This window comes from Prosthecobacter sp. (assembly GCF_044222565.1).
GTDB lineage: Bacteria > Verrucomicrobiota > Verrucomicrobiia > Verrucomicrobiales > Verrucomicrobiaceae > Prosthecobacter.
This window is the reverse complement of record NZ_JBGANA010000008.1, coordinates 227,601-342,943: the sequence shown is the minus strand read 5'-3', so window position 1 is coordinate 342,943 and position 115,343 is coordinate 227,601. Positions and strand designations below refer to the sequence as shown.

Genomic DNA, 115,343 nt, shown 5'->3' with positions numbered 1-115,343 from the left:
GCCTTCGCCGCCGGGATCCCCGTCAGGCGGGACAGCCGCTCGCACAGCTCCCAGCTCTGATTGTACTCCCGCTCCACCTCACGGCTCCGATGCAGCGGCACCGGCACCAGCAGCCATTTCCCCAGATCCTCCCCCGCCAGCCTCGGCTCCTCCAGCGTCCGCATCAGCAGGGATGCCAGCACCCCGCGCAGGTGCAGCCGCCGCTCATACTTGAACTTGTGGATCAGCTCCCGCGCCCCCTCCTCCGCCTCGCACGCCGCCACCGCAAACTCAAACTCCAGCCTTCTCCCGCTGCAGTTCGAGCATCGGAAATCCCCTGCCACCGCCCCATCATACACTTCCCCGCACACCATGCAGTACGGCGGCTTCACCAGCGGCAGCGCCCCTTCACAAACCCCGCAAAACCACCCCTCATCCACCGGCACCTGGCACACAGAGCACAGCCGCGGATACAGCAAATCCACCAGCCCCTTCCCCACCGGCCCCAGCAGCCGCTGCACACGCGAAGGTTTCGGAGGACCAGGAAACGCCATAAACCAGCAACCCTGAACCACACTCCCCCCTCCAAACAACCTCAAACTTTTTTCCCTTCTTTTCCCTCTTTCGGCCATTCCCTCAGGAACTCCGCACAAACAACTGCCAACAATCGCCAACTCCCCCTCCATCTCTCCTCTGGAACTCCGGACAAACCATCGTAAACAACCGTCAACAACAGTAAACCACCGCAAACTCCCCCTCCCCCATGTCCCGCATCGGCACCCCCCTTTCCTCCTCCGCTACCAAAGTCATGCTCCTCGGCTCCGGCGAGCTCGGCAAAGAAGTCGTCATCGAGCTCCAGCGCCTCGGCTGTGAAGTCATCGCCGTGGACCGCTACGCCAACGCCCCCGCCATGCAGGTCGCCCACCGCAGCCACATCATCTCCATGCTCGACGGCGAAGCCCTCCGCCGCATCGTCGAAGTCGAAAAACCCGACTGCATCGTCCCCGAGATCGAAGCCATCGCCACAGACACCCTCCTCGAACTCGAAGCCGAAGGCTTCCGCGTCGTCCCCACCGCCCGCGCCACCAAGCTCACCATGAACCGCGAAGGCATCCGCCGCCTCGCCGCCGAAGAGCTCAGCCTCAAAACCTCCCCCTACATCTTTGCCTCCACCGAAGAGGAATTCCGCGCCGCCATCGCCAAAATCGGCATGCCCTGCGTCGTCAAGCCCATCATGAGCAGTTCCGGCAAAGGCCAGAGCGTCGTCAAAACCGCCGACGACATCGCCCACTCCTGGCAGTACGCCCAGGAAGGCGGCCGCGCCGGCAAAGGCAAGGTCATCGTCGAAGGCTTCGTGGACTTCGACTACGAGATCACCATGCTCACCGTCCGCCACGCCGGCGGCACCTCCTTCTGCGCCCCCGTCGGCCACACCCAGATCAAAGGCGACTACCGCGAATCCTGGCAGCCCCACCCCATGTCCCACGAAGCCCTCGCCGCCGCCGAGCACATGGCCGGCGCCATCACCGAAGCCCTCGGCGGTCGCGGCCTCTTCGGCGTCGAGATGTTCATCAAAGGCGATGACGTCATCTTCAGCGAAGTCTCCCCCCGCCCCCACGACACCGGCCTCGTCACCCTCATCTCCCAGGACCTCTCCGAGTTCGCACTCCACGTCCGCGCCATCCTCGGACTCCCCATCCCCAACATCCGCCAGCACGGCCCCAGCGCCAGCTGCGCCGTTTTGGTCGAAGGCGAGTCCGCCAATGTCCAGTTTGGCTCTTTGGACCAGGTTCTTGCCGAATCCGACACACAAGTCCGCCTCTTCGGCAAGCCCTCCGTCTCCGGCCAGCGCCGCATGGCCGTCACCCTCGCCCGCGCCGAAACCATCAACGAAGCCCGCGCGAAAGCCCACCGCGCCGCCAAGGCCATGGAGATCCGGCTGTAGCCCGACTGGAAAACCGGATGTGTTTTCACCAGATTCCGGCTAAGCTCGCTCTATGAGCGCGATCGAAATCCTTGAACTGAACAAGACGCTGCCGCGTGCTGATCAGGCGCAGGTCAATGCCTTCGTGCGTGAACTGCCTGATGCTGAAACTCCCGACGGCCCGGCAGTGATGGATGCTGATAATGCCCGCCAGATCAGCCAGCGTATCTTCGCTGAAAATCGCGAGCTGTTCACCAAGCTCGCCCAATGAGTCCCGAGCCGGTCTTCCTCACGCGGGAAGTCATCGACAGCATCCACGCCAACTCCCTTGCTCTCTTCGGCGGCAGCGCCGGAATTCGGGACGATGCTCTAGTCGAGTCCTCGCTTGGCTCGGATCAGAACACAACGGCGTCCGCAGCCGCCTTGATGATGGCACCCTGTATGACGCGATGATCGGCATTGCCGAGCGCCGGCTGAACAAGCCGCAGCTCGCAACCGTGCTGAAGTCTTTTCTTCAACACTGAGGCGCCCGGCTGCGCCTGGTTAAATTCGGCATTGCATCCATGACCGCGTTCGTGGTATGACCTCCAAATGCCTCCTAGTGCTCACCTGAGCCATCTCATCAAACTGCTCGATGACGACTCTGAAGTCGTGCGGCAGGCCGTGCGGCAGGAGCTGACGGGCATGAGGCGCGAGCTGCCGCAGCATATCGAGACCTTGGAGACACCTCTCTCTGCCGATGAAGAAAAGCTTGTGGCCCAGCTGCTGGAGCCAGCCCGCCGGCTGGAGCTGGAGGACACTTGGATGCGCTGGCGCTGGATGGAAGGTCCGGATGCCCAGCTCGAAGAAGGCCTCAGCCAGCTCTCCGCCTTTCTCAACGGCTGGAAGTCGCAGAGTGCCGATCTGGCCAAACGGCTCGATGCCCTCGCGGAAGAGGCCTTCGCTGAAAAAGGCCGCATGGATGCCCATGAGCTTGCACAATGGCTCTTTGCCGCGCACGGCGGCATCACCCGCTTCCGAGGCAACAGCAAGGACTACTATTCCCCGGCCAACAGCAATCTGTTCTGGGTGCTCGACACCGGACTTGGCAATCCCATCAGCCTTTGCTGCCTTTACCGCCTGCTCGGGCATCGCTTCGGGCTTGAAATCGAAGGCTGCAATTTCCCCGGGCACTTCCTTTCCCGCGTGCAATACCGCGACCAGACCTGGCTGGTGGACTGCTTCAACCGCGGGCGCTTCATGCTGGCTGCAGATGTGGCCAAACACCACCCCGCCGCCAATCCCGGAATGGAGGATCTGATTCACGAACCCGCCACTGCCGAGGCCACGCTGCTGCGCATCCTGCGGAACCTTGATGAAGCCTACGAACGCATCGGCCTGCTACAGGAGCGTCAGTTCATGCGCCGTCTGGCAGTGAAGCTGATGGAAGATTAGGGCGGTGCAGCTTTCTCAAGGCTGTTCAAGCTCCTTTTCCCACGCGGCAAATTCCGGTGAAGCGAGGAATTCGGCATAGGTGTCCTCACCTGCGAGCACCTTGCGTGTCATGAGGATCCCTTTCTTCTTTAGCGCGCGAAATTCTTCGAGAATGGCGGGATAGTGCTTCTGCTCCAGATGGACCGCCAGACGTGTGTCCACCGCGTCAACCAAATCAGGCTCTTCTTCCTGCGCCTCGGTCGCCAGCTTGAGGGCGCCTGGGTAGTCCTTCAGCATGCGCCGGGTGTTGGCGCGCAGAACCTTGAGGTAAGGATCCCCGCCCACCACCTTTTCCACACGCTGGATGCAGGCGTCGGCCTCGGGCAGCCGGTTGTCCAGGAACAGCAGATCGATCATGAGCAGGTCCGTGGTGCTGTCCGCCCCGAGAATGTCCGGCGCAGAAATCAGCATCTGGCGGTACGGCGCGTCGTATTTGCCATCGTCTCCGCCATTCAGCTGCATGAGGGCCTGCATGCGCAGCATGAAAAACATCCGGTGCGTCCGATATTTCTCCGGCAGACCGTCGCAGATGGCGAGCGCTTCGGCATATTTGCCGGTCTTGATGCACTCGCCGCCCTTCTTGAGGAGGCTGAGAATCTCACTGTCAAAATTCGTGGCACCCATGATTGCGGCCAGCTTTCCCACGCTGGAACTGGGCATCATCGTCGCCATGAGGTTGCGCGTCTCATCGGAAAAGTAGCTGGCGTACATGTAGGTGAACATGTCCACCGCGCGGAAGGTCTCTCCGTGGGGACGCACCACAATGTCCACATAGTTGACTCCACCGCCCTCGGGCATCAGGCGCAGGACAATGGCGGGATATCCGTCTCGCTCACGATAGTGCAGGGCCCTGGTCTTGTGTCCCATGACGTTCCGCAGCCAGCCTCCGGGCTGACTCGTCGCCCCGGCGATAAATCCCTTCCGCATTTCACTGACCTGGGGAAACCCCGACGTCCGGTCATCAAACACGCGGTCAGCCATTCCTTCGGAGTCCAGCATGCCCTTGATCGCTTCACCGTCTGCGGCGGTCAAGGCTTCGGCAATCCGCTCTCCAAACTCCTTGAGCTTTTGCTTCTGCCCTTCCGTCAGCGCCTTGGCTGGTGGCGGCGGAGCTTTGTGCTCCAGGGAGTTTTTCTTCCCCTGTGCCAGCCCTTGGACCCGATTATAAACAGGGATCGCCAGCGCCGCCAGAATCCCGACAAACAGCACCAGCACCCCACCGATGATCAGCACGATCACTCCTGTGCTCATGCCTTTCCTGGGTGGCTGACCAGCCGGTGGCATCTGTGGGAAAGGCGGCGGGAGATCAGGCGGATTCATGCCTGCAAACTTCGGCAGAGGGCCTTGCGCTTGCAAGCACAGTTGGCATTAATCACACAAACCTCTGCAGCAGGGGAAGCAGGTTTTCCACCGTCTGCTCCGGCCACAGTTTGCGGTCGGTCATCAGGGCGCTGTCCAGCGCACGATGCTCCGGCCAAGTTGGCTCTGCGGGTATGCTGGGAATGACCTGGGCCAGGATGGCTTTGGCAGCGGCCACGTTTGCATGGAGATGGCCGATCACCGACTCGGCGGTGACGGCTTCCTCCTCGACCTTCCAGCAGTCGTAATCCGTGATCATTGCGAGGGTGGCCAGCGCCATCTCCGCTTCGCGGGCCAGCTTGGCCTCCGGCAGGTTCGTCATGCCAATGACATCAAAACCGAGCTGGCGGTGCGCATTGGATTCCGCCCGGGTGGAAAAGGCGGGGCCGTCCATGCAGACGTAGGTGCCGCCGTTGTGCACCTTGCGGCCCTGGGCCACACAGGCGTCATGCAGCAGCGTGCGCAGGCCTTCGGAGATCGGATCGCCAAAAGCCACATGAGCCACGATACCGTTGCCGAAAAAGGTGTGCTGGTCCCGCCGGCTGGTGCGGTCAAAGAACTGGTCAGGGAGCACGACATCGCGCGGATGGTACTGCTCCTGCAAGCTGCCCACGGCTGTGACGGCGATGACCCAGCGCACGTTCAGGCTGCGCAGCGCCCAGAGATTGGCCCGGTGGTTCAGCTCTGTCGGCAGGATGCGGTGGCCCTTGGCATGACGCGGCAGAAAATACACCCGCCGCCCCGCCAGAGTGCCGGTGACCAGCGCATCCGAGGGCGGGCCAAACGGCGTCTGCACGGTGATCTCCTCACGATTTTCAAACCCTTCAAGATCGTAAAGGCCGGAACCGCCGATGATTCCGATGGCTGGAGGGAGAATTTGACTCATGCCGACTGGTAGGAAGGCATGGAGCCTGCTTCAACCAACAACATTGTGTCACTTGAAAATCTCACCCGGTTGCTGGATGAACAAATTGCCCGAAAGTCATGTCTGAACTGCATCGTTATTTTGTCATCCCCGCCATGAACGCCATGCGCCGTCTCCTGCTGATCCTGCCTGTCTTTTCCCTCATTTCCTGCTCCATGCCGGACATGTTTGCCTCCACCACACCGCACAAGATCAAACTGAAGGATGGCCGTGAGGTGCCCTGCGAAGGCGCACCGCAGTATCAGAAGAAGACCGGCTACTACCGCTACCGCACCCCGGACAAGCGCGATGCGGTGATCCGCGCGGACGATGTAGCCACTATTGTAGAGCAGCGCGCGTGAGCCTGCGCAACCTTTTGCTGGCATCCGCCTCTCCGCGGCGGGTGGATCTGCTGCGCCAGGCGGGATTCGAATTTGAAGTCGTCCTGCCACAGGTCGAGGAGGCTCATGATGCCGCGCTGACGCCGGAGCAGCTCACCGTGGAAAACGCCCGCCGCAAGTCCCTGGCCGTGAGCCGCGCCCGCCCGGATGCGCTCGTCATCGGTGCTGACACCCTTGTGTATGTGGACGGCGATCCCCTGGCCAAACCTGCCGACATGGAAGAGGCGCTGCACATGGTGCGCCGTCTTTCCGGCCGCACCCATGAAGTCTGCACCGGGGTAGCGTTTGCCTGCGGTGGCGCAGTGGTCAAAGAGCTTCACGTCATCACCCACGTCACCTTCAAGCCGCTGACTGATGAGGTGATCCGCGCGTATCACTCCCGGGTGAATCCTCTCGACAAGGCCGGTGCCTACGGCATCCAGGACTGCACGGACATGGTTCTGGAACGCATGACCGGCTCCTTCACCAACGTCGTCGGACTGCCGGTGGATGAAGTGTCCGCGGCGCTGCATGCGCTGCAGTCCTGAGGTCGCTACTTCTTCATTTTGAAGTAGTCCTCTCCCTTGACGACCTTGCCCTCTCCCAGCACCACGGTGAATTTGCCGTTGTTGCGTTTGGCCAGCAGGTCCAGTTCGATGGCGGCGTCCGGCTGCTGCATGGCGCTGGTGTGGATGGTGGTCATGGGGAGCTTGCGCTTGTTTTCAGCGGTGACGACGTCAATCCAGCCCATCTCGTCCGAACGATTGCCGTCCGTCATGAAAAAGATCACATCCGGCTTCGGGTTGGCACTCAGGGCCATCAGCAGCCCTGACCCCCAGTTCGTGCCGCCGGGATTGTCCGCGTCGTCGATGATCTTTTTCATGTCCTGCAACGAAAACGGAGTGACCTGCAGGTATTTGAAGGCGGGGATTTTTGCCTTTTTGTAATTTTCGACGGAGAGGGTGTCGTAGCTGCCGTCAATAGTCGGCCAGCGGTACTTGCCAAATGCCTCACTATTTCGGCTGTTCACCTCACCGGGCGGCCAGGCGAAGTCAGAGAAGAACAAAACCTGGAACGCAGTGCCCGCAGGAAGCTGGCTGATGCTTTTCGTCAGCTCCTTTTTCAGAAGATCGAAGCGTGAGATCTTCTCTCCCTGCCCGATGGCGGACATGGAGCCCGAGACGTCCACGACATAAATCACGCGCCGTCCCAGTGCGGTCTGACCGAGGAAGGAAAACTTTGCACCACGCCCGATGCCTGCACCAAAACCACCACCCGCGCCTCCTGTCCCCATGCCCAGTGGCGCGCCCATGCCAAGGGAGGACGACTTGACCTCAATGCGGTTGTTCATCTTCGAAAAGTCCGTCATGTCCATCGGCGGCATTTCCGGCAGCACGATGTTGGCGGAGACCGACTGCACCGCGAGCTTGCGCATCGGCGGCTTGTTTTTCAGCCAGGGGTTTTTCTTTTGCTGAATCTTGTGGGTCAGCACCTCGGCGGCGGCCTTTGACTGTGCCGAGTCACCGCCGGGCAGAAAGTCCACCTGGCTCTCCATGACCCCGCTGACGCCGATGAAGCAGGCAATCAGCAGCAGGAACACATGCACGCCGAAACTCATGCCCAAGGTTTGGAGACCGATCTTGTCCGCCAGCTTTTTCCAGCGCTGCCGTTTTGCTTCATCCGGGTCCAGGGGCTCTTCTGGCGGGGGCTTGGGAGCCGTGAATGGCGCCGGGTCTTTGCCCGTCTCCGAGTCCACGCTCCCGTCCGCCTTGGCAGCCGGGGCATCATCGCTCTGCGGCAAGCCAGGAACCGCAGCTTTCAGTGCCTCCGAAACCTCGGAAGACTTCGCCTGTGGCGGCGGAGGTGGCACGATGCCTTTCTCATTGCTTGTGCGCTGGCGCATCGCTCGTGGCTCCCGGGGAACCGGCTGGGGTGCCACATCCTCTGAAGTCGGGAGCGCTTGGGGCTGCTGCGCAGGCACCAGTTTGGCAGAGGAGAGCGCCACGTCCTGCGGAGGGGCTGGATTCATGCGCTCCGACTTGGGCGGGGCGGGCTCCATGTGTTCGGCATCCGGCTCGAACAGGCGGCCCTTTTTCACCGTCTCCTGTGGTGGAGACTCCTGCACCGAGCGAGGAGGCGGCGGAGGCGTTGACCGAGGAGGTGGTGGTGGCTGCACCGCCCGTCGCGGAGGGGGAGGAGGCGTGGAACGTGGGGGAGGAGGAGGCTGAACCGACCGCGGGGGAGCAACCACCGGCACCTCATCATAGACCTGCTCCTGATACACCGGCTCCTCATACGCCGGTTCATGCTGCGGGTTCTCGTAAGCCGCCGCTTCATGCTCTGGCACCTCCGGCCCGGGCTGCGGCTGGCGCTGGGCCGCTTTCCACAGGGCCTCGCGTTCTAAAATCTCCTCCTCCGTCGAATCGACGGTCGGCAGGAAACTGAAATCGTCCGGGGCGTTGCGGGCCATGAGGTGGGGATTGTCGTGGTAAACCGCCGGGGTTCAAGGAAGTTCCTAACCTGTCTCAAAACCAATCTGGGCATTTGACCCCGCCCACCTGCACCTCCACGGTGGCCTGCATCAGCCAGCCGGCAGCGAATTTTCCTGCCAGCCGACCCTTGGATCAACTCTCAAAAATCTTGTGACCTTGCCGAGGCGGAGGAGCGCTCGCCGGTCAAAATGGCAATCTTGTCGAGAATCATTCTATGCAAACTTCCGCTGACACGACCCCGCAGGAAAAAATCTTCATCCGCGATGGCCTGTATTTTCTCATCATCGTGCAGGAGGGCCGCGTGACTCACTTCACCGGCAATGTCTCCCTCTCCCACGCGGACTTCGTGAAGCGCTCGGTCGGCAAACTGCCAGAAGGTGCGTGGGTCGGCTCCGCAACGAAAAACGACGGCTATCTCACCGCCATCAACTCTTACACCTTTTACCAGAACCAGCTTCCTGCCTCACCTGAGATTCAGAAGGTGGTGCATGACAAGTTCTGCTGAGGCGACGGGCTGCCGCCTCAGGCCAGCTCCGTCAGCGTGCCACGTGTGACCCCCAGCTGGCTGTGCGCCCTCAGATCGCGCCAGATCTCGTCCCCATCGCGCTGCCCGGCTAGTAGCTCCTGATAGGTGCGCAGGACGATCATCGCCTCATCGGCGTTCTCTTCGAGAAGCTCCACGCGGTAGCAGCGCAGGCCGTGCTCCCGCAGTTCGTCAAAGAACTGCGCACCCGTCTGCGCCACCGCATTGAACAGGGTGTTGCGGCAGCCGACGTCTGCCTTCAGCGGGTGGTGCATGCCCACGCGGTCCTTGAGATGCACGCGATGACGGTCGCACGGGCGGCCGCAGTTGGTGAAGTCGGTGCCCTTGCTGAGGAATGCGGCAAACGCGCAGTGCTCCATGTGAAACATGGGCATGTGCTGGTGCAGTGTGAGCTCAAACCATCCGGGCGGCGCGGCAGCCAGCAGATCCACCACCTGCTCGATGTTGAGGTCATAGCTGATGGTCAGGCGCTCCAGCCCGGATTTTTTCAAGATCTCCGCCGTCAGCGGATTGGCCACGTTGAGGGAAAAATCTCCCGTCATTGGAATGCCTGCGTCTTGGAAGAACGACATGGCCCCCAGATTGCGAATGAGCACGCCATGCGGCTCGGCGCGCTGGATGAGCTTGAAGAATCCTGCTTCGCCGGATTTCTGAATGCGAGGGGTGGCCAGCCAGACCTGCGTCGTCTCACTGCGCGCCTTGATCTGTTTCACCAAATCCGCATAGAGCCGGATGTCTTCAAAGTCGAGGTAGAGGCGGGGGACGCCGAGCACGAGAGCAGCGTCGATGTGCGCCTGCGTGCGGCACAAGGCGTGGAGCTGGAGCGGCAGCGAGTCATCGACGATGCCACGGGAGGGCATCAGAGACTCAAGCGTGGCAGTGACCGGGGCGGCGGTTTCGGATGGCGATGGCGAGACGTCTTCGCTCCAGGCGGCGATCAGGTCACGCCGCATGCGGTTGAGCTCGCTGATGGGCAGCATGACCTCCCCTTCGACATCAAACTGGACTTCTCCCAGCTCGAACTCCGTGCCGCCGAGGCGGCTGAACTGTTCGATGAAGGCTCCCGGTGTCAGGGGGCGCTTCATCGCGGCCTGCAGCGGCATGGTGGAGGCAACCACGGTCCTGCCCGACTGCACCCGAAGGGTTTCGCCCACTTTGCCCGTCACATGCAGGTCCAACTTGCGCTGCTTGCGGATGGGGATGTCTCCTTCAAAGGACTGGCGCAGGGCGCGGTTGAGAGCGGGATCGCTCGTTTTGAAAACACGCATGCCAATCTGCACATCCTGCATGCGCAGATGCCCGTGGCGAAAGCTCAGCGCACTGCCACGCATCTCATACACGCTGCCGCCCTGCTCGTAGTTCGTGTCAGACAGATTTTCAAACACCACGCCATCGCCCGGCTTCATGGCGATGTGCAGCTCGTCCAGCTCCAGCGTGTCCGCCCCCAGGATGCGCGTGACCTGGCCCACATAGGGCCCGCGTTTTTTGCCATAATAGGCGCCTACCAGCTCCTGGTGGTTCACACCATGCATCCAGCCCGGGTACAAACCGCGTGAAAAAGTCATCTCCAGCGCGTAGCGGTCCGCCTCGCTCGCCGGAGCCGGTTGATTCGCCAGCGCCCGGTCGATCGCCTTGCGATACACCTGCGTCACCGCCGCCACGTACTCCGGCGTCTTGAGACGACCCTCGATTTTGAAGCTGCGAATGCCCAGCCCGATCAGCTGAGGAATCTCATCCACCGCCGCGAGATCCTGCGGTGAAAGCAGGTAGCGCTTGTCTTCAAGATCACGCGGCTCGCCATCAACAATCATTTCGTAGGGCATGCGGCAGGCCTGCGCACACTCGCCGCGGTTCGCGCTGCGACGCCCCAGCGACTCGCTGGTGAGGCACTGCCCCGAATAGGCCACGCACAGCGCGCCATGTACGAACACCTCCAGCGGCACCTCGGCCGCCTTGAAGCGCTCAAGTTCCCGCAGGGAAAGCTCCCGCGCCAGCACCGCCTGGTCGATGTTCAACTTCTTGGCAAACTCCAGACCTTCCGGTGAAGTGATGGTCATCTGCGTGCTCGCATGCAGCCGCAGCTTTGGCGTCAAGGCTTTCACCATGCGCGCGAGCCCTAGGTCCTGCACGATCACCGCATCCACGCCGCAGTCCTCCAGGTAACGAAGCTGCGTTTCGGCATCCGGCAGTTCCCGAGTGAAGATGAGTGTGTTGAAGGCCACGTAGCCTTTCACTCCATGCTCATGGAGGAACTTCATGAGTTCCGGCAGATCCTCCTCAATGAAGTTGTCGGCGCGCAAGCGTGCATTGAAACGCGGCATGCCGAAAAAAATCGCGTCCGCCCCGTTTGCCACGGCCGCACGGGCACAGTCCCAGTTGCCGGCGGGAGACAGGAGTTCGGGTTTGGGGAAGGGAATGGAAGGGGAAACAGACATGTAAAAAGCCCGGCTGGGCAAAGGAGCATCAGGGCTGCAGAATCAGTGGATCACCGACGCGCGAAAGCTGCTGAAAATCATCCAGGTTAAGAGTGCAAAGAACGGCGGCACCCGATTTCCGCGCGGCCACCAGATGCATAAAGTCATAGACCGCACCTCCACGAACGCCATGTTGTCTTGCGGCCTGGAGGGCCTCCACAATTTCGAGTTCGTCCAGATGCACGACGCGAACACGTGGGAGCAGCGTTTGCTTGATCAGCTTCGCCACCAGATCAGCATCGGCCTTGGCTCCCAGCCTGCCGCCTGTCAGCATGGAAAACGTTTCAAGGAACGAATGTTGATAAACCAGCGGTGTCCCATCCATCAGGCGCGCAAGGCTTTCTGCGTGCTTCCGTTCGCTTGGCACCAGCGCTGCAATTAAGATGGAGCTGTCCAAAAAGACGCTCATTGCTGCTCATCTCTCTGGGCGGAGCGTTCATCGCGTTCGGCACGCAGCGCAGCACCGACGTCCACGGTGAAGCCAAAATGAGGCAGCACCAGCAAGCCATTCTCCAGCACGCCCTCCTTGATTTCAGGAGGTTCGTCTTCCTTCATGATTTGCAGCCGACCTCCAGACACCTCTGCGCGCAGCCGGGTTCCAGGCCCCACTCCGAAGGCACGCTTGATCGCGGCAGGCAGAGTAATCTGCCCGCCTTCGTCCATGGTGATCGTTGCGGTCATGCCGGATGATGCCATCCAAAGACCTCAACCGCAAGCCTCCCTTGGCCCCTTAATCCCGAGCCTGGAGATACCTACACCACCTCACCCACGCTGAGCCTCCAGCCATTCCTCCAGCACCCGCAGCCGCCAGCCGCAGGTGGGGCTGTGAATGAAAAGGTGGAGTTTCTCCCAAGCTCCCGGCGTGGATTTGACCGCTCCCATCACAGCCGGTCGCTGCTCGGGGGTGAGCAGTTCCATGAAAAGAGCGCCCAGGTTGTTGCTGGCGTCCAGATGCAGACCGCGCTGCTCACGGTTTTCCAGCACCGCCACCAGATGGCCCACGGCTGCGGACCAGTCCCTGGCTTCTGCAGAGGCGATGCCCCGCATGAGCCGAACGTCCCAGTGATACTTCCCCTGCGGGAATTCGCGATCATAGGCATCCAGCGCCGCAGTCACTGCGGTGCGATCAAACGGCACGCCCCTCTCAATCTCAAAACCAACGTAGGCCGTTGTGGCATCTTCGACCTGGTTGATGCGGGTCATCCCGCAGTGGCAGCGCGACTGCCGTAGCGAGTTGATGGCCAGACGGGCCAGCGCCGCCTCACGCTTCACGCTCTGTGGAAACTTCACCAGGAACTCCTGCATGCGGCACACCTGGGCCTGGGCGATGCGCTGGCGCGTACCACGTGCCGGGTCTTCTTCCCGCAGTTTCTGCTCGGCTTGCGTCAGCGGCGTCGTCGAAGGGGTGACGGCCGCATTCCAAAAAACCACGAAGTCCTGAAGCGGGGCAAACAGGGCGGCGGTTTCGTCCATCGGCTGGCCGCTCATGCGTCCCTCGAAGTAGGCCCTGCGGGCTTCGGGACTCACCCCAGCAGCCGCGACCATGAGGTCCAGGTCATCAAGGTGGTTGAAGACCGCACCGAAGTTCGCCACCGTGGCCTCGCGCTGGATCTCCCGCCGCAGCGAGGCGATGGTTTTATGCAAGTCAACGTGCGAAGCCTCCGCATCAAAGAGTGGCTTCAAGGTCTCCTTGATCTTTTTCAGCGCCACCTCTCCCCTCTGTCTTTCCTCCCACATTTCACCCGGCTCATAACCGGAAAGGATCTGCGCCAGCACCACTTCGCGGTTAAACAGGGCATAGTCTCCGGGCTGCCATTCGCCCATTGTGTACGATGGACGGAAAGTCCACCCCACCGCCTGCTTTGCTGCATCAGTCCCGGGATGCTCGGCAATGATCCGGTCGCGCAACACCCTGGACCGCGCGGCCGCGTTGACCTCCACCGAGCGATCCATGCAGTAGGCGGAAAACTCTGCCCGTGTGCGCAGCGCGGCGTGAAGCGCCAGCATGGCCTTGAGCGAAGTTGCGCTTCCCTTCTCGGCAAGCTTCAGCGCCTCTTCGTAGCAGCGCATGGCCTGCGCTGTCTCCTGCCTCAGATCCAGCATGGCCGCTGCCGCTGCATCGCTCAGGCCCACGATGCGCGCGTGATGCCGCAGCTCATAGGACGGCGGCGGCAGAGTGGCGCTGCCCAGCCCCTCCTTCGCATACAGCATCCCTCCATCCAGCAGCCGCCACAGGCGCTGCTCCCAGGCAGCTCCCAGCGCGATCCATGCTGCTGCTTTGGCCTCACCTCCGGCCTTCTCCACGGCATCGTTCAACGTTTGCAATTCGGAGACGCTTTCCCGCCACGCAATTGCGGCCGCCTCGCCTTTCTCATCCCAGTTTTGGTGCCTGCCATGCCAGTCTTCAAAGTCGGCATCTTCTGCAAAGCGCCGAGCTTCTGCGAAGTGCCCTTCGCTGAGATGCCGCACCCGCAAGGCGCAGCGGAGCGCTGTTTTCAAACCTGGAGCCACCCCATCGGCAAGCGCTGCTTTTTCAAGCTCGGCCAGAGGAGCAAATGTCAGCAGGGCCGACATGCGCTGCTGCACTTCTCCATCCAAATGCAGCGGAGGTCGCTCCTCGATCTCCTCCTTCCACACCGCCGTTTCTTTGTCCGCATTCCACAGCAGGGAAATCGCCACCGCGGGCTGGTGCAGCTCCAGCCACGCGTCCACACGCCGCAGGACACCACCGCGCCGCAGCGGTGACTGCGGGCAGGATTCATCCAGCAGTTCCAGCCCGCGAATTCCTTCGCTGGCGTGCCCCATTTTTAGCCGCGCCATCGCTCGCACCAGCAGCGCATCGTCCGCGCCCGCGCCCTGCTTCTGCTCCTTTACCAGCCCGGCCACAACTCCAGGCTCACCACGCACAATCGCGGACCACGCGTGCAGCACATCGCGAATGACGCCCTTGCTTCCGCGATACGCCTCCTCGTTGCTGGCAAGCGCCGCATCAAAGCTCTTCCACATCGGCTTCGCCGCAGCACGCACCGCTGCAAGCTCGGGCGCCAGTGATTCCAGCACACGATGGTCCCCACCTGATCTGCGCCGCATGACCGCACCGAGGTCAGCCTCGCTTTCGCAGTCGAGCATAAAATAACCCAGGCGCAGCGCCACACAGGGTTCGGCGGCGACTTTTTCCCACGGAAACTGGTACTCGCTCAGCTGGCCGGGATGCTCCACAAAATCGCGCAGCAGCCACTCGATCTGCTGAAAGGCACGGCGGCGGATCTCCGGATGCCCTGCCGTCTGTGCCTGCTGCAAGAAGCCCTCCATCGCAGCACCCAGATACCCGTTTTCGCGCGCCATGCCCGCCTCCCAGCCAATGACATCCGCGGCAAAGCGGCCCTGCGGATACCGCTGGTTGTAACGTGCAATGGCATCTCGCACCGCCTCTTCCAGGCGCCTCTCCGCGGCGGTATCGCGGTCTGGTGACCATGGCTGGCGTGACTGCTTCCATTCATCAAACTTGACGCGCACCAGCATCAGCATCGCCGCCTCCGCGCGCGGATGATCCGGAAACGCGGCGCACACTCGTTCAAAATAGTCGGCGGCCTGGAGATACTGGCGATGCCGGAACTCGACCGCACCGCATTGCACAAGCCAGTGCGGACGCAGGACCACCGTGGCGGTGTCCGCTTTCACGCTGAGATCTGCGATCTCCTTGCTGCGGTCTGCCTCCCACGTCCGCGTGCGCTCCTCGGCCTTTTGCGGAGTTTCACCCCATTGCCGTGAGGGTGGGGAGTCAAAGAAACCATTGTCGGTATTCAGGTGTCTCATCCGCCAGTCCAGGTAGTCCTGCGCTTCCTCGGTATGCCCCGCTTCTCCGGCCGACAGCAGGTCGCTCATGTCATAGAGCGCGTTGGCAAAACGTTTGCGGTACTCGCCACTCCGGTTTTCCTCCAGCACTGTGGCGGTGCGCTGTTTGAGTTCGCCCAGGGGAATCTCCGTCCAATGGAAGGCGAGTTGCTCCACAAGGCTCAGCAAATTGATTTCATTCTGCCTTTCCCCCGGCGGCGGCTCCCACTCGCGAAGGATGGCCTGCAGTGTTTTGCCGGGAAAGCGTTCAGGATAGTCATCCAAAGCGGCCGGATGACCGTGGAGGATCGGAGCCCAGAGAGATCCGAGGGAAAAGAGAAGCACATGGCGGAAGCGCATGCATCGTACATAACATGACCCGCTGATCTTTGGCGAGTCCGCCCTTCATTTTTGACTAATCAAACCTCCCAACACCTACACCTCAGTAAGCCAATGGCTGAGTGCTTTGAGCCCTGATGCCAGCCACTAACAAATACAGGCTGGCGCAAAACATCAGAGGAAGAAACCATTTCGCGAGTTTCTGATTGTCCACCGACCACTGATTGTAGGCAGCCAAACTCAACGCGGCTTTGCCATCCACATCGAGAGCGACGAAGGGATAGAAAAGCTGGTTCTGCGCGAGGTTGCGACGCGGGGCGGTCATGTCCGCGCTCCGGACGCTCAGGCGGGCCTCGGACCCTGGCCTTAGGCTTTCCAGCACGGCGGCGTCAAAGCTGCGGGGATAGGGTCCGTCGAGGGCACGAAACGGCACGTCCTGCCCTGCAAGCCACAGGTCCAGCATTCCGCCGCCTTTGCCCTTCGTTTTCTCCACCTTCACCACTTTGCCGGACACGGTTTTCAAATCCGAGTCCGTCAGCTTTCCGGGCGGATCGAGCACGAACAACGACAGCATGACCCAGCCAAACAGGGCGGTGCCCACCAGCCCCGCAAGAACGGACTGCATGGCGGAAGGCTTCATGACAAAGCGCGGTCGGAAAGGCAGATGCGGGTATTTTACCCGACGATGATTCCCTTGGCCTTGCGCTCTTTTTCGCGCTCCAGCAGCGGGATCTTCTCGGCGGTCTCGAGCACCTGCAGGCCGAGATCACCGATCTTCGAGAAGGTGAGTCCGTTGAGGGCAGGCACTTCGGCGCTGAGGCGCTTGAAGACGTCCTCCACAGTGTGGATGCCGTTGGAACCGCCGCAGGCGACGATGAGGTCGCGCAGGATTTCCCAGGTGTCGTGTGCGTTGCCGGGGATTTTGACGGCCTTGTTCAGGCGCTGGAGGCGGCCGGTGACATTGATCATGCTGCCACGCTTTTCCGCATAGGCGGAGCCGGGCAGCACCACATCGCTGAGTTCGGCGCTCGCGTTGGCCAGGATGTGCAGAGAGGCGATGAAGGGCACCTTCTCCAGATCGCGCTGCGAGAATCCCACCTTGAGCAGGTTTTCACCCAGGGCCAGCACCACCCGCAGGCGGCCACGGCTCATGAGTTCGGTGATCTCGGCCAGCTTCGCGCCGGGCTCGATGCCCAGGATGAGTTTGGCACCGTTGGTGTTCGGATTGAGGTCGTCAGCACGAAGGTAGTTGTCCGCGCCGCCGGTGCGGGGGATGACGTCCACATTCTTAGTGCCGAGCTGCGCGGCGAGATGCTTCACAAAGAAGAGTTCTTCATTCGTCATGCGCGCGCTGGCGATGATGGCAATTTCCTCGCCCTTCTTGCCGGCAAGGGCGGTGGCGATGCTGCTGAGCGCTGCCTTCCAACTGGCGATCTGGTGTTTGCCGCCGGACTTGGTCATCGGATCGGTCAGGCGGAACTCACTGTTCACAAAGTGGAAGTCCAGACGGCCGCTGTCGCACATCCAGCTGGAGTTGACGTCGTTGTTGTCGCGCGGGGTCTGACGATAGACGGTGTCGCCACGGGCGCCGATTTCCATGTTGCAGCCGCGGCCGCAGCCGGTGCAGATGCTGTTGGTCTCCTTGAGGAACCACACGCGCTGCTGGAAGCGGAAATCGTTCGAGGTCAGCGCACCCACGGGGCAGATGTCCACGGTATTGAGCGAGTAGTTATGCTCCAAACGCTTGCCGGGATGAACGGCCAGCGTGGTGAAGCTGCCGCGCTCGGTAAAGCCGAGCACAGGCTCGTCGGCGATCTCCGCCGTGAAGCGGATGCAGCGGCTGCACATGATGCAGCGCTCATCGTCCAAACGCACGCGCGGGCCGATATCGACGTTCTTGGGCTTCTTGACCTTGTCTTCACGGAAGCGGCTTTCGCCCTTGCCGTGCTCCACGCTGAACTCCTGCAGGCGGCACTCGCCGGCTTGGTCGCAGATGGGGCAGTCGAGGGGATGATTGATGAGAAGGAACTCCATCACGCCTTTGCGGCACTCCTGCGTGAGGACGGACTGCGTGCGAATGCCCATGCCTTCCGCGATGGTGTTCGCACAGGCGATGACGGGGCGCGGCATCCAGCCGATCTTTGGCATGCCGTGCTCGTCCTTCTCAGGCTCGGTGCCGGGGGCGGGACGCGGGGGCATGCCCATCTCCACCAGGCACATGCGGCAGTTGCCGGGGGAGGAAAGCTTGGGGTGGTAGCAGTAGTGCGGCACTTCCTGCTTGGCCTGCTTGCACGCCTCGATCATGCGCATGCCTTTGGGGAACTTGTGCCAGACGCCGTCGATCTGCACATTCACGAGATCGGCTGGCGGCGGGGCGGCGACAGGAGCGGGAGCTTCGGCGGGGGCAGGCATGAGCGAAGGGGAAAAGGGGGGCTTAAGCCGGATTATCGGAGCCGCATGCGGAGGGGCAACCGCAATTTGTGAAAAGTTTCACAAGCGGGCTGGCATGAGACTTTGCGAAGTTGTCGCAACGTGCCATCAATGCCGCCCTCATGCCCATTCCGGTCATTCTGAACCCCGCCGCCCGCAGCACCAAGGCTGCCAGCCTTGAAGACACGCTGCGCAAGCTCTCCCCTGCGCCGGAACTCCACATGACCAAGGGTCCTGCCGATGCCACCGCGATCGCCGAGGAGCTGGCGGAAAATCATGAACTCGTCGTCTCCGCCGGAGGTGACGGCACCATGAACGAGGTCCTGCAAGGGATCTGCCGGGCCAACGCCCGCCGCAAGCCGGGCGAAAAGCACACGGCGCTCGGCGTCCTGCCCCTTGGCACGATGAACGTTTTTTCTGTGGAGCTGAAGCTTCCGGGCCGTGACATCGAAGGCTGCTGGCGGGAGATCACCACCGGCCAGCGTCGCGAGGTGGACCTGTGGATGGCCAATGACATGTACTTTGCCCAGCTCGCCGGAGTGGGCCTGGATGCCCAGATCGTGCAGGAGACCTCCTGGGAGGCGAAGAAAAAGTACGGTCCTCTGAGCTACGTCATGAGCGCGGTGAACGTGCTCATGCGCACGCCGCCGACGCTCAGTGTGCAGATCGAGGGCAAAGCGCCCCTTCTAGGCACCGTGGTCCTGGTGGGAAATGGCAGGCACTATGGCGGCCCGTTTCCTCTCTTCCGCGATGCTTCAAACTCCGACGGCAAGCTCGACCTCCTGATCTTTCGCGGACTCGGCGGCATGGAGTTCATCCAGCTGCTGCGTGGCATGCTCCTAGGCGGCTACCAGGAGTGCGAATATCTCGACTACATCCAGACGAGCGAGTTTACCGTGACGACGGACCACGGCGAGGTCCCCGTGGAGCTGGACGGCGAGCTGGCGGACCTGAGCGCCCCCGTGGTTTTTCGTCCCGCCCCGTTTCGCCTGAGCGTGAGCGCGGGCTGAACTTGGACTTGGGCCGGAAGCCGGAGGGCTTTCCTCCTTCTTCGGAGAAGCGAGCGGCAGGGCCGCTCTTCTTGCCAGCGCCGGGTTTGAAGCTGCGTGGCCCACGAGACTCGGCCGCACGTTTCCGTGCCGGGGGGCGATGATCTTCGATCCCGTCGTCTTCTCCCGCAGGCTTGCGCTCCAGCCTCGGTTTGGCGGGTTCTTCCTTGAAAAAGCGCTCCACTTCTGTGGGCGTGAGTTCTTTGTACGCGCCCTTGGCCAGGCCATGCAGTTTGAGCCAGCCGATGCGAACGCGGGTCAGACGTGTTACCTCGTAGCCGAGCTGATACAGCATCATGCGGATCTGGCGCTTCAGGCCCATCTTGAGCACAATGTGCGCCCGGTAGTCCGTGTCCATCCAGGTACGTTCCGCGCGGGCAAACCCCTCTTCGGTCATCATGCCCTTCACCAGTTTCGCCATCACCTCGGGGTTCAGGGCCTGGTCCACCACCACTTCATATTCTTTTTCAGCCCCCTGGCTCGGATGAATGAGCCGGTGGGAAAGTTCGCCGCGATTGGTCAGGAGGATGAGGCCTTCGCTGTCTTTGTCCAGACGGCCCACATGATGCAGGTTCTGGTACTTCAGCGGCAGCAGATCGTAAATCGTCATCCGCTCGTGCTTGTCGCCACGGGAGCAGATGTAGCCTTTCGGCTTGTTCAAAACGAGCACGACAGGCGTCTCGGTGCGCACTGGCGAACCATCGACGACCACCTTGTCCTCAGGCTGCACCTGGGTGGCCAGTTCGGTGATGATGTGGCCGTTGATCGACACACGTCCGCTGAGGATGATCTCCTCGGCGCCACGGCGTGAAGCCACGCCGCACTGGCTCAGATATCGGTTGAGACGCACGGGAAAGCCTTATTCCGGCTTGGTCTTCGGCAGGTTGGTCGGAAGACGACCTTCCTTCCACTGGCCACGGGCCTTGAGGAGCTTGACGCGCTCACCACGCTTCAGGACACTGCGCTTGGTGCCGACGGAGCCGGAGGACTTGAGGCTGCTATGCTGGGACATGATTCTAAATAGGGCTTGGTGTTCTGAAAAAGGGGAGGCGAGGGTAGCAGCCAGCGAGAGGGATGCAAGGGGTTTTACGCGGTTCGCGATCACGGCAACAGCCGCCCGCTTTCGCCAGCCACTCCAAACTCAGGCCTACCCCAGCACCTTCTTCCGCACAATCTCCGTCACCATCTTCGGGTTGGCTTTTCCCTGGCTGGCCTTCATGGCCTGTCCGGTGAACCAGTTCATGGCTTTTTCGTTGCCGCCTTTGACCTCGGCGACTTTGTCCGGATTCGCGGCGAGGATCTGCTCCACGATGGCTTCCAGGGCACCCGTGTCACTGACCTGCTCGAAGCCTTTGGCCTTGATGATCTCGGCGGCAGGCTTGCCTGACTCAAACATCTCGGCGAAGACTTCCTTGGCCTGATTGTTGGAGATCTTGCCTGCCTCCACCGTGGCCACCAGTGCGCTCAGCGCTTCCGGCTTGACCGGGCATTCGGAGAGGTTCAGCGAGCGGTCATTGAGCACACCGAGGAGATCATTGATGACCCAGTTGGCGATCTTTTTGGCGGGCACCGCCTTGTCCGCAGCCACCGCGGCTTCATACCAGGCGGCGAGTTCCTTTTCGCTGGAGAGAACGCCCGCATCGTAGGCGCTGCAGCCATAGTCCTTTTCAAAGCGGGCGCGTTTTTCATGCGGGAGCTCGGGCACCTGCGACCGCATTTTGGCCACAATGTCCGCCGTGCGCACGGGCAGAAGGTCAGGATCAGGGAAGTAGCGGTAGTCATGCGCATCCTCCTTCGAGCGCATCAGCGTGGTCTCGCCACGGTCATCGTCCCAGCGGCGGGTGCTTTGCACGAGCTTTTCAGGATTGCGACCTTCCAAGACATCGATCTGCCGCTCCGTCTCCGCCTTGATCGCACGGCGCACGGCGGACATGGAGTTGATGTTCTTCAGCTCGATCTTGGTGCCCAGTTCCTTCTGGCCTTCGGGACGCACGGAGATGTTCACGTCGCAGCGCAGGTTGCCCTTTTCCATGTCGGCATCGCTGACACCGCCATAGATCAGGATCTGCCGCAGGCTGGTGATGTAGGCAAAGGCCTCCTCGGCGCTGTCGATGTCCGGCTCGCTCACGATTTCCATCAGCGGCGTGCCGGCGCGGTTGAAATCCAGCGCGCTGAACTTGTCGTAGTGCGTGGACTTGCCCACGTCCTCCTCCAGGTGGATGCGGGTGAGCTTCACCACCTTGCCCGGATTGGCGATGTTCTTCTGCGCGTCCTTTGGATAGGCCAGATCATACAGCGGCACACCACCGCCCAGGCAGAGCGGGAAGGGCATCTGCGTGATCTGGTAATTCTTCGGCATGTCCGGATAGAAATAGTTTTTGCGGTCCCAGTTCACCACCGGCGGCGTGGTGCAGCCCAGCATCATCCCCGTGAGGATGGTCTTCTCGATCGCCGCCTCGTTCAGCACCGGCAGAGCCCCCGGAAGTCCCAGGCAGGTCGGGCAGGTGTGGGTGTTTGGCTCCGCCCCATACTCCACCGGGCAGGCGCAGAACATCTTGCTGCGCGTGGTGAGCTGCGCGTGAACTTCAAGGCCGATGGTGACGATGTATTTGGGCATGCGGAAAGGAAAAGGACGAGTGGCGGAAGATCAAAGCGAGAGCCACGCCCGGGGCAACGTGCCGTTGGCGGTTTTTTCAGCTCCTCGGCTCAATACATCCTCACCGGCTGCGGTGGCGGCGGCTGGCGGTAGACCACGGAGTCCATGGCCTGCTCCAGCTCCATGCTGGCAAAGATGGGCCGCAGGTCAGGGTGGTTCGCCACTTTCTCGACCTTGGGCAGCTGCATCAGCCCCGCAAAATCCTTGCTCTCGATGGCCTTCCGCACATCCGGATCGTAGCCGAGATCATAGACCATCTTGTTGTTCAGGGCATTGGCCGTGGCCGGGCTTTGCGCGGCCAGGCGCTGCCACATCGTCCCCTCCGGCCACAGGATGAGCAGGCGCGCCAGATTGGCCGTCGGCTTGATGTCATACGGGTCCAGCCACTTGGCCACACCGCCGACGGGGCTGTTGTCGATCTTCTGGCTCAGGCTGTAAAAAAAGGACTTCGCCTGGCTCTCGATCGCCCCGCCTTTTTTGACGATTTCCGCCGCGTTTTCCATGCCGGAGATGCTGCCGATGATGCGCAGGGCCACGCTGCCCAGCCACATCAGCATGCCGGAGGGGATGAGGCTCGCGATCAGCCCCTTCCACCCCGTCAGCCCGCCCAGCAATCGCATGAGGCCAAAGGCCGCCAGAAAGTACTTCCCCACCTTGCACACGGCAAACATGATCCCCGCCGCAATCACAGACGCAATGACCATCCGCGTCGTCGTCATGTGCATGCCCGCCGCGCCAAAAATCAGCACCCGGTGCATGTACACATACCATGCGGCCCCTGCACACAGCGCCAGCGTCGCCACATTGATGATCTGCTGCATCACCCCTTTCGCAAACGCGAGCCCGGCCGCGAATGCGAAGAAGCCCACAACCGCGAAAGTGGCCAGCGTGGTATGCGGCACCTTCTGGAGATGTTGAAGCAGTTCACTGGGGTGAGGCATGGACAGGCAACAAGATTATTAGGACATCTTAACATCTTTTCCCCACCTGTCTTGCAGGATTTCAGCGCTAGATCAGGTCCTGCATGGCCCGCAGCTTGGCGTGCGCCGCACCGCGAGAGATGAGTTCCTCCGCCAAGTCCTTGCCCGCGGGCAGGTCCGCTGCCTTGCCGGTGATGACAAAACCCGCCGCAGCATTCAGCACAGCAATGTCGCGCTTGGGTCCCTTGATCGTTCCCGCCAGCACGCCTTCGAGGATCAGCGCATTCTCGGTCGCATCTCCGCCCACCAGATCTTCCAGAGCTGCTTTGCCAAACCCCAGCTCTTTCGGATCGATCTTCGTCATGCTTAGCTTCCCTTCCGCGACCTGGCACACCTCATTGACCCCCAGCGTGGAGAGTTCGTCCATGCCCTGCCCGTCCGCCGCGGTGCCATGCACCACCCAGGCGCCTTTGCGACCCAGCTGCACCAGGATCTCGCCAAACGCCCGTGTCAGCTTTGGATCAAACACACCGATGAGCTGGTAGTCCGGTCGTCCTGGATTCAGCAGAGGCCCCAGCACATTGAAAATGGAGCGCTGCCCTTCCGCGGCCAGCATTTTGCGCGCCTCGGCCACCGCCTTGAACGTGGGATGATACAGCGGTGCAAAGAAGAACCCCAGCCCGATGCTCTCGATGCCCGCAACCACTTTTTCCTTCGGCAGGTCGATCTTGATGCCCAGCGCCTCCAGCACGTCCGCACCGCCTGCCTTGGAGGTGATGCCGCGGTTGCCATGCTTCGTCACACACACACCGCCTGCGGCGAGAATGAACATGGCGGTGCTCGAAACGTTGAAGAGATGCAGCTGGTCCCCGCCCGTGCCCACCACGTCCAGCATCGGCCCCGGCAGCTTCGCCCGGTCAATCCCCGGATCGACCGCCAGCTTCAAAAACTCCTTCACAAACATGGCGATTTCCGCCGGCGTCTCACCCTTCTTCGCCAGGGCCCGCAGGAAATCCGCCTTGGCCGAGGCCGTCACGGCAGCATCCACCAGCTGCGCCGCCGCCTCCGCGGTCTGGGCGTCGTCGAGGTGGGTTCCAGCTTTGATTGAGGCGATGAGGTCTTCCATGCCTGAGTCTGGCCGAGGCCACGCTTTTTGGCAATCACTTGAGCGATTGCGAACTGCAACGATTTAGCCTAACCTCTCTGCATGAGCAGTCGCGACCCAGCCCTGAAGACATGCCTCAATCCCCCGTCGCAGCCAGCCCCCACCCCGAAGACCTCCTCCTCACGGAAGCGATCCAAGTCTGCGGAGGAGCTATGGTCGATGGTGGAGCGGAATCTGGGGCGAAAAATCCGCTGGGTGCCGAGCAACATCGACAAGTAGAGGCCCTCGTCCAATGGGCGGAAGATAAGGGCTTGTGGGTTCAGTCGTGGGTCCCCACTCCCATTGCCGATACGGGCACACGCGAGCACAACTTGTTTCATCGTGAAGATGAGCCCACCCGCATCTACAAAATCACCAAAGGCCCGGGGTGGGGCATCTTCCCTGCCTCGCTTGCCACCACCCGGCACAAGCCCGTGCGCTATTGGTTTGAAGACCGCCCCGCCACACCGTTGGAATATTTTGAGCGCCTGCTTCTCTCGAATACCCATCTGATGCACGAGTTGAATCGGGAGGACTATCCCGTTCTCAATCGTCTTGAAGGTTTTGTTTACAGTCACGGACGGCTTCAGGCTGTTACCTCGCAGCCAGTCTTTGAAGGCACACCGGCCACGCCCTCTTCCATGGCTGACTGGTTCATGAAACGCGGCTTTCACTTCATCCGCTCCTGGGCCTGGTTCCGCCCCTCAGATGGCCTGGCAGTCTTCGACGCCTACATGGACAATGTGATGGACTGCGAAAACGAACTCGTTCCCTTTGACGTCATCGCCATCCTCGCGCAAGGCGCCTTGCGGGAGTCTCTGCATGCCGCCGTCGCCCGCCTGGACTCTCAATCCCACCCTGCAGCCCCCTCTTGAACACCCGTCCCATCCTCGGCATCGATCTTGGCACCACCAACTCTCTCGTTGGCGTGGTGGACAGCGGCTTTCCCATCCTCCTGGCCGATGAAAACGGCAGCCGCAGCACGCCCAGCGCCGTGGTCATCTCTCAGGATGGCAGCATCGCGGTCGGGGCTGTGGCTTTACGCCAGCGCGCGCTGCACCCCACGCGCACCATCACATCGGTGAAGCGCCTCATCGGCCGCCGTCCGGGTGAGGCTGGGTGGTCGCCACCGTATTCTCTCAGCGAGCTGAAAACATCACCCGTCGAGGTTTCAGCGGAGATTTTAAAACATCTGAAAGCGGTGGCCGAGCGCGCGCTGGAACAATCGGTCTCTCAAGCCGTCATCACCGTGCCCGCGTACTTCAACGACGCCCAGCGCAACGCCACGAAGCGTGCTGGCGAGCTCGCGGGACTCGAAGTCTTGCGCATTCTCAGCGAGCCCACGGCTGCAGCTCTTGCCTACGGTTTGGACAAACTCAGCGAGCACCAGAAAATCGCCGTCTATGATCTCGGCGGCGGCACCTTTGACATCTCCGTGCTCGAAATGCGCGACGGCACCTTCCAGGTGCTTTCCACCGCCGGAGACACCCAGCTCGGCGGCGATGACATCGACCGCCTGCTCGCCGAATTCATCGCGCAAAAACTGTCTCTTCCCTCCCACGACATCCGTGTTCTCGAAGCCGCCGAGTCGGTCAAAAAACGCCTCTCCACGGACGAGTCCGCTTCTTTCAACGGACTCGACATCACGCGCGCCGATCTCGAAAAAATCGCTCGCCCCTGGATTGAGCGAACTCGCATCCACTGCCTGCGTGCCTTGAGTGATGCTGGTGTGAAAGCTGAAGACTTGGATGAAGTCATCCTCGTGGGCGGCAGCACCCGCATGCCGCTGGTGCGCGACTACGTGCGCGAGCTTTTCGGCCGCGAACCCAACACCTCGCAGAACCCAGACGAAGCGATCGCCCTCGGTGCCACCATTCAGGCGGGCATCCTCGGCGGCAGCTTGCGACAGGTGCTGCTGCTGGATGTCACGCCGCTCTCCCTCGGCATCGAAACCTTCGGCGGACTGATGAACATCATCATCCCGCGCAACACCACCATTCCAGCCAAGGCCGGCGAGATGTTCACCAATGCGGTGGCCAATCAGGACAGCATGCTCATCCGCATTCTCCAGGGCGAACGTGAACTCGCGAAGGACAACTGGGAGCTGGGCCGCATCGAGGTCCCCTTCCCCGCCGGCCCCAAAGGCAGCGCGCGAGTTGGTGTGCAGTTCAGCATCGACGCAGACGGCATCCTCCACGTGCTCGCCCGAGACACCTCCACGAATCAGGACACCACCTTGGAAATCAGCGGCACCGCCGTGGATGTGGCCGATGAACGCGTGGAGCAGATGATCGCCGAGAGCGTTGATTTCGCCTTCGAAGACATGAACGAACGCATCTGGACTGAAGCCAAGCTCAAGGCCGAGGAGCTTCTGCCCGCCGTGGATGCGGCGCTCTCCCAGCTGGGCGATGCCATCAGCGCCGAGGAGAAAGCCGAAGTCGTAAGCCAGGCCGCTGCTGTCCGTGCCTTGCTCGATTCCCAGGATCACGACGCCAAGGCCCTCAAGGCTGCCACCCAGCTGCTGGATGACGCCACCCAGTCGCTCGCCGTGATGTTGATCGACCGCGCCATGGAGGAATCTCTCGCCCGTCGCGGTCTGATTTGATTTTTTGATTCCCAATAGATCAGCCGCCAGCTACGTTTCCCCGCGAATGATCGTTTCTGCCGGACATGAATGAAAACGCCCAACGCCCTGCTGCGGCCGGCGGCACTGGGTGGACGCCTCCGGAACCTCATCATCTGGAGGCCATGCTGCCTCAATATGATCAGTGGGAGATGATCGGCTGCGGCGGCATGGGCGCCGTGTACAAAGCGCGCCAGGTCTCGCTCGACCGGCTCGTGGCCATCAAGGTGCTGCCGCCGCAGGTGGCGGAAGGAGACGCCGAGTACGTCACACGTTTCAAAAACGAGGCGCGCACCATGGCCAAGGTGAATCATCCAGCCATCGTCGCGGTGTATGATTTCGGCGAGACCCGTGACGGTCTTCTCTACATCGTCATGGAGTACATCGATGGCACGGACGTCTTCAAGATGATCCATGCCCAGGGAAAGCTCCCCGTGGACCACGCCCTGGCCATCACCGCCCACGTCTGCGACGCGCTGGCCTATGCGCATGAGCATGGCGTCATTCACCGGGACATCAAACCGGCGAACATTCTCATCAACATGGAAGGGAGCGTCAAGGTGGCGGACTTCGGCCTCGCCAGCGTGCATGATCCCGCCCAGGGCGCCGGCGTCACCGACGAAGGCACCACCATGGGTACTCCGGACTACGTGGCTCCTGAAGTACTCGTCATCGGCATGCCGGTCGATGGTCGTGCCGATCTCTATGCCGTGGGCGTGATGCTGTACAACATGCTCACGGGCAAGATTCCGCGCGGCAGCTTCCAGCTCCCCAGCGAGAGGATCGGCTGTGACAAGCGCTACGACGCCATCGTGCTCAAAGCCATGGAGCACGATCTCAGCAGGCGCTACCAGACGGCCCGTGAAATCCGGCGTGATCTGGATCAAATCCTCACCGTCCCCGTGGCCAAAGCCAAGCCGGCACGGCAGGCGCCCCAAGGTGGCATGCTGCCACGCCTGCCTCCGCCTCCACCGCCGAAGCCACCCACACCTTGGGGCATGATCGCCGCCGGTGCGATCGTGGTCCTCGGGGCGGCGGTCTTTCTTTTGCGGCCCGCTGAGGCTCCTAAGCCTGACTCCGGAGCGGCGGCCGAATCCACCCAACCAGTGGGGAAGACCGAGCCGGAGAATCCTGAGCCGGCTCCCCCACCCGCAGGCACGAAACCAGCCGTTGCCGCCACTCCTGCGCGCGCCGTGGCACCTGCGAACCCCAACGCTCCCAAGGGCAGCCCTTTGTCCACCATGCCCGTGCTGGAGTTCAAAGGGCACTTCTACCAGCTCGTGGGCGAAGGCAGGAACCAGACCGACGCCCAAAAGCATGCGCTAAGCCTGGGCGCCCACCTGGCCACCATCAACAGCCAGGAAGAGCAGGACTGGATGGACAAAACGATGCCGCCTTACTTGAAGCAGGTCAGCCTGTTGCACGCCACCCTCGGCGGTGTGCGCGAACAGGGGGTGTGGAAGTGGGTCACAGGCGAAGCCTTTGATTACACTCATTGGAACGATCCTGCGGCCGCCGCAGCCGATCCGGAGAAAAAGCTCATCCTTAAACTCGACATGAAAGGACCCGCCCTGACGCACTGGGGACTGGGCGGCGAGGCTGGCGGACGCGCCTTCCTCCTGGAATGGGATGGCCCGCCTGCACAGCCCGCCAAGCCTGCCATGCCGACCGTACCTGTTGCGGAAAGCGAGGGTGCCAAACGCCTGCGCGAACTGGACACCAGCTTCCACGCCGCTCTGGAGCGCGATGTCCTGGCCGTTCACCGCACCGCGCTGGCGGACTTGAACTCCAAATACATCGCTGCATTGGAGCGTACCTTGACGGCAGCCATGGCCTCGGCCCACCTGGAAGAGGCGCTGGCTCTGCGAGAGGAAAAGCAGCGCATCAGCAGCCAGAGCCCGCTGCCTGCCGAGGACGAGCCTGCCACCCCTGTCTCTCTGAAGACATTGCGCACGACCTACCGGGCCAGTCTGCGGCCCATCGAAAGCGCCCGCCTCAGCGGCATCAGCAGCCTGTTTCAGAAGTATGCAGAAGTGCTGAAAGCAGAGCAGGTGGAATGGACCAAGGCCTCCAAGCTCGAGGACGCCCAGCTTGCCAGTGCGCGACTCGCCAGTCTCTCCCGCGAACACGCCGAGCTGCTCAATGAACCCAAGGAACTGCTGCCCGGTGGACGGGAGGTCGTTCTGGAAAAGCCCGCTCGCTTCACCTCGGCGGGGTCATTCAAACCACCCGTGGAATTTACTCTCGTGGTGAAAACGAGAAAAGACGATCTGCGCCTGGGCTACACGGCCAAGCAGGTGATCTTCAACTGGGAGACCAACCCGGGCGAACTCCGCATCGACAATGATCCCGGCGGCGCCCACCACCTGCCCGGCATGGGCCGCATCCCGGAGGACACCTTTGTCACCATTCAGTGGCGCATCCTGCCGCACATGCAGAGCATCACCGTCGATGGCAAACGCCGCCTGCTGCATTTCGGCGACTACTCCAGGGTGGACAGACCTCTGGAGATTTTTCCCCTGAACCACCCCGTCACGGTCAAGTCCGTCAAGGCCAGGGTGCTGGACCTCCAGACGCTCGAAGACCAGGTGTCCAGCTCACCTGAAATGCGCGAGCCTCTGCTGAACAAGGAGGTGTGGACCAGCAGGCTCACCATTCCAGCGGGCACCTATCGCCCGCTGCGCCGCATCGACATCGGTGCTGCAGGCAGAAACAATGCACAAAACGACGAGAAGCGTGGCGATGTCATCAGCCAGCCCGGCATGCGCATGGAAAACGTGCGCTTTCATCTCCGTGAAGGCTCCTGGCAGGGAGTGGGCGGCCGCTTCCAGGATGTCAAGATCACCGCGGACCTTGGTGGCAGCTTTACCGCACGGGACAGCGTGTTCCAGGACTGCACCTTCGCCAAGGAGGGTATTTGGTACATCGCCCTTTTCAGCAGCAAATGGCATTTCACCAACTGCGTCCTCACCGGCTCCTTCATGCTCAACTGGAAGCTGGGCGATGTGGGCATGAAACTCGAATCCTGCACCCTTCAGGATGTGGATCTCTCCCCCATCCTGTTCAAGGAGGATGCCGCCGCAGAACTCGGCAAGGACTGGCTGAGCATTCAAAACTGCCGCTTCATCAACTGCCGCGTCCCTGAAAGCTTCGCTCTCGCCACCAAGAACTGCGTCTTTGAAAAATGCACGTTTGGCGAGCCCGAGCCAAAGCTGCCGGCCAAAGCGCCACTGAATACCGTCATCTACACGCAGGATTGCACGAACCAGCCCAAGACCGGCACGGGGCGCACCATCGAGGCCAAACCCGCCTCCGAGTTCAGCGAGAAGGCCGGAGCTGACCTGCCCTACGTTTTCGCCAACGGCCGGCTCGATTTTCAAAACCCGCCGCGCTGAGCGTCAAGTCAGGAGCACATGGCAAGGCCGGCCCGAAAGTCATGTTTGCGCACCTGCCCGGTCTCACCGCCCCGCCCCGTTGCCGCCCTGCTGGAAGTAGGCGTCACGCATCCGGCGCAGTTCTTCCAGCCGGTTGGAGATTTCCGTATGCTCGCGTGCCTTCTCGATCTTTTGCTGCGTCACAAAATGGTTGTTGCTCCCCAGGCTGCGCCATGGGCCGGCGGGCACCTCGCTCACATCCACAAAGCGCCAGTCGCAGCGTCCGCTGCTGGAGATGCCCAGGTAGTCGCGAACCGCCGGGGAGATGTCCAGCCCCGCGCCGCGGTTGCTGGTGTTCTTTGGCCGTGAGTTGCCGAACACGTACTCGTGGTCATCCGTCACGAAGGGCCCGCAGTCTTCCCACTGGGCATAGCAGACACGGTTCCCATAGCGGATGGCGATCCACTGCCCCTTCAGCACGGTCTTGCCGGACCGCACAAACCGCTGCTTGAACCACGGGATCACCCGGGACGCCTCCGGCTTGTGGGAGTCGTAGTCGATCACATCGTTGTAAGGCAGGGCCACATAGAAGGGATTCTGCTTCGGCGTGAACCCCATCGGCGTGAAATTATCCTTCCGCTTGTTCGGATCCGGATCGTCGTAGCCGCCGTAGTTCTGCATCCACTGCGTGTCCCAGGAGCTCTTGTCATTGGGCGTCGGATTGTTTTCCGTGGGCTCTTCTCCCACCCAGAACACCGTGGCGACGATGTCCAGCTTCCACGGATACCGGGCGTAACCCAGATGGGGCATGGCGTTCGCATTGAAATTCGGCACTGTCGGCGCGGGATTGCGGGGCGGAGGCGGCTGGGACACCGGCTTCGTCACCACTGGCGGGCTGGATGCGGGCTTGCTCTTGGCGGTGCTGCTTCCTGACGAGGTCGAACCGCCCTTTTTCAAGGCTGCAGCGGCCCCCGTGGCCGTCACCTTGGACGCTCCCTGACCAATTGCCGAAACCGCCGTCGCGAGGGACGCGGCGACGATCAATGGCTTGATGGAGCGATTGACGAGCATGGGTGGGGGGGACCAGTTTACAGTAAATGTAGCAGATTCACAGGGTAAACCGCAATCTGTAATTCACGGGTTGGAAACGCTGCAAAAGGGCGAATCTGACTGGACATATCCACCTCAATTGCAGCGCAGATCATTCGGACACAGCTGCCTGAAGCGTGTTCAAAATGTCGAGATTGCTTATTTTTGTCCCAGCCCGGGAAGGAAAAAAATGCCTCAGTAGCGGCGCAGGGTGGAGTCTTGCGCCGGGCGTGTGTCGTCCACATTCGGATAGTCCAGCGTGTAATGCAGCCCCCGGCTCTCGTGCCTCCGGATGGCGCATTCCACGATCAAAGACGCTGTCTCCACGAGGTTGCGCAGTTCCAGGATTTCGCTCGTCACGTGGTTGCTCCAGTAAAACTCCTGCACTTCACGCTTCAGATTGCGCAGGCGCGCCGCAGCACGCTGCAGGCGCTTGTTCGTGCGCACGATCGAGACGTAATCCCACATCAGGCGCCGGATTTCGTCCCAGTTGTGGTAAATGACCACCAGCTCGTCGTTTTCCACCACGCCACTGGTCTCCCATGGCCGCAGTTCGTAGCTTTGCTCGGCCACCTTCCCCGGCGGGATTTTTTTGATCAGGTGCGCCACAGCCCGCTGCGCCGTCACGCAGCATTCCAGCAGCGAATTGCTCGCCAGCCGGTTCGCGCCGTGCAGGCCCGTGCAGCCCACCTCCCCCACCGCACACAAACCGCGCACGCTGGTGGCTCCGTTCACATCTGTCAGCACGCCGCCACATTGATAATGCGCCGCGGGCACCACGGGAATAGGCTCCTTCGTGATGTCGATCCCCACGTCCAGGCAGGCTTTCTGAATGTTGGGGAAATGACTCGCGATGAATTCCGCCGGCCGGTGGCTGATGTCCAGATAGACGCAGGGGCCGCCGGTTTTTTTGATCTCATGGTCGATCGCCCGTGCCACGATGTCTCGGGGTGCCAGCGAGCCGCGAGGGTCATACCGCTGCATGAACTCCTGCCCGTCCTTGCCAATCAACCGCGCCCCTTCACCCCGCATCGCCTCGCTGATCAGGAACGAGCGCTTCTGCGGATGGTACAGGCAGGTCGGGTGGAACTGGATGAACTCCATGTCCGAAATCGTCGCGCCCGCGCGCCAGGCCATTGCCACGCCATCGCCTGTCGCCACGCGTGGATTCGTCGTGTACAAATACACCCGGCCGCAGCCCCCGGTCGCGAGGATGACACGATCCGAGCGGAAGGTGTGCACATCGCCGCTGGCTTCATCCAGTACGTACAGCCCCAGCACCCGGTCCTCGGAGACCAGTCCCAGCTTGGCCGTCGTCAGGATGTCGATGGCATAATGGTTCTCGTAAATCGTGATGTTCGGGTTGGCCCGCACCGTGGCCAGCAGCTTTTCCGTGATCTCGCGCCCGGTGGCGTCCGCCGCATGCAGCACCCGCCGCGCCGTGTGCCCGCCCTCCCTTGTCAGGTCAAATTCCAGGTGACCATTGACCGCCTCACGCTGGTCAAAGTGCACCCCCCACTTCACCAGGTCGGCGATGCGTGCCGGCCCTTCGCTCACGATTGTGCGTACTGCGTCCTCTTTGCACAAGCCCGCGCCTGCGATGAGGGTGTCGCTGACGTGCTTTTCGATGGAGTCATTCTCCGCCGTGACGCAGGCGATGCCGCCCTGCGCCCAGTTCGAGTTGGAGTCCAGCGCCCCGCGCTTTGTGATCATCACCACCTTGCCATGCTCTGCGGCATGCAGTGCGGAAACCAGGCCTCCGGCTCCGGTTCCGACGATGATAAAGTCTGCCTCAATCATGAATTGTGGTGACTCTTTCGTCGCGGAACCGCCAAGATGCAAATGCGCTACCAGCTTGTTCCCAAACTCCAGCGCGTCGCCAGGTCCAGCAGGTCAGGGCGCATCGGCCATTCATCCGCGCGCGGTTCCTGGCCTTCATGACGGTGGCTGGCTCCCTTGAGGGCCATGCAGCCGGTATTGTCCCCGATCTGGCGAATCGTCTCGATCTCCTCCGCGGACAGGCACTGCTCCGGCAGCGCGGCAAGATCATCGAGCTTGCTCTCGATCGTGCGCGCCCCTTCACCATGCTCCTGGATCAGCGTCGGCACCACGCTCTTCACCGCCGTGTTCCCCAGCGTCCAAAGACAGGCGAGCTGCAGCATCGAAAGCCCATGCTTCTCCGCGATCGGCCGCACCTTCTCCAGTTTCTCCACTCCATGCTCGATCCACCCGCCCGGGCGGTGCGTCCGGTGGTCTCCATCGCGGAATTTGTGCCCCGGTTTCACATCGTCGTGGAACAGGCCGCCGTAGTCGACCACCCGCGCCAGAATATCGACTTTGTTCTTCGCCGCCGCACCCAGCACATGCTGGCCCGGCCAGGGTTCAAACGGGTTCAAAATGATCATCGCCCAGTCCATGCGATCACCAAAGCGCTCAAAGCACTCGATCATGTCCAGCGTGAAGCCGTTCGCCGGCCCTGGCGCAATGCCGAGACGGTCTGTAAGCCCATCGGTCTTCAATGCCGTAAATGCATCCCACACCTTGTCGCTCGTGTAGCTGATGCTGTCCGGATTGTGCAGCATGAGCAGGTCAAACTTCGAGGCCTTGCAGCGCTCCAGGCTCTTCTCCGTGGCCATCTTCAGGTAATCATAATACTTCTCCGGCCCGCGCAGCGCCGGATCTGTGAACCGCGGATAACCGCGCGATCCCTGACGGATGCCGTCATAAATGTCATGGCCCACGATGCCCACGAGGCAGTACTCTTCCCTGGGCACTCCTTGCAGCGCCTCGCCCAGCAGGGAGTCCGCGCGGCCCACGCCATACACATCTGCCGTCACAAAGGTGCGCACACCCTTGTCAAACGAGTCGCGCATCAGCTGCTTGTAATGCTCCTCGGAGAGCTGTTCTCCGTAGTGCATGAAGCGGCCGCCGCTCCAGGTGCCGTAGGCTGTTCGGGTCAGATTCATAGAAAGGGTCAGGTTGGAATTTGAGGGGGAGATACATAACCACTCCGCTCCTTGTTTCAAACACGGATCCTCCCTGAAACCGCCAATGCCCACGATTTGACAAAAATCGGCCAGCTACGACACCTCGCCAGAGCCCCATGAACAAGCCGTCCGCCCCGCGCAAAACCAGCAAATCGGCCCCCGCGAAGCCCACCAGCCTCGTCACCCTCCTCACCGAGGTCCGCCAACTCATCCAAAGCGCCCGCCGCAACGTCTCCACCATCGTGGACACCTTTCAGGTGATGACCAACTTCGAAATCGGCAGGCGCATCGTGGAACACGAGCAGAAGGGAGCGAAGCGGGCGGCGTATGGCACGGAGCTGCTGAAGGAGCTTTCGGAGAGGTTGACGGAGGAGTTTGGGACAGGCTTCTCTCCCGTAAATTTATCTCACATGAGGAGGTTCTTTCTGACATGGCGAGAGCGGTCGTCAATTTTTCAGACACCGTCTGAAAAATTGGGGGCGGAGGAGATTCTTCAGACTCCGTCTGAAAAATTGGTCCCCTCTCAAATTCGCCAGACGCCGTACGGCAAATCCACGTTCACCCTCAGTTGGTCGCACTATGTCGTGCTCATGACCATCAAAGACCCGGAGGAACGCAGCTTCTACGAAATCGAATCTGCACAGTCCAATTGGAACGTGCGCGAACTCAAACGCCAAAAAGCCTCCTGCCTTTACGAGCGCCTCGCCCTCAGCCGGGACAAGGAAGGCATTCGCAAGCTCGCTCGCGAGGGCCAGGTCGTCGTCAGGCCGGAGGACCTGCTCAAAGAACCCTTCGTCCTCGAATTCCTCGGTCTCGATGAAAAGGCCAGCTACTCCGAGAACGATCTGGAACAGGCCATCATCGACCGCCTCGAACACTTCCTCCTCGAACTCGGCAAAGGATTCCTCTTCGAGGCCCGCCAGAAGCGCTTCACCTTCGATGAAGACCACTACTTCGTCGATCTCGTCTTCTACAACCGCCTCCTCCGCTGCTATGTCATCATCGACCTCAAGCTCGACAAGCTCACGCATCAGGACCTCGGCCAGATGCAGATGTATGTGAACTACTATGACCGCGAGGTGAAGCTCCCCGACGAGAACCCCACCATCGGACTCCTGCTCTGCAAGTCCGCCAAAAAAACGGTCATCGAACTCACCCTGCCAAAAGACGCGAACATCCACGCCAAGGAGTACAATTTGTACCTCCCCTCGAAAGAACTGCTGAAGGAAAAGCTCGACGAATGGAGCGCCGCCGCGACCCGATAAGGGCCGGCGTCACCCCGCCGCCGCCTTCACCAGCAGTTCCGCGATCTTCTCCGCAGAGTTTTTCACCGCCAGCTTCTGCGCCGCCTTCTTCATTTCACCGGCCTTGCGCGGGTCGTTGAAGACGCTGCGCACCGCATCGGCCAGAGTGTCGGCATTCAGCTCGCTTTCCTTCATGAGCCGCGCCGCTCCCGCCTTGTCAAAAATCTCCGCATTGCGCGTCTGGTGGTCCTCAGCGGCAAACGGATACGGCACCAGCAGGCTCGGCACACCAAAGTAGGCCAGCTCAGACATTGAAGACGCCCCGGAGCGCGCGATGGCCAGATCCGCCACACGATAGGCCAGATCCATCCGATGGCAAAAAGCCGCCACGTGCTGCTTCAGCATTGGGATCTTGGCATACACATCCCGCACCTCCTCGTAATCCGTCGGTCCCGCAATGTGCAGCACCTGGATGTCCATTTTCTCAAACTGCTCCAGCGCCATGCCCACCGCCCGGTTCACACCACGTGCGCCCTGGCTGCCGCCCATGATGAGCAGCGTGCGCTTGTCCTTGTCCAGTTTGAAAAAGGCACGCGGATCGTCGTTGTTCTGCTTGCGCATGCTGCTGCGTATGGGTGTGCCCACCACCCGCACATCTCCATGCTTCGGGAAGTGCTCTTTGCACGCCTCCAGGCCGCACAGCACGATGTCGCTGTAACGTGCATTCAGCTTGTTCGCCTTGCCGGGGATGGCGTTGCTCTCATGAATCAGGGTCGTGCAGCCCTCCTTGCGGCCGGCATACAGCGGCGCAAAGGAGGTGAAGCCCCCCATGCCCAGCACCACGTCCACCTCGCGGTCACGGATGATCTTACGGCAAGCCTTCGTGCCCTGCCACAGACCCTTGAGAAACCCGAACATCTTCGGCGACCAAGGCTTTGGCATGGCCAAAAACGGCATCTTCTCAAACCGCAGCTCCGGGTGCCCCGAAGCGGCCAGGGTATCGATCTTCTTTTCACTGATGAGCAAGGTCACGTCATGACCGCGCGCGGCCAGGACCTCACCGACGGCAATCCCAGGGAACAAATGCCCCCCGGTGCCACCGCACGCGATTAGCACGTGGATGGACTTCGAATTTTTCTGTTTCACTGAGATTCAAAAGGCTAAAGCTGGGGAGTCCAGCGGCGCTTTCTGCGGATCACGGGTAGCTGATCCCAAGTCAGATGCACGCCCTGGCGGTGGATGTTGATCAGGATGCCCACTGCGACCATCGCAGCGACGAGACTGGACCCTCCGTAACTTACGAAAGGCAGCGGCAACCCCTTGTTGGGCAGCAAAGCAGTGGTCACCCCCATGTTCAAGAGCGCTTCCATGCCCAGCAAAAAAGTCAGGCCCGCCCCCAGAAGCTTCCCAAACCGGTTCGGCGCATAGGCGGACACCACCATCCCAGCCATCACCAGCACTGCAAAGGCCAGCACCACCGCCACCGTCCCGCGCAGGCCCAGCTCCTCTCCCACCATGGGAAAAATAAAGTCCGTGTGCGCCTCCGGCAGGTAGGAGAGCTTCATGCGCCCTTCCCCCAGTCCGCGCCCTTCCAGCCCGCCGGACCCGAACGCCAGCTTGGACACCCACTGCTGCAGCCCCAGGTCCTCCCGGTGTTTTTCCAGGTCAAAAGTGACCATGATGCGGTCAAACCGGTTTGGCAGGAACTTGACCCCCGCCACAAGTCCACCCCCGCAAAGCACCACAATGATCGCCAGATAGCGGATTTTGGTTCCCGCCACAAACATCACGCCCAAACCCACCGCCGAGGCCAGCAGGGCACTGCCAAGGTCAAATTCGCAGCCGATCAAGGCCACGATTCCCAGCAACATCAGCCCCGGCAGCACAAATCCGCGCCAAAACGTCCGCGTCAGCGCCTGGTGCGTTCCAAACCAACCCGCCAGCGCGATGATCAGGGCAATCTTCGCAAACTCGGACGGCTGCACCCGCAACCCGCTCACCCCAAGCGCCTGCAGACCGATCCAGCGCTTCGATCCATTGATCCTCACACCCACCCATGGCACGGCATAACACAAAGCCAGCAGCACTGCCGCGGCGATCAGAATGTGCCAGCGCCAGCGCATCCATACATTGTAATCGATTATCGCCATGAACACGCACACCACGATCGACACTCCCAGCCAGCCCAGCTGCCGCCACAGCGTCACATAATCTTCCCCGCCTTCCTGCGCGACTTCAAACGTCGTGCTTGCCAGCATGGTGATGCCCAGCGCGATCAGTGAAAGCGCGGCAACGATGAACAGGATGATGGAATATTTGGCCATGACTCCGGTTGCGAAAGGTTATTTCGCCGGGATCACCAGTTTCATCCCGTCCCGCATCGAATTCGGGTTCTTGATGTTGTTCGCTTTCTGAATAGCCGCCACAGACACGCCATACTTGGAGGCCAGACGGTAGAGCGTCTCGCCGGACTTCAGCGTGTGCGACCGCGACGCAGCGGCAGGAGCCGCAGCGGGCTTTGCAGCCGGCTTTGGTGGAGCTTCAGCAGTGACTTTCTTCGCCGTCTCCGCCTTCTCCTTCTTCGGCGCAGGCGGGGTTTCTGCGATCTTTTTCAGCATCTGCGTGGGTGGCGGCACTGGAGTGGGCCGGGCAAGCGGACGGGCTTCCGCCTTGGCCACGGGCTTGGGCTCCTCACGGTCCCGGTCACGGGGCCGCACGGTCGAGGGCTTGCTTTCTTCCGCCTTCGGTGCGTTTTCCGTCAGCAGGGACACCGCGTGGGGATTGCTCGGAGCTGGCAGGACGGCCACTTTTCCGCCAGAGGCCGGCATGGTGGCAGGCGTGTCTGCCGCAGACACCAGGGAGGTGGCAGCGGGGGGCGCTTCATCTGGCGCCACCAGAGAAATCGGAGACATCGTCGCAGCGGAGAGGCTCGCCGGCGCATCCGCGGGTTTCACTGCTTCGCTCGGCACTTTCGTGTTCGGGGCCGGTGGCTGGTCGCGCACCACCGGAATCGCTTTCGGCACTTCTTGAGTGGCGGCCATCGGCTTGAGCGTCTTCGGGTCCACCGGGATCGCGCTCACCACCGCCTGCTTCGGTACGCGCAGCATCGTCCCGGGACCGATCTGCAGGCCTTTGTCGATCATGTTCAGGCGGGTGATCTCCGCCTCGCTGGTGCCAAATTTCGCGGCGATGGACTTGATCGAGTCTCCCGAATGCATCTCGTAGCTATCGAACTGCTCTGTGTCCGCCGCAGCTTTCGCCTGCGCGCTGACCACCTCCGGCGCAGCCATTGGCAGCCCGGTGCCGCTGCTCACCGCACGCGCCGCCTGGGTCGCCGTCTGCTGCGGCTTCTCATCGTCGCCCATGAAGTCATAGATGATGATCCCGCCGATCAGCACCACGTGGATCAGCAGCATGACCACAAACATCCGCGCCATGCCGGAGTTCGGTTCGTGCTGGTTCCATTCACCCTCTTCCGTCACGAGCGCCACGCGATGGCGATGCCGCTCGCCGTCCATCAGGTTCAGCAGCAGCTTGGTTTCTTTGGTCTTGGGTTTCATCTTCATAGGACCTTGGGTCTGGGATTGTCGGGATTCGGGTTCTTAAAATTCAATTCAATGCGTTCACGGCCTCGCGAAAAACTTCGCCGCGCTGGGCATAGCCGGTGTACATGTCAAAAGAGGAGGTGCCCGGGCTGAGGATGATCGCATCCCCCGCCTGCGAAACTTCCGTGGCACGGCGCACGGCGTCAGCCATGTCGCTCGCGCACTGGCAGGGCAGCAGGTCGCCAAAAGCAGCCTCCAGCTGCTGCGCGATCTCGCCGATCAGTACCATCGCACGCACCTGCCCGTTCAGCTCGGCGCGCAGCGGCGTGTAGTCCAGCTCCTTGTCCTTGCCGCCGGCGATCAGCACGATTGGCCGCTCCTGCGAACGCAGGCAGGCCTCCAGCGCATGCAGATTCGTCGCCTTGGAGTCATTGATGTATTCGCGGTCACGCAACGTGCGCACCAGCTCGCAGCGGTGCCGCGGCGGCTCATAGCTCTCCATCGCCTTCAGCATGCTGGAGTATTGCAGGCCAAACACCCGGCCCGTCATCAGCGCGGCCAGCACATTTTCCATGTTGTGTTTGCCACGCAGCTTCAGCCCGCTCGCGCTGCCGATCTCCTCACCGAGATGATAAAACTTTCCGTCGCTGTAAGTGTAGCCCGCCTCCGCGCCGTAGGCCGAGAATGTCCAGCGCTGCGCCGCTCCGGATGAAACGCTTTCTCCCGCACGCACGATGGCCACATCCTCCGCCGTCACGTTTTCAAACACCCGCGCCTTCGCGGCAAAGTAGGCCTCCATGTTCGGGTAGCGGTCCAGGTGATCAGGCGCAAAGTTCAGCCACAGCGTCGCCTTCGCACGGAAGTCCCGGATCGTTTCCAGCTGGAAGCTGCTGATCTCCAGCGCCAGCACATCGTAGCGCACTCCGCTCGCGACCACCTCGCTCAACGACATGCCATGATTGCCACAGGGCAGCGACTTCATGCCGCAGCCGTTGAACAGCGTCGCGATCAGCTCCGTGCAGGTGCTCTTGCCATTCGTCCCGGTGATCGCCGCCATCGGCATGTCCGTCAGATGGAAGGCAAACTCCGTCTCCCCCACCAGCGGCACGCCTGCGTCCGTGAACTTCTTTGGCAGCGGCCAGTGCTCATCCAGCCCCGGGCTGATGATAACCTGCTGAAACTCACCTGGCTTCACCACCAGATCCCGCGCCGGCTGACCCAGCACGCATTTGAAATCCTCCACCGGCTTCGCCTTGTCCCCCTCATCAAAAATCGTCACCTCCGCGCCTTGCAGACGCGCCAGACGCGCGGCACCGAGGCCGCTGCGTCCGGCGCCGAGAATGGCGAAGTGTTGTGAGGCAAAGCGCATGTGAATTAACGAAGCTTGAGCGTGGCCAGGCCGAGCATGGCAAACAGCAGGGACAGGACCCAGAAGCGCACGATCACCTGGTTTTCGTGCCAGCCGCCGAGTTCAAAATGATGATGGATGGGAGCCATGCGGAAGATGCGCTTGCCGCGCTTCTTGAAGCTCCACACCTGGAGAATGACGCTCATCGCCTCCATCACAAACACGCCGCCCACCAGCGCCAGCACGATCTCCTGCTTGCAGCCGATGGCCAGGGAGGCAATGCAGCCGCCCAGCGCCAGGGATCCCGTGTCTCCCATGAACATCTTGGCCGGGTGGGCATTGAACCAGAGGAAGCCGAGGCATGCCCCCGCCATCGCCATGGCCAGGATGGGCAGTTCGTTGGCCAGGCTGTTGTGCGCCACGCCGAGATAGTCGGAATACTTCGCATTCCCGCAAATGTAGCCAAACGCCGCATACGCCAGAGACGTGGTGATCGAGCAGCCGGTGGCCAGTCCGTCCAGCCCGTCCGTCAAGTTCACCGCGTTCGAGGCTCCGACGATGATGAGCGCAAACAAGCCGACGGCAAAAATGCCCATGTCCGAGATCACCGCATTCTTCACAAAGGGAATGTACAAGGCGCGCAGAGTCGTGCCGTTTTCGTCTCCGGGAACCGCATACGCAAACAGCAGTCCAGCCACCAAGGCCACTGAGGTCTGCCACACCAGCTTGGTGCGCGCGCTCACGCCTTTGGAGTTTTTCTTGCTGATCTTGAGGTAATCGTCACGAAAGCCCAGCGCGCCCAGGCCGATGGTGGTGAACAGCACGGTCCACACCATGATGTTGTCCCACTTTGCCCACAGCAGCGTCGAGATCACGATCGCGGAGAGAATCAGGATGCCTCCCATCGTCGGCGTGCCGGCCTTCTTGCCGTGCAGCTCATGCAGCTTGTGCACTTCTTCCGCCGTACGGATCGGCTGCCCGATCTTGAGGGAGATCAGCTTGCGGATGAGGCGCTCTCCATACATCAGCGAAAGCGCAAACGCCGTCAGTGCCGCGCCGCCGGCACGGAACGTGTGGTACTTGAAGAGGTTGAGAATTTTGTACAGAGCGGCGTCATCGCTGATCCATTGATGAGCGGTGAGCCATTCTCTAAATTCGTAAAGCCAGTACATCATGAGGCGGAAAAATGCGTGAGGACTTGTTCCATGCGCGCGGAGCGGCTGCCCTTCAGCAGCACCACGTCTCCCTCACGCAGCCATTCGCGCAGCCGAGCCGCGCAGGTGGCATGATCAGGAAAATGTTCGGACGTCACCGCCTTCGAGGCCTCGGTGATCCAGGCGGCTTCGCTGCCGCCGACGCTGAAAACAGCGTCCAGTTTGAGCGAACCGGCAAACTCGCCCACACGGCGATGCTCCGTCTCCGCGATGGCTCCCAGCTCTCCCATGCGCCCCAGCACCGCCACGCGGCGGCTGCCAAACGACCCCAGCGTGCTCAGCGTGCGCAGTCCTGCCATCATGCTGTCCGGGTTCGCATTGTACGAATCATCGATGAACTGAACACCCTTCAGCACCTTCGGCTCCACGCGCCCTCCCGTAAGCTTCGCCTGGTTCAGCGCATCCGCGATGTCCGCCGGCGCAATGCCCTGCCGCCAGCCCATGCAAGCGGCCAGTGCGGCATTGCCCACCATGTGCTCGCCCAGGATCGGCAGACGGGTCTCCACCTTCTCTCCACCAAAGTCGAGCGTGAAAGTCGTGCCCGTCGCATCCGCGCGGAGATTGGAGGCCACCACGTCGCCGCAGCCCACTCCGGCCATGGTGACGCTGGCCTGGCAATGTCTGGCGATGAGCTCGCTGTACTTGTCGTTCGCATTCAGCACCACTTCTCCTCCGGGGCGCACATTCGCCGCCAGCGTGCCTTTTTCCCAGGCGATCGCGTCCTGCGTGCCCATGAATTCGATGTGGGCCATGCCGACATTGGTGATGATGCCGGCGTCCGGCCGGGCGATGTCCGTGAGCACCTTGATCTCTCCCGGATGATTCATGCCCATCTCCGTCACGCAGCACTGGTCGCCTTCGCGCAGCGAGAGCAGCGTCAGCGGCAGGCCGATGTGGTTGTTCAGATTTCCCAGCGTCGCGCGCGTCTGGCATTTGCGTGCCATCACCACAGCCGCCAGATCCTTCGTCGAAGTCTTCCCGTTGCTGCCCGTCAGGCCGATGATCAGCGGCGCATGCTGCGCGCGGTAGGCACGCGCCATGTTCTGCAGCGCCAGCAGCGTGTCTCCCACTTCGATCACAGCGCACGGCAGGGTGCCCCACGCGGCGTTGACCTTGCTCACCACCACGGCGGCCGCTCCGGACTGCGCCACCTGCGGGATGAAATCATGCGCGTCAAACTTGTCCCCCACCAGCGCCACAAACACCTCGCCACCGGCGATCTTGCGCGAGTCCGTGTTCACTTCCGTCACCAGGCGCGCGCCGTCGCCACGCAGTGTTCCTGCGGCAAATTGGGCCAGAGTCTGAAGTGAAATGGGAGTCATCGGTTATGCCTGTCGGGACGGTCGGGTCTGTCAGGACGGTCAAATCCTCCACGCATCGCCTCGCGTTCCGCGGCTTTCTCTTCGCGTTCGGCGGCACGGTCGGCCTTGAGATGGTGAAGGATCGTGCGGGCGATCTTGCGGTCATCAAATGGATGCTTCACGCCCTGAATGTCCTGATAGTCCTCGTGTCCCTTGCCTGCGATGAGGACAAGGTCTCCCTCCCACGCATTTTGCAGCGCGGTTTGAATTGCTTCACGGCGGTCTGCGATGACCGCGTGCTTTTGCGGCCGTGCGAAGCCGGCCTTCGCATCATTCAAAATCTGCTGCGGATCTTCCGTGCGCGGATTGTCAGAGGTCAGCACGCAGATGTCGCTGCCTGCTTCCGCCGCAGCCGCCATCTTGGGTCTCTTCGTACGATCCCGGTCTCCGCCACAGCCAAACACCGTGATCAGGCGGCGCGGCCGCAGCGCACGGGCGGTGCGCACGGCGTTCTCCAGTCCGTCCGGCGTATGGGCATAGTCCACATAGACCTGGAAGCGCGAATTCTCAGACACGCGCTCCATGCGTCCGGGAACCTGCGGCGCATTCTGCAGGCTCTTGATCGCCTCACGCAGATTCAGCCCCACTCCCTGCGCCGCGGCCAGCGCGCCGAGGGCGTTATAGACATTGAAGTCACCGATCAGCGGCAGGCGCACCAAAAAGCTGCGTCCTTTCGCTTCCAGCTCAAACGTGGTGCCCGTGAGATCATAGCGCACATTGATGGCGCGATACTCGCAGCCCACGCCAAAGCCAAACCGCACCACACGCCCGGTGTGCTCAAAACGCTGCACCAGCTTGCGGCCCCACGAGTCGTCCCCGTTGATGATCAAAGCCGAACGCGGCGAGGACTCGGCGGTGATCTGAAACAGCTTCACCTTCGCCTCGAAGTACTTCTCCATCGTCCCGTGGTAGTCCAGATGGTCCTGGGTCAGGTTCGTGAAGATGGCGGCCGCAAACGGCAGGCCGTAGATGCGGTCCTGGTCCAGCGCGTGCGAGGACACTTCCATCGCGCAGGCACGGCAGCCGTTGTCCCGCATGCTCGCCAGCAGTCCCTGGATCTCCAGAGACTCAGGCGTCGTGTGCGTGGCAGGCACATGCTCGCCATCACCGAGATCATAATACACCGTGCCCAGCAGACCGCTGCGCATCTGTGCGGTATTAAATAGATGGTGCAGCAGAAACGCCGTCGTCGTCTTGCCGTTCGTGCCCGTCACGCCGGCGATCGTCAGCGCCTTGGCCGGACTGCCGTTCAACGCCGCCGCGGCCTGCGCCATGGCGATGCGCGAATGCCGCACATGCACCCACGGCACCGTTACGTCCTCCGCAGGTGCCTGCTCAGAAATGATCGCCGCCGCTCCGAGCTCGATTGCTTTGCCGACGAAAGCATTCCCGTCCACATGCGTGCCGCGCACCGCAACGAAAGCAATGCCAGGACCCACCTTGCGCGAATCATAAGCCAGGCCCGTGATCTCCGTGTCCAGGCTGCCGGACACGGCGGGCTTGTCGAGAAATGGAATCAGGTCACGCAGTTTCATTGCGCGCCTCCTTTCACCGCCACCTTCATCGGGCGTTCGTTGCGGATCGCCAGATGGTCCAGCGTCTCACGCACCACCTCGGCAAAAATCGGCGCTGCGATGCGTCCTCCACGAACCATCGCGGAGCTCTCAGCCTTCGGATCATCCAGCATCACCAGGCACACCAGCCGTGGATTGTCGATCGGGGCCATGCCGACGAAAGAAGTGAGATAGCTGCCATCGATGTAGCGCTTCTTTTCAGGGTCATACCGGCGCGTCGTGCCCGTTTTGCCGCCCACGCGCACTTCCGCCATGGCAGCGCGTTTGCCCGTACCCTCCACCACCACGCCTTCGAGGAAGTCGCGCAGGGTTGAGGCGGTCTTGGCAGTGCAGGCCTGCCACACCGGCTGCGGCGGCACCACTTCGGTTTCTCCGTTCGGTTTCACTGTGCGGTCAATGAGCCGCGGTTTCATGAGCACGCCGCCGTTGGCGATGGCGCCGTAGGCCATGCACATTTGCAGCGGGGTGACGTTGACTTCGTATCCAATAGGCATGCGTGAGTAGGTGGTGTTGCTCCATTTGCCGGTGTTGAGGTAGCCGGCTCTTTCGCCGACCAAACCGATGCCGGTGGAAGCACCAAATCCAAACCTTGTGGCATAGTCCAGCATCATGTCCTGTCCAACTCGTTTGCTGATTTTATACATGCCGATGTTGCTGGAATGCACCAGAACACCCTTAACGGTCTGCATGCCCAGTGGCTCGTCATCACTCAGCTTAATTTTGCGCACAGGATCCTCGTAATACATGTTGCCACAGTCGATCATTTCCCCAGGCGAAATCTTACGGTTGTCCAGTCCCGCGGCCAGTGTCACAACCTTGAAGATGGATCCCGGCTCATACGGATCTGCGATGACGTGATTGGTCCACGTGCTGACGTCAGGATTGCTCACATCCAGGTGCGGACGCGCCGCCATCGCCAGCACCGTTCCCGTGGTCGGTTCCGTCACCACGATCACCGCCCGGCGTGCCTTGTTGGCCTTCCACGCCCTCTCGCAGATGGCTTCCACATTGTCCTGCAGCTGCATGTCGATCGTCAGGTACACATCGCTGCCGTTTTGCGGCTCGGTCACCTGCCCGCGGTAGGACGGCAGTTCATGCCCGGACTTGTCGCGCTCGATCAGCTGCTCCCCAGGCACGCCCGTGAGCTTCGCCTCCATCATTCGCTCCACGCCCCAGCGTCCCTTGTTGCTGGTGTCCGTGTCTCCCAGCACCAGAGACAGGCGGTCTTTGGCAGGAAAGCAGCGCGCCACCGTCGGCCTCATGTGAATGCCAAAAATGTGCTCGGCCTTGAACAGGATCTCCCACTTCTTCGCGGTCTCTTCGTCCACCTTTTTCGCCAGCACGATTTCTGGTTTGTCGCTGGAGATCTGCTCGCGGATCTCCTGCTCCGGCATGGGCAAAATGCCCGCCAGCACCTTCGCCACGTGTTCGTGGTACGCTGCGATCGTATCCGCCTCTCCCAGCTTTTCACGCAGTTCGAGGGCCTTCACACCCCGCACTGCCGCCAGATGATGCCGCACGGTGATCACTTCCCGCAGATGCGTACGGTCCGTGTACAGCTCCCGTACGTCTTCATCATGGGCCAGATATTCGCCGCTCAGGTCCTTGATCGCTCCCCGATGCGCGGGCAGCACGATGTGCCGCTGGTATTTCTTCGCCGCCAGCGTCGCCAGACGCGGCGATTCTTTGATCTGGATCACCGCCAGCCGCCACGTCACCACGGAAAACCCTGCCAGCAGCACGGACAGCAGCAGCAGCATGCGGCGGCACACCGGGCGGTCCCGGCGAAGCTGAATTTGATTGGGCAGGGGCTGGCTCACGGATTTTTCGGCATGTTGTGGGCAAGCGCCGGCTCCGCGCCGGGCGCGGCAGCGGTGGCGGCTTGCGCCGGTGTTTCAGTCAGCGGCTTCAGAAGCAGGATGTTGTGCTTCGTGATCGGTCGCAGCAGCGTCCCCGCACTGGTCAGCCGCGGCTGCACCCGGTCGCGCGTCAGCATGGTCTCGATGCGGTTGTTCAGCGCCAGAATCTCGGCGTTCAGCAGACGCATCTCCGACTCCACCTTGCGCTGTTCCTCCCCGATCGCACGCACGCGGTTCTTGCTCACCACAATGCCCAGTCCCACAAGAGCGAGCGATGCCACCACGATCAGGATCGCCGTGATCGTGGAAAGGCCCAGGCTGTTGCGGTAGCGGTTGCGCTTGAGTGGTTTCATGCGGGTAGTTTTTCTGCCACGCGCAGCACCGCGCTGCGCGCACGTGGGTTCATTTCGGTCTCCTGAGCGGTCGCCTGCACGGGCTTGCGCGTGATGAGCTTCAGCACACAGTCCGGATTCTTCCGCGCCTCCGGCCACTCCGGCCGGTCAATGTACGGCGCGGACAGATGCTGCAGCGTCTGTTTCACGATCCGGTCCTCCAGCGAGTGGAAAGAGATCACCGCCAGCCTGCCGCCGGGCTTCAGCCACCGCGGTGCCGCCGCCAGAAAATCGTGCAGCGCCGCGAGCTCATCATTCACCGCGATGCGCAGCGCCTGAAACACCAGAGTCGCCGGATGCCTCTTGCCTCGTTTCGGTGAAACGGTGGACACAAGATCCGCCAGTTGAAACGTCGTGCGGATGGGGCCCAAGCCGCGCGCCTTGACGATCGCTCGCGCAATGCGCCGCGCATTTGGCTCCTCGCCATAGTCAAAGAAGATGCGCACCAGTTCCGCTTCATCCTCAGTGTTCACGATGTCCGCCGCGGACCGTGCTCCCTCCGTGTCCATCCGCAGGTCCAGCGGACCGTCTCTCATAAAGGAGAACCCACGTCCGGCGTCGTCCAGCTGATGGCTCGACACGCCAATGTCCACCAGCATGCCGTCAAAACCGGAAACTCCTGTCTCCTCCACGATCTGGGGAAAGTTGCGGAAGTTTCCGCGCAATGCACAGAACTGCGCTGCAAACGGCTTCAGCCGTTCCGTCGCATGCTTCAGCGCATTCAGGTCCTGGTCCATCGCCACCACACGCGCACCGTGCTGCAGCAGAGCCTCTGAATGGCCCCCACCCCCAAGCGTTCCATCGAAAAAAAGCTTACCGGGCGCTGGCTGGAGCAGTTCCACGACCTCGGCCAGCAGCACAGGTGCATGATAAAAGGGTAAATTACGCATAGTCACTTCAGGCGGAGCAGGTTCTGGCGGCTCTGCCCCTCCCCCGGTGCCTTCACGCGTCACCAATGTCCCGCGGCCCCATGGCATCAGGTCATCCATCGCATCTGCGGCACCGAACCATGTGCGTCCACCTACTTGAAAAAATCCAATCAGTCTGGAAATCTCAGCAAACACTCGCTCCACGAAGGACCGCTCCCGTCGGACCGACCGAAGGGAGAGCCGCGTCAAAGGAGAGCCAATGGATGCAAGCGCGTTCATGAAGGAAACGGAACCTGTAAAAACTGCCGAGTGTGCAAAGCGTAACAGAAAGACCGTAAATCTAAAAATCTAACTAATCCTTATAATCGAGAGATCATATCATTGGCAATCGCCTATTTTCAGAATTTTCAGCTTCTAAGTAATTACTCACATACTGTTCATTCGAGTAACCAGAGCCTTTAGAGATACCCTCAAATCCCCCGCTGATATCGAACGCCTGTTTCGGCAAAAGCTCCGTGACCGAACTCTTCAAAAAGAGGTGGGTAATAATAAAAGATCTTTGAGCGCGGCTCTAATATTCGCACGCCCGCTCCAACAGGAATCTCGACAGAGAGGCAGAAGTATTGCTAGCCTCGCGGAAATTGAAACAATTCTGACCCAATCCAACCCTATGGCCAAAAAACCTGCTCCAAAGAAGGCCCCTGCCAAGAAGCCTGCAGCCGCCAAAAAAACCGCCATAGCGAAAAAGAAGCCTCAGCCTGCAAAGGCGGCCGCACCCGCCACTAAAAAACCTGCCGCGGCCAAACCCAAACCCGCAGCCAAACCCGCAGCCAAACCTGCCCCGGCGGCTCCCGCGAAAAAGCCCGAGCCTGCTCCCGTGCTGAAACCCGTTTTTGAAGCGCCTGCGCCAAAACCCGCTGCGCCCGTTCCCGCCCCCGCTGTCGTGAAAGCCCCGGCTAAAACCGCAGCGCCTGCCTCTGCAGCCCTGACCATTGCCGCCCAGGCCTCCGCCGGTGCCGCCGCCAATGGCAACTCTCACCCCGCCAACATCCTCGTCCTCATCAGCAGCGGCGGCTGGCCCGTCACCGATCTCACCAAAGATCACTTCACCCTGATGGAGTACTTCGAAGTCCCCGGCCAGCAGGCCCCCTTCAGCAACAACATCACCTCCTTCCGCAACGTCGGCACCGGCGCCTACCTCCTTCAGGTCAAGCCCATCAACGGCGCCCCCTGGCGCACCGGCCACCACCTCGCCCAGATTCTCGTCTCTTCCGCAGACGACCGCCAGGGCCAGGGTGCCGTGAAGCTCATCATCCGCTAGGGTAAACTTCCTCCTCTTCCTCTTACTCCTCCTCCCTGAAGGCGCATATCGCGTCAAAGCCCCCGAGTAAAGAAGTGGTCCAGATGTGCTCTATCCAGCATCGTCATCGTCCTCTTACTCGAACTCGTCCTCGATCGAGGCGCTCACTTTAAGTTCGGAGTTTTCCAAGTTAAGAATCGGCCACGTCCCCCGCGTCAGCGTCCCCCCTCGTGGTTCGAGCTTCGCCTCGATTCCCATTCGACAGCCCCCACGCCTCCGCTAGCATGCGCCGCATGAACCGCCGCTCCTTCCTCGCGCAAACCCTCGCCGCCACCACCGCAGCATCGCTTTCCCGCGCCGCCACCGGCTCCAAGCTCGCCATCGGCCTCGACCACTTCTCCCTCCGCGCCACCGGCTGGAAGGCCGCCCAGTTCATCGACTACGCCGCCGCCTTGAAGCTGGACACCATGTTCATCTCCGAACTGCATGTGTTTGAAAACTTCGAAGACGCCTACCTCAAAGGCCTCAAAGAGCAGGCAGACCGCGCTGGCGTGAAGCTCTATGTCGGCACCGGCAGCGTCTGCAAAACCTCCAACACCTGGAAGGACATCTACGGCACGCCCGAAGAGCACCTCAGCCTCACCATCCGCATCGCCAAAGCCCTCGGCTCCCCCGTCGCCCGCTGCTACCTCGGCAATCAAAAAGACCGCAGCACCGACGGCGGCATCCAGAAGCACATCGAAGAAGTCGTCAAAACCATCAAAGCCTGCCAGACCAAGGCCGAGGGAGAAGGCATCAAGATCGCCATCGAAAACCACGCAGGCGACATGCAGTCCCACGAACTGAAAGGCCTCATCGAAGCCGCCGGCAAAGGCTACGTCGGCGCCAACATCGATCCCGGCAACGCCGTCTGGGCCCTCGAAGAACCCATGATGCACCTCGAAGTTCTCGGCCCCCTCACCATCTGCAGCAGCGTCCGCGACAGCATGCTCTGGGAAGACGACAACGGCGCAGTCGTCCAATGGACCGCCATCGGCGAAGGCCTCGTGGACTACAAAGCCTACGCCAAACGCTTCGCGGAACTCGCCCCCGGCGTCCCCCTCCAGGTCGAGACCATCTCCGGCTTCGCCCGCCCCTTCTCCTGGAAGAAGGACGACTTCTGGACCATCTTCCCCAACCACCGCGACACCCCCATGTTCAAAGCCTGGCTCGACATGGCCAAGCGCGGTCACAAGATCGACTCCTTCAAAGCCCCCGACGGCCCCGCCAAAAAAGACGCCGAGATCGCCTACCAAAAAGCCGAAGCCGAACGCAGCTTCGCCTGGCTTCGCGCCAACCCTTAATCGCGCGCCGTCTTCACATCGACACCTTCCAGCGTAGCGCGTACCCTAGGACCGGTAGGGCACCGCTGCGTCGGGGCCGAAGTTTCGGGTCTATAGCGTCGCAGGCGCTCAAAAAGGTGCGCCGTCCTTGCAGCGTGGAAAGGCAGCACGCGCATAAATCAAATGCCCTACAGAGGCCATTCGCGTTCGAACCTCATCCGTTTGGAACCTCGAAAGTCAAAAATCGATTGCTCGACGTTCATCAATCCTCTCTGCCCTTCGACTGCCCTCAATCCCACCGGCTACGGCCTACCGGCCACTGACGAACGTCCACCGCCTACCTCCCCTTCCCCGCCTCCTTAAACCACGCCGCCGCCTTCTTCCCCTTCACCGCAGTCTCCAGTTCCTCCATCCGTTTGCTTGAGAGCCCCGGCTTCGCCTTCTGCATTGCCGCAAACACCCGCACCATCTCCGCCGCGCCAGCCTGCACCAGATCCGGCGCCACGTCCCCCGGCTTCTTGAGGGACTCCGCCACCGCGCCCACGATGAAGGCGCGCACCAGTTCCAGCGATGCCTTCGGATACACCTGCTCCAGATCATCTCCCAGCGTCGCGATCGTATCGTCGATCGTCAGCTTCATGATCGGCGTCACCTCCGCATAGGCAAAGATTCCGCCCGCCATCTCCCGTCCCTCCTCAGACAGCGAATCACGGCGATACGTCTCGATCTGCTCCGCCGCCTCCTCCCGCAGCCCCGGGTCCAGCACACAGCGTCGTGCCTGGTTCACAAAATCCGTCACCCGCTTCTCCACCTTCTCCTGCTCCTTCTCCGTCCCGTCCAGCGGATAGGTGATCCGAACTTTCACGAAGTGACTCTTCAGCACCATGATGCCCAGAAAGCTCCCCACCGGGACTTCCACATCCCCGGCCTCACCGTGCTCCACCTTCGTCATCTCCATGGGCAGGGAGAGCATTCCGCTCACCCCTGCCTTCTCCGGGATGAGCTCGAACGGCTGATACTCCGCCTTTCCCTTCTTCAAGTTCTTGTAGTGGCCCCGCCGCTCCATCTCCTCCACCTCCCACACCACCCCGCCTGCAGTCTCGCGCAGAGCCTCCTTGATTTCCTCCGCAGTCGTCACCTTCTTCGGGCACGGGTACACATACACATCCCCCCGCAGCCGGGCTTTCGCGTCCGAATACCTCACCGAAAATCCCAGCGCCGCCTCGTCATAGCGGAACACCTGCTGCGCCTGCATCTTCGCCAGTTCCGCCGGCAGCCTCAGCCCGGACTCCTCATGCTCCCACGGCAGATTCGTCTCCGGCGGCGCCAGCGCCTTCCCCTCGGCAGCCACGGCCCCACACACGTTCGCCAGAACGAAAAAGAAAATAGGCAGGACGGCGGTTTTCATCCCGCATTGTCACCACATCGATCCTGATCGCAACCGCCCGCTTGCGAAATGCTTCACCAGCTGCATTTACGCCCCTTCACTAACGCTAGGATAGCTGAGTCAAACGGCCAGGTGTCAGATTTAAAAACGGATAGTCCGTGTAGCCTTGTTCCGTGCCGCCGTAAAACGTCTCGCGGTTGTAGGGGTTGAGCGGCGCATTCTTCGCAAAGCGTTCCACCAGATCGGGATTGGCGATGAACTGGCGTCCCCAGGCGATGGCATCGGCTTCGCCGCTTTGCACCGCTGCCGCCCCGCTGGCCAGGGTGTGGCCTCCGGCGGAAATCAATCTCGTGTGGCCGGTAATCAACGGTTTGAAATGCCGTGAACTAAGAGCGGCATCAAATTGCGCGACCTCCGCGTTGCCCGCAACTCGTGGTTCAACCAAGTGAATGTAGGCGAGCTGAAAGCGGTTCAATTCACGGATGACATGCGCGTAGGTGCCGAAGCGGTCGGTGTGCGCGATGCCGTCGTGCGCGTTCGCGGGCGAGAAGCGGATGCCCACGCGGTCTGCCTGCCAGGCCGAGGCCACTGCTTCGGTGACCTCTAGGATGAGCCGCGCACGATTGGCCAAAGAGCCGCCATAGGCGTCCGTGCGCACATTGGCGTGGTCGGAAAGGAATTGCTCCAGCAGGTAACCGTTGGCCGCGTGGATTTCCACGCCGTCAAAGCCGGCCACCATGGCGAGTTCCGCAGCACGGCGGTGCTCCTCAATAACGCCGGCGATCTCGCCCGTTTCCAGGGCGCGCGGCACGGGGCAAGGTTTCAGCACACCGGGCGCTACGGGCGACTGCCCAAGGCTGGAAATGGCGCTGGGTGCCACGGGCAGTTCACCGTTGGGTTGAAAATCATTGTGCGACATCCGGCCCGCGTGAAAAAGCTGTAGAAAGATCTTCCCACCCGCTTCATGCACGGCGCTCGTCACGAGCTTCCATCCTTCGGCCTGAGCGGTCGTATGAATGCCCGGCATTTGAAAGTAGCCGTGTCCATGCGGTGAAACCGGCGTGGCTTCGCTGATGATCAGCCCGGCGGATGCACGCTGGCGGTAATACGTCGCATTGAGTTCCCACGGAATGTTGCCGGGCATTTGGGCCCGCATGCGCGTGGTGGGAGCCATGAGGATGCGGTTGCGCAGGCTGAGGGCGCCGAGTTCCAGCGGGGTGAAGAGTGTGTTCGTTTTCATGGTAGGAGATTTCATGTTCAGGCGGTGATGTTTTCGAGTTCGCGGACAAGGTTCAGAACCTCCAAGGGTTCCGAGCGGCGCGTGAAATCCGCCTCGACATGCGCATAGGCGAGGGTGCGGTCGGCACGAATGACGAACGTCGCCGGCATGGGCAGTTCTTTGGCACCTTCCTCGCCGTTGACGTCGTCCAGCACGACCTCAAAGTCCGCGTAGAGATCGAGCAGCGCCTTCGGCAGTTCAAACGCCACGCCGAAGGCACGCGCTGTGCTGAGTGCGACATCGCTCAAGACGGGAAAGGCGAGTTCATCCTTCTTCAGGGTGGACAGAGATTGATCCGGCAGCTGCGGTGAAATGGCCACCACCTGTGCGCCCGCCGCATTGAATTCAGCGAGCAGTTTTTGAAAGCCGCGCAGATGGATGTTGCAGTAGGGACACCAGCCGCCGCGATAAAAAACCAGCACCACCGGCCCCTTTTTCAGCTCCGAGTAGAGCCGCACACTGCGGCCGTCCACGTTGGGCAGGATGAAGTCCGGCGCGGTGTGACCGGGCTGCAGCGAATGACTTGCAGCGTCGTCGTTTTCGAGGTCCGCCGTCGCGGCGTCCATGATCTCAATGGCGCTCTTCGGGAGCTTGTGGTCGCGATAAAGCGCGCGGGTCGCGTCCAGCTCCTGCGTGGTCGTTAGGGGCTTCAAGGCGGGGATGGGAAAATAAGCTGTCGAATTCATAAGAGTGGTTAGGTTGCTTTCGTTTTGCGTTTTCTGGCCGCGCCGTTCTTCGGGGCGGTTTGGGTGAAACGGGCTGGCGTCTTGTGATGGTTGAAATCGCACTTGGCTCTCGCAGCGATAAGCGGGAGCGATTACGCCTTTGCTGCCTGGCGCTCCTTCCAAACGGCCAAAGCTGTGAGCAAACCGAGGGTGAACACGACAGCGGGAATCACCGGCGCCTTGATGCCGAGGGGAAGGACGCCCGCAGGCACCCCGGGCTGCAGGTGGACATAGATGGCCAAACACATCTCAACGACGAGGCTCAAACAAGCGAGCAGGAGAAGGGACTCTCTGAATTTTGCGAACAAGGATCGACGAACCCATGGCAGCAGGAACAGGCATCCGGTGGCCATTTCCCCCAGTTTTCCAGCAAGAATGGACTCGTGGGGCAGGTGGCTCTGCTGGATCTGAACCTCGAACCATCCATGGATCGGTTGGAAAAACTTGAGGAATCCAAACATGAACATCAGGACTCCCAGGAAGAGGGACAAGGGCTTGATGAGGCGCTGGAGATGGTTTGCGGACGTATTCATAGGACTGGCTTTGTTGTTGTTTTGATGAGTTTTGTTTGCCGCACTGTTCTTCGGACGGCGTGATGGAATAAGCCGCTGTCACGTCATTGCGGAAATTGCACTTAAATCTCGCAGTGATAAGTTTGAGCGATTACTGCTTCCGGCATGGAACTGCGCTATCTCAAATACTTCGTGACCGTGGCCGAGCGGCAGAACTTCACCCGTGCGGCAGAGGAATTGCATGTGGCGCAGCCGGCCATCAGCCAGCAGATCAAGGCCCTGGAGGAGGAGCTCGGTGTGTCACTGCTGCACCGCACCAAGCGCAGCGTGACGATCACCGCTGCGGGCAATGCCTTCTTGTCCGAGGCCAGGAAGATTCTCGCCCATGCGGAGCTTTCCAAGCAGATCGCCCGCCGCGCCGCGCGCGGTGAAACCGGGTCTCTCGCCATCGGCTGCGTCAGCGCGTCGGTGTCCGCTTTTCTGCCGAAATTGATTCAGTCATACCGCAAAAAATTCCCCCTCGTTCGCGTGCATTTGTTTGAGATGACGCCCGAGCAACAACTGCAGGCCTTTGCCCGTGAAAAAATCGACGTCGGCTTCACACGCCCGCTGGCCGCATCGGACGAAAAGAATTTCACGCAGGAACGGATCTACCACGACCGCCTGATGCTGGCCGTGCCGGAGTCTCATTCACTCGCCAAGGCCAAACGAGTTCGTCTGGATCAATGTGCCGGCGAGGATTTTGTGATGTTCAAACGCAGCGAAGCGCCCAAATTGGTTGATGCGATGACGCAGCTTTGCGCCAAGGCAGGCTTCACACCGCAGGTCGTCAGCGAGCCGCCCATGATTCATACCGTGCTGATGGCGGTGGCCGCCAGCATTGGCGTCGCCCTCGTGCCCGGATGTGTCCGCAGCATGCCGCAACCCGGCGTAACGATTCTGCCTGTGCTTCCCGCTTCACCCCTGATCGACCTTGTGCTTGCCCGCCCCAAAGGTGAGCCCTCCCCAACGGTTTCCGCCTGGTTGGAATTGCTGCGAGAACGCCTTCCCGCCATTCGCCAGCAAATGGAAAGAGGCACCGCTGCTCCAGTTGCGAAATAGCAATACCCCCGACTCCAGCAGCCATTTTTATTGTTTACCCCCTTTGAGTGCTTGCTTGGAGTGATGTGAGGATGCCAAAGCAGGCTCAACAGAATTTGACAGCGCCACTTTTCGCCATACACAACTCTGCATCAATCACACCGCGTGGATAGCTCAGTGGTAGAGCGGCTCGTTTACACCGAGTTGGTCGGGGGTTCGAATCCCTCTCCGCGCACCATTTCGTCATGAATCTCCCGCCTCTCATGCAGCGGATTGCCCAGCCAACGGACCGGCCTCTCCATTGGATCCTTTTCGGGCTGATTTTGATTTTCTGCGTCTTCTTGTTCATGCTGTCGCGCATCTGGCTTGTCTGCTATTCCAGCGTCAAAGTGGAAACCGCTTTGAAACAAATCGATTCTGCCCTCCCTCACGCTGACAGCCAGGCCGGTGAAGACACATCCGAAGTCACTCTGGACATCGCAGCCGATGGAAGCATCAGCCTCGACGAGAGTGATCCAGTGACGGATTTGTCCGCCTCCCTGCGTCAGTTGGTTGAGGTCAGTCAGGGAACCAAACTCCTGGTCACCATCCGCGCTGACGAGAAGGCGGCTTATGAAGACGTCATCAAGGCGCTAAATGCCTTGGCTGAAGCGCGCATAAAGAATGTCACTTTCACCGTCGGTAGCGAGGAATTTAAATAGAGGCTGTCGCCGGTCCTGCCGCTCATCATCCACCTCCGCTCCGCCACGCCGACCGACGTGGATCATTCGCGCCGGCGTCGATTTTGATCGCCTGTCTTTAACCGCGGCGGCATCATCGCCTCCATGAAAACTCACCCCCTGTCTGGAGAACTCAGCACTCGCATCATCAAGTGGAGCGTCGCGCTTCTGATCCTTCTGTTCGTCGCTATCTTCTTCATCATTTCGGACGTCTCGCATGTAACTGCCAAAAACATTCAGGCCGATCGAGACTTGAAAGCACAGCTCCCCGCTCAGATCCCTCCTCCCGCTGCACCAGCTGCCCCGTCCTCACCAACATCATCGCCGGTCACTCCCGTCCCAGCGACGGCCAAAGACGACCTGCCCGATGAAATCATGATGAGCCTTTCCGAAACGGGCGGAGTCAGCATCAACGAAGAACCCGTAAGCGACCTCTCCCTGGCACTGGAAAAACTCCTCAAAGACACCGGGACCCGCAAGGTCTTCGTCTCTCTGGAAGCCCACGCCAAAACCCCGCGCACCACCATCACCCAAACCGTCGCCACCCTCAAAAAGGCCGGCATCGCCAAGATCACCGTCACCATCGCGAGCGACGAAGGTTTCTAAAACACCTCGTCCCAAATGCCGGTTCTGAAATTTTTCTACCCCTAATTTTTCTACCTTCATTCTTCACCTCGCCGCCCTGATCCAGCACTCCCAAGAACAGGGCCATTCATCATTCATAATTCATCCTTCATAATTCTACCTTCCCACCCTCATCCACTTCCGCGCCTCCATCCCGCTCGCCAGTTCCTTCACCCGCACTTCCCAGACACCCGGGTCCTCATTCGGCGCCAGGTCCAGACCGATCTCCACAATCCCGTTCTCTGCAGCATAATAGCCGCTGCCTTCTGTCTCTTTTCCGTTCGCATCGCGGATGTCCACCCGCACTGGCACCACCGCCTTCGTCGGGGCTTCCTGCGTGGAGGTGATGCCCACCGCGACCTTCACCTTGTTCCCCACCACCGCGTTCTCCGGCACCTCCAGCTTCAGGCCCAGCAGAGGTTTGGGCAGCACCATGAAAATGCGGCCGTCTCCCGGCCCCAGATCCACCGGCCAGCTCACCGTGCCGTCATCGCCACGCTTCGGCACAATGAACTGCGTCCCAGTAAGCTCATACACATTGGCCGCCTCCGCCTTCAGGCTCACCACGCCGCTCGCCTGCATCCCGTTCTCCATCACCAGCCCGTGCTGCCCCACGTAGCTGCCGAACTCGCGCTTGTCATTGACCACAAAAACATACGTGGCATCGCCAAACTTCCGCGTGCGCACAATGATCTCAGGATTGTCGCACATCGCTTTCTGCGGCAGCGCGAAGCCGGCCACGGACTTCGCCATCTCCAGCACCTTCGCCTCGTCAGCATCCGCCTTCTTCACCCGCTTAAAGCTCGGCAACGTAAAATCCGCCTTCAGCGCCGGACACAGAAACTCATCCGCCACGATCTTGCCGCCCTTCTTCTGCCAGTCCCGAATGCGCGCCACCACCGACTTTGTCAGCACATCGCAATACGGCATGACAAGCACCTTGCGACCACTCAGCCCGCTCTTCAGCAGCACCTCCTCGTACACGATGTCCGTCTGCACATGCGCATGCTGCAGCGCCAGCCACACGTCCGCCGCCCAGTCCGTGTTGCTTCCGTAGCTGCCGCGGCGCGCGAACATCTGCGAAGTGAAACTCTCCAGAAGCGCCACCTCGCTCCGCTCATCCGGGATCGCCATCAGCGCCGGCCCCAGCGGCTCAATGACATCATGCAGCAGCTGCTTCAGCACTGGCGCCGTGTTCGCATTCGTGAACCGATACGCCCCCGGACTGTTCGTCTCCACCAGCGACTGCCAGCCATGATACATGATCCCCTGCACCGGCCGCGCGATCTTCGTCCACAGCGCCTCCTTCAAATGCATCGGAGCGATCGTGATGTACGCCGCCTCCGGATCATGATCCTCCCACGCCACCACCTCACCCGGCGCCTTGCTTCCCATCGGCGCCGTTTGCGATCGATACCAGATCAGCTGCGTCATCTTCATCACCCGCTGGTTCTTCCCCGTCGCCGCACTCATCGCAAACAACTGATCCGCACACATCCCAATCTTCAGCGGATCAGGATAAGTATAGGTCCAGTGAGAGATGACATCCACACCACCACCCGCCCCGCTGATGCTCGGCTGCCGCACCGCCGGATCGAAAAACGTCCACACCTTGCTGCTCTTCACACCCTTGTGCAGTGACGTGTGCAGTCCATTCCAGCCGTCCCCCACCGTCCAGAACCAGCGCAGATATTTCAAAACAGGATGATCATCCTCGATCACACGGTCCGCCGGAAAATCCTTCATCTTCGTCCAGTCCACCCCCCACTTCGCCGACACCTCCGCGGGGATCTCCGCCTTCGCAAACTTCCGATACGCTTCCACATCCACCGCATTAAAGCTCACCTGCGTGTTGTCCCGCACCTCCGAATCAATCAACGCCGTCGTAAATGCCGGATGATCCCCATACGCCTTCGCCACACTCATCCCCACCACCTGGAAAAAAGACGCAAAGTCCGGCAGCGACGCACAGATGTCCTGCCGCGCATACGGCTTCCCATCACGCCCCACCCGCAGATTCTTTTCTTCCGACTCCAGCGCCCGCGCCGGCGACAGACTCGCAATCACCTCCAGCCCGTTCTCCAGCGCCCTGTCCAGCATTGCGCGGTTCTTTGAAATCACCTCCGGCTTCGCTGGCGGCGCTATCTTTTTCTGCTTCCACATTTCCCCATAGTCCGCCCCCAGCCCGATGAAGTGCGTGAAGCCAAGATCCTTCACCCGCTGCATCTCCTCACCGCTCGCCCCCCACATGATCACTGGCATCCGCTCAGGCACCCGCGCCACGATTTTCAAAGCCGCTGATTGCTCGGTCGAATAATCACCCGACTCAAACCGCGCTCTCAATTCATAATCACCCGCCTTCAGCGCAGTGTTCATCGAATACCTGGCCGTAAAGCTCTGCCCCATTGCCGAATCCGACACAAGAAACTCCTCCGTTTTTCCCCCAAGACTCACCTTCAGCACCGCGCCCTTCAGCGTCTCCCGCTTCAGATTCGTCACCACGATCTCCACCGGCTTCGCCGTCTCCATGCGCCGCCACACGCTGCGTCCTGCCACAATCTGCAGGAATACGCGCTCAAAGTTCAGCACCCCGTCACAAACCCGCACCTCATCCATCAGCCCCGGAAAACCGCCATAGTTGCTTCCCAGCCTGTCCCCAAGGCTCAGCGGCTTCATCCCCACCCTCACGGCCCCATACCCATCCAGCTTCGATCCGCCCGCATTTGCGCCATTCCGATAAAATTTGCCCTCTCCTGCGCCATCATACGTAAACGCGACATGCTGCCATACGTCCGTCTCCAGCTTGAACGGCAGCGAATAGATCGTCTTCGATTCTGCCCCAAACCCCAGCGTCACCCACATCCTCCGCAGCCCGCTCTTGTCCGCCTCCCCGATCTGCCACTGATAATCAGTGTGATCCACATACTTCTTGTCCAGCAGGAAGCACCGCAGCTCTGGTTTGAACTCCGCCTTCGGTTTGATCCACATCTCCAGCGTAAACGCCCCCTTCACCGGCTTCACCGCCACCACCGCCGCATGCCGCTTGTCCTCCACTGGAAACCCCGGAAACGACTCCAAAGCCCCGCCAAATTTTCCCTTCGGATTCAACACCGCTCCATGCAGTTCCACATCCTTCCTCTCCCCATCAAACCCCCAATGCCCAAGCACATGCGTCCCCGTCACATCCTCCTTCGCATACCCCGTCTCCCAGGTCTCCTGTAGCGCGGCAAGGTGGCCCCACGGTAAGCACAGTAGGCACATGAGAATGGTGCGAGCAGTTGGAATCATGGCTCACTCATACGCATCACAAATGCACTTCAATTCACCCCTTCACCGCCCACCGCAGCTTTGCCGGAGCCGCGCGCGGATTGTCGCGGGTCTCCTGCGATGACGGGCGTATGACCTCGTCGTTGGTGGCACTGAAAATACCGCTGCGAAGCCCCTCACGGAAGAGGTGCTTCACGCGGCGGTCTTCGCCGGAGTGGAAGGTGAGGATAGCCACCCGTGCACCCGGGCGCAAACAGCTGGGTAACAGACGCAAAAAAGTGTCTAGCGCGGTAAACTCCTCGTTCACTGCAATGCGCAGAGCCTGGAAGACTCGGCGCACGGTGGCCTCTCTCTCTTCTTCATCAACCCGATGCGGCATCGCCCGGCGCACAGCCTCGGCAAACGAACACGTCGTGGCGAAATCAGATTCAGCCAGCGCCTGCGCGAGAAGTTTCGCGTGCGGCTCGTCGGCGTTCTCACTCAAGATGGCGGTGAGCTTTTCGACGCTGATCTTTTGCAGAAAATCGCGCGCTGATGCACCGCGCTGCGGATTCATGCGCATGTCCAGCGGGCCGTCGTGCTTGAAGCTGAAGCCCCGGGCAGGATTGTCGAACTGCATGGAGGAGCAGCCGAGATCTGCCAGAAGCACGTCCACGCCATCGCTCCAGCCCAGTTCCCCGAGTGCACGGGACAGTCCGGCGAAATTCATGCGGTTCACCACGAGCGCCGTTTCCTCGCAACCAGTGGCGCGCAAGCGTGCCTCGGTGCGAACAATTTCAATGGGGTCCTGATCCAATGCGAGCAGGGTTCCGCCTGGCTGCACCGCTTTGAGCAAGGCGCTAGCATGGCCGCCGTAGCCCAGCGTGCAGTCCACAGCACGCTCACCAGGCTGCGGAGCGAGAACCTGCATGATCTCCTTTAATAAGATCGGCACATGCTGCCCTGCGGGCGTCTTTCCTGAGGCACGCACCTTGGCGATGGTCTCGGCGTAGCGCTCGGGATTCAACTCCTTGTACTTGTGTTCAAAACGACGCGGGTTTTTGCCGGAGTAGCGCGGGCGGCGTCGATGGGGTGTTGGGACTTCTTCCTCGCTCACAGCTCGTTGTATTTGGCGTTGGATCCACGGGCTTTGGCCACAGGATAGCGTGATTCATTGCGCTCGATTTTGGCGAGCATCTCTTTCCCGAGATCGACACCGAGGTTGTTAGCAAGCTCAAAGAGCAGGATGCCCACATCCGCCATCTCGTCCTTCAGCTCCGGCATCTTGTCCTTCACCCGCTGCTCAATTTGACCCGGCTGCTGCCAGACAAAGTGCTGCAGCAGCTCCCCCGCCTCCGCGGTTATGGCGATGGCCAGTTCTTTAGGGCTGTGAAACTGCATCCAGTCCCGCGCGTCGCGAAACGCACAGATGCGGGCGGTGATTTGTTCGATGGTCATGCAGCATGATGCAGGAGCGCGCATCCGGGAGCAACCGGGAAGGCAACAAGATGCGCCCAACCGGCCGCAAGCCACGCTGAGACAGCGCCGGACAAATCAAGGATGCTTCTGCCATGAAGACTCGCTCATCCATCGTGCTCGCCGCCTCTCTCGCACTTGCCACCACTCTCCACGCCGCGGGAGACGCGCCGGTGGATTTCGTGAAACAGGTCAAACCCATCCTCGCTGACCGCTGCGTGGAGTGCCACAACTCCGAAACCCTGCTGGGAGAGCTCAATCTGCAGACGCGTGCGCTGGCTTTCAGCAAACGCAAAGCGGGACCGGTGATCGTGCCAAAAGACGCGGAAAAAAGCATGCTCTATCTGGTTCTGACGCTGCCATCCAAAGACAAGAAGGCCATGCCAGCCACAGGACACCGCATACCCAAGGATGAAGTGAGCCTCATCCGCCAGTGGATCACCGAAGGCGCCGTCTGGCCGGAAGGCAAAGACGGCACGATCATGCCCCAGCATAAGAAGGCCAGGCGGTGACCGTCACAATTTTGGAAACCTCTTTTCGAAGGCAGGGTTTATGGGCGTCATCTGCTCATGAACCTGTCGCAATGCTGCACTGCTCTCTTCATTTTTCATCTTGTGGCAGTCGGCGCGGCTGCATCTGATCTCATTGCCAAAGCTGGAAATGGGATGCCCATTCTTTCGCCGATCGACAAGACGACAGTGGAGGTGCAGGATGGCGCGAAGACGATTCAGATTCCCGCAGGAATGGTCTTTGTGCCTGCCGGAAGATTTACCTTTGGCATGAATGAGGAGCACGACATTTCCGGCTTTGCCATGGGCCGGTTTGAAGTGACGAACGCCGAATACAAAGCCTTCCTGGACGCCACGAAGCATCGCGGAGTGCCGCGCTACTGGAAAAACGGCAGCTACCCTGAAGGAAAGGCGGCACATCCGGTGCTGTTTGTCTCGCTTGTGGATGCAGAGGCCTATTGCGCGTGGATCAGCAAAGAGACGGGCTGGAAGGTCGTGGTGCCAAATGCGGAGCAGTGGGAAAAGGCGGCGCGCGGACCGAAAGCCTATCTTTACCCCTGGGGAAACGACAAGGACAGCAGCTATGGCGGGGGCAGGCTGCAGACACATTTCAACTACAACGCCGTCTGCACCGCCTACATGCTGGACAAGGAAGCGAAGACGCTGACCAGCTACGTCGAAAAATCCAAGGAGGCCGGCAAACAAGGGCGCGTGGAAGACATCATGACGGGCAATGGCCAGGTTTTCAGCCTGACCCAAGATGGCGGTGTTAACGGCTGGATTGACCACAACACGAACACCGGATTTGTAAACACACAGATCTACCGCGACCTCGTCAACAACGGCGGCTTTACGACTGCCGTCGGCACCTATGAAAACGGCAAGAGCGCTTATGGCTGCTATGACATGGCAGGCAACGCCTACGAGTGGACGAGCAGTGTCATCGTGGCCACAAATGGCGCGGAGAAGGGCAAGGAAGTAAACGACGTGCGCGGCGGAAGCTGGTACTCCACCGGGCGCAGCGGCCGAAGCCTTTGCACCGGCGAAGGACGCGCGCGCAGCGGCGGCTATCACTCGGTGGGATTTCGCATCGCGATGATTCCTTGAGCGCCCGCTCAAGCAGAGTTAGATGCGTCTAACCATGAAACGTCTGCTTCTGACCGCTCTCCTTACCACCACACTTTGCCGACTGCACGCACTGGAGATTCCCCCAGGCGGCATGGAAGCGAATGGTGCTGTGGTTTTGCAGGCGTCCGCATCCAAAGCTGCCGGAACGGTTGAAAATCTGGCCCCTGGCAAGCGCATCACCATCACCCAGCCCGATCCCTCAAAGCCCTACACCGCTCAGTTCACGGCACCGATAGCTGATGGCATCGCGAAGAACGAGCGGGTGCTGGCGATCATCAAGGCGCGCGTCATCGGCGCTGCGGAAACGGGCGAGGTCATGGCAAAGCTGCAACTGCGAGCCGCGCCTTATACCTCGTATGGCAGCACGCCCGGCGTGGCTATTTTTCGTGAGTGGACGGAGCAGCCCGTGGTGTTCGTGGCAGATGCCGATGTACCGGCAGACAAGGCTGCCGTGGTGCTGCTGTGTGGGCAGAAAGAGCAGAGCATCGAGGTCGAGAGCATCCGTGTGCTGAAATATCCGGCCGACGTGGCAGTGAGCAGTTTGCCACGCGCACGACTGATCAAGAAGAGCTACGCCGGGCGTGAGCCGGAGGCACCGTGGCGCAAGGCGGCGCTGGAACGAATTGAGCAGCATCGCAAGGCAGATCTCTCGATGACGGTGACGGGTGATGACGGCAGACCGGCGGCCAATACGGAGGTGAAACTGAGTCTGCGCCGGCATGCGTTTGGATTTGGCTCGGCCGTAGTGGCGAAACGTTTCAGCGGTGAGAGCGAGGATGACAAACGCTATCGCGAGATCGTGGACCGCCTCTTCAGCATCGTGGTGTTTGAGAATGATCTAAAGGATGGCAACTGGTCGCCGGATTTTGACGAGAAACGCAAAGCACAGCGGAATGCGGAACTAAATCACGCTTTTGACTGGTTTGCGGAACGCCACATCCCCGTCCGCGGGCACTACCTCATGCAGGTGGCCACGCCCTTCAATCTGCATGACGTCAAGGACAGCGCGGTCATTCGCGAGCGAACACTCGCCAGCGTGAAGGAGAGGCTGGCGTTTGTAAAAGATCGTGTGGTGGAGTGGGATGTGATCAATCACCCCATCGCATGGAACGGGGCGGACATGCTGAACAAACGACCGGGCCTGGAGAAGCTAGACCGCGACGTTTTCACGCTGGCGCGATCACTGACGAAGCTGCCGTTCTTCGTGAATGAGGATCAAGTGTTTCGTCCCGGGCCGCAGTGCGATGACACGCTCGTTTACATTCAGGCACTGAATGAAGCGGGATTCACCGTGGCCGGTCTTGGCAATCAGGCCCATTTTCATGAGAGCTACCTGCCATCGCCTGAGCACCTGCTCGAGGTGACGGACCGCTTTGCCAAAGTGGTGCCGCGTCAGAGCATCACAGAGTATGATATCGTGACCACGGAGGATGAAGAACTGGCGGCGGATTACACGCGCGATGTGCTCATCTCGGTCTTCAGCCACCCGGCATACTCAAGCTTTCTGTTCTGGGGATTTTGGGAGGGTTCACATTGGAAGCCCGAGGCTGCGTCCTGGAACAAGGACTGGACCATTCGCAAGCGGGGCGAAGTACTGGAAGAATGGATCGGCCGCAGGTGGCATACCGAGGTCGCACTGAAGACGGATGCCAAGGGTCAGGTGAAATGGCGTGGCTTTCCTGGCTGGTATGAAATGCAAGTGGCGGGTCAGAAATCCGTTATGGTGCTGCCGGTACCGACCTCCTCCAATCCATGAGCTCAACCCCTTCTCCGTCAGTCGCACGCATCTTTTACTGGTCCGTCGTCTCCGCACTGGCGGGCTTTTTGTTTGGCTTCGACACGGTTGTTATCTCGGGCGCGGAGAAAACCATCCAGACATTGTGGAAACTGAGTGATGCCATGCATGGCTTTGCCACGGCCTCGGCGCTGTATGGTACGGTGATTGGCTCGGTGATCGGCGGCTGGCCGACGGATCGCTGGGGGCGCAAGCCAACGCTCATCTGGGTGGGCGTGCTGTATTTGATTTCGGCGGTATGGTCGGGCCTGGCGCCGGAGGTTTGGTCGCTCATCATCGCACGTTTCATTGGTGGGCTGGGCATTGGCATCTCCACGATTGCGGCACCGCTTTACATCGCGGAGATTTCGCCGCCAGAGCATCGCGGTCGGCTCGCGGGAATGTTTCAGTTCAATATCGTCTTCGGCATTGTCGTGGCCTTTTTGTCGAACTACCTGCTGGGCGGCATCGGTGAGAACGCGTGGCGCTGGATGCTCGGCGTGGCGGCGGTTCCCTCGCTGATCTATCTGCTGCTGTGCCTTGGCATTCCTGAAAGTCCACGCTGGCTGCTAACGCGGGAGAACGCCTCGGATGCGAGCACCGTCAGTGCTCAAGGCTTTTGGAGCCGCAGGCTGCGAGTGCCAATTTTACTGGCGTTTCTGATCGCGTTTTTCAATCAGCTCTCCGGCATCAATGCCATTCTGTACTTTGCGCCGCGCATTTTTGAGCTCACGGGACTCGGTGCCAAGGCGGCACTGCTGCAGTCGGTCGGCATTGGCATCACAAATCTCGTCTTCACATTTGTCGGGCTGTGGCTGATTGACCGGCTGGGAAGGCGCACGCTGCTTTATATCGGGTCGTTCGGGTACATTGCCTCGCTGGGGCTGTGTGCATGGGCATTTTTCACGCAGCACTTTGCCATCGTGCCGGCATGCATCTTTGCCTTCATTGCAGCACATGCCGTGGGGCAAGGGGCGGTGATCTGGGTGTTCATCGCGGAAGTATTTCCAGACAAGCATCGCGCTGAAGGGCAGTCTCTCGGCAGCTTTACGCACTGGATCTTCGCGGCGCTGCTGACGACCTTTTTTCCGAAGATGGTGTCTGCGTTCCCACCGGGCTGGGTCTTCGTGTTTTTCTGCGGGATGATGGTGCTGCAGCTTGTGTGGGTGCGGCTCATGGTGCCGGAGACGAAAGGTGTGCCGCTGGAAGACATCGAAAAACAGCTCGGCATCGGGTGATCCGCGGTGCATTGATTGCCCGTTCATGATTCTTCGTTCTATTTTTATCTTTCTCGCCTTGATCGGCACGGCTGCGGCAGACATCTCCAGCCTTGCTGAACTGGCCCAGGCCGCCACGCAGAGTGGGCAGCAGGTGAAGATGAAGCCGGGGACATACCGGCTGGCTGAATTTATTCCGGCGGGGACCATCCCCGAGCGGCGGAAAAGGGAGCAGTGGCAGTTCATCACCTTCAGCGGCAATGACAACACGTTCGACCTGGAGGGTGTCGTCATCGAGCTGGACACGGCGCTGCGTGAAAAGCTGCACTCGCCCATTCACACGGATGAGTTTTTGATCAGCGGAAAGAACAACGCGCTCAAAGGACTGACCATCACAAGCCTGGGCAAAGGCACCGCGTTTGCCGGTGCGGTGCTCGGTGTCACGGGCCAGGGAAACACGTTGCGTGACTGCACGATCCACGTGGAAGGCTCCAGCCCGTATGGGTATGGCGATCTCTTTGGCAAAGGCGGGCGCAAGCACTGCGGCGTGCACATCACCGGCAGCCGCTCGCAGTTCATTGGCTGCAAAGTTTTCCAAAAGGCTTTTGGCCATGGCTTCTACCTGCAGGAAAACTGCGATGACGTGCTGTTCGAAAACTGCCACGTGGAAGGCGTGATGCGGCGCACGGACGAGATGCTGGCCGAGACATCTGGAATTGCATTTGAGCGCAAGTTCATGAGCGAAGTCATGAACCGCAGCGGCACCAAGCGCATCCAGCCCGGCTACATGAAGGCGCTGAGCGAGGATGCCTTCCGCACCTACACCACGCACCGCGGGCTCGTGTTTAGGAACTGCAGCGCGAAAAACATGCGCGGCGGTTTTGAGCTTCGCACCAAGACGGCACCGAAGCTGGAGAATTGCAGCGCCACGGGCTGTGAGCGTGCGTTTTGGGTTTCGACCGGAGCGGTACTGACGAAGTGCAAGGGAGACGCGCAGTTTGGCCCGCTGCTGTATGTGGAAGGCGACAAGGCCAAGGTGGATGTGCAACTGCTTCCCACCGAAGGGGACAAGGTGAACGTGCATGACATCGCCGCCATCTATGGCAGCGACAACGAGGTGACGATCACCGCGGAGGGCCGGCGAGCGCATGCGCTGCCGATTCTCGTGGGCTTTACACCACCCAGCATGGGTGAGAACGCGACGGCAGGCAGCGAGCGGACTGCACGGGGGCTGATCCTGCGCAACGAGACAACCATGCCTGTCGTCATTGGTGCGAAGGCGGAGAAGTGTCAGATTTTCACGCAGGGACCGGTGCAGGAGAACAAGGGCAGGGACATCGTGATTAAGGCCAACTGACCACCGCATGAACCGCATTGTTCTTCTTTTCAGTCTGCTGCTCGTGTGTCCGCTGGCCGGCGCAGAGTATCAGTGGTCCGTTCCGATGCCGACTGTGATCAGCAAAGAGACGCAGGGACCGCCGCGTGCTTTTCTGTGGATCCCGCCGACGTGCGAACGGGTGCGTGGCGTGGTGCTGGCGCAGCACAACATGCTGGAGATACCGGTGTTTGAGAGCGGGGTGTTTCGGCAAGTGATGGCGGAGCTGAATTTTGCCATCGTGTGGATCACACCGCCTTTCGGTGGCAGTGGCAAACTGGATGCGGCAGATGCGGCTGGCTTTGAAACTCTGCTGCGCGATCTGGCTGAGAAATCGGGCTATGATGAACTGGCGACAGCGCCTGTGGTGCCGCTGGGGCATTCGGCCATGGCGGAGTTTCCGTACCTGTTTGCGGCACAGCTTCCACAGCGCACGCTGGCGGCCATTTCTTTGAAGGGCGCGTGGCCGGAGAAGCAGCCATGGATTGAAAGATTTGCCGCGTCTGGCGTGCCGCTGCTGCTGGTGAGCGGCGAGTATGAATGGGCGGACGAGCGCGCGGGCAAGGCGCAGGCGTTTCGGAAAAAATACCCGGCGGCACCGCTGTCGATGCTGGCCGATGCGGGTGGCGGGCACTTTGATCATCATGAATCCATGATCCGCTTCATGGCAGACTACATCCGTGCGGCGGCGCGACATCCCGAACGGCCGGTGGATGCGACTCGGCAGGGCGTGCTGGTGGACCGCTGGCGCATGGACAAACCTCCACGGCAGAACCCCACGGATACGTTTTGGTGCTTTGATGAAGAGCAGGCCAGGGCCACGGAGCGCCTGCAGGGCACCTATGCTGGCAAGGAGGCACAGCTTCTCGGCTACAAGCAAAATGGTCGGCTCGTGGAGCAGGTGAACGGGACGCACCAGCAGGTGACTCTGCAGTGGCTGCCTGAGGGCGATGGCTTGACCTTCAAACTCGAAGGCGCATTTCTCGATGCCGTGCCTGCGGGCCGGCCCGAACGCTGGACAAAGCTCAAGGCAGGCGACGCTGTGTCACATCCGGACAGCCGCGATCTCATCACGATTTCACCGATTTGCGGGCCGGTGGAAAAGATCAGCGCCGACACCTTTGCGCTGCGGTTTGACCGCCTAGGTTTTGACAATAGCGCGCGTGGTTATGAAATCTGGCTTCAGGCCGAGCACCCCGGCGATGCGCGCTTCAAACGGGCGGTGCAGCAGGCCGTTCTGCACGTCCCGCTGCGCAATGCCGAAGGCAAAGCGCAAAGCATCGAGTTTGAGCCGATTGGCACGGACCTGAAGCTGCGTGCGCGATCAAGTGCGGGTGAGAAGGTGCGCTTCTATGTGCGCGAAGGTCCGGCAGGGATTGTCGGAGATGAACTGCGACTCACGCCGCTGCCGCCACGCGCGAAGAGGCCGGTGGAGATCACCGTAGTAGCCTGGCAATGGGGCCGCAGCATCGAGCCGAAAGTGCAAACGGCGAAGCCGGTGATGCAAAGCTTCCGCGTGCAGCAGTGAGGTTTTGAAAAACAATCGGATGAAGCAGCAACCAATTCCGATGTGGGTGGTTTGAGCAGCATCTTCTTCATCCCCCATGAGCACCCTCACCCATTCTTTTCACATCCCGCTGAGCCGCCGCAGGCTGCTGCACAGCCTGCTTCTCACCACCGGCGGAATCATCACGAGCAGCGTGTATGCGGAAGCGCTGACGCTCACTCCGCGTGCAACGGAGGGGCCTTATTATCCTGATCATCTGCCACTGGATCAGGACAATGACCTGACGATGATCACCGGTGGCAAAGCGCCCGCGAGCGGCGTCGTGACGGAGTTCGGCGGCCGTTTGCTGAATGTGGATGGCAAGCCTGTGCAAAACGCGGTTGTCGAGCTCTGGCAGGCCGACAACAACGGCTGCTACATCCACAGCCGCGGAGCGCAGCAGGGAAAAGAAAAAGATCCGCAGTTCCAGGGCTTCGGGAAGATCGAAACGAATGCGAAAGGCGAGTACCGCTTCCGCACCATCAAGCCAGGCCTCTACACCGGGCGCACCATTCACTATCACATCCGGGTGAAGCAAAATGGCAGGAGCATGCTGACCACTCAGCTGTTCATCGCGGGCGTGCCGCAGAATGACCGCGATGGCATCCTGCGCAGCATGGGCACGGAGGAGCAGCGGCTTTCCGTTATTCGTGAGTTCAAACCGATGAGCGCGGACAGCAAGGAACTCGTGGGCACCTGGGACATTGTGATCGGCAGCACACCGGAAGATGCGGAGCGCGGCGGTCGTGGACCTGGCGGCCCCGGAGGACCGCCCCCACGCCGACGTGACAGCGCGGAAGTGAGTGATCGTGACATCAAGGAAGCCCTGTTTGGGCCATCATTCTAACCAAGCCTGACGGTGGTCATCTGCGAGGAGCTGCTCCACGAACCGGGGCAGCTCCGTAGCCACGGGGCCGATGACGCGTTCGCGGAACTGTCGTGAGATTTCCGTGCTCTCGATGTTGAACTCCACAAGGCGGCACGCTGGGTTTCGCGCCGCCTCACGCGTGAAACCGGCGGCGGGGTAAACGACGCCGGAAGTGCCGATGCAAAGGAAGATGTCCGCGCTGTGAAGGGCGGTGGTGATTTTTTCCAGCTCAAAGGGCATCTCGCCAAACCAGACGATGTGAGGGCGCATGCCGCCGATTTCGCCACAGGCGCGGCATCGGGTACCGGACGACATCTCCTTGCTCCAGAATAGAACTGCATTGCAGCATTCGCAGCGAGCTTTGAGGAGTTCTCCGTGCATGTGGATGAGTTTTTCACTGCCGGCGCGTTCGTGCAGGTCGTCCACGTTTTGGGTGACGAGCAGGAATTTTCCTTCCCACTCCCGCTCGAGACGTGCCAGCGCAAGGTGCCCCGCATTGGGCTTTACCGTATTCAAGGCAGCACGCCGCAGATTGTAAAAGCGGTGCACGAGTTCGGGATCACGCGCAAAACCCTCGGGCGACGCCACCATCTCAATGTGATGCCCTTCCCAAAGTCCATCCGCCCCGCGGAAGGTGGGCACGCCGGACTCGGCGGACATGCCTGCGCCGGTGAGGATGACGATGTTTTTTTCATTGTTCATTTTTTGGGCTGCCGCTGCCTGACGCATTCAAACAAACACACGCCTGTGGCGACGGAGACATTGAGGCATTCGACTTTGCCGCCCATGGGGATCTTGACGAGGAAGTCGCAGTGCTCGCCGGTGAGGCGGCGCATGCCGGGGCCTTCTGCACCCATGACGATGCCGATGCCTCCTTTGAGGTCGAGATCGTAGAGGCTCTTGGTGGCTTCATCGGCAGTGCCGACGAGCCAGATGCCGAGCTCTTTCAGCTTGTCCATGGCACGGACGAGATTGGTGACGCGGATGAGGGGAATGTTTTCCGCACCGCCGCAGGCCACGCGCACGACGGTCTCGGTGATGGGCGCAGTTTTGTCCTTGGGCATGATGACGGCGCAGACGCCGGCGGCATCGGCGGTGCGCAGGCAGGCGCCGAGATTGTGAGGGTCCTGCACGCAGTCGAGGATGAGGACGAGGGGGCTTTCCTTGCCTTCGAGAATGGCGGGGATGTCTCCCTCCTCATAGATACGCACCTGGTTGTCTGAGCGGGCGTGGCGGTTCTGGCGGGCGACGGGTTGTTCGGGGCGGTTCGGGCGCATGTGTTTCCGGACAGTGCGCTGAGAATGCGATTTGGCAAAATGATAGAAGCGACAGCTTGCAGGCTGTGTGAAGTGACTGGAGGAATTTAGGATGAAGACTTTTTTCAAGCGCTGGTGGCTGCGATTCGCCGTTCTGGTCGCACTGGGGCCTGCCATCGTCTTTGGCTGTGAATGGTGGGTCGCGAAGCGGTCTGAGGGCCGGTGCTTTGGTGATGCGAGAACAACTCCCGACGCCCCTGTGGCGGTGGTTTTGGGCACCGCCGCCCATGTGGCGGGAGGGTGGAACAACTATTTTTTCAAATACCGGATGGAGGCTGCGGCGGCGCTCTACAAAGCGGGCAAGGTCAAAGCGCTGATCGTCAGCGGTGACAACGGCACGCACAGCTACGATGAACCCACGGACATGAAGCTGGCGCTGATCAAGCTGGGCGTGCCGGAGGGAAAGATCGTGTGTGACTACGCGGGATTTCGCACGCTGGACTCGGTGGTGAGAGCCCGGGAAGTCTTCGGGCAGCAGCGTGTGATATTCGTTTCACAGAGATTTCACAATGCGCGCGCCATTTACCTGGCACGGGCGTTTGGGATCGAGGCCTACGGATTGAATGCGAAGGATGTGCCGCTGAAGCTGTCCGTGAAGACCTTTCTGCGGGAGAAGCTGGCCTGCGTGAAAGCGGTGCTGGACGTGAACCTGCTGGGCACGCAGCCGAAGTTTCTCGGCGAGAAGGTGGCGGTGCCGCTCGACTAACGTGCGCCTACAGCCAGACGGTAAGAGCGCGCCGAAGATCAGCGCTCGGCATGACGCGGAAGCTTTCGTCGAGCTCAAGCCGGGCTTTGTAGCCGTTTTGAGATATCTCCAGGAAGACAGGCAGTGTGCCAGGATGCGCTAGCAGCACCTCCTGGATGCGTTCGAGGTCGGTTTCGTCGTGCTGCTTGGTGTTGAGTTTCAAGACGACCGGCTTGGGCGGAGCAGGCGGCTTGGGCGGCGGTGGCAGAGAAGGATCGGGATCGCTGGCGTTGCGCGGTTTGGCAGCCTTGGGCTTGAGAGGCACAGCGCCATTGAGGGTGACGCGATTGCCGTCTGTCTTTTGATCTTTGCTGACACGCACACGCAGGGCGAGCACGGCACCATTGGCGAGCACGTCCTTGAGCTTTTCGTAGTCGTCGCTCCAGCACATCATTTCCACCTGGCTGGTAAAGTCTTCAAACCGGAAGGTGGCGAAGGGACGGTTGTCCTTCTTCGAGTAGCGCACTTCGAGCTGGCTGAGAATGCCGGCGATGGAAATGGTCTGCGCTTTTTCCTTGGTGTCGATCTCCTCGATGCCGGCGATCTTGGTGAGCTTGGGAGAATCGAAATGGCCGCGGTAGCTGTCGAGAGGATGGCCGCTGACGTAGAAGCCGAGCAGCTCCTTTTCGAAGGCGAGCACTTCATCCGCGCTCCACACGGTGGCGGGAGCCGCCGCTTCGTTCTTTTTGGATTTGGGCTGCGCGAGATCGAAGTCATCAAACAGGCCGCCCTGGCCGGCTTTTTTGTCCTTCTGCATCGAGGCCGCGGAGGCGAGCACCTGCTCGAGCTTGGCAAACATGACCGAACGCGATTCCTTGGTGAAGTCGAAGGCTCCCGCTTTGACGAGAGACTCCATAAGCTTCTTGTTCACCGCGCGGTTGTCTAGGCGGGCGGCAAAATCTTCCAGGCTGGCAAACGCCCCGTTTTTTTCACGCTCGGCGATGGCTGCCTCCATGGCGCCTTCGCCAACATTCTTGATGGCACTGAGACCATAGCGTATGGCGTTTGGCTCTTCCCCTTCGGTTTCGAACCGCTCAGGAGCAAACTTGAGGGAGGATTTGTTGACGTCAGGCGGCAGCACCTTGATGTCCATCTCAAAGCATTCGCTGACGAAATTGGCGATCTTGTCGGGATTGCTGATTTCAAAGCTCAGCACCGCCGCCATGAACTCCACAGGAAAATTGGCCTTCAAGTAGGCCGTGCGATAGGTGACGATCCCGTAGGCGGCGGAGTGGGACTTGTTGAAACCGTATTGCGCGAATTTTTCGAGCAAGTCGAAGATGGAGTTCGCGAGCTTGGCCTGGATCTCGTTCGTCTTGAGGCAGCCTTCGACGAAGATGAGACGCTGGCGGGCCATCTCGGCGGCATCCTTTTTACCCATGGCACGGCGGAGCAAGTCAGCTTGTCCGAGCGAGAAGCCGGCAAGCAGGTTCGCCGCCTGCATAACCTGCTCCTGATAGACCAGAATGCCGTAGGTCTCCTTGGAGATTTTTTCCAGCAACGGGTGGGGGTAGTCCACCTTCTCCTCGCCCTTTTTACGTTTGATGTAATCAGGAATAAACTGCATCGGACCCGGACGATACAGCGCGAGAATAGCGATGATTTCCTCGATGGTGTCAGGGCCGAGCTGTTTGCAGGTGTTGACCATGCCGCCAGATTCCATCTGGAACACGGCGACCGTTTCGCCGCGTTTGATGAGATCAAAGGTCTTGGTGTCTTCGAGCGGCGCATCGGCCACTTTGAAGCCAGGGACACGTTTGTGGATCCAGTGCTCCGCTTCGTGGATGACCGTCAGCGTTTTGAGGCCGAGGAAGTCCATCTTGAGCATGCCCAGCTCTGTGAGCGGCTTCATCGCGTATTGCGAGAGAATGGCTTCTTCCTTGTCTCGCGTGAGGGCAATGAAATTGTCAAGGCGGCGGTCGCCAATGACGACACCGGCGGCGTGCACACCCGTGCCTCGCGTGAGGCCTTCCAGGAAGGTGGCGTGCCTCCAGAGTTCCTGCGCATTGCCGTCGGCCTCGAGCTTGGCGGCGAGATCGGGATTTTTCTTCACCGATTCTTCCAGATCGATGTTCAGCTCGTTCGGAATCATCTTCGACAGCGCGTCGCTGTCGCCGTAGCTCCAGCCGAGCACACGACCGACGTCACGGATGACGGACTTGGCGCCCATGGTGCCGAAGGTGATGATATGGCAGACGCTGAGGTCGCCGTATTTTTCGCGGACGTATTGAATGACTTCCGGACGGCGCGTCTGGCAGAAGTCGATATCGATATCGGGAGGGCTGACACGCTCGGGATTGAGGAATCGCTCGAACACGAGCTCGAAGCGGAGCGGATCGATGTCAGTGATGCCGAGACAAAAGGCGACGAGCGAGCCTGCGGCGGAACCACGACCCGGGCCGACAGGGATGTCATGCTCACGGGCCCAGTTGATGAAGTCCCAGACGATGAGGAAATAACTGGTGAAGTTCTTTTCCTTCAGCAGGGCCAGCTCCACCTCCATGCGATGATGCAGCACCTCGTCATTGAGCGCGCGATCGCGGCCGTAGCGGCGCTCCAGGCCCTCCACGGTGAGGCGACGCAGATACTCATTGCGGTCCCCGCCATCCGGCATGGGATACTGCGGGTAGCGGTCAATGCTGGTGGAGTCGAGATGGATCTTCAGGTCACAGCGCTCGGCGATTTCGAGCGTGGCATCGCAGGCCTCAGGCACCTCGGAAAAGAGGGCGCGCATTTCCTCGGCGGTCTTGAAATAGACCTCCGGAGAGTAGGTCATGCGGTTCTGATCGTAGATGCTGGCGCCGGTGCCGATGCAGATCATGATGTCGTGGGACTCGTGATCGCTGCGGTTGAGGAAATGCACGTCGTTGGTGGCGACGGTCTTGAGGTTGTACTGCTTGCCCCACTCGATCATCTGGCGCGCGCTTTTGCGCTGGGCCTCCATGTTGTGGTCCTGGATTTCGAGGTAGAAATTCTCAGGGCCGAAGATATCGCGGAATTCCAGCAGGCTCTTTTCCGCCTCGTCCTTGCGGTCGGAGAGGAGGAGTTCATTGATCTCGCCATTGATGCAGCCGCTGAGGCAGATGAGGCCCTTCGAGTACTCGCGCAGGGCGTCTTTGTCCACGCGGGGCTTGTACCACTGGCCTTCCAGATGGCCTTTGGTGATCAGCTTGGAAAGGTTTTCGAAGCCTTCATTGCTGGCGGCCAGCAGCGTGAGGTGGGAGGAGCGCTTGCGTCCCGCGACTTCATTTTTGTCCATCATGGAGCCGGGGGCCAGGTAGGCCTCGCAGCCGATGATGCTCTTCACCTTGGCCTTTTTCGCGGCCATGTAGAAGTCGATGGCGCCGAAGAGATTGCCATGGTCGGTCATGGCCACGGCGGGCATGTTCAGCTCCTTCACGCGCTTCATCAGTGCGTCAATGCGCACTGCGCCGTCTAGCAGCGAGTATTCGGTATGAAGGTGGAGATGGACGAAAGAATCTGACATGCGGCGGGGGATAGGATTAACCCCGCTTGGAAGGCATGAAAGAGCTAGTTTTTCACAATTTTTCCGCCCCAGGTTTGCGGTGGGCACGGTGATAGTGGCGGTAGTGGCTGAGCAGACGCCAGCCAACGATGACAAGAATGCAAACTACCGACAGAGCAATGATGAGATAGACCTGATGGCCCTGCTGCTGAGGGGCCGCCTCAGGGCGCGTGGCGGCTGGGCGCACGACGGCTGGGCGTGCTGCTACATCTGTTGTAGCCACCACAGCCTTGAGCTGAAAAGGAGGACTGATCTCCCCCCCAAAGACCACCCGGGGGCGCAGCTCGGATTCCCCCCTCTGTTTTTGCAGCAGGATCAGGGGTATGGTGGCAGCTTTTGAGTAGTCGACTTGGAAGGTCTTGGCGCCTGGAGGCACCTGTCCGCTGGCAGTGGCTAGAAGGTGCACCTCCTGGGTTTCAGCATGGAGCGGCGTGTTGTCGGCTCCGTCCATGGCCTGAATTTCAAAGGCTGGAAGGGCAGTTTTTTGGCCGTTGAACATCAGCGCCAGGGTGCTGACGAGGTACTCCCTTGCCTTTTCATGGGTCACGGCAACCTGCTCTGGCGTCTGCTCCCGGTACCAGGAGGCTGGAACGGGCGGCAGTGAGGCTGGGTCGGCGGCCAGAAAGGTGCGTGGATCCACATTGATGCGCAGGGAGTAGGCTCCCGAGGAGCTGAAATCCGCTTCCACGGTCATGTTCGGCACCACGTGGGCCTGCGCCGCGCCGACGAGAAGCAGGAGCGCCGCGGTAACGGCACCCGTGAAGCGTCTGCGAGATATCCACTGCAACATGCCCCATGGTGGAGATGCCCATGTCAATCGCAAATACATCGTCATTCTGAGGAGAAAAACTCGCAGAATGAGCGCCTGATTTTCGAAGTGAAATCAGAGATGTCGAAAGAACCTGCGAAAAACCTTGTAGCTGGTTCATGACCGCGCTTGACTTGCGGCGCGTAAATTGCTTCAAAAGAGCATTCTGTTTAACACTTCATGGGAGCCGTACTAAAATCACTGGAGAAGGAACTCGAGATCACTCTCGAGGACTTCAATCTGGTCGGGCGCAGCCCTGATGCCAGCATCAGGCTGGTGGATGGCGGGGTTTCGCGCCAGCATGCCACGATCCGGCGGGACGGTCAGCTTTTCTGGGTTTCTGATCTTGGCAGCGCCAACGGCAGCTTCGTCAATGACGTGGCGGTGACCACGGCGCGTGCGCTGCGCCATGGAGACCGCGTGCAGTTCGGGACGAGCACCTTTATTTTCGACAGCCAGGAGGAAGAACGGCCGCCGAGCGAGACGAGCAATGTGAGCACGCAGTCGCTCCACACCATTGCGCTGCCCGTGAAAACGGTGCGCGCCACCCTGCTGGTGGGAGATCTGCGGAACTTCACCACCATTTCCTCGCAGCTCAGCGCCGAGGAAGTGGCCGCCATGCTGCGCGAGTGGTATGCGCAGTGCGAAAAAGTTTTGAAGACTCGTGACGCCATCATCGACAAATTCATTGGCGACGGTGTCTTTGCCTACTGGCCGGGAGATGACGTGAGTTCACGCATGAAGGCCACCGAGGCCGCCAAAATCCTCAGCAGCCCTGAAGCCAGCGAGTCGCCGAAGCGCAAATGGCTGAAGGAAAACATGAACCTGGAGGTCCACTGCCACATCGGACTGAACATTGGCGATGTGGCCCTGGGCGCCATGGGACGCGGCGTAAACACCGCCGTGGGTGAAGCCGTGAACGTGACCTTCCGCATTGAGAGCCTGACCCGCAAACTGCAGGTGCCGGTGCTCGCAGGTGCGCCGTTTTTGAATGGCTGGCCTGAAGGCCTGCAACTCTACCAAAACGCCGGCATCCATCCGGTGAAGGGGCAGCCGGATCCAGTGGAAGTCTATTCGCTGATCGACGTGCCTACGATGTCCTTTTAGCACGGGGCTTCAGTACAGTGGCCATCTCGCTCCGCCGAGATGTGCTGAAGGCGATTCAGAGAAAAATCATTTTCGAATAATCGAAACGCACCGTGCACACCCGGAACGAAGCCGTGTGCTCATCTCGCGGAGCGAGATGGCTGCTTTGCTTCGCGTTTCAGCAGATTTTGCATGTCCTCACGTGTCATGCGGTAGAGGAACCACTCGCTCATTCGCTTCGCACCCATGCGCTGCTCATAGACTTGCTGCGCGTTCACATTCCAGTCGAGTGCAGTCCATTCCACACGGCCGCAGCCGCGTTCATGCGCGAGGCCCACCACCTTTGAGAGCAGCGTGCCTCCCACACCCATCTTACGGCGCTCCGGCAGGACAAACAGGTCTTCCAAATACAGGGTCGGCAACGCCAGAAAGCTGGAGTAAGTCTCGACGAGAATCATGTAGCCGCAGGGGTCCGCGTCCTCATTTGCAAACGCCAGCCAGACCTCGATGCGAGGCTTCGCGCCGAGAGCATCCTCCACGAGACGTGCCTGAGCAGCCTCATCGGGCGGTGGCAGCTGCTCAAATTCTGCCAGTGCGATGACCAGTCTGCAGAACGCCCCTGCATCCTCCCGTGCCAGCGGGCGCAGATCGACTTTCAGGGCCGCGCTCATGCATGCAAAACGGGATCGCCAAACAACGTGAAATGCCCCGCCTCTGCGACGCGCACTTTGAATATCTCTCCGATGTGGCGCTCGGGATTGCCATCGAAAACCACGATGCGGTTGGAGCCAGTGCGGCCCGTGAGGCGCTGGTCGTTCGTTTTGCTCGGGCCTTCGCAGAGAATCTCGACCTCTTTGCCCACAAGGGCATCATACATCGGCAGGGCGATGCGGTTCACCACTCCCAGCAGGTCCTGATTGCGCTCTTCTTTGACGCGTTCCGGCACCTGGATGGCCTCCTCCATCTCCGCCGCGGGTGTGCCGCGGCGCTTGGAATAGCGAAACACGAAGGCGTTGTCGAACTTGATGTCCTCAAACATCTTCCGCGTCTCCAGATAGTGCTCCTCCGTCTCGCCGGGAAAGCCCACGATCACATCCGTGGTCACCGCGATGTCCGCGCGCGCTTCACGGATGCGCTGCACAAGCTCGGTAAACTTGGCCGTGGAATATGGCCGGTGCATGCGCTTCAAGATGGCATCGCTGCCGCTTTGCACCGGAAGATGCACATGCTCGGCAAGTTTGGGCAGATAGGTGAAGGCCTCGATGAGATCCTTCTTGTAGCCGATGGGATGCGGGCTGGTGAAGCGAATGCGTTTGATGCCGGGCACCTCATGCACCGCCTCCAAAAGCTGCACAAAGGGGCTCTTGCCATCCACCGCCGGGAATTCATGCCTCCCGTAAAGATTCACAATCTGCCCCAGCAGGGTGACTTCCTTCACGCCTCGATCCGCAAGGCGTTTCACTTCTTCGACAATATCCGCGATGGGCCTGCCGCGCTCGCCGCCGCGAGTGTAGGGCACGATGCAGAAGGTGCACTTCATGTTGCAGCCCTGCATGATGCTGACAAAGGCGCTGGCCTGCCTCTCCTTCAGCGTGTGGTCGCGGATGGTGTTTTGCGAGGCGGCTTCTTCTTCGACATCGACGATGGAGAAGCGCTCGTCATCCATCTGCTTCGCCTCCTTGGCGCGGATGATCTCATCCACGTAGTCCACCACGCGGTGATATTTCTGCGTGCCGACCACGAGATCTACATTGGCCTTGTCCACCAGCTCGCTGCCGCGGCTCTGCGCCATGCAGCCCATGAAGCCGGTGACCAACGGCGTGCGCCGCCGCCGAACCATGCCCATTTTCCCCAGCGCCTTCTGCTCCGCCTGGTCGCGCACGGAGCAGGTGTTGATGAGCACCACATCGGCGTCCTCATCCCGCGCCGTCATGGTATAGCCGCGCTCGACGAACATCTGCGACACCTGCTCGGTGTCGCGTTCGTTCATCTGGCAGCCGTAGGTTTTGATGTGGACGCGTGGCATTGGGATTGGGGGGTCGGGAGAATACCCCTTCCCGCCCAAAACACAACCTTAAGGCGCTATGGCCCCGCCCGGGTTCAGCCCTTGATCTCAAAGATGGCCTCGACTTCCACGGCCGCGCCGGTGGGAAGCTGGGCAAAGCCCAGGGCGCTGCGGGCGTGGTACCCGTCCCCTTCCTTGCCGAAAATCTCGTGCAGCAGGTCGGAGCATCCGTTGATGACGAGATGCTGGTCGCTGTATTCCAGGGTGGAGTTTACGCAGCCGAGCACCTTGATGACCTTCAGGCCGTCCAGGGTGCCGTGGGTGTCCCACACGGAGCGCAGCACCTTCTCAGCGCAGTTCTTGGCGGCCTTGTAGCCGTCTTCCGTGGAGACGCCGGCGCCGAGCTTGCCCTTCAGATCACTCACATGGCCGGAGGTGAGGAGCTGATTGCCGCTGCGGATGCAAAGGTTCAGGTAGGCGGGCGGCTGCTTGGTGAAAACGAGGCCGAGGGATTCTGCTTTTTGCTGGGGTGTCATGGTGGAAGTGAGAAGTGGATGCAGAATACGATTTGAAAAACGAAAACTGGCAATCCGTGGTGCTCTTCTGCCAATATCTTCGCCATGCGCCTCGCCCTCTTTCTGCTCATCCTCACCGTTTCAGCCAGTGCCGTACTGCCTGAACTCAAAGTCGCCGCGGATCACCGCCATTTGGAGACAGCCGATGGCAAGCCGTTCTTCCTCCTCGGCGACACGGCGTGGGAACTCTTCCACCGCCTGACACGCGAAGAAGCGGAGCTGTATTTGAAAAACCGCGCCGCCAAAGGATTCAACACCGTCCTCGCCGTGGCGCTGGCGGAGTATGAGTTTGACCAGCCCAATGCCTATGGCGAGATGCCGCTGGAAAGCAACGACCCGACAAAACCACGCGAGGCCTACTTCCAGCACGTGGATTGGATCGTGAACAAAGCTGAATCCCTCGGCCTCTACACCGCCCTGCTGCCGACCTGGGGAGACAAGTGGAACAAGAAGTGGGGCAAAGGCCCGGAGATCTTCACCCCGGAAAACGCCGCCACCTACTGCGAGTGGCTGGCGAAGCGCTACAAGGACAAACCCATCATCTGGATTCTCGGCGGCGACCGCTCCGTGGATAACGACGCGCAGCGCGCCATCATCCGCGCCATGGCTGCCGGTTTGATAAAAGGCGACGGCGGCAGGCACCTCATCACCTTTCATCCCAAGGGCGGTGCCAACTCTTCCGACTACTGGCCGGACGAACCCTGGCTGGACTTCCACATGTTTCAAAGCGGGCACGCCCAGCGTGCCAAGGCCAACTATGACATGAACGCGAAAAACCTGGCCCTCCCCGCGCTCAAGCCCACGCTGGATGGCGAGCCCTGTTACGAAGACCATCCCGTGCGCGGCCTCATGAAAGACAAGAAGCCCACCGAGTGGTTCGACGACTACGATGTGCGCCGCGCCGCATGGTGGAGCGTCCTCAGCAGCGCCTGCGGCCATGTGTATGGCACGCACAGCATCTGGCAGTTTCATGATCTGACCATGCGCAAGGCACAGACGGACGCGCGCACTCCCTGGCAGCAGGCGCTGGATCTCCCCGGCGCGGCTCAGATGGGAGTGATGAAAAACTTCATCGAGGACCTCGACTGGACGAAGCTGCGGCGGAATGACTCATTCCTGTTGAACAGCCCCTCGGGCACCAATCCGCCGATGTGCGCCGTGGCTACGGATGGGAGCTTTGCGGTCGTTTATGTGCCAGATGCACAGACCACCAGCATCGCGCCCGATTTCGGCAAGCTGTCCTTCAAGCCAGCTGAAATGGAAGCCACCAGCATGGATCCAGCCACAGGCAAACCCATGGGCCATCTTTCCGCCACCGCCGGAGTTTATCTCTTCGGTGCGGCCTCTGAATGGAAGGACGCATCTGGTCAGGTCGTTGGCCGAACCAAAGACTGGGTCTTTCTTCTTCGAAAAAAGAAGCCCTGAAAAATAACTCACGCCTTCAGCGCTCCGCTCATCTGCCACATCAGCTTGTCCAGCGCGAGGCCCAGGCCATCCTTGCGCCCGTTGAGCAAACCGGCCCAGCACAGGCCCTTCGCGGTGTGCACCATGATCGTGGACGTGCCGGGCAGCGAGCCATTGTGCCACCAGTTCGGCACTTTGTTCACATTCCAGCCACGAGCGTAGCTCTCGCTCACGCCGTGCGTCATCATCGCGTGAATCGAATCCTGATTGAGCAAAAGAGGAAGCTGTGAGGCAAAGCGCACCAGATCTCCTGCGGTGGAAATCCAGCCGCCGTGTGAGTCCATCCGGGACACATTCATGATGTAAGCCGCGCCTGCCTTGGGAGTGATGTACATGACCTCCTGCGGCTGTCGGTCTGCAAGTGTATTGCCACCGATCTGCATGGATGTGATGCCGCACTTGGACAGCACCTCCTGGGTGATCACCTTGTCATACGAAAGGTTGTGCACCTTCTCCAGCACACGGCCCAGCACGCAGTAGCCGAAGTTTGAATAAGCATAGTGCTCTCCCGGTTTGTGCGTCTGCTTCTGGTTCGCCAGTGTCCACGCGATGAGTTCGGCGTGGTTCATCCCAGTTTTTTTAAACATGGGGTCATCCTTGTCATTGGCCCAGCCACCGCTGGTGTGGGTGAGCAGTTGATCCACGGTCACCGCCGCCACATCTCCACTGTAGTCGCCACCCAGGATGCCCTGCGGACCGAAGACCTTGCTGTCGGCCTTGAGCAGACCTTTTTCAATGCCCATCATCACCGCCGTGGCGGTGATTGGCTTGGAAATGCTGGCGATGCGGAACCGATGCTGTGGCGTGACAGCCTCCTTCCCCTCCTCATCCGCAAAGCCATAGCCTGCCTCAAATTCGATTTTGCCGTTTCGACCATACGCGATGCTCATGCCCTGGATGCCATGCTCCCGCAGGAAACCTTCGGCGATGCTGCGCATCTTTCCTTCCTCAGATTCAGGGGCCGCAGCGGCAGCCAGCGGCCAGGCTGCAAGGGAACTCACAAAGGCACGTCGTTTCATACGTTCCACATCACACCTTGACGCCCCGCCGCCGTCAATGAAAACATCCCGCATGCTCCGCATTCTCCTTCTGCCTGTCCTCCTTGCCCTCAGTGCCCACGCACAGACCGTGGATACCAGCACGCTCACCGGCAAGGTCGTCTGCGGCTACCAGGGCTGGTTCCGCTGCGAAGGAGATGGTGCCAACAACGGCTGGCACCACTACGCCGCAGGCAGCAAGATCCTCGAACCAGGACACGCCCACATCGAGATGTGGCCGGACGTGAGCGAACTGCCGAAAGAGGCCCGCGTGCCCACACCCTTCAAACACGCGGACGGCAGCACCGCCGAAGTCTTCAGCTCCGTGCACCCCGCCGCCATCCAGCTCCATTTCAAATGGATGCGCGACTACGGCATCGACGGCGCCTTCATCCAGCGCTTTGCCACCACCACGCGGGACAAGCGCTTCCGTGAGCCGATGGACGGGGTGCTCGCCCATTGCCAGGCCGCGGCCGCAGCCAACGGGCGCGGCATCACGCTGATGTATGACCTCAGCGGCATCAAGGAGGGCGACATTCAACTGGTGATCGACGACTGGAAACGCCTGCTCACCGAGAAGCGTCTCGATCCCAAAAGCAGCAGCTATTTCAAACATCACGGCAAACCCCTCGTGGCTTTGTGGGGCCTCGGCTTCAATGACCGCGCCCCGATGCTCGAAGAGTGGTCGCGGCTGATCACCTTTCTGGGGGATGATCCTGAATTTGGCGGCTGCGCCATCATGCTGGGCGTGCCTTACTACTGGCGCTCCCTTGAAGCAAAGAGGGACACCATCCAGGACCCCAAGCTGCATGAACTCATCGCCCGTGCAGACATCGTCAGCCCTTGGGCCGTGGGCCGCTTTGGCAAGCCGCAGGACGCCGTTAAAAACGGGGAGAAAATCCTGAAACCCGACGTCGAGTGGTGCGCAGAGCACAAGGTCGATTACCTGCCAGTGCTGTTCCCGGGATTTAGCTGGAGCAATCTCTCGAAATCACGCGGCAAGGAGGCGAAGTTCGATCAAATCCCGCGCCTGGGCGGTGAGTTTCTCTGGTCTCAGGCGCTCGCCGCCAAACAGGCCGGAGCACAGATGCTCTACATCGCCATGTTTGACGAGATGGACGAAGGAACCGCCATTTTCAAAACGGACACCCACCCGCCCGTGGGCGAAAGCCGCTTCCTTGCCGAGCCAGATCTGCCCAGCGATCACTACCTCTGGCTGACCGGCATGCTGGGCAAACTGCTGCGCGGGGAAACACCGGACACGCTGCCAAAGCGCTGAGCTGGACTCGGCCCCGGCCTCAGGACAAATCCGAGGCCAGCACCGAATTGGCCGCCCGCAGCGCCAGTTCCTTGGCCTGTGCGATCACGCGTACGGAGGTGGCGTCAAAGAGGTAGGCGTGGCAGCTCGGACACGTGATGGCACGCGTGACCACGATGGAACCGCAGCCTTCGCAGACTTTGTACTGCTCCGGATGTGTGGCGATCTTTTCAGCCTGCTTCAGACGTGAGTCTGGTTTGTGCTCATGCGCGCTCATGAAGTGATTCTACGATGCTACGACGACATTGGCCGAGTGCAACGTCGGTAATGAACAACTTGCGCTGATTTTTGCGCTTGCTTCGCGGATGTTAAGCACTCCTTAGCCCAGTCCCGCAACACTCCAGCCTTCGCGATATTTCCGCACCAGCTGGGCATTGAGCTCCGGCAGGTTCGTCACCTTCCCGGCGGCGGCGTCCCACTCGATCCAGCCTCCCGGATTTCGCTCCGCCAGAACCCCAAGAAGCACGGCCTCTGTGAGCGGGCAGCCGTAGGTGGGCAGGTCCGCAGCGGCCTTCTCCCCCTTCATGCAGGCGTCCACCCAGTCGGTGTAGTGATTCGCGATGCGGTTCTTCGGGTAGGCAAAGCCGGTGAACTTTTCCTCCGGCACCAGCCATGGGCGCTGAGAGTGCGGTTTAAAGATGCCGCCGTTTTCCCCGATGAAAAAGATGCCGCTCGGCGTGTCCTTGGTTAGCACGCTGGGCTTGATGACGCGGGCATCATACGGGTAGCCGCCATCGGTCCAGGTCATCTTGATTTTGTCCCCGGAAGTCAGGGGCGTGCCGGGAAACTCAAATTCGAGATGCCGTTTCTGCGCATACAGATCTCCCTTGCTCCCTTCATCCAGGCAGCGCACCCGCGTGGGTGCCATGAGACCGAGGCAGGAGGAAACCACGTCGAAATAGTGGCAGCCCATGTCCCCCATCATTCCGACGCCAAAATCCACCCACGAGCGCCACATGGAGGGATGATAGGCCCCGTCGAGGAACGGCACTTCATTCGCCACACCCAGCCACAGGTTCCAGTCCAGATTTGCCGGCACTGGATCGGCCTGCGCCTTGCGCTCTGTCACCTTGGGCCACCAGCTGCTCTTTTTGTTCTCCCAGCAAATGACCTCCTTCACCTTCCCAATGGCCCCGCTTTTGATGAGATCGACCGCCATCAGGGTCTCAATGGTGGAATGTCCCTGCGTACCCATCTGCGTGGTCACCCCCGCCTTGGCCGCCTCTGCCCCGAGAATCCGCGCCTCGTGGATGTGATGCGTCAGCGGCTTCTGCAAATACACGTGCTTCTTGGCCCGAAGCGCCGTCACCGCCATGGCCGCATGCATGTGGTCCGGCGTGCCGATCGTCACCGCATCCACCGTGTCTCCCAGCTTGGAAATCATTTCACGATAGTCCCGAAACACCGCAGCACCCTCCAGCCTTTTCGCGGCATCCGGGTCCTGCAGTTCCTTCCGGCGGGTCGCATGGCCACCCTGAGCGATTTCCAGCGTCTTCGAGTCCACATCACACATGCCCACCAGCCGCACCTTCGGGTGCTGCAGCACGCTCATCATCGTCACGGCTCCCATCCCGCCGACGCCGATCGAGGCCACCTGAAACATCGAGTTCGGCGACTTCGCGCTAAGGATGGCAGGCGCGGAAACAGAGGCCGTGGCGGCGAGAGACTTCTGGAGAAAGTGGCGGCGGTTCATGAGGGGGATGGGAACGCCAGTCTTGGCTGAACTCTGTCACCCATCAGGCCCTCACCTCCCCGCCACACCCGCCGGCTTCCGGATTTTCATGAGGATCGGAAAGCTCGTCTGCAAGCCCGCACTGTCGTGCTCGTTGCGCGCGGAGCTGAGGGCGGCGTGGATGAGCTTGTCCTGATCCTGCACCCAGTTCGCGGCACGGAAGAAAATGGGGCGCTCGTTTTCCTTTTCGCGGATCTGTACGCCATTGAGCCCGATGTCATCCACGATCACGCCATGAGGCAGGCCGTGCACATCCAGGTTGAGGATGCCGTCATTGCCCATGCGCACGGCGCGGATCCAGGCCTTCACCGTCTGTCCTGGAGCCAGGGTGATCTCCAGAGGCTTGGTCTCATCCTTGATCTCCCGCATCACCGCCTTGCCGCCAATATCGGGCTCCATGACAATGATGAACTTCGGCGCAGCACCCAGCGTCACCTTGCCAAAGGTTCCGGCATCATGGGTGAGCGCCTTCGACCTGGCAGTGATCTTGACCTTGCTCCAGTCGGCATCTGCAGCCGCATCCGGCGCCGCATCCGGCGCCGCATGCAGGCTGCCGCTGATCAGGTCATGCCCGGCCTCGATCACGATGGGCGTGGAGGCATAGTACCCCGGGGGAAGACCCGTGATCTCGATCTGAATGGGATCCTCAAAGCCATCCACACGCTCGGCGCGGAAAGAGAAGCCGATGGAGGCACCGGGCATCACGGTGGGATTCATGCCCGCAAGCTTCACGCTGAAATCTGGCGCGGGCTGGCGGATGGTGAGCGCATAGACGTAGCGCTCGCCACCCCAGCCGCGGGTGTCAGTGACTTTGATGATGTACCGGCCGTCAGCGGGTGCCGTGAAGGTGAGTCTTGAATCACTGCCCAGCTTGCGGTCACCGCTGTCGTCATTGCCATAGTTAAGCGAGAAGACGGGAAGACCATTCGGCACGATCTGGCTGCCGATGGGCTTTGGCTCCACGATGTAGCAGGGCTCATCCAGCGAATGTGAATTGGCCGTGGTGTCAAAATAGGCGCGCCGCTTGCCGCCGGTTGTGTAGAAGAAGCAGCCGCCATCCGGACCTCGCGGCATGCGGATGATCTTCATCACATCACCATTGAAATAAGCGAACTCGTTCAGCTCCATCTCCTCCCAGTTTTGCAGGCGGATGTCGGGGTTGTTGGCGTCCACACTGCGGAAGTTGTTATAGCTGTCGCGCACGGCCTGCAGCATCAGACGCTGCACGGGTTTGCCGTCGGCATGCAGCACTTCGATCTTTGTATCCGCAGGTGAACCCGCCATGTCCGCCAGCGTCTCGATGATCCATGTCTGTCCCTTTTTGGTGTCAAAGGCGAAGTGATCAACATCGCTGGCATTCGAGATGCACGCGTTCACCGTGGCCGGCGCAGGAATGTTTTGTGCCTTGGCGATGCTGTCATTTCCTGCCACTTCTTCGATCTGCGCCAGCTGGCTGACCCGCAGCACCGGCATGGTGCGGAAGCGCAGCGCTTTGGCATCCAGAGGTACGTTCATCATCCCTTCCTTGTCAGGCTTCATCATCACCGTGGCCTTCTCGCCAAGATGTTGGCCGATGAGGGTCACCTTCGTCTCTTTCCCGACCTGCGCAACGAGCGGCGACCAGGCGGTGACGTAGGGCAGTGAACCCAGCGTGAGGCGATAGGCGTGGTCAGCGCCGCCATCCATCGTGGTGTTGCTCACGATCACAACGTAATCGCCATCCACCGGCGCTTTCCAGGCGAGGAAAGGATCGGTGCCGCTATCGAGGCCGCGGTTCACCCCGAGCACGGTATGGTTCATGTCCATGATCTCCAGCGTGGGTGCCTTCGCCAGGCTGCCGATCTGGCCGACAGCGAGATCGAGAACCAGCTCCTGGCCTGCTTTGGCTTTGAATTGATACGCATCATGCTGACCTATCTCGGTGAGAGTACCCCAAAGGCTGGCGGGCAGCGCCGCAACGGTAACAGGGGCCGCTTTGAAAGCCGCCGCCTGGGTGATGGTGGGCGCAAGATCATCGGCGTAGATCTTCACCTTCCCGGACTCACCTGCGGCGCTCTTGAGCCACACTTCGTGTGCACCGCGCGGTACCTCGGCACTGGCAGTGAGCTTGACACGGGCCGTGGTGGGTTTGACCGAGCTTTTGATGAGCTGCACTTTCAGACCTGAATGCGAAGCCATTGCCTGAACGTCTGCAGAGAAGCCTTTGCCGGCGAAGGTTACAATCAGTTCGCCACCGATGTGCGCGGCACGTGGGGTCACACGGACGAGTTCGGGCTTTGCAGCCATGGCAGGCATTGCAGGTGCGGGTGCCACCACAACTTTGCCGGTGGTGGATTCGTAAATACTGAGGCTGCCATCAACGCGACCGGCCACGAGTTGTGCTTTGTCGGTGAAGGCGAGTGCGGAGGACCAGTCGGGCTGTTTTTCCAGCGGGATTTTTTCCGTGAGATCGGCAGTGTTCCAGATCTTGAGCGATTTGTCAGTTGAGGTTGACGCGAGCAGGTGGCCGTCCATCGAAAGCGCGAGGTTCAAGATGCCGCCTTCATGCGCAAAACGGCTGGTGATGATCTTGTTGGTGCCCTCTTTGGCATCGGCGCTGATGTTCCACTGCCGGATGCGGTTGTCCCCGCCGGCGGCAAAGAGGTGCTTGCCATCCGCGCTGAAGACCACGCTCGTCTGTTCCTTCGTTGGCTGTGAAAGCGTGTCGAGCCGCTGGCCCGCCGGGATACTCCACAGCTTCACCGTGCGGTCCGCACTGGCGCTTGCCAGCACCTTGCCATCCGGGCGGAATGAGAGGCCGTTCACCGCACCATTGTGCCCTTTCAGCAGCGCGATCTCCTTGCCCGTGGCCGTGTCCCAGAGCCGGATTTTCTGATCATACGCTCCCGTGGCGATCAGCTTGCCATCTGGCGAAACCGCCAGCGCATACGCCGCGTCCAGGTGTCCCTCAAACGACTGCAGCGGCGCGCCATCGCTCGTCTTCCAACTCTTCACAATGCCCACGATGCCCGCTTCACCACCGGCGGCATATACCGTCGCGCCATCGGGTGAAAACGCGACCGCATTGGCCTTGCCCTTGATGCCCGTCAGTTTGCGCACCACCGCCCGCGTCACTGGATTGAGCAGCTCGACCTCGCCATAGCGGCCCACGGCGATGAACTGGACTTTCGGTGAAAACGCCACCGCCTGCACGGCATGTTTCGGCGCCACCGTCGGTTTGATCTGTGGCGTAATGACCTCGCGCGGCATCGGCTTCGCTTCCGCCACCATCGGACCCTTCGCCCCCGTATTGATCCAGGCTTTGATCAGCGCAATCTCCTCCGTCTTCAGCTTCTCGCGCTTTCCCGGCGGCATGAATTCATTCTTCCCGCCACGGCCTGAATGCCCCTCAAGGAACTTCACCAGCATCGAGTCATTGGCTTTGCCCGCAACAACGGCCAAGCCCTCCTTGCCGCCCCTCATCAGGTTCGCAAACGTATCCAAACGGAACTCGCCATCCGCATCCGTATCATCATGGCAGTCGATGCAGTAAGTATCCCAAAGGGGGACAATCTGCTTCGTGTAGTCCACGGTCTGGGCGTGGGCGGTGGCAACAAAACCCACCAAAAAGAAGAAAGAACGGGTGAAATTCATGAGACGTTCCTATCAGTGATTAAACAAAAACTCCTTTGAACTCATCAGGCCCCAGAAGATGTCCTCCAGGGTGGTGCGGCGGTCATCGGCTGAGGCTTGGGCCAGCATGTCGGCCGCCTTGGTGGATTCACGTTCGGTGGGCAGGCGCGTCAGCGCGATGAGGTAGGCTTCCTCAACAATCTTCTCGTTGCTCAGCTTGCCAGCCAGCAGCGCATCGAGGCGGTTGTCCTTCTGCGCCAGCTTTTGATTGAGCGTGTCCCCGTTCGCGATGTGCAGAGCCTGCGCCATGCTGGGCTCATTCGTGCGCTCGCACTCGCAGGTGGCCACGCGGTCGGCGCGACCGAAGCTCTTCAAGAAGTAGCTGGCGATGTTGCTGTCCGGAAGCTGCAGCGCACGAAAGCCCATCGGGTAACTCTCGCTGGTGCCGCGGTTGGCGTTGCGCTTGTCGATCTTGAAGGTCGTGGGGGCAGCTGTCACCTGAGATACCGTGTCCAGCAGCACCTCCGCCTTCAGACGGCGCGGCACGTAGTGCGAGCCGTAACGGAGATCCGTGATGTTCTCCGGCTGCGTGACGCTACTGCGCTGATAGGTTTCGCTTTGCAGGATGGCGCGCATGAGTGCCTTCAGGTCAAACTTCGCATTCACCAGCTGTTCGCATGCGGCGGCAAAGAGCGGCTCGTTGCTGGCAGGATTCGTCACCCGCAGGTCATCCACGGCCTCGACCAGTCCGGAGCCAAAGAAGTTCGCCCACACACGGTTCACGATCGCACGCTGGAAGAGCTTGTTATCGGCACCCGTGAGCCACTTTGCCAGCGGCACGCGGCGGTCTTCGGTGGAGGTCATCGAGACAGCCGTGGTGACGTCCAGAGGATGCGGTGCCTGCGGCTTGCCCGTAAGCGGCTGCACCAGTTCGCCATCAGCGGCGGAGAACAGCACGCGTTCATCGGCCTGCGCGCCATTCTTCGTGCGCACACGGGAGAGCATGTTGGCAAAGGCGAAGTACTCGTTGTTCGTCCACTTCTCCATCGGGTGGTTGTGGCACTTGGCGCAGGCGATGGATGTGCCGAGGAACGCCACGCTGATCGTCTCCGCACACTTGGTCGGCTCGTCGTTCAGGATGAAAAAGTTACCCGCGCCGTTTTCCAGCGTGCTGCCGGTCGCGGTCAAAAGATCACGCACCATCACATCCCACGGCGTATTGGCAGCCACATTGCGGCGGATCCAGTTGTAGTAGGACCACATGGCCTGCGGCATGAGCTTGTCGCCATTGACCAGCAGCAGGTCGCTCCAGCGGTGCGACCAGTAATCGACAAACTCAGGCCGTTGCAGCAGCGCCTCGATCATGCGGTCACGTTTGTCCGCGCTCTTGTCCGCAAGGAAGGCACGGGTCTCTTCCAGCGAAGGCAATACGCCAATGGTATCCAGAAACGCACGGCGCAAGAACTCATGATCCTCCGCGCGTCCTGATGGCGGAATGTTCAGCGCGCGCAGCTTCGTCAGCACCTGCTCGTCGATGAAATTGCGTGGCTTCATCTGCGCAAACGCCGCCTCATCTACCTTGCCGTCATTCGGAACAATGATCGTTGAAACCGACAGCCGGCTTAAATACCACGCACTGATGGCTGTTTCACCGCGCCCAGTCGTTTTGACCACTCCCTGCTCATCCACGGTGGCCACGCTGGCATTCACGCCGTTGTATTTCGTCCACCGCGTCACGTCCTCGCTGTGGCCGTCGCTGAATTTCGCGGTCACCTTCAGCTTCAGCGTCGTTCCAGGCTTCGTCACCATCTGCTTCGGTTCCACATCGAGCGCGGTGATCAGCGGATCACTCGCCTTCGGCCCCGGCGCACCCGCGGCGATCCAGTCGGCGATGGCCTTGTACTCCGGAGAGTTCACCTCAAAACGCTTGTCCCCCTTGTGCGGCACCGCCTTCACGGCCTTCAGCAGCAGCAGGCTGCGCGCCGGATCTTCCATCGTGAGCCGCCGACCATTCGCGCTGCGCGTGACGGAAATCCAGTCGCCCTCGTCATCAAATCCGCGCAGCGAAAGCCTGAAGCCCCCCTGCCCTGCGGCCGCGCCATGACAGGCTCCCATTGCGCAGCCGTAGCGCGTAAGGATGGGCTGGATGGTGTTGCGGAAGGACGGAGCCTCCGCCGCTCCTGCGGAAGAAAGAGCCGCAAAGACAATAAAGGAACGAAGCATCATGGATGAAACGTGAGATAGGTTTTGGCGGAGAGGCTGTTCGAACTACGCAAACAGCTCCTTGATCGCCTGCGTGCCGAAATCGACGACGGGATAGGGTCTGCCCTGAGGCCCGGGCAGTTCGGTGGTGAGGTCTATGCCCATGGCCTGATAAATCGTGGCCACGATCTCCTTCGGCGCGACGGGGCGTTCCGTGGGATAGCCGCCGATGTCGTCGCTCTTGCCAACAACGTGACCGCCTTTGACGCCACCGCCGGCGAAGTTGACCGTCCAGCAGTTTGGCCAATGGTCGCGGCCACCGGCAGGATTGATCTTCGGCGTGCGTCCAAATTCCGCCAGGCACGTCACCATCGTATCATCCAGCATGCCGCGCTGGAACAGATCCTCGATGAGTGCGCTGTATCCTTGGTCATACATCGGAGCTACGATGTCGCGCATGCCTTCGATGCTGGTGAAAGGCTTGGAACCGTGGATGTCCCAGGTGATCTCGCCAAACACCGTGATAAACGTGTTCACGGTGACGAAGCGCACGCCGCGCTCCACCAGCCGCCGCGCCAGCAGGCAGCTCTGGCCAAAGCGGTTCAGGCCATAGCGCTCGCGCACCTTCAGCGGTTCCTTGGTCAGATCAAAAGCCTCACGCGCCTGCGAGCTGGTCATGATGCGGTAGGCGGACTCAAAATTCGAATCCATCAGCTTCGCCTGCTCGCTGTATTCAAAATTGCGCACACTGCTGTCCACCAGTTCCCGCAGTTCACGGCGGCGCTCCAGGCGCACTTCGCCAATCTCCTTGGGCGGCAGCAAATCCGGCACCTTGAAATCCTTCACCGCAGGATCCGCATTCAGCACGAAGGGATCATAAGACTTCCCGAGGAATCCCGCGTCCTGGCCGTGCGGCATGTTGCCGCCCGTGGGACCCATCGACTCCGGCAGAATCACATGCGCGGGGAGATCGCTTCGGCGGCCTTGCAGGAACTCCAGAGCGCTGCCCACATGCGGCGTGTTCACACCACCGGTAAAAAGGCGGCCCGTCTGCATCATCTGGTGCCCGGTGTCATGCACCGCGGCGGCAGTATGGTAGCAGGAGCGCACCAGGCTGAACTTGTCCGCGATCTTCGCATGCAGCGGCAGGATTTCCGAAATCTCAAAGGCATTGCTCTTGGTGCGGATGGGCTTGAAGGGTCCGCGGATCTCGCTCGGCGCATCCGGCTTCATATCCCAAAGATCCTGCTGGCTGGGAGCGCCCAGGTTGAAGATCATGATGCAGGCCTTGTTGCTCTTTTTCGGGTCCACCTTTCCTTCGGCCCGCAGTTTGGCAAATCCCGGCATCGTCAGCCCGATGGCGCCGAGTGCGCCTGCTTGCAGGAAATCTCGACGCGTGATGCCGTCGCAATTGGTGATGGAGCCTTGGCCGGAAAACTTGAACATGGTGCGCGCGGGGTAATGGACTGCTTATTAATACGCCACTCGGGAACGCTTCTAAATGGACGATACCGCTTTGAGTTTGGCAGGTTCGGGCGCAGGACGGCTTGCCGTGCATGGCGGATTTCGCTATTTTTCAGCCCCCCATGAAGCACGCTGCGCTGTTTTTCCTCCTCGGATTGCTGATGTGCTTCACACCCTGGCTCCATGATGGCTGGTGGACGTGGATTGTCCTTTGGCTCGGCATGGACATGATCCTGCTCAGCCGCGCCTACGCACGGCGCGATGCCTCGGTGTTTGGCAAACGGGCGGATGGCTCCCTGGCACCGGCACGCGCGCTGCTCTTCCTGCCCTACCTGCTTTTCACTTGGGGAGTCTGGCGTCTCTGCCTCTTGCTTCCGGAGCCCAAAACCCACCAGATCAATGCCACACTGACGGTGGGCCGCAGGCTGGTGGGCGGGCATGAGCGCCCCGCTGGCATCACGGCAGTGCTGGACATGACCGCAGAATTTTCCGAACCCGCGTCCGTTCGAAGTGGCATTCGCTACATCGTGCTGCCGACTCTGGATGCCAGCGCACCCAGCCCCGAAGCGCTGCTGGCCACGCTGCGCACCTTGAAGCCGGACGAGCATGCGTTCATTCATTGCGCCCAGGGTCACGGGCGCACCGGCCTCGCCGCGCTGGCGCTTCTGCTGCTCCGGGGAGAGGTGCCCGGCATCGAAGAGGGGCTGGCCATGCTGCGTAACATCCGGCCCGGAATCGGGTTATCACCAGAGCAATACTCCTGTTTAATACAATGCCTCGCTCAGCTTCGTGCCCCATGACGCGGAAAGGGGCAACGTCGCCCAAGAAAGGGTGTTCAAGCCCGTCCTCCTCATGCTAGTCTGAAAATTCATCTCCATGAAAGCACTCCTCACCACCCTTTCGCTGCTGCTGCTGTCCCTCTCCGTTCAGGCCCAGACAACCGCGCCGACGCAGGCACAGGCAGACCCGAACATGCCGCAGGATATCGTGACGCAGGACGGCCTGTGGGATGGGCGCCTGAGAGGGGGCAACTACATCGTACGCTGCAATTCGATCATCGCCCTTTCTAAACACGAGTACATCTCCGATGGCGTGGCACGCGTGGTGGAGGTGAATCTGACGCTGAACTCGGCGCAGGTCGTCCGCTTTTACTTTTTGGAGCCGTATAAGCCAGACTCAGGCAGCAGCACCTTGAATGCAGGCACCCAGGCCCTGGAAAAGGCGAAGGGACTCTACGAACAGGCCGCCGGGCGTGTCTCCCAGGATCTGGTCACCCCGAAGGTGGTGAAAAACTACCCCGTCTCCACCCATGCGCACACGGTGGAGTTTTCCATCAAGGAAGAGAAGATCCTCAATTCACTCTTCGGCAGCCTGGAGCGCTCCTTCCGCACCGGCCAGGGACGCGTGTGGAAAGAGCCGACGCCGAAATAAAAAGGCTAAGACACAGGCGGGAATGCCCGCAGCACATCACACATTGAAGCGCCATTCCACGACGTCGCCGTCGCGCATGACGTATTCCTTGCCTTCGATGCGCCACTTGCCCTTCTCCTTCGCCTTCGCGTTGGAGCCGAGTTCCACGAGGTCGTTGAAATGCACGATCTCGCCGGCGATGAAGCCGCGCTCGAAGTCGCCATGAATGACACCCGCAGCCTGCGGAGCCTTCATGCCCTTCGTGATCGTCCAGGCGCGGGTTTCCTTCTCGCCAGTGGTCAGGTAGGTCTGCAAGCCCAGCAAATCGTAAGCGCCTTTGATCAGGCGTGAGACACCGCTGTCCGTGACGCCGATGTCCGCCAGGTAGGCCTTGGCCTCTTCATCGCTCAGATCGGTGAGCTCGCTCTCAATCGCAGCGCTGACCACGACGGCGGTGGCCTCATGCGCATGACGCACGTACTCGCGCACCTTGCCCACGAAGGGATGATTGTCCGGGTCTGTGGACGCGGCGGCGAGATCGCTCTCGGCGACGTTGCAGGCAAAGATGCAGGGCTTGGAGGTGATGAGGAAGAAGGACTTCAGCAGCTTGCGCTCGTCGTCCGTGCATTCCAGCGTCACGGCGGGCTTGCCGGCGTCAAAATGAGGAATGAGTTTTTCGCAGAGGGCGAGTTCGGCCTTCGCGTCTTTTTCGCCTCTTTTCGCATTCTTTTCGGCCTTGTCCTTGCGGCGCTGGATGGCGTCCATGTCGGACAGAATAAGCTCCGTGTTGATGACCTCGATGTCGGTCACAGGATCAATCGCCCCGCTGACGTGGGTGATGTCCCCATTTTCAAAGCAGCGCACCACGTGCACGATGGCGTCCACCTCGCGGATGTGGCTGAGGAATTTATTGCCCAGTCCTTCTCCCTGGCTCGCGCCTTTGACGAGACCGGCGATATCGACGAACTCAATCGCGGCAGGCACCAGCTTATGGGAGCCGGAGAGCTTCGAAAGAACGGCAAGCCGCTCGTCCGGCACGGTCACGACGCCGGTGTTCGGCTCGATGGTGCAGAAAGGATAGTTGGCTGCCTCCGCCTTGCGGGTACGGGTGACAGCATTAAAAAGGGTGGATTTGCCAACGTTGGGAAGGCCTACAATACCGGCTCTGAGCATAAGGGCCGCGAGATTAGGGCGGATTGAGAAATGAGCAAGCGGGGAGCGCAGTTCAATCCAGCCAGTTTTCAAATAGCAGGCCCGGCACTTTGGCAAAGTCCGCCGTGTTGCGTGTCCGGAGAGTGGCGCCATGTACGAGAGCGATGCACGCGATTTTCAAATCCATCGTGCCCGTCCGCACTTTGGCTTCTTTCATCTGGCGGAAGTTGCCGCTGCTCTCCATGTCCCACCGAAGAATGAGAAACCAGCGAGAAACTCGACTCGTTCGATCAACTCCGAATAAGGCAGGATCTGATCCTCGGGCAGGTGGCGTGAATGCACTGCTGCAAACAGCCCGCTAAGCTGCTCATCCACACTGATGACTGTTGTGGCGACCTCCTGCCCCGCTTGATCGAGCCTCGAAAGCAAACGCTGCCCCAGAGGCGAATTGTAGCCCAGCGCGGTTAGGTGATCGGTGTCAAGAACGAGCACAATGACTCAGAATTCCTGCTGATTTTGCTGCTCGCGATATTCACGCCCCAGACGATCCACTTCACGGGCCAGGCTTGTGTCCCGCAATTTCCCAGCAGCCTGCCGCCAGTCCTTTTTGACCGGGGTGAGCTTGAGAACAGTGCTCTGCAGTTCACTGAGCGAATGCTCCACCGAACTGAGGCGTTGTTCGAATGTGCCAGTAGTCATGCAACATTTTAAGCCGGTTCGAAGCGCTGGCAAGAATCCGTTCTCACTTGCTCTTTCCGCCGCTCCGGCGAGACTTCGCGCCCTTTTTCCGTCCCGCCATGTCTTTTGAGCTTCTCGCCACCGATTCTGCCTCCCACGCCCGCCGTGGCCGGCTGACGACGCCCCATGGCGTGGTGGAGACTCCCGTCTTCATGCCGGTGGGCACCCAAGGCACGGTAAAGGCCATGCACCCGGATGAGTTGAAGGCGCTCAATTCCCAGATCATCCTTGGAAACACCTACCACCTCTTTGTACGCCCTGGCATGGAGATCATGAAGGAGGCGGGCGGCCTGCACGCCTTCGCCAACTGGGACCGGCCCATCCTGACCGACAGCGGCGGCTTCCAGGTCTTCTCCCTGGCCAAACTGCGCAAAATCAAAGAGGAAGGCTGCCATTTCCAGAACCACCTCGATGGCACCCCCATGTTCATTGGCCCGGAGACCTCCATGGAGATCCAGGCCACCCTCGGCTCGGACGTGGCCATGCTCTTCGACGAGTGCACCCCCTACCCCTGCGAGGCCAGGGAGGCCGAGAAGAGCCTGGACCTCACCCTCCGCTGGGCCAGACGCTGCCGCACCTGGATCGATGAACACCGCCCCCAGACCGGCGGCGGGGCGCAGCAGCACTTCGGTATTGTACAAGGCAGTGTCTATAAAGAGCTGCGTGAGCGGTCCGCCCGCGAACTGGTGGCCATGGGCTTCGACGGCTACGCCATCGGCGGCCTCAGCGTGGGCGAGCCGGAGGAGGACATGATGCGCATCGCGGAATGGACCACACCCCAACTCCCGGCCAATCAGGCCCGCTACGCCATGGGCCTCGGCACCCCGCCGCAGGTCATCGAGCTGATCGCCCGCGGCATCGACATGTTTGACTGCGTGCTCCCCACCCGGCTGGCGCGAAATGGGGCCGCATTCACCCATGATGGCCTCATGAACCTGCGAAATGCCTGCTACGCGAAGGATTTTCGCCCGATTTCAGAAGACACCCACCCCCTCTGCCAGGGTTTTTCCCGGGCCTACATCCGCCATTTGGTGCAGGCCCAGGAGATTCTGGGTTTGCGGTTGATTTCTCTGCATAACCTGCATTTCTACGCGTCCCTCACGTCCAGGGCACGTCAAGCGATCGAACAGGGTTGTTTCGCCGAGTTCCGGGCAGAGGTCGTCGCTAAATACAAGTCCTCTACCGCAGCTTCCGAATCATGACCTCCTTCTCTCTCGAAAACACCCTCATTCTGGCCCAGGCCGCAGGTTCCGGCTCAGGCAGCCCGTTTGGCAATCCCATGATCATGATGGTCCTGATGTTCGTCATGATGTACTTCGTGGCCATCCGTCCGGGGCAGAAGCGCATGAAGGAGCATCAGAAGCTCATCGCCAGCATCGCCGTGGATGACCACGTCATCATGGAGAGCGGTGTCCACGGCATCATCACCAGCATCAAGGAACGCACCGTCATGGTCAAGATCGCCGACAACGTCAAAGTCCAGTATGAGCGCTCAAAGATCGCCGCTGTGACGAAAAAGTCCGATATCGTCGAAGCGACGCCCGCCTGAGTTTAACACGCCCCGTTTTCCCAACCATCCGCCAACCCGTCCATGAATCCCTTCGCCACCTTCCTTGTCGGTGCCTCCATTTTGATGATGCTGCTCGTCTATGTCGGCACCGCTGTACATAAGACCAAGCGGCTGGTGGGCACATTGCTTATCGCCATCACCGCCGCCGCCTCCATTTACACGGTGTATGTCATGAAGCTCAAGCTGGGCATCGACCTCCAGGGCGGCAGCGAGTTCATCGTCCAGCTTTCCCCCGGAAGAAATGATGACGGCACTCCCAAGGCGGTGACCAGCAGCGATGTGCAGCAGGCCATCGGCATTCTGGAGCGACGCCTCAACCCCGACGCCTCCAAGGATCTCACCATGCAGCCCGAAGGCAGCGACCGCATCGTGATCCAGATGCCAGGCATCACGGAGGAGGAGATCAAGGACGTGCGCGCCAAGATCCAGACCGTCGCCCACCTCGAGTTCCGCCGCGTGCATCCGGACAGCCAGTCCAAACTGGAGCAGATCAGGGCCCGTGGCGGCCTCAAGGAGCCCGGCTGGATCGAAATGAAATATGTGCCTTCGAAAGACAGCACCGCCCCCGTCCGCTCCGAACTCGTGCGCGATTCGGCCGACATCGAAGGAAAGTACGTCGAAAAGGCCTACCGCACGGTGGACGCCCAGGGCAACAAAGTGGCGCTGCAGTTCAACAGCGCAGGGGCCAAGCTTTTTGACGACCTTGCCTCCGTTCATTACATGAAAGAGATGGCCATCATCGTGGACGGTCAGATCAACTCTGCCCCCACCCTGAAAGCCCGGCAGTTCGGCGGTCACGCAGAAATCTCCGGTGGCGGCGCCGCCGGCTTCTCCCAGCAGGAGGCGGACTCCCTGGCCACGCTGCTGAGCAATCCGCTGCAGAATCCCATGAAAATTCTGTCTGAAAGCTCGGTGTCCTCGGCCTACGGCCAGTCCTCCATTGACCAGGGCAAGTGGATCGGCATCGCCGCCCTGCTTATCACCACCTGCTTCATGATGTTCATCTACCGTCTGGCCGGCCTCGTGGCCATCGTCGGTCTGGTCATCAACATTGCGATCCTGTTCGGCTCCATGGCCCTGTTTGGCTTCACGCTCACCATGCCGGGTATCGCGGGCGTGGTGCTGACCATCGGCATGGCGGTGGATGCCAACGTGCTGATCTACGAACGACTGCGGGAGGAAATGGAGGCGGGCAAGACCCTCGTCGGCGCTTTGGAGGCCGCGTATGAGAAGGCCTTCTCCGCCATTGCTGACTCCAACATCACCACGCTGATCTCCGCAATCATCCTGTTCGTCATCTCGGGCGGTCTGGTCAAAGGCTTCGCAGTCACCCTCATGGTCGGTTTGATCTCCTCCATGGTCGGCGCTCTGATCGTCACCCGCGTTATCTTCATGTGGGTCGTGGACAAGGGCATCCTGCACAAGATTCACACCACCAAGATCATTCCCGACAAGGTTTTCGACATCCTTTCCTCGGCGCCGAAGTTCATCATCGCCTCGCTCGTCGTCACCGCCATCTCGTTTGGCACCCTCGCCATCAAGGGCAAGTCGAGCTTCGGCATCGACTTCCGCGGCGGCAGCCGCGTGGACGTCACGCTGGTCAAGGGCAAGGACATCTCCGACAAGGAGTTTGACGCAGTGCTCAAGGGGCTCAAGCAGGAGGACGGCAAAACGGATATCGGCACCTACTACCCCCAGCGGAAAAAGGACGCCACCGGCTCCACAAACATCAGCATCCGCTGTGAGGAAAAGAGCGGCGCGGTCATCCAGAACGCCATCAACAACCATTGGAAGAGCGACACCGTTTTGGGCACGAGCATCGCAACGGTTGGCTCCGTCATCGGCACCGAGCTCGCCTACCAGTCCGCGTGGGCCATGTTCTTCGCGCTGATCGCCATCTTCGTGTACCTGATGATCCGCTACGAGTTCGCTTTCGCTCTCGGCGCCATCATCGCCCTCTTCCATGACGTGCTCATGGTGCCCGGCCTCTGCGTGCTGTTTGGCCAGGAGCTGAGCGTCATCCACGTGGGAGCGCTGCTCACCATCGCGGGTTATTCCATCAATGACACCATCGTGGTCTTTGACCGCATCCGTGAAACCATTCAGAAGGGCAGCGGCGGCAGCATGCGTGAAATGATGAACGAAGCCATCTGCAAGACCCTCTCTCGCACACTCCTCACCGGCCCCACGGCTCTCGCGCCCATGGTCGTGCTGCTCTTCCTGGGCAACCCCGCCATGCTTGAGTTCGCCATGCCGATCACCATTGGCGTGCTGCTTGGCACCTACTCGTCCATCTTCATCGCCTCTCCGCTCGTGCTGTGGTATGCGAAGAAGACCGGCACCAGCCTCAAGCGCCAGGTGCTCGATGCCCAGATCGAGCAGATGAAAGCCGAGCAGGCCGTCGCCGCGGCAGCCTTGGCTGCGGGTGGCAAGAAGTAATTCCAGCCTTCCTAACCCGGCTCTTCCGCCATACCTGAAGAAAACTCATTCAGCCCAGTTGCCCTGCAACTGGGCTGATTTTTTACCGGCCTTGGAAGACTCAGAGTGATGACCGGGTAGGGATGCGCTGTGCGCATCACTCGAATCCTCATCCCCGCTCCACCTAGCATCGCACCGCACTACCGCTTTCAAAAAGCACCCACCTCCCGACCACCGCGTCGGCCCTGCCGGGGGCTTGGACCAATTTTCGAAAAGATGGTCGTTCGGACCGGAAAACGCAGTGGTCCCAGTGGCAAAGGCGGAAGCGCCGTCTGCTAATTGAAAATAACAGGCAGGTGATCAACGCAGCCAGTGGGGCCGCTCCTCCGCCCGGGCAACGTGACAAGATTTCTAGAGTTGGTCGATGTGGATACGGCCTCAGCCTCCGCCAAAAAAGGCACAAAAAGAGGCGGCCTCGCAGCCGCCCCTCTAGGAGATCAGATTTGATCGATCAATCGTTCGTCAGTTAGTTGCCCGCAGGCGGCGGAGTGACCGGCTCTGCAGGCTTCACTTCGATCGGCGGTGTGGCAGGGGAGCCGGGTGGTGCGCCGAGCGGTGGCGTGGTTCCAGGAGGCGTCACGACTCCTCCCTTCGGTCCGTTGGGATCATCCGGCGCCAGCGATGTAGCCGCCGCTGCTGCGGCCGCCGCTTCACCCGCCTTCTGTTTTGCCGCCGCCAGCTTTGCGGCATTGGCCTTCGCCTTTTCCGCAGACTGCTTCAGGTAGCTTTGATAATCAGGTCCGTTGCCCGTCACCGTCACCGGCGTGCCCACTGCTGTGTGCTCGAAGAGAATCGGCGCCATCTTGGACGGCAGGCGGATGCAGCCGTGAGACGCACGACGCCCCGGCTTGGGAATGGGTCCGATGTGCATGCCCACTCCATCCCCCGTCAGGCGCATGAAGTAAGTCATTTTGGCAGGTTCGAAGCGGCCGCCTTCCGGCAGCAGGTCACGCCCCTGCTTGAAGTCCGAGTTCACCAGCTTGCCATTTTTGTCGAAGCCTTTGCCGTAGAGGTTCGAGACCTTGTCCTTCACCTTTTCCAAAATCTTGAAGTCGCCGGTGGGCGTCGGAAAGCTGGGGATGCCGCTGGCAAAATAAGTCCAGCCCACGATGTCCTTTCCGCTGTAGAGCGTGGCGCGCTGCACGTCCACATTTACAATCATGCGCGTGATGGGCTTGTTCCCGCCGGTCCATTCACCGGGATATTTCCAAACCTCTTTCACCGCTTCCGGCGGCGGCGCCGGGGGCTTTTTGCGGAACATCTGGCAGGAGGCCAGCAACACCGCGCCGAAAACAAGTGCGGCACGCATCAGTGACAGGGAGTTTTTCAATTTCACAGTGCCGGAACACTAAGGGGACTGCTTCACGCCCTCAAGTACCAGCGGAAACATTATTTTCAGCAAAGATCGAACACTTCTGAAGGGTGCGAAATGAGCACGTCCGCCCCGCACTCCAGCAGTTCCGCCTCGCTGCGAAATCCCCAGCGCACTCCCACGGCGCGCATGCCGCTGTTCTTCGCAAACTGCATGTCGATGCCCGAATCTCCCACGTACGCCATCTCCTCGGTCTTCAGGCCAAGGAAGGCCGCCATCTCATGCGCCCCTGCGGCATCCGGCTTGCGCGGCACTTCGGCACGCTGCCCCAGGATGTGGTCAAACACCGCCGCGCTAAAGAAATGCTCCGTCATCGGCACGGTAAATCGATGAGCCTTGTTTGAAATCACCCCCAGCTTCACGTCACGCTTTTTCAGTTCGGCCAGCATCTCCACGATGCCCTCATACGGCCGGGTCTGTTCCTGCCAGAGCAGATCATACTGCGCCCGATACTCCTCCGTGCAGACCTTGATCAGCTCCTCGCTGCGCACCGCCGGCGGCAGCGCCCGCTCCACCAGCTTCTCCATGCCGTCTCCCACCATCTGCTTGAACACCTCTTTCTCGCAGCGCGGATAGCCCCGCGCATCCAGCATGCGGTTGATCGACTCCGCGATGTCCGCCAGTGAGTCGATCAGGGTGCCGTCGAGGTCGAAAATGAAGGCTTTGAGAGTGGGCATGATCTCCTTCCATGCCGCAAATGACGCCGCGATCAACTTGCCAGCGCTCCTAATGCAGCGAAAAACTCCCATGCTCACCGACTACCACACCCACACTCCCCTTTGCCTCCACGCCGAGGGAGATCCCGTGGACTACGCCCGTCACGCCCGGAGCATCGGCCTCGCGGAGATCGGCCTCTCCGACCACAACCCCATGCCGGAGATCTATGACAACTGGCGCATGCCCCTCTCCGATCTGCCGCGCTATTTTGAACTGGTGAATGAAGCCCGCGCCGCCCTGCCAGACTTCCCCATCCGACTCGCCCTCGAGTGCGACCACATCGAAGGCTATCAAAAGTGGATCGATGAAACGGCCGCCATGGCCGACTGGGACTACCTCATCGGCAGTGTCCATTACATCCACGACGGCATCGCCGTGGACGACCCAAAGCACGTCTCCCGCTGGAAAACCGCCACAGACATCGAGCACATGTGGGGCATGTACTGGAAGCTCTACGAGCAGATGATCCGCACCCAGCAGTTCGACTTCCACGCCCACCCAGACCTCGCCAAACGCTTCGGCCTGCGCCCTGAAGGCGATCTGCGCCACTACTACGAGCCTGTCATCCAGGCCCTCGTCGATACGAATGGCATCCTCGAAGTCAGCACCGCCGGCCTGCGCAAGGATGTGCGCGAGATCTACCCCGCCCGCGAAATGCTCGAGATGGCCTTCTCAGCCAACGTGCCCATCGTCATCAACTCAGACGCCCACCTTCCCACCGATGTCGGCGTGGATTTCAACAAGGCCCTCGATCTCGTCCGCAGCGCCGGCTACACCAGCACCGTGCGCTTCGAGAAACGTCAGCGAAAGATCGTCCCCCTTCCAGAAAAGTGGCCTCTATGATTCTCAAAGCACGACAGCACCGCATTGAGTTCCCCCGACGCCCGCTGGTCATGGGGATCGTGAACATCAATGACGATTCCTTCTGCGGAGACGGAACCCTGGATCCCGGCAAGGCGCTGGCCCAGGCGAAGCAGCAGCTTCAAGACGGCGCGGACATCATCGACATTGGCGCTGAAAGCGCCCGCACCAACCGCGAGGCCATCAGCGTTCAGGAGGAAATCGACCGCCTGCTGCCTTTCCTTGCCAGGTGGCCGGAGCTCGCCTCGCGCTTCAATGCCCCGCTGCTTTCCATCAACACCTGGCGAAGTGACGTCATCGCCGAGGTGCTGCCTCATGGCGGCGACTTCATCAACGACATCAGCGGCCTGCCGGACGCCTTCAATGCCAAGCTTTGCGCCGAGCACAATGCCGGCCTGCTCATCATGCACAGCGTCGGCCAGCCCAAGGTGCCACACACCCATGTGAAGTATGACAGCATCATGAACACGCTGGACCACTTCTTCGAGCAGCGCCTGGTGCTGGCGGAGAGTGTCGGGCTGCCACGTGAAAACATCATGCTGGATCCCGGCATCGACTTCGCCAAGCAGAAGGACGACAACCTCACCATCTATCGCGACCTCAAACGCCTCCACCGTTTCGAGCGGCCCATCCTGCTGCCCGTCTCTCGCAAGACCGTCATCGGCGATGTCCTCGGCATCCCAGCGCTGGAACGCGATGCGGGCACCCAGGCCTGCATTGCCGCCGGCATGAGCCGTGGCGCACAGATCTTCCGCGTCCACAACGTCAAAGCCGCCGTGCAGACCGTGAAGATGCTCTGGGCCGTTGCAGGCAGCCACTGATACAAATTTGGAGTGCGGTTGCGCAGCGAGGAACAAGCGCAGCTACCGCTTTCCGCAGGCTGGTCAGCGCATTCATATCAGGAGACATTCGAAAGCGGCAGCTCCGCGTGCGGCACTCCAAATTTGCGCCCGAACATCCGTAGCCTTGTTTGGACTACGGACGCTTAAAACACAGGTCAGGCCCCCGGACATCAGCAGACGTCCGAAAGCCTTATGCCCCTCAATAGTTAAACTCAGGCCACGCCTTCTTCCTTCGCCGGCTCGTCCTGCTCAGACTCCGCCAGCGCGGTTTGGGCCGCCTCTGCCAGCGCCTCTTCCGCCATGGACTCCTCCACCGGTGGCTCTTTCAGCTCGGTTGTTTCAGCAGTCTCAGCTTCGGGTGCTTCCTGGGCAGGGGCCTCTTCAGCAACCTCAGCAGCGGGTTCTTCCGCAGCAGGAGCAGCCAGCTCTGCTTGAGCCTCCTCCGCCAGTGCTTCCTCTGCCAAAGACTCTTCCACCGGAGCTTCTGTCAGCCCGGGTTCGGCAGACTCTTCAGCCGCCGCTTCCTCAGCAGGATCAGCGGCTTCCGCTTTCCCCTTGCCTGCAGGAGCCTCCTTCTTCGCCGCCGCAGGTTCTCCCTGCACGCCGAGAAACACCATGCCGTCGCTGTATTCAATCACGTAGCCTTCGTTGGCCAGCCAGCGGATGTCCTTGATCACCGCGATCTGCTCCTCAGTCGGATGCTTCGGTGCATTCGGATCCGTTCCTTCAGGCGCTTCAGGCGAAGGCACGATCGACTCCACCAACTTCTGCATCGGCAGGCCATGGCTGACCTTGAGCTTTTCCACGATCTGCGCGAGGCGATCAGAAAACACCATGCCAGGCTCGATCGCACGTGGCTTCACACGGCAGACGAACTGCTTGCCCGCACGGCGCTTGAAAAGCTTCATGCCGCGGCGTTCCAAACCGGCGCCGAGTTTCTGTGAGATTTCAAACAGGTGCTTCCGCGCCGCATCCACCGCCTGCCGCAGCATGATGAAAAAGACGTGCGCCAGCTTCTGCTTGTCGATGTTGCCCGGCACCGTCGCATCACGCACTTCGATCACGGCGTCGTTGCCAAAGGTGCGGCGGAAATGCGCCTCCATGTCAGCACGGGAGCTGAGCGCCAGCGGCTCGCCACCTTCCGGCACCTCGCCCTTCAGGCACACCCAGCGGCGGCCCTTGCTCATGTTTTCCTTCCACTTCGCCACCAGCTCCGGATTCGCCTCCACACGGATGCGGCGTTTGAAATCCTCCAGCGACATGTTGGAAAACCGCTCGCGATGCAGGCGCAGCACTCCGGTCTGATAGCTGTGATGGCTCGGCGGGGCGATGATCTCGCCGCTCATGCCGCACACGGCCACGGAGGCAAACTCACCCTTTGGTGCTTCGAGCTCGATCTCTTCCACGCGGTAAAACTCATCCAGCGCGGCGCTGCGCAGCACATGGTTGAGCGCTTCATCACGTGAAAGGAAAAGGCTGCCGTCCGCAGGCACATGGTAGAAGCCCGTGGGGCGCTCCTCAGCGCAGCGGAAGCGCGCCATGAAGCGATCTCCACCAGCAAGCACCAGGCGTGCGGCGTCAAACATGCTGAACGCATGCCCCGTCTGGCGCACGTGCGCCGTGAGCGCGTCCACCGCCTTGTCGTCAGGGAAGATCGTCACCTGCACATCCTTTGGAATCTCCACCCACTCGCGCTGCGGCGGGCCGCCACGATCACGATCACCAAAACGGCGCGGCGGTCCGCGGCGGTCATCGCCATCACGGCGCTGGCCTCCCTGTCCACCGCCTGGGCGAAATCCGCCTCCACCAGGTCCGTCACGACGCGGACCGCCTCCGGGGCCATCACGGCGCGGAGGTGGACCACGGCGATCATCACGTCCGCCAAATCCGCCACCGCCACCACCGCCGCGGCGGTCGTCACGGCCACCGCGCTGGGGGCGGTCATCGGCATCGGCATAGCGTTGCTTGATCTTGTCTTCCTTGCCGAACTCGCCCACCCATGCAGGCATCAATTTCAAATCGGAAAGGTCCACCAGGCCGCTTGGTTGAGGTGGCTGGTTGTCGGAGCTGGCTTCGGGTTCGGTCATACGTTTCAGGCTGGAAGGGGCCGGGACTATGCCTCGAATCGGATTTGTCGCCACTTTTGTTCGTGTGGCGTTTTCTTGGCTTGGCATTATGTGAACAAGTCCCATGCCAGCCGACCCCATCACTTTTTTCAATCGCCTGACTGGCCGCCTCGAAACGGAGGCGGTGTACGGGGAGGGTTTTCTGCGCTTCACCTATGAAAGCCCCCTCGGTGCCCTGCCCCTGCACGCCCTGGTGAAACGGGCCGCTTTTTCCAAATGGTACGGCGGGCGCATGGACGCCCCGGCCAGTCGGGAAAAAATCGTCCCCTTCCTGGCCACCTACGGCCTGGACACCACCGAATTCGCCGACTCCCCGGACTCCTTCCGCACCTTCAACGAATTTTTTTTCCGTAAGCTCAAGCCCCAGGCCCGCCCCATCGCCCCGGGGGATGACGTCATCACCTTCCCCGCAGACGGCCGCCATCTGGTGCTGCCAGACATTGCCGCTTGTGACGACTTTTTCATCAAAGGCACCCGCTTTGACCTCCCCGCCCTGCTGCGGGATGGCGCTCTAGCGGCCCGCTTCGCCCACGGCAGCATGCTCATCTCCCGCCTCTGCCCTGTGGACTACCACCGTTTTCACTTCCCCTGCGCCGGCACCCCCGGGGCCGCACGCCTGATCAATGGCCCGCTCTATTCCGTCAGCCCCATCGCCCTGCGCCGCCGCGCCAGCATCCATTGGGAAAACAAGCGCGAGATCACCCTCCTTCGCACCCCCGCCCTCGGCGACGTCCTCCTCCTCGAAGTCGGCGCCACCTGCGTCGGCTCCATCATTCAAACCCATACCCCCGGCACCCCGGTCGAAAAAGGTGCCGAAAAAGGCTACTTCCGCTTCGGCGGCTCCTGCTTCATCACCATCTTCGAACCCGGCAAAATCCGCTTCTCCGACGATCTCATCGAACACAGCCGCGCCGGCCGCGAAGTCTATGCCCGCATGGGCGACATCGCCGCCAAAGCATGTGCGTAGTTCGGCGCTCCTTCGGAGGATAGCCGTCCCGGCTGTCCATGGCTGATGGGCCTCCGGCCCGTCCTACGTGCCTTATAGAAACTTCACCCCCTCGGGTGAAACTTCCGGTGCAGCTCCTTAAGCCGCGCCTGATCCACATGCGTGTAAATCTGCGTCGTCGAAATATCCGCATGCCCCAGCATCTCCTGGATCACCCGCAGGTCCGCCCCATTGTTCAGCAGATGCGTGGCAAAACTGTGCCGCAGCAGATGCGGATGCACCCGCGCCGCATCCAGCCCGCACAGCGCGGCCCGCTCCTTCACGATCTGCTGGATGCGTGCCGTGGTCAGCTTCGTTCCGTTGCGTGAAATAAAAATGTGGCTCTGCGTCTTCGGCCCCACCAGCTCCGGCCGCGCATGCTTCACATACGCTGCAATGGCCTCCCGCGCCGCGCCGCCCACCGGCGAGAGCCGCGTCTTCGATCCCTTCCCCGTCACGCGGATCCAGCCCTCTTCTAGGCTCAGGTTTTCCAGCCTTGCATCCGCCAGTTCTGACAGCCGCACCCCGCTGGCATAAAACAACTCCAGAATCGCCCGATCCCGCCGGTCCAGCGGAGCCGTGCCGTTCACAGACTCGACGAGCTTTCTCACGTCCTGCTCATTCAAGGAGTCCGGCAGGTGCTTTTCCTGTCTCGGAGGCAAAATCGGGTCCGCAGGATCAGCCGCGATGTGCTTGCGCGCCGCCAGCCAGCGAAAGAAAATCTTCACCGCAATCAGTTCCACCCGTGCCGAAGACGCCGCGATGCCGTCCTTTTTCCGCTGGGCCAGGTATCCCGCCACATGCTCCGTCGTCACGGCGGCCACGCTGGTGGAGTCGTGCTTGGTTTGAAACCACGAGGCAAACCCCTCCAGCACCCGGCGCACCAGGAGCTGATAGTTCGCGGACAGACCCCGCTCGGTCGCCAGGTGGAGAATGAAGCCATCGATGAGTTCCAGCATCTGCCCCAGCATGGCACGGGTTTGCGCCCCCCGAATGAAAATTGTTGCCCTCAGGCATGGGGAACGGCAAAGATGCCCCATTATGGCCTCCTACAATAAAGTCATGCTCATCGGCAATCTGACCCGCGACCCCGAAGTGCGCTACACGCCTAAGGGCAGCGCGGTGTGCGATATCGGTCTCGCCGTGAACCGCGTGTACACCTCGGACTCCGGCGAAAAAGTCGAGGAAGTCACCTTCGTGGACGTCGTCCTCTGGGCCAAGATGGCCGAACTCGCCGGCAAGTACCTCCACAAAGGCCGCCCCGTCTTCATCGAAGGCCGCCTGCAAATGGACTCCTGGGAAGACAAGCAAACCGGCCAGAAGCGCACCCGCATGCGCGTCGTCGGCGAGCAGATGCAGTTCCTCGGCAGCCCTGGTGGCGACCGCGCTCCGGCCGGTGGCGCTGGCGGCGGTGATGACGAAGGCGGCTACTCCGGCGGCGGTGGTGGTGGTGGAGGCGGCGGCTATTCTGGCGGTGGAGGAGGTGGCGGTGGCGGTGGCGGCGGTGGCGGTTACAATCGTCCGCAGCAGCGCCCTCAGCAGCGCCCAGCCCCCCAGCAGCAGCGTCCTCAAGCGCAGCGCCCTGCTCCGGCTCCCCAGCCACAGCACGATGACTTCGGTGAAGGCCCCATCACCGACGGCATGGAAGACGACGACATTCCGTTTTAAGATCTGAGCAGGTCTTACCCTGCTTGATTGGAAGAGAACCTGCTTCTGAGCCGTTATCCACGGCCCCGTGAATCGATACGTCTCCAGCTTGCTTTCTGCGCTCAGCGCCGTCGCTTTTTCGTCGGCGTCTGCCGCCGAAGCGGTGTCCTTCCGCAATGACGTGATGGCCGCCCTTTCCAAGGCCGGCTGCAATCTCGGCACCTGCCATGGCAATGCCACCGGCAAAGGCGGCTTCAAGCTCTCCCTCCGCGGCCAGGACCCCGATCTCGACTTCAAAGCGCTCGCCCGCGATGCCTCCGGCCGCCGTGTGGATCTCTTCACTCCAGAGCGCAGCCTCATCCTTGTCAAAGGCGCCAATCAAATCGCCCACGAAGGCGGCAAAAAGCTCGATCCCAAGGCCTGGGAATATCAGGTGCTGCGAGACTGGATCTCCGCCGGCCTGCCGCGTGACGACAGCACCGCCCCCAAGCTGACCAAGCTCACGGTCACACCCACCGAACTCGTCTTGGACGAGCCGCGGGACAAGGTGCAGATCAAAGTGCAGGCCACCTTTGCCGACGGCACGCAGCGCGACATCACGGACCGCGCCATCTACGAACCACTGCAGAACGGCCTCGTCGAAGTCAGCCGGAGCGGCCTCGTGAAGCGCCTCCAGTTTGGCGAGCCCGGCGTCCTCGTCCGCTTCCTCAATCATTCCGTGCCCGTGCGCCTCACCTTCGTGAAGGCAAATCCTGCCTTCGCCTGGAGCAGCCCACGACGCGACAACCACATCGACTCCCACATCTTCGCCAAGCTCAAGACCCTGCGCATGAATCCCAGCGCGCTGTGCAGCGATGAGGTCTTCATCCGCCGCGCCTGGCTCGACCTCTGCGGCATGATCCCTCCCGCCGATGAAGCACGCGCCTTTGCCGCCGACACGCACCCCGACAAACGCGCACGGCTCATCGACCGCCTCATGGTGCGGCCCGAGTTCGCCGATTTCTGGACCCTGAAATGGTCGGACGTTCTCAAGGTCGAATCCCGCACCCTCGACACCAAAGGGCTGAAGGCCTTCCATGGCTGGATCCGCGATGGCATCGCACAAAACCGCCCAATCAACGAAATGGTGCGCGCCATGCTGGCATCTCGTGGCAGTACCTACCACGAGCCCGAGACGAACTTCTACCGCGCCAACCGCACCCCCGAGCTTCGCGCCACCACCGCTGCACAGGTGTTTCTCGGCACCCGCCTGCAATGCGCCCAGTGCCACAACCATCCCTTCGACCGCTGGACGCAGGATGACTACTACAACTGGTCCGCCGTCTTTGCCCAGGTGGACTACAAGCTCCTCGAAAACATCAAGCCCCGCGATAAAAGCGACAAGCATGAGTTCAATGGCGAGCAGGTCGTCTTCCTCAATGCCAAACTGAACATCGAAAACCCACGCACTGGCGACGTGGCAAAAGCCCGCTTCCTCGGCGCGGACATGCCCAAGCTCGCCGACAAGGAAGACGAGTTGCAAGCCGCCGCCGCCTGGCTCACCAGCCCGCAGCATCCCCTCTTCGCCAAAGCCCAGGCCAACCGCATCTGGTACCACCTCATGGGCCGCGGCCTTGTCGATCCCGTGGACGACATGCGCCTCACCAATCCCGCCAGCCATCCGCAGCTTCTCAATGAGCTCGCGCAGGATCTCATCCGCAGCGGCTTCGATCTGCGCCATCTGATTCGCACCATCATGCTGAGCCGCACCTACCAGCTCGACAGCACGCCGAACGAGACCAACGCCGCCGATCTCATCAACTACTCCCACCACCTGCCCCGCCGCCTCAGCGCCGAGCAACTCATCGATTCCCTCTACTCTTCGCTGCGCGTCACTCCCGAATTTAAAGACTGGAGCCGAGGCACCCGCGCCAGCCAGATCCCCGGCCCCGCCAATGGTCGCGGCAGCCCGGACCCCATGTCCCCCGAAGCCTTCCTCGTCCAGTTTGGCCGACCCAAACGCGAACTGGCCTGCGAGTGCGAACGCGGCGCCGACACCTCCATCGGCCAGATCTTCCAGTTCATCAGCGGCCCCATCGTCAGCACCGTCGTCTCCCAAAAGTACAACCGCCTCCATTCCCTCCTCAAAAACCCCGACAACGCCGCCGTCACCCACGAGCTCTACTGGGCCCTCCTCACCCGCGCCCCCACCCCCGACGAAGCCAAAGTCATCGAATCCCTCCTCTCCTCCGCCAAAGACCGCCGCCTCGCCCTCGAAGACATCACCTGGAGCCTCGTCAACGCGAAGGAGTTTTTGCTTTGCAGGTGACAAGTCACCTGGTCATTTACGCATCAGATCATCCAGCCGCTTGATCTCCTGATCGACATCCTTCCTCGCAGGTGTTCCTTGCGGAAATGCGTCGTTCATAAACCTTGCCGCAGCATCAGGATCGGTTCTCTGCCAGGACTGCATCAGTTCAATCCCCACTGTTTGCCGAAGCTGCCCTTTCATCCGCAAAACATAACGGGCGGCCTCCTGCGGCTGGGTCTCTTGCAAGTGCTTGGCAAAAGCAGCCAGACCACTATCGATGTATGGGCTGTCGCGATGCTGCTCGATCCATGAAGAGGCATGGTCAAGATCATCGTGAAGCAAGGCACGAGCAACGATGTGATACATGGCGTCTTCTCCAGCACGATGCCTCCAGAGCCAGTCGTCCGCAGCATGGGCATCTTGCTGCCGCCATCCTTCATAGACAGCCCATACCCCATCAAAACGCTCACCGTTGTTGACCACCCTATCGGGCTTTGCTTCCAGCCACGCCCGGGCTCTTTCGGGCGAAATGGCGGCAAGCCTTTCAATCACGACTTTTGCAACCAGCCAGTTGTCACCATCCAAACCACAGCATCGTGGCACGTCGATAGCCAATGGAATAAGTCTGCGGGCCTCATGAGTATCTTTGCCCGTTTGGCTGACGCTCTTATCTGCCAATGGGGACAGCTTACGGGCATCATAGGCCACGATGAGATCCAGCATCGCCAGTCCGGCCTCGGCGGTGGTAAAAGAGCGAGAGAAAGCATCAAAGGCGACAGGCTGCCATCTCAGCGGTAGTGCCTGAATCTTGCGCAACGCTTCCACATCATTCTGCCGCGTCCAGCCTCGCGCCAGGCTTTCGGTGATGAAAGCGCAGTCGTAGTAGAGACGGCCCGGAGCGCGAGAACCAACCGTGCAGTCGTTCAAGGCATCCTGCTTGAGACTTCCTGCACGGATGAGTTCACGCAGCCGGGACAGCACATCATCAGGAAATCTGAGCGCAGCTTCACAGAACAGATGGATGAGCATGTTCCGGCGTGTCATCGCTGGCAGATCGGCTTTCCAAACAAACGGCTCTGCCGAGCGCCAGTCACGCACCGCCCAGCACTCGATGAGGTCATTTGCAAAGACGGTCATCTCCCCTTTTTCCTCCTGCAAATGAGCCAGCAGAACCGGCTCGATCTGAGCGGGAGTGGCCGCCAGCATCCACTGCAACACCTTCAATCCCGCCAGCCTCACCAGGGGATCATCGGAGGTCTGTGACAGGTGATGCTGATGGGCCAGCTTACGACTGAGTTCGATGGCTTGCGGTTCGGCAGCATGTTTGAGGCGCTCTGCAGTCACATCAAAGCCGCGCATCCTTGACGAGGGCATGCCTTCGCCGCGGGTGTACGTGAAAGGCGAGAGATCGGCCACTTGCACCTCGGGTTCTTCCGCAGGTTCTGCACGTGCCTTCAACCGGCCAAGCGCCTCCTTGCGCGATGCCTCGTCTGGAAACACCAGGGACACCAGAAGATCATCATCTCGGAGCTGAAAGGGTTTGTTGCTGTAATAACAATCTCGAAGCGCCTTGGAGAGTATGGCCTCCCGCTCCTGCATCGGCAGCCGTTCCATCCAGCGGGTAATGATGCCGCGGCTGTGACGCTCGTTGGTGTCGTCGGCTTCGTGACCCAGCCATTCGGCGATGACTGCAATCACCGCCTCTCTGTGCGTCTGCCGTTTCAGCCATTCTAGCGCGTGGGCGAGTCCTTCATAGTCAGGTCCAGTGATGGCATAGGCGCACATCCACATCGAGGTGTCGGCATCGGGATCCTCAGGTCCAAGTTGGGCCATCAACCAGTCGGCCGCAGCCTTCGGATCGGACTTTGCCCAGGTTTGGAACAAAGCTTGGCGAACACGGGTGATGATCCAGTCGTGCTCAAATGCCGACACACGGCCTTGCCCCCGGGGGAATCTTTTCTCGATCCATGCCCGCGTCTTCGTCAGGTCTTCATGCGCGGCTCCACGGACAAGATTTTCACAAAAGCGCGGGTGTTTGCTTTGTTCATGAATGACCGGCTCTTCCGGGCTGGCCAGCCGTTCCAGCAAGGCAAGCCGCTCATCCAGCGTCGTGGCCGCTTCGATGAATCCTTTAAACGCATCCACAACCGTGTCCTGGGGAGCGGGGAGCGATTTGAGTCTCGATAGCGCACCCAAACGCTCCCGGTGAAACCACGCGGCGGCCACACGAGACAAGATCCCTCCGGCACTCCAACCCTGATTCCTGCCAGATTTGTCCCTTTTCACCTTCGGTCCGTGGAGCCGTTGAACTTCGGCATACGCACACTCAGGGTCGGAGGCCGCTATGAAGCCATACACGTCCAAAGCTGCCTCGTTGAACGAGTAGCTGCCTCCGGTTTTCTTTGTCATCTCCAGCGCCTTTGCCTGATCCTGCTGCGTCAGCTGCCTCCACATCATCCCCACAAAAGCATTCCGGCTGCGCTTCTTGTGCCACATCCCAAGTGTCTCTGACAGCAAAGCGGTGTCAGCATGGACAATCGCCTCCAGGGCGCGCGAATGGGTTCTATAACGATCGGCGACACTCTGTGCCTTTTCGGCATCATCGAGCCATTGAAATAATTCTTTACCGTTGGCAGGCAGGATCTCGACCGTCTGGCTAAAGGCATGCGCAGCCCAAAACAGCACGGCAACACCCATGAACCTGGTCGGAAGCGAGTTCATGAGGCAAAAAATGCCTGATTGCCACGGAGATGTCGAGCCAAACGCCACCCTCTGTCCAATCTTCGCACAGTTGTATGTCGAAAGCATCACCTGGAGCGTAAACGTGAAGGCGTTTTTGCTTTGCCGTTAAATGCGCCCCAATTTAACTTTCCAGGTTCATGACAGAGGAACACATAGAACGCATCTACGAAGGCATCCGCCGCATGGTCTTCTCGGACGAACCGTCCGAGGACATCCTTCATCGGCTGGAGGTCAATGGCATTCCCTCCGAAGAGGCACGCCAGATGCTTGAGAAAGCACGTGCTGAACGCATGTCTGAGATTCGGAGTGCCGCGCTGAAACAGGCGGTGCTCGGCTTTTCAATCATGCTCTCGGCTTATGGCATGTTCATGGGGTTCTTCGCCATCAATGATGTCCTCACCCAGGAAATCGTTGCCTTGTGCGCACTGACTGCGGCAATCGGCGTCTGGCAGTTTTCCAAGGGCCTGTATTATCTTCTTTTCGCCCACAACAAAAAGGGCCCCCTGATAGATCCGCACTGATCCTCCCGCCGCCTCCTTCGGCCGCCCTTTTTTTCTTGCCCAGCCACAGCGGCATGCTGGCCCTTCCCGCATGACAAGGCGGCTCCTTCGTGGCATAAGCCATGCATGAAAACACTTCACCAACACCTCTCCCTCCTCGCCTGCCTGCTCGCCATGGCCGCTCTTTCCTCCTGCACGGAGGGAAGCCTCAGCCGCCTGCGCAATGTGCGCACGGGTGCCATTGGCATCAGCCCCAATGGCGAGTTTCCGAGTGATCATCCCACCCGCCTTTTCAAACCGGAGTCTGCAGAAGAACTGCGGGTGCATCAGGCCGTGCAGCGTGGTGTGGAGCGTGCTCTGGACGACAGCCCGGCCTTTCATTACATCCCCTTTGCCAAAATGCAGCAGGTGCCTCATCACCTGAACCCGTTTAACGAGCGTTCCGAAGTCAAAAAATTCGCCGCCGTCAATCGTCTTGAGGCGGTGGTTCGCGTGTGGGTCACTCCCAGCTTCAGCCATCAAAGCGTCACCGTCGGCCTCCTCGCCCACGGGCGCAGCGGCAAGCCCGTCTCCAGCGATCTCGCCACCGCCCATGTCCCCAGCCCGCCGTTGAAGAACCCCACCGCCCGCGCGTCCCTGCCCACCTGGGAAAAGACCGCCTATGAGGCCACGAAGAAAGCTCTCGCCAAAGTGCGCGGCTAACTGCTTTGCCGCCGTGCAATTGGCGTGAGAACGCATCCTCGCCCGACGTAGTGATGCGCTCTCATGAAACCAGCCATCCTCCTCGCCCTCTTCGTCAGCACCTCGCTGCTCGCCCAAACGGCCGCTCCCAAGGCGCCAGCACCTGCCGCCAAGCCCAAAGGCCCCACCATTCCCGCCGATGCACAGTGGAATGACGTAACCACCTGGGGCGTCGAAGGCCGCGGCTGGGGAGATCAGCAGCGCCTGCGCTGGTTTGACCGCCTGCCAGCCAAAGCCGAAAAGACCGTCACCCCCGCTGTGTGGGGCCTCAGCCGCGACAGCGCTGGCATGATGGTGCGCTTCAAGACGGACGCGAAAGCCATCTACACCCGCTACGATCTCTCCAAGGCCAATCTCGCCATGCCCGCCATGCCTGCCACCGGCGTGAGCGGACTCGATCTGTATGCGCGTGACGCCAAAGGCCAGTGGAAATGGGTCACCTGCACCAAACCCGCCGCTCAGCATGTCGAAGCTGTGATGATCAGCGACCTCGCCCCCGGCGAGCACGAATTCGCCGCCTACCTGCCGCTCTACAACGGCATCGAAAAACTTGAAATCGGCGTGCCTGCAGGTGCCAAATTCGAGGGACTGAAGCCACGCGAGAAGCCCATCGTTTTCTACGGCACCTCCATCACGCACGGAGCGAACGCCTCACGCCCGGGCATGGTTCACACCGCTATCCTCGGCCGTCACCTGGACCACCCTGTCATCAACATCGGCTTTTCCGGCAATGGCCGCATGGACGCCGCCGTTGGCGATCTCATCAATGAACTCGACCCCGCCGTCATCGTGATCGACTGCCTGCCCAACATGGG

96 protein-coding genes and 1 tRNA gene (2 of these 97 cut by a window edge) are annotated in these 115,343 nt (G+C 60.7%); 42 read left to right on the top strand and 55 right to left on the bottom strand.

Annotated elements, in window-relative coordinates; translation table 11 throughout:
• A protein-coding gene (locus tag ACILSR_RS14585) for a ComF family protein (protein ID WP_395750515.1) crosses the window boundary here: on the bottom strand, positions 1-533 show its 5' portion. 250 nt of this gene lie to the left of the window's left edge; 533 of the gene's 783 nt are visible here — the first part of the coding sequence; the start codon lies at positions 531-533; the stop codon falls past the left edge of the window.
• Between the two features lie 209 nt (positions 534-742).
• On the opposite strand from ACILSR_RS14585, the gene purT reads away from it, so the two are divergent.
• The 3 genes from purT (at position 743) to ACILSR_RS14570 (ending at position 3,337) form a co-directional block, all read left to right on the top strand.
• A complete protein-coding gene (purT, locus tag ACILSR_RS14580; protein WP_395750514.1) occupies positions 743-1,924 on the top strand; it encodes a formate-dependent phosphoribosylglycinamide formyltransferase in 1,182 nt (393 codons plus the stop codon).
• A 52-nt stretch (positions 1,925-1,976) separates the two neighbouring features.
• Entirely contained in the window at positions 1,977-2,174 is a 198-nt protein-coding gene (locus ACILSR_RS14575) for a hypothetical protein (protein ID WP_395750513.1), read from the top strand.
• Positions 2,175-2,494: 320 nt separating this feature from the next.
• Positions 2,495-3,337, top strand: a complete 843-nt coding sequence (locus tag ACILSR_RS14570; RefSeq protein ID WP_395750512.1) for a transglutaminase-like domain-containing protein — start codon at positions 2,495-2,497, stop codon at positions 3,335-3,337.
• Between the two features lie 15 nt (positions 3,338-3,352).
• Here ACILSR_RS14570 and ACILSR_RS14565 read toward each other — a convergent pair whose 3' ends face one another.
• Both ACILSR_RS14565 and mtnP read right to left on the bottom strand, forming a co-directional pair.
• Complete coding sequence (locus tag ACILSR_RS14565) at positions 3,353-4,627, bottom strand: tetratricopeptide repeat protein (protein ID WP_395750511.1); 1,275 nt, start codon at positions 4,625-4,627, stop codon at positions 3,353-3,355.
• Between the two features lie 121 nt (positions 4,628-4,748).
• Positions 4,749-5,621 carry an S-methyl-5'-thioadenosine phosphorylase gene (gene mtnP, locus ACILSR_RS14560; protein WP_395750510.1) on the bottom strand — a complete coding sequence of 291 codons (873 nt, stop codon included), beginning with the start codon at positions 5,619-5,621 and terminating at the stop codon, positions 4,749-4,751.
• 98 nt (positions 5,622-5,719) lie between these two features.
• Between mtnP and ACILSR_RS14555 the strand changes: the two genes are divergently transcribed.
• Positions 5,720-6,001: a YgdI/YgdR family lipoprotein gene (locus ACILSR_RS14555; RefSeq protein ID WP_395750509.1), complete on the top strand. Its 282-nt coding sequence runs from the start codon at positions 5,720-5,722 to the stop codon at positions 5,999-6,001.
• Positions 5,998-6,567 (top strand): Maf family protein, encoded by a 570-nt coding sequence (locus tag ACILSR_RS14550; protein WP_395750508.1) that lies wholly within the window; start codon positions 5,998-6,000, stop codon positions 6,565-6,567. Before ACILSR_RS14555 ends, ACILSR_RS14550 begins: the two co-directional genes overlap by 4 nt.
• Before the next feature lie 5 nt (positions 6,568-6,572).
• On the opposite strand, the gene ACILSR_RS14545 is transcribed toward ACILSR_RS14550, so the two are convergent.
• Complete coding sequence (locus ACILSR_RS14545) at positions 6,573-8,489, bottom strand: hypothetical protein (RefSeq protein ID WP_395750507.1); 1,917 nt, start codon at positions 8,487-8,489, stop codon at positions 6,573-6,575.
• A 236-nt stretch (positions 8,490-8,725) separates the two neighbouring features.
• On the opposite strand from ACILSR_RS14545, the gene ACILSR_RS14540 reads away from it, so the two are divergent.
• Positions 8,726-9,016 carry a hypothetical protein gene (locus tag ACILSR_RS14540; RefSeq protein ID WP_395750506.1) on the top strand — a complete coding sequence of 97 codons (291 nt, stop codon included), beginning with the start codon at positions 8,726-8,728 and terminating at the stop codon, positions 9,014-9,016.
• 17 nt (positions 9,017-9,033) lie between these two features.
• Here the strand turns inward: ACILSR_RS14540 and ACILSR_RS14535 are convergent, their stop codons facing one another.
• From ACILSR_RS14535 to ACILSR_RS14510, 6 genes are all read right to left on the bottom strand, one after another.
• Positions 9,034-11,490, bottom strand: coding sequence for a DUF3656 domain-containing protein (locus tag ACILSR_RS14535; protein ID WP_395750505.1), 2,457 nt, complete (start codon positions 11,488-11,490; stop codon positions 9,034-9,036).
• 28 nt (positions 11,491-11,518) lie between these two features.
• The gene (locus ACILSR_RS14530; protein ID WP_395750504.1) at positions 11,519-11,938 is read right to left on the bottom strand and encodes a PIN domain-containing protein; all 420 of its coding nucleotides are present in this window, start codon (positions 11,936-11,938) and stop codon (positions 11,519-11,521) included.
• Positions 11,935-12,210: an AbrB/MazE/SpoVT family DNA-binding domain-containing protein gene (locus ACILSR_RS14525; protein WP_395750503.1), complete on the bottom strand. Its 276-nt coding sequence runs from the start codon at positions 12,208-12,210 to the stop codon at positions 11,935-11,937. Before ACILSR_RS14525 ends, ACILSR_RS14530 begins: the two co-directional genes overlap by 4 nt.
• Before the next feature lie 81 nt (positions 12,211-12,291).
• The gene (locus ACILSR_RS14520) at positions 12,292-15,723 is read right to left on the bottom strand and encodes a hypothetical protein (protein ID WP_395750502.1); all 3,432 of its coding nucleotides are present in this window, start codon (positions 15,721-15,723) and stop codon (positions 12,292-12,294) included.
• An 82-nt stretch (positions 15,724-15,805) separates the two neighbouring features.
• Positions 15,806-16,327 (bottom strand): hypothetical protein, encoded by a 522-nt coding sequence (locus ACILSR_RS14515; RefSeq protein WP_395750501.1) that lies wholly within the window; start codon positions 16,325-16,327, stop codon positions 15,806-15,808.
• Between the two features lie 50 nt (positions 16,328-16,377).
• Positions 16,378-18,114, bottom strand: coding sequence for a molybdopterin-dependent oxidoreductase (locus ACILSR_RS14510; RefSeq protein WP_395750500.1), 1,737 nt, complete (start codon positions 18,112-18,114; stop codon positions 16,378-16,380).
• Positions 18,115-18,224: 110 nt separating this feature from the next.
• Here ACILSR_RS14510 and ACILSR_RS14505 point away from each other — a divergent pair, with 110 nt between their 5' ends.
• Positions 18,225-19,142, top strand: coding sequence for a diacylglycerol/lipid kinase family protein (locus ACILSR_RS14505; RefSeq protein WP_395750499.1), 918 nt, complete (start codon positions 18,225-18,227; stop codon positions 19,140-19,142).
• Here the strand turns inward: ACILSR_RS14505 and ACILSR_RS14500 are convergent.
• From ACILSR_RS14500 to trpD, 5 genes are all read right to left on the bottom strand, one after another.
• Positions 19,024-20,031 carry a pseudouridine synthase gene (locus tag ACILSR_RS14500; RefSeq protein ID WP_395750498.1) on the bottom strand — a complete coding sequence of 336 codons (1,008 nt, stop codon included), beginning with the start codon at positions 20,029-20,031 and terminating at the stop codon, positions 19,024-19,026. The genes ACILSR_RS14505 and ACILSR_RS14500 overlap by 119 nt on opposite strands.
• Positions 20,032-20,040: 9 nt before the next feature.
• On the bottom strand, positions 20,041-20,193 hold the full coding sequence (locus tag ACILSR_RS14495) for a small basic protein (protein WP_395739030.1): 153 nt from the start codon (positions 20,191-20,193) through the stop codon (positions 20,041-20,043).
• Between the two features lie 135 nt (positions 20,194-20,328).
• Positions 20,329-21,798, bottom strand: coding sequence for an Asp-tRNA(Asn)/Glu-tRNA(Gln) amidotransferase subunit GatB (gene gatB, locus ACILSR_RS14490; RefSeq protein WP_395750497.1), 1,470 nt, complete (start codon positions 21,796-21,798; stop codon positions 20,329-20,331).
• Positions 21,799-21,887: 89 nt separating this feature from the next.
• Positions 21,888-22,778: a hypothetical protein gene (locus ACILSR_RS14485; protein ID WP_395750496.1), complete on the bottom strand. Its 891-nt coding sequence runs from the start codon at positions 22,776-22,778 to the stop codon at positions 21,888-21,890.
• Between the two features lie 67 nt (positions 22,779-22,845).
• Entirely contained in the window at positions 22,846-23,883 is a 1,038-nt protein-coding gene (trpD, locus tag ACILSR_RS14480) for an anthranilate phosphoribosyltransferase (protein ID WP_395750495.1), read from the bottom strand.
• A gap of 110 nt (positions 23,884-23,993) precedes the next feature.
• Here trpD and ACILSR_RS14475 point away from each other — a divergent pair, with 110 nt between their 5' ends.
• The 3 genes from ACILSR_RS14475 (at position 23,994) to ACILSR_RS14465 (ending at position 29,919) form a co-directional block, all read left to right on the top strand.
• Complete coding sequence (locus ACILSR_RS14475; RefSeq protein ID WP_395750494.1) at positions 23,994-24,776, top strand: hypothetical protein; 783 nt, start codon at positions 23,994-23,996, stop codon at positions 24,774-24,776.
• Positions 24,773-26,506, top strand: coding sequence for an Hsp70 family protein (locus ACILSR_RS14470; RefSeq protein WP_395750493.1), 1,734 nt, complete (start codon positions 24,773-24,775; stop codon positions 26,504-26,506). The genes ACILSR_RS14475 and ACILSR_RS14470 overlap by 4 nt, the downstream gene beginning before the upstream one ends.
• Positions 26,507-26,571: 65 nt before the next feature.
• Positions 26,572-29,919, top strand: a complete 3,348-nt coding sequence (locus ACILSR_RS14465) for a protein kinase domain-containing protein (RefSeq protein ID WP_395750492.1) — start codon at positions 26,572-26,574, stop codon at positions 29,917-29,919.
• 63 nt (positions 29,920-29,982) lie between these two features.
• Here ACILSR_RS14465 and ACILSR_RS14460 read toward each other — a convergent pair whose 3' ends face one another.
• The 3 genes from ACILSR_RS14460 to ACILSR_RS14450 all read right to left on the bottom strand — a co-directional run bounded on the left by ACILSR_RS14460 (position 29,983) and on the right by ACILSR_RS14450 (position 33,953).
• The gene (locus ACILSR_RS14460; protein WP_395750491.1) at positions 29,983-30,969 is read right to left on the bottom strand and encodes a hypothetical protein; all 987 of its coding nucleotides are present in this window, start codon (positions 30,967-30,969) and stop codon (positions 29,983-29,985) included.
• Positions 30,970-31,182: 213 nt separating this feature from the next.
• Positions 31,183-32,787: an L-aspartate oxidase gene (gene nadB / locus ACILSR_RS14455; RefSeq protein WP_395750490.1), complete on the bottom strand. Its 1,605-nt coding sequence runs from the start codon at positions 32,785-32,787 to the stop codon at positions 31,183-31,185.
• A gap of 47 nt (positions 32,788-32,834) precedes the next feature.
• Positions 32,835-33,953, bottom strand: coding sequence for an aldo/keto reductase (locus ACILSR_RS14450; RefSeq protein WP_395750489.1), 1,119 nt, complete (start codon positions 33,951-33,953; stop codon positions 32,835-32,837).
• 137 nt (positions 33,954-34,090) lie between these two features.
• Between ACILSR_RS14450 and ACILSR_RS14445 the strand changes: the two genes are divergently transcribed.
• Positions 34,091-35,239, top strand: coding sequence for a YhcG family protein (locus ACILSR_RS14445; RefSeq protein ID WP_395750488.1), 1,149 nt, complete (start codon positions 34,091-34,093; stop codon positions 35,237-35,239).
• Between the two features lie 9 nt (positions 35,240-35,248).
• On the opposite strand, the gene murG is transcribed toward ACILSR_RS14445, so the two are convergent.
• The 10 genes from murG to rsmH (ACILSR_RS14395) are packed head-to-tail and all read right to left on the bottom strand — an operon-like array spanning position 35,249 to position 47,401.
• Entirely contained in the window at positions 35,249-36,364 is a 1,116-nt protein-coding gene (gene murG / locus ACILSR_RS14440; protein WP_395750487.1) for an undecaprenyldiphospho-muramoylpentapeptide beta-N-acetylglucosaminyltransferase, read from the bottom strand.
• A 14-nt stretch (positions 36,365-36,378) separates the two neighbouring features.
• On the bottom strand, positions 36,379-37,542 hold the full coding sequence (locus ACILSR_RS14435; RefSeq protein WP_395750486.1) for an FtsW/RodA/SpoVE family cell cycle protein: 1,164 nt from the start codon (positions 37,540-37,542) through the stop codon (positions 36,379-36,381).
• Between the two features lie 18 nt (positions 37,543-37,560).
• Positions 37,561-38,778, bottom strand: a complete 1,218-nt coding sequence (locus ACILSR_RS14430; protein WP_395750485.1) for a LysM peptidoglycan-binding domain-containing protein — start codon at positions 38,776-38,778, stop codon at positions 37,561-37,563.
• Positions 38,779-38,827: 49 nt separating this feature from the next.
• The gene (gene murD, locus ACILSR_RS14425; RefSeq protein WP_395750484.1) at positions 38,828-40,132 is read right to left on the bottom strand and encodes a UDP-N-acetylmuramoyl-L-alanine--D-glutamate ligase; all 1,305 of its coding nucleotides are present in this window, start codon (positions 40,130-40,132) and stop codon (positions 38,828-38,830) included.
• Positions 40,133-40,137: 5 nt separating this feature from the next.
• Positions 40,138-41,286, bottom strand: coding sequence for a phospho-N-acetylmuramoyl-pentapeptide-transferase (mraY, locus tag ACILSR_RS14420; protein WP_395750483.1), 1,149 nt, complete (start codon positions 41,284-41,286; stop codon positions 40,138-40,140).
• Positions 41,283-42,647 carry a UDP-N-acetylmuramoyl-tripeptide--D-alanyl-D-alanine ligase gene (murF, locus tag ACILSR_RS14415; protein ID WP_395750482.1) on the bottom strand — a complete coding sequence of 455 codons (1,365 nt, stop codon included), beginning with the start codon at positions 42,645-42,647 and terminating at the stop codon, positions 41,283-41,285. The genes mraY and murF overlap by 4 nt, the downstream gene beginning before the upstream one ends.
• Positions 42,644-44,221: a UDP-N-acetylmuramoyl-L-alanyl-D-glutamate--2,6-diaminopimelate ligase gene (locus ACILSR_RS14410; protein WP_395750481.1), complete on the bottom strand. Its 1,578-nt coding sequence runs from the start codon at positions 44,219-44,221 to the stop codon at positions 42,644-42,646. The genes murF and ACILSR_RS14410 overlap by 4 nt, the downstream gene beginning before the upstream one ends.
• Positions 44,218-46,080: a peptidoglycan D,D-transpeptidase FtsI family protein gene (locus tag ACILSR_RS14405; RefSeq protein ID WP_395750480.1), complete on the bottom strand. Its 1,863-nt coding sequence runs from the start codon at positions 46,078-46,080 to the stop codon at positions 44,218-44,220. The genes ACILSR_RS14410 and ACILSR_RS14405 overlap by 4 nt, the downstream gene beginning before the upstream one ends.
• Complete coding sequence (locus tag ACILSR_RS14400; protein ID WP_395750479.1) at positions 46,077-46,472, bottom strand: hypothetical protein; 396 nt, start codon at positions 46,470-46,472, stop codon at positions 46,077-46,079. The genes ACILSR_RS14405 and ACILSR_RS14400 overlap by 4 nt, the downstream gene beginning before the upstream one ends.
• Positions 46,469-47,401: a 16S rRNA (cytosine(1402)-N(4))-methyltransferase RsmH gene (rsmH, locus tag ACILSR_RS14395; protein ID WP_395750478.1), complete on the bottom strand. Its 933-nt coding sequence runs from the start codon at positions 47,399-47,401 to the stop codon at positions 46,469-46,471. The genes ACILSR_RS14400 and rsmH (ACILSR_RS14395) overlap by 4 nt, the downstream gene beginning before the upstream one ends.
• A 649-nt stretch (positions 47,402-48,050) precedes the next feature.
• Between rsmH (ACILSR_RS14395) and ACILSR_RS14390 the strand changes: the two genes are divergently transcribed.
• Both ACILSR_RS14390 and ACILSR_RS14385 read left to right on the top strand, forming a co-directional pair.
• The gene (locus tag ACILSR_RS14390) at positions 48,051-48,701 is read left to right on the top strand and encodes a hypothetical protein (protein ID WP_395750477.1); all 651 of its coding nucleotides are present in this window, start codon (positions 48,051-48,053) and stop codon (positions 48,699-48,701) included.
• Positions 48,702-48,973: 272 nt separating this feature from the next.
• On the top strand, positions 48,974-50,023 hold the full coding sequence (locus tag ACILSR_RS14385) for a sugar phosphate isomerase/epimerase family protein (protein WP_395750476.1): 1,050 nt from the start codon (positions 48,974-48,976) through the stop codon (positions 50,021-50,023).
• A gap of 316 nt (positions 50,024-50,339) precedes the next feature.
• On the opposite strand, the gene ACILSR_RS14380 is transcribed toward ACILSR_RS14385, so the two are convergent.
• From ACILSR_RS14380 to ACILSR_RS14370, 3 genes are all read right to left on the bottom strand, one after another.
• On the bottom strand, positions 50,340-51,410 hold the full coding sequence (locus tag ACILSR_RS14380; RefSeq protein WP_395750475.1) for a hypothetical protein: 1,071 nt from the start codon (positions 51,408-51,410) through the stop codon (positions 50,340-50,342).
• Between the two features lie 85 nt (positions 51,411-51,495).
• The gene (locus ACILSR_RS14375; RefSeq protein ID WP_395750474.1) at positions 51,496-52,629 is read right to left on the bottom strand and encodes an alkene reductase; all 1,134 of its coding nucleotides are present in this window, start codon (positions 52,627-52,629) and stop codon (positions 51,496-51,498) included.
• 17 nt (positions 52,630-52,646) lie between these two features.
• Positions 52,647-53,321 (bottom strand): peroxiredoxin-like family protein, encoded by a 675-nt coding sequence (locus ACILSR_RS14370; protein ID WP_395750473.1) that lies wholly within the window; start codon positions 53,319-53,321, stop codon positions 52,647-52,649.
• Between the two features lie 116 nt (positions 53,322-53,437).
• On the opposite strand from ACILSR_RS14370, the gene ACILSR_RS14365 reads away from it, so the two are divergent.
• From ACILSR_RS14365 to ACILSR_RS14345, 5 genes are all read left to right on the top strand, one after another.
• Positions 53,438-53,989 carry a hypothetical protein gene (locus ACILSR_RS14365; protein ID WP_395750472.1) on the top strand — a complete coding sequence of 184 codons (552 nt, stop codon included), beginning with the start codon at positions 53,438-53,440 and terminating at the stop codon, positions 53,987-53,989.
• A gap of 81 nt (positions 53,990-54,070) precedes the next feature.
• Complete coding sequence (locus tag ACILSR_RS14360; protein WP_395750471.1) at positions 54,071-55,006, top strand: LysR family transcriptional regulator; 936 nt, start codon at positions 54,071-54,073, stop codon at positions 55,004-55,006.
• A gap of 142 nt (positions 55,007-55,148) precedes the next feature.
• Positions 55,149-55,223: transfer RNA gene (locus ACILSR_RS14355), tRNA-Val, on the top strand.
• Between the two features lie 25 nt (positions 55,224-55,248).
• Complete coding sequence (locus tag ACILSR_RS14350; protein ID WP_395750470.1) at positions 55,249-55,686, top strand: ExbD/TolR family protein; 438 nt, start codon at positions 55,249-55,251, stop codon at positions 55,684-55,686.
• 123 nt (positions 55,687-55,809) lie between these two features.
• Positions 55,810-56,310 (top strand): hypothetical protein, encoded by a 501-nt coding sequence (locus ACILSR_RS14345; RefSeq protein WP_395750469.1) that lies wholly within the window; start codon positions 55,810-55,812, stop codon positions 56,308-56,310.
• A gap of 135 nt (positions 56,311-56,445) precedes the next feature.
• Here the strand turns inward: ACILSR_RS14345 and ACILSR_RS14340 are convergent, their stop codons facing one another.
• The 3 genes from ACILSR_RS14340 to ACILSR_RS14330 are packed head-to-tail and all read right to left on the bottom strand — an operon-like array spanning position 56,446 to position 61,032.
• A complete protein-coding gene (locus tag ACILSR_RS14340; RefSeq protein WP_395750468.1) occupies positions 56,446-59,616 on the bottom strand; it encodes a LamG-like jellyroll fold domain-containing protein in 3,171 nt (1,056 codons plus the stop codon).
• 34 nt (positions 59,617-59,650) lie between these two features.
• On the bottom strand, positions 59,651-60,691 hold the full coding sequence (rsmH, locus tag ACILSR_RS14335) for a 16S rRNA (cytosine(1402)-N(4))-methyltransferase RsmH (protein ID WP_395750467.1): 1,041 nt from the start codon (positions 60,689-60,691) through the stop codon (positions 59,651-59,653).
• Positions 60,688-61,032, bottom strand: a complete 345-nt coding sequence (locus tag ACILSR_RS14330; RefSeq protein ID WP_395750466.1) for a nucleotide pyrophosphohydrolase — start codon at positions 61,030-61,032, stop codon at positions 60,688-60,690. The genes rsmH (ACILSR_RS14335) and ACILSR_RS14330 overlap by 4 nt, the downstream gene beginning before the upstream one ends.
• Positions 61,033-61,145: 113 nt before the next feature.
• Here ACILSR_RS14330 and ACILSR_RS14325 point away from each other — a divergent pair, with 113 nt between their 5' ends.
• The 7 genes from ACILSR_RS14325 to ACILSR_RS14295 all read left to right on the top strand — a co-directional run bounded on the left by ACILSR_RS14325 (position 61,146) and on the right by ACILSR_RS14295 (position 69,446).
• Entirely contained in the window at positions 61,146-61,562 is a 417-nt protein-coding gene (locus ACILSR_RS14325; protein ID WP_395750465.1) for a c-type cytochrome domain-containing protein, read from the top strand.
• A 57-nt stretch (positions 61,563-61,619) separates the two neighbouring features.
• Positions 61,620-62,666: a formylglycine-generating enzyme family protein gene (locus ACILSR_RS14320; RefSeq protein ID WP_395750464.1), complete on the top strand. Its 1,047-nt coding sequence runs from the start codon at positions 61,620-61,622 to the stop codon at positions 62,664-62,666.
• A gap of 34 nt (positions 62,667-62,700) precedes the next feature.
• Positions 62,701-64,443, top strand: a complete 1,743-nt coding sequence (locus tag ACILSR_RS14315; RefSeq protein ID WP_395750463.1) for an endo-1,4-beta-xylanase — start codon at positions 62,701-62,703, stop codon at positions 64,441-64,443.
• A complete protein-coding gene (locus ACILSR_RS14310) occupies positions 64,440-65,699 on the top strand; it encodes an MFS transporter (RefSeq protein WP_395750462.1) in 1,260 nt (419 codons plus the stop codon). Before ACILSR_RS14315 ends, ACILSR_RS14310 begins: the two co-directional genes overlap by 4 nt.
• Positions 65,700-65,724: 25 nt before the next feature.
• Positions 65,725-67,035, top strand: coding sequence for a hypothetical protein (locus ACILSR_RS14305; RefSeq protein ID WP_395750461.1), 1,311 nt, complete (start codon positions 65,725-65,727; stop codon positions 67,033-67,035).
• Between the two features lie 7 nt (positions 67,036-67,042).
• Complete coding sequence (locus ACILSR_RS14300) at positions 67,043-68,581, top strand: hypothetical protein (protein WP_395750460.1); 1,539 nt, start codon at positions 67,043-67,045, stop codon at positions 68,579-68,581.
• A gap of 76 nt (positions 68,582-68,657) precedes the next feature.
• On the top strand, positions 68,658-69,446 hold the full coding sequence (locus tag ACILSR_RS14295; RefSeq protein WP_395750459.1) for an intradiol ring-cleavage dioxygenase: 789 nt from the start codon (positions 68,658-68,660) through the stop codon (positions 69,444-69,446).
• Here the strand turns inward: ACILSR_RS14295 and ACILSR_RS14290 are convergent.
• Positions 69,438-70,169 (bottom strand): NAD-dependent deacylase, encoded by a 732-nt coding sequence (locus ACILSR_RS14290; RefSeq protein WP_395750458.1) that lies wholly within the window; start codon positions 70,167-70,169, stop codon positions 69,438-69,440. The genes ACILSR_RS14295 and ACILSR_RS14290 overlap by 9 nt on opposite strands.
• Positions 70,166-70,744 carry a 23S rRNA (guanosine(2251)-2'-O)-methyltransferase RlmB gene (rlmB, locus tag ACILSR_RS14285; protein ID WP_395750457.1) on the bottom strand — a complete coding sequence of 193 codons (579 nt, stop codon included), beginning with the start codon at positions 70,742-70,744 and terminating at the stop codon, positions 70,166-70,168. Before rlmB ends, ACILSR_RS14290 begins: the two co-directional genes overlap by 4 nt.
• Before the next feature lie 91 nt (positions 70,745-70,835).
• Here rlmB and ACILSR_RS14280 point away from each other — a divergent pair, with 91 nt between their 5' ends.
• On the top strand, positions 70,836-71,489 hold the full coding sequence (locus tag ACILSR_RS14280; protein WP_395750456.1) for a vancomycin high temperature exclusion protein: 654 nt from the start codon (positions 70,836-70,838) through the stop codon (positions 71,487-71,489).
• 7 nt (positions 71,490-71,496) lie between these two features.
• Here the strand turns inward: ACILSR_RS14280 and dnaE are convergent, their stop codons facing one another.
• The gene (gene dnaE / locus ACILSR_RS14275; RefSeq protein WP_395750455.1) at positions 71,497-75,015 is read right to left on the bottom strand and encodes a DNA polymerase III subunit alpha; all 3,519 of its coding nucleotides are present in this window, start codon (positions 75,013-75,015) and stop codon (positions 71,497-71,499) included.
• Positions 75,016-75,067: 52 nt separating this feature from the next.
• Positions 75,068-75,844, bottom strand: coding sequence for a hypothetical protein (locus tag ACILSR_RS14270; RefSeq protein ID WP_395750454.1), 777 nt, complete (start codon positions 75,842-75,844; stop codon positions 75,068-75,070).
• A gap of 198 nt (positions 75,845-76,042) precedes the next feature.
• On the opposite strand from ACILSR_RS14270, the gene ACILSR_RS14265 reads away from it, so the two are divergent.
• A complete protein-coding gene (locus ACILSR_RS14265) occupies positions 76,043-76,969 on the top strand; it encodes an FHA domain-containing protein (RefSeq protein WP_395750453.1) in 927 nt (308 codons plus the stop codon).
• Positions 76,970-77,088: 119 nt separating this feature from the next.
• On the opposite strand, the gene ACILSR_RS14260 is transcribed toward ACILSR_RS14265, so the two are convergent.
• From ACILSR_RS14260 to ACILSR_RS14250, 3 genes are all read right to left on the bottom strand, one after another.
• Positions 77,089-77,619, bottom strand: a complete 531-nt coding sequence (locus ACILSR_RS14260) for a GNAT family N-acetyltransferase (RefSeq protein ID WP_395750452.1) — start codon at positions 77,617-77,619, stop codon at positions 77,089-77,091.
• Positions 77,616-78,974, bottom strand: coding sequence for a tRNA (N6-isopentenyl adenosine(37)-C2)-methylthiotransferase MiaB (gene miaB / locus ACILSR_RS14255; RefSeq protein ID WP_395750451.1), 1,359 nt, complete (start codon positions 78,972-78,974; stop codon positions 77,616-77,618). The genes ACILSR_RS14260 and miaB overlap by 4 nt, the downstream gene beginning before the upstream one ends.
• Positions 78,975-79,048: 74 nt before the next feature.
• Positions 79,049-79,489, bottom strand: coding sequence for a RidA family protein (locus ACILSR_RS14250; protein ID WP_395738978.1), 441 nt, complete (start codon positions 79,487-79,489; stop codon positions 79,049-79,051).
• A gap of 84 nt (positions 79,490-79,573) precedes the next feature.
• Here ACILSR_RS14250 and ACILSR_RS14245 point away from each other — a divergent pair, with 84 nt between their 5' ends.
• Positions 79,574-80,953 (top strand): DUF4038 domain-containing protein, encoded by a 1,380-nt coding sequence (locus ACILSR_RS14245; RefSeq protein ID WP_395750450.1) that lies wholly within the window; start codon positions 79,574-79,576, stop codon positions 80,951-80,953.
• Between the two features lie 8 nt (positions 80,954-80,961).
• Here ACILSR_RS14245 and ACILSR_RS14240 read toward each other — a convergent pair whose 3' ends face one another.
• On the bottom strand, positions 80,962-82,011 hold the full coding sequence (locus ACILSR_RS14240; protein ID WP_395750449.1) for a serine hydrolase domain-containing protein: 1,050 nt from the start codon (positions 82,009-82,011) through the stop codon (positions 80,962-80,964).
• 52 nt (positions 82,012-82,063) lie between these two features.
• On the opposite strand from ACILSR_RS14240, the gene ACILSR_RS14235 reads away from it, so the two are divergent.
• Positions 82,064-83,308, top strand: coding sequence for a glycoside hydrolase family 71/99-like protein (locus ACILSR_RS14235; protein ID WP_395750448.1), 1,245 nt, complete (start codon positions 82,064-82,066; stop codon positions 83,306-83,308).
• 19 nt (positions 83,309-83,327) lie between these two features.
• Here the strand turns inward: ACILSR_RS14235 and ACILSR_RS14230 are convergent, their stop codons facing one another.
• The 5 genes from ACILSR_RS14230 to ACILSR_RS14210 all read right to left on the bottom strand — a co-directional run bounded on the left by ACILSR_RS14230 (position 83,328) and on the right by ACILSR_RS14210 (position 92,339).
• A complete protein-coding gene (locus ACILSR_RS14230; RefSeq protein ID WP_294398876.1) occupies positions 83,328-83,564 on the bottom strand; it encodes a hypothetical protein in 237 nt (78 codons plus the stop codon).
• Between the two features lie 102 nt (positions 83,565-83,666).
• Positions 83,667-85,040: a Gfo/Idh/MocA family protein gene (locus tag ACILSR_RS14225; protein WP_395750447.1), complete on the bottom strand. Its 1,374-nt coding sequence runs from the start codon at positions 85,038-85,040 to the stop codon at positions 83,667-83,669.
• A 51-nt stretch (positions 85,041-85,091) separates the two neighbouring features.
• The gene (locus ACILSR_RS14220; protein ID WP_395750446.1) at positions 85,092-88,712 is read right to left on the bottom strand and encodes a c-type cytochrome domain-containing protein; all 3,621 of its coding nucleotides are present in this window, start codon (positions 88,710-88,712) and stop codon (positions 85,092-85,094) included.
• Between the two features lie 12 nt (positions 88,713-88,724).
• Positions 88,725-90,917 (bottom strand): DUF1549 domain-containing protein, encoded by a 2,193-nt coding sequence (locus ACILSR_RS14215; RefSeq protein WP_395750445.1) that lies wholly within the window; start codon positions 90,915-90,917, stop codon positions 88,725-88,727.
• A 42-nt stretch (positions 90,918-90,959) separates the two neighbouring features.
• On the bottom strand, positions 90,960-92,339 hold the full coding sequence (locus ACILSR_RS14210; RefSeq protein ID WP_395750444.1) for a DUF1501 domain-containing protein: 1,380 nt from the start codon (positions 92,337-92,339) through the stop codon (positions 90,960-90,962).
• Between the two features lie 140 nt (positions 92,340-92,479).
• Between ACILSR_RS14210 and ACILSR_RS14205 the strand changes: the two genes are divergently transcribed.
• Together ACILSR_RS14205 and ACILSR_RS14200 are read left to right on the top strand one after the other, a co-directional pair.
• Complete coding sequence (locus tag ACILSR_RS14205) at positions 92,480-93,157, top strand: protein-tyrosine phosphatase family protein (RefSeq protein WP_395750443.1); 678 nt, start codon at positions 92,480-92,482, stop codon at positions 93,155-93,157.
• Between the two features lie 76 nt (positions 93,158-93,233).
• A complete protein-coding gene (locus ACILSR_RS14200) occupies positions 93,234-93,788 on the top strand; it encodes a hypothetical protein (RefSeq protein WP_395750442.1) in 555 nt (184 codons plus the stop codon).
• Between the two features lie 36 nt (positions 93,789-93,824).
• Here the strand turns inward: ACILSR_RS14200 and ychF are convergent, their stop codons facing one another.
• The 3 genes from ychF to ACILSR_RS14185 form a co-directional block, all read right to left on the bottom strand.
• Positions 93,825-94,940, bottom strand: coding sequence for a redox-regulated ATPase YchF (gene ychF / locus ACILSR_RS14195; RefSeq protein WP_395750441.1), 1,116 nt, complete (start codon positions 94,938-94,940; stop codon positions 93,825-93,827).
• Positions 94,941-94,992: 52 nt separating this feature from the next.
• On the bottom strand, positions 94,993-95,136 hold the full coding sequence (locus ACILSR_RS14190; RefSeq protein ID WP_395750440.1) for a type II toxin-antitoxin system VapC family toxin: 144 nt from the start codon (positions 95,134-95,136) through the stop codon (positions 94,993-94,995).
• 281 nt (positions 95,137-95,417) lie between these two features.
• Positions 95,418-95,618, bottom strand: a complete 201-nt coding sequence (locus tag ACILSR_RS14185; RefSeq protein ID WP_395750439.1) for a hypothetical protein — start codon at positions 95,616-95,618, stop codon at positions 95,418-95,420.
• Between the two features lie 98 nt (positions 95,619-95,716).
• Here ACILSR_RS14185 and tgt point away from each other — a divergent pair, with 98 nt between their 5' ends.
• From tgt to secD, 3 genes are read left to right on the top strand one after another with little or no spacing between them, the layout of a single operon-like run.
• Entirely contained in the window at positions 95,717-96,859 is a 1,143-nt protein-coding gene (gene tgt, locus ACILSR_RS14180) for a tRNA guanosine(34) transglycosylase Tgt (RefSeq protein ID WP_395750438.1), read from the top strand.
• Positions 96,856-97,206 (top strand): preprotein translocase subunit YajC, encoded by a 351-nt coding sequence (yajC, locus tag ACILSR_RS14175; RefSeq protein ID WP_395750437.1) that lies wholly within the window; start codon positions 96,856-96,858, stop codon positions 97,204-97,206. Before tgt ends, yajC begins: the two co-directional genes overlap by 4 nt.
• A gap of 42 nt (positions 97,207-97,248) precedes the next feature.
• Entirely contained in the window at positions 97,249-99,666 is a 2,418-nt protein-coding gene (gene secD, locus ACILSR_RS14170; RefSeq protein WP_395750436.1) for a protein translocase subunit SecD, read from the top strand.
• Positions 99,667-100,171: 505 nt separating this feature from the next.
• Here the strand turns inward: secD and ACILSR_RS14165 are convergent.
• On the bottom strand, positions 100,172-101,014 hold the full coding sequence (locus ACILSR_RS14165; protein ID WP_395750435.1) for a L,D-transpeptidase family protein: 843 nt from the start codon (positions 101,012-101,014) through the stop codon (positions 100,172-100,174).
• Positions 101,015-101,100: 86 nt separating this feature from the next.
• Entirely contained in the window at positions 101,101-101,754 is a 654-nt protein-coding gene (locus ACILSR_RS14160) for an HAD family hydrolase (RefSeq protein WP_395750434.1), read from the bottom strand.
• 70 nt (positions 101,755-101,824) lie between these two features.
• On the opposite strand from ACILSR_RS14160, the gene ACILSR_RS14155 reads away from it, so the two are divergent.
• Together ACILSR_RS14155 and folP are read left to right on the top strand one after the other, a co-directional pair.
• The gene (locus ACILSR_RS14155; RefSeq protein WP_395750433.1) at positions 101,825-102,637 is read left to right on the top strand and encodes a histidinol-phosphatase HisJ family protein; all 813 of its coding nucleotides are present in this window, start codon (positions 101,825-101,827) and stop codon (positions 102,635-102,637) included.
• The gene (gene folP / locus ACILSR_RS14150) at positions 102,634-103,476 is read left to right on the top strand and encodes a dihydropteroate synthase (protein WP_395750432.1); all 843 of its coding nucleotides are present in this window, start codon (positions 102,634-102,636) and stop codon (positions 103,474-103,476) included. The genes ACILSR_RS14155 and folP overlap by 4 nt, the downstream gene beginning before the upstream one ends.
• Positions 103,477-103,709: 233 nt before the next feature.
• On the opposite strand, the gene ACILSR_RS14145 is transcribed toward folP, so the two are convergent.
• The gene (locus ACILSR_RS14145) at positions 103,710-105,584 is read right to left on the bottom strand and encodes a hypothetical protein (protein ID WP_395750431.1); all 1,875 of its coding nucleotides are present in this window, start codon (positions 105,582-105,584) and stop codon (positions 103,710-103,712) included.
• A gap of 103 nt (positions 105,585-105,687) precedes the next feature.
• On the opposite strand from ACILSR_RS14145, the gene ACILSR_RS14140 reads away from it, so the two are divergent.
• A complete protein-coding gene (locus tag ACILSR_RS14140; protein WP_395750430.1) occupies positions 105,688-106,590 on the top strand; it encodes a phosphatidylserine decarboxylase in 903 nt (300 codons plus the stop codon).
• Positions 106,591-106,673: 83 nt separating this feature from the next.
• On the opposite strand, the gene ACILSR_RS14135 is transcribed toward ACILSR_RS14140, so the two are convergent.
• Positions 106,674-107,579 carry a site-specific tyrosine recombinase XerD gene (locus tag ACILSR_RS14135; RefSeq protein ID WP_395750429.1) on the bottom strand — a complete coding sequence of 302 codons (906 nt, stop codon included), beginning with the start codon at positions 107,577-107,579 and terminating at the stop codon, positions 106,674-106,676.
• 70 nt (positions 107,580-107,649) lie between these two features.
• Here ACILSR_RS14135 and ACILSR_RS14130 point away from each other — a divergent pair, with 70 nt between their 5' ends.
• Positions 107,650-108,276: a single-stranded DNA-binding protein gene (locus ACILSR_RS14130; RefSeq protein WP_395750428.1), complete on the top strand. Its 627-nt coding sequence runs from the start codon at positions 107,650-107,652 to the stop codon at positions 108,274-108,276.
• A 67-nt stretch (positions 108,277-108,343) separates the two neighbouring features.
• A complete protein-coding gene (locus ACILSR_RS14125) occupies positions 108,344-110,563 on the top strand; it encodes a DUF1549 and DUF1553 domain-containing protein (protein WP_395750427.1) in 2,220 nt (739 codons plus the stop codon).
• Positions 110,564-110,575: 12 nt separating this feature from the next.
• Here ACILSR_RS14125 and ACILSR_RS14120 read toward each other — a convergent pair whose 3' ends face one another.
• Positions 110,576-113,266 carry a hypothetical protein gene (locus ACILSR_RS14120; RefSeq protein WP_395750426.1) on the bottom strand — a complete coding sequence of 897 codons (2,691 nt, stop codon included), beginning with the start codon at positions 113,264-113,266 and terminating at the stop codon, positions 110,576-110,578.
• 158 nt (positions 113,267-113,424) lie between these two features.
• On the opposite strand from ACILSR_RS14120, the gene ACILSR_RS14115 reads away from it, so the two are divergent.
• From ACILSR_RS14115 to ACILSR_RS14105, 3 genes are all read left to right on the top strand, one after another.
• Positions 113,425-113,808, top strand: coding sequence for a hypothetical protein (locus tag ACILSR_RS14115; RefSeq protein WP_395750425.1), 384 nt, complete (start codon positions 113,425-113,427; stop codon positions 113,806-113,808).
• A 105-nt stretch (positions 113,809-113,913) separates the two neighbouring features.
• Entirely contained in the window at positions 113,914-114,489 is a 576-nt protein-coding gene (locus ACILSR_RS14110) for a hypothetical protein (protein WP_395750424.1), read from the top strand.
• A gap of 63 nt (positions 114,490-114,552) precedes the next feature.
• Positions 114,553-115,343: the 5' portion of an SGNH/GDSL hydrolase family protein gene (locus tag ACILSR_RS14105; protein ID WP_395750423.1), read on the top strand. The gene runs 334 nt beyond the window's last position; only the first 791 of its 1,125 coding nucleotides appear in the window; its start codon is at positions 114,553-114,555; its stop codon lies off the right edge, out of view.

What these genes read in the sequence shown, in the direction of transcription:
- purT (WP_395750514.1), top strand. Translation starts at nt 743, where the DNA reads ATGTCCCGCATCGGCACCCCCCTTTCCTCCTCCGCTACCAAAGTCATG.
- ACILSR_RS14575 (WP_395750513.1), top strand. Translation starts at nt 1,977, where the DNA reads ATGAGCGCGATCGAAATCCTTGAACTGAACAAGACGCTGCCGCGTGCT.
- ACILSR_RS14570 (WP_395750512.1), top strand. Translation starts at nt 2,495, where the DNA reads ATGCCTCCTAGTGCTCACCTGAGCCATCTCATCAAACTGCTCGATGAC.
- ACILSR_RS14565 (WP_395750511.1), bottom strand. Translation starts at nt 4,627, where the DNA reads ATGAGCACAGGAGTGATCGTGCTGATCATCGGTGGGGTGCTGGTGCTG.
- mtnP (WP_395750510.1), bottom strand. Translation starts at nt 5,621, where the DNA reads ATGAGTCAAATTCTCCCTCCAGCCATCGGAATCATCGGCGGTTCCGGC.
- ACILSR_RS14555 (WP_395750509.1), top strand. Translation starts at nt 5,720, where the DNA reads ATGTCTGAACTGCATCGTTATTTTGTCATCCCCGCCATGAACGCCATG.
- ACILSR_RS14545 (WP_395750507.1), bottom strand. Translation starts at nt 8,489, where the DNA reads ATGGCCCGCAACGCCCCGGACGATTTCAGTTTCCTGCCGACCGTCGAT.
- ACILSR_RS14540 (WP_395750506.1), top strand. Translation starts at nt 8,726, where the DNA reads ATGCAAACTTCCGCTGACACGACCCCGCAGGAAAAAATCTTCATCCGC.
- ACILSR_RS14535 (WP_395750505.1), bottom strand. Translation starts at nt 11,490, where the DNA reads ATGTCTGTTTCCCCTTCCATTCCCTTCCCCAAACCCGAACTCCTGTCT.
- ACILSR_RS14530 (WP_395750504.1), bottom strand. Translation starts at nt 11,938, where the DNA reads ATGAGCGTCTTTTTGGACAGCTCCATCTTAATTGCAGCGCTGGTGCCA.
- ACILSR_RS14525 (WP_395750503.1), bottom strand. Translation starts at nt 12,210, where the DNA reads ATGACCGCAACGATCACCATGGACGAAGGCGGGCAGATTACTCTGCCT.
- ACILSR_RS14520 (WP_395750502.1), bottom strand. Translation starts at nt 15,723, where the DNA reads ATGCGCTTCCGCCATGTGCTTCTCTTTTCCCTCGGATCTCTCTGGGCT.
- ACILSR_RS14515 (WP_395750501.1), bottom strand. Translation starts at nt 16,327, where the DNA reads ATGCAGTCCGTTCTTGCGGGGCTGGTGGGCACCGCCCTGTTTGGCTGG.
- ACILSR_RS14510 (WP_395750500.1), bottom strand. Translation starts at nt 18,114, where the DNA reads ATGCCTGCCCCCGCCGAAGCTCCCGCTCCTGTCGCCGCCCCGCCGCCA.
- ACILSR_RS14495 (WP_395739030.1), bottom strand. Translation starts at nt 20,193, where the DNA reads ATGTCCCAGCATAGCAGCCTCAAGTCCTCCGGCTCCGTCGGCACCAAG.
- gatB (WP_395750497.1), bottom strand. Translation starts at nt 21,798, where the DNA reads ATGCCCAAATACATCGTCACCATCGGCCTTGAAGTTCACGCGCAGCTC.
- ACILSR_RS14485 (WP_395750496.1), bottom strand. Translation starts at nt 22,778, where the DNA reads ATGCCTCACCCCAGTGAACTGCTTCAACATCTCCAGAAGGTGCCGCAT.
- trpD (WP_395750495.1), bottom strand. Translation starts at nt 23,883, where the DNA reads ATGGAAGACCTCATCGCCTCAATCAAAGCTGGAACCCACCTCGACGAC.
- ACILSR_RS14475 (WP_395750494.1), top strand. Translation starts at nt 23,994, where the DNA reads ATGCCTCAATCCCCCGTCGCAGCCAGCCCCCACCCCGAAGACCTCCTC.
- ACILSR_RS14465 (WP_395750492.1), top strand. Translation starts at nt 26,572, where the DNA reads ATGAATGAAAACGCCCAACGCCCTGCTGCGGCCGGCGGCACTGGGTGG.
- ACILSR_RS14460 (WP_395750491.1), bottom strand. Translation starts at nt 30,969, where the DNA reads ATGCTCGTCAATCGCTCCATCAAGCCATTGATCGTCGCCGCGTCCCTC.
- nadB (WP_395750490.1), bottom strand. Translation starts at nt 32,787, where the DNA reads ATGATTGAGGCAGACTTTATCATCGTCGGAACCGGAGCCGGAGGCCTG.
- ACILSR_RS14450 (WP_395750489.1), bottom strand. Translation starts at nt 33,953, where the DNA reads ATGAATCTGACCCGAACAGCCTACGGCACCTGGAGCGGCGGCCGCTTC.
- ACILSR_RS14445 (WP_395750488.1), top strand. Translation starts at nt 34,091, where the DNA reads ATGAACAAGCCGTCCGCCCCGCGCAAAACCAGCAAATCGGCCCCCGCG.
- ACILSR_RS14435 (WP_395750486.1), bottom strand. Translation starts at nt 37,542, where the DNA reads ATGGCCAAATATTCCATCATCCTGTTCATCGTTGCCGCGCTTTCACTG.
- ACILSR_RS14430 (WP_395750485.1), bottom strand. Translation starts at nt 38,778, where the DNA reads ATGAAACCCAAGACCAAAGAAACCAAGCTGCTGCTGAACCTGATGGAC.
- murD (WP_395750484.1), bottom strand. Translation starts at nt 40,132, where the DNA reads ATGCGCTTTGCCTCACAACACTTCGCCATTCTCGGCGCCGGACGCAGC.
- mraY (WP_395750483.1), bottom strand. Translation starts at nt 41,286, where the DNA reads ATGATGTACTGGCTTTACGAATTTAGAGAATGGCTCACCGCTCATCAA.
- murF (WP_395750482.1), bottom strand. Translation starts at nt 42,647, where the DNA reads ATGACTCCCATTTCACTTCAGACTCTGGCCCAATTTGCCGCAGGAACA.
- ACILSR_RS14410 (WP_395750481.1), bottom strand. Translation starts at nt 44,221, where the DNA reads ATGAAACTGCGTGACCTGATTCCATTTCTCGACAAGCCCGCCGTGTCC.
- ACILSR_RS14400 (WP_395750479.1), bottom strand. Translation starts at nt 46,472, where the DNA reads ATGAAACCACTCAAGCGCAACCGCTACCGCAACAGCCTGGGCCTTTCC.
- rsmH (WP_395750478.1), bottom strand. Translation starts at nt 47,401, where the DNA reads ATGCGTAATTTACCCTTTTATCATGCACCTGTGCTGCTGGCCGAGGTC.
- ACILSR_RS14390 (WP_395750477.1), top strand. Translation starts at nt 48,051, where the DNA reads ATGGCCAAAAAACCTGCTCCAAAGAAGGCCCCTGCCAAGAAGCCTGCA.
- ACILSR_RS14385 (WP_395750476.1), top strand. Translation starts at nt 48,974, where the DNA reads ATGAACCGCCGCTCCTTCCTCGCGCAAACCCTCGCCGCCACCACCGCA.
- ACILSR_RS14380 (WP_395750475.1), bottom strand. Translation starts at nt 51,410, where the DNA reads ATGAAAACCGCCGTCCTGCCTATTTTCTTTTTCGTTCTGGCGAACGTG.
- ACILSR_RS14375 (WP_395750474.1), bottom strand. Translation starts at nt 52,629, where the DNA reads ATGAAAACGAACACACTCTTCACCCCGCTGGAACTCGGCGCCCTCAGC.
- ACILSR_RS14360 (WP_395750471.1), top strand. Translation starts at nt 54,071, where the DNA reads ATGGAACTGCGCTATCTCAAATACTTCGTGACCGTGGCCGAGCGGCAG.
- ACILSR_RS14350 (WP_395750470.1), top strand. Translation starts at nt 55,249, where the DNA reads ATGCAGCGGATTGCCCAGCCAACGGACCGGCCTCTCCATTGGATCCTT.
- ACILSR_RS14345 (WP_395750469.1), top strand. Translation starts at nt 55,810, where the DNA reads ATGAAAACTCACCCCCTGTCTGGAGAACTCAGCACTCGCATCATCAAG.
- ACILSR_RS14340 (WP_395750468.1), bottom strand. Translation starts at nt 59,616, where the DNA reads ATGATTCCAACTGCTCGCACCATTCTCATGTGCCTACTGTGCTTACCG.
- ACILSR_RS14330 (WP_395750466.1), bottom strand. Translation starts at nt 61,032, where the DNA reads ATGACCATCGAACAAATCACCGCCCGCATCTGTGCGTTTCGCGACGCG.
- ACILSR_RS14325 (WP_395750465.1), top strand. Translation starts at nt 61,146, where the DNA reads ATGAAGACTCGCTCATCCATCGTGCTCGCCGCCTCTCTCGCACTTGCC.
- ACILSR_RS14320 (WP_395750464.1), top strand. Translation starts at nt 61,620, where the DNA reads ATGAACCTGTCGCAATGCTGCACTGCTCTCTTCATTTTTCATCTTGTG.
- ACILSR_RS14315 (WP_395750463.1), top strand. Translation starts at nt 62,701, where the DNA reads ATGAAACGTCTGCTTCTGACCGCTCTCCTTACCACCACACTTTGCCGA.
- ACILSR_RS14310 (WP_395750462.1), top strand. Translation starts at nt 64,440, where the DNA reads ATGAGCTCAACCCCTTCTCCGTCAGTCGCACGCATCTTTTACTGGTCC.
- ACILSR_RS14305 (WP_395750461.1), top strand. Translation starts at nt 65,725, where the DNA reads ATGATTCTTCGTTCTATTTTTATCTTTCTCGCCTTGATCGGCACGGCT.
- ACILSR_RS14300 (WP_395750460.1), top strand. Translation starts at nt 67,043, where the DNA reads ATGAACCGCATTGTTCTTCTTTTCAGTCTGCTGCTCGTGTGTCCGCTG.
- ACILSR_RS14295 (WP_395750459.1), top strand. Translation starts at nt 68,658, where the DNA reads ATGAGCACCCTCACCCATTCTTTTCACATCCCGCTGAGCCGCCGCAGG.
- ACILSR_RS14290 (WP_395750458.1), bottom strand. Translation starts at nt 70,169, where the DNA reads ATGAACAATGAAAAAAACATCGTCATCCTCACCGGCGCAGGCATGTCC.
- rlmB (WP_395750457.1), bottom strand. Translation starts at nt 70,744, where the DNA reads ATGCGCCCGAACCGCCCCGAACAACCCGTCGCCCGCCAGAACCGCCAC.
- ACILSR_RS14280 (WP_395750456.1), top strand. Translation starts at nt 70,836, where the DNA reads ATGAAGACTTTTTTCAAGCGCTGGTGGCTGCGATTCGCCGTTCTGGTC.
- dnaE (WP_395750455.1), bottom strand. Translation starts at nt 75,015, where the DNA reads ATGTCAGATTCTTTCGTCCATCTCCACCTTCATACCGAATACTCGCTG.
- ACILSR_RS14270 (WP_395750454.1), bottom strand. Translation starts at nt 75,844, where the DNA reads ATGTTGCAGTGGATATCTCGCAGACGCTTCACGGGTGCCGTTACCGCG.
- ACILSR_RS14265 (WP_395750453.1), top strand. Translation starts at nt 76,043, where the DNA reads ATGGGAGCCGTACTAAAATCACTGGAGAAGGAACTCGAGATCACTCTC.
- ACILSR_RS14260 (WP_395750452.1), bottom strand. Translation starts at nt 77,619, where the DNA reads ATGAGCGCGGCCCTGAAAGTCGATCTGCGCCCGCTGGCACGGGAGGAT.
- miaB (WP_395750451.1), bottom strand. Translation starts at nt 78,974, where the DNA reads ATGCCACGCGTCCACATCAAAACCTACGGCTGCCAGATGAACGAACGC.
- ACILSR_RS14250 (WP_395738978.1), bottom strand. Translation starts at nt 79,489, where the DNA reads ATGACACCCCAGCAAAAAGCAGAATCCCTCGGCCTCGTTTTCACCAAG.
- ACILSR_RS14245 (WP_395750450.1), top strand. Translation starts at nt 79,574, where the DNA reads ATGCGCCTCGCCCTCTTTCTGCTCATCCTCACCGTTTCAGCCAGTGCC.
- ACILSR_RS14240 (WP_395750449.1), bottom strand. Translation starts at nt 82,011, where the DNA reads ATGAAACGACGTGCCTTTGTGAGTTCCCTTGCAGCCTGGCCGCTGGCT.
- ACILSR_RS14235 (WP_395750448.1), top strand. Translation starts at nt 82,064, where the DNA reads ATGCTCCGCATTCTCCTTCTGCCTGTCCTCCTTGCCCTCAGTGCCCAC.
- ACILSR_RS14230 (WP_294398876.1), bottom strand. Translation starts at nt 83,564, where the DNA reads ATGAGCGCGCATGAGCACAAACCAGACTCACGTCTGAAGCAGGCTGAA.
- ACILSR_RS14225 (WP_395750447.1), bottom strand. Translation starts at nt 85,040, where the DNA reads ATGAACCGCCGCCACTTTCTCCAGAAGTCTCTCGCCGCCACGGCCTCT.
- ACILSR_RS14220 (WP_395750446.1), bottom strand. Translation starts at nt 88,712, where the DNA reads ATGAATTTCACCCGTTCTTTCTTCTTTTTGGTGGGTTTTGTTGCCACC.
- ACILSR_RS14215 (WP_395750445.1), bottom strand. Translation starts at nt 90,917, where the DNA reads ATGATGCTTCGTTCCTTTATTGTCTTTGCGGCTCTTTCTTCCGCAGGA.
- ACILSR_RS14210 (WP_395750444.1), bottom strand. Translation starts at nt 92,339, where the DNA reads ATGTTCAAGTTTTCCGGCCAAGGCTCCATCACCAATTGCGACGGCATC.
- ACILSR_RS14205 (WP_395750443.1), top strand. Translation starts at nt 92,480, where the DNA reads ATGAAGCACGCTGCGCTGTTTTTCCTCCTCGGATTGCTGATGTGCTTC.
- ACILSR_RS14200 (WP_395750442.1), top strand. Translation starts at nt 93,234, where the DNA reads ATGAAAGCACTCCTCACCACCCTTTCGCTGCTGCTGCTGTCCCTCTCC.
- ychF (WP_395750441.1), bottom strand. Translation starts at nt 94,940, where the DNA reads ATGCTCAGAGCCGGTATTGTAGGCCTTCCCAACGTTGGCAAATCCACC.
- ACILSR_RS14190 (WP_395750440.1), bottom strand. Translation starts at nt 95,136, where the DNA reads ATGAAAGAAGCCAAAGTGCGGACGGGCACGATGGATTTGAAAATCGCG.
- ACILSR_RS14185 (WP_395750439.1), bottom strand. Translation starts at nt 95,618, where the DNA reads ATGACTACTGGCACATTCGAACAACGCCTCAGTTCGGTGGAGCATTCG.
- tgt (WP_395750438.1), top strand. Translation starts at nt 95,717, where the DNA reads ATGTCTTTTGAGCTTCTCGCCACCGATTCTGCCTCCCACGCCCGCCGT.
- yajC (WP_395750437.1), top strand. Translation starts at nt 96,856, where the DNA reads ATGACCTCCTTCTCTCTCGAAAACACCCTCATTCTGGCCCAGGCCGCA.
- secD (WP_395750436.1), top strand. Translation starts at nt 97,249, where the DNA reads ATGAATCCCTTCGCCACCTTCCTTGTCGGTGCCTCCATTTTGATGATG.
- ACILSR_RS14165 (WP_395750435.1), bottom strand. Translation starts at nt 101,014, where the DNA reads ATGCGTGCCGCACTTGTTTTCGGCGCGGTGTTGCTGGCCTCCTGCCAG.
- ACILSR_RS14160 (WP_395750434.1), bottom strand. Translation starts at nt 101,754, where the DNA reads ATGCCCACTCTCAAAGCCTTCATTTTCGACCTCGACGGCACCCTGATC.
- ACILSR_RS14155 (WP_395750433.1), top strand. Translation starts at nt 101,825, where the DNA reads ATGCTCACCGACTACCACACCCACACTCCCCTTTGCCTCCACGCCGAG.
- folP (WP_395750432.1), top strand. Translation starts at nt 102,634, where the DNA reads ATGATTCTCAAAGCACGACAGCACCGCATTGAGTTCCCCCGACGCCCG.
- ACILSR_RS14145 (WP_395750431.1), bottom strand. Translation starts at nt 105,584, where the DNA reads ATGACCGAACCCGAAGCCAGCTCCGACAACCAGCCACCTCAACCAAGC.
- ACILSR_RS14140 (WP_395750430.1), top strand. Translation starts at nt 105,688, where the DNA reads ATGCCAGCCGACCCCATCACTTTTTTCAATCGCCTGACTGGCCGCCTC.
- ACILSR_RS14135 (WP_395750429.1), bottom strand. Translation starts at nt 107,579, where the DNA reads ATGCTGGGGCAGATGCTGGAACTCATCGATGGCTTCATTCTCCACCTG.
- ACILSR_RS14130 (WP_395750428.1), top strand. Translation starts at nt 107,650, where the DNA reads ATGGCCTCCTACAATAAAGTCATGCTCATCGGCAATCTGACCCGCGAC.
- ACILSR_RS14120 (WP_395750426.1), bottom strand. Translation starts at nt 113,266, where the DNA reads ATGAACTCGCTTCCGACCAGGTTCATGGGTGTTGCCGTGCTGTTTTGG.
- ACILSR_RS14115 (WP_395750425.1), top strand. Translation starts at nt 113,425, where the DNA reads ATGACAGAGGAACACATAGAACGCATCTACGAAGGCATCCGCCGCATG.
- ACILSR_RS14110 (WP_395750424.1), top strand. Translation starts at nt 113,914, where the DNA reads ATGAAAACACTTCACCAACACCTCTCCCTCCTCGCCTGCCTGCTCGCC.